We start from the raw sequence: 115,343 nt of genomic DNA on the forward strand, positions 1-115,343 counted from the left end.
GCTGATCCCCTTGGCCACCCCGGTCGCAGCCTTCGCCGCAGCACCCAGCCCGATGAGGGAGAGTGCGGCACCGGCGATCGCGAGGCCGGCTTCGGCCCAGGAACGTTCCCCGGTCGCCGCGAGCGTGATGTTCGCGACCGCGCTCACTATGGCGGCGACCGCCGCGATGACCAGGAGCACCCCGGCCAGGGCGGTACCGACGACGGGGATGAACGCGACGATGATCGCGAGGATCCCCGCGATGGTGGAGATCATGTCGGCGATGTCCGCGATCGCGGCGACGAGCTTGGAACCCCAGTTGTCCCACCACCCATCATTGAGATCATCCGAGGACGTGATCTCCTCGATCCGGTCGATCGCATGCTCCGCCGCCCGGTCGCGGTCCGAGACCGCGGACTCGATCGTCGACTTCGCCGACGAGATCACACCCGCCGCCTGGTCGGCCTCACCACCGGCCTGGTCGGCCTTCTGCTCGTACTCGCGCTTCTCCGTCTCGTCCTTCGCCGAGTCAGCCAGGTCCTGCCACCGGTCCTTCGACCCCGATGCCGCCTGCACCTGATCCTGCGCATCACGGGCCTGGTCCAACGCGGTCAGCGTCTCGGACTGCACCCGTTCCAGGGAGGAGGCGTACCCGACCAGGGCTTCCCCGGCGGCGACGTACCGGCCGTGCGCCTTACGGATCTCCCCGATGGTGTCTTCCTTCGTCGCCATCAACGCATCCACAGCCTGCGAGACCGTGCCGTCCACATCCAACCGCGACATCGAGGAGGCGGCGTTGTCGATCGAGGACGCGACCTCCAGATACTCCTGCCCACCCGAGAGCACCAGCACCGGGTCACCCGGCGTCGGATCAGCGTCCAACCCCACCGGCGACCAATCAGACGGCCTCATCGCACTACACCTGCACTGACTCCACCGACACACGGATCCATCACGGAACCACCTCCGACCAGGGAGAATATCCACGGGCGGACACCCACACCATGGATAGCACTCCCCATGGCACGCGGGCTCCGGCGTACTCCGCGGACCGCCCGCTCGCACTCGCCCGGGCCCGCGCCGTCGTCGCCCACCACGGCGGTGGGTGGGCAACTACTGTGAGCGAGTGACCGTCCTTGGCGAACTACGAGCGCTGCTGCGCCTGCCCGGGTTCCGCAAGCTGTTCGCGGTCCGCCTGGTGTCCCAGGCCGGCGACGGCATGTTCCAGGTGGGTCTCGCCAACCTACTGTTCTTCAGCCCGGAGTCGCAGGGGTCGGCCGCGGCGATCGCGGGCGCCTTCGCGATCATGCTGGCGCCGTTCACCATCGTCGGGCCGTTCGCCGGGGTGTTCCTGGACCGCTGGCAACGACGGCAGGTGCTGGTGTTCGGCAACGCCGTCCGCGTGCTGATCACCGGCACGATGGCGGTGCTCATGCTCACGCAAGGTGTCACACCCGCGATCTACGTGCTGGGGCTCGCGGCCCTGAGCGTCAACCGATTCCTCTTGGCGGGCCTCTCGGCCGGCCTGCCGCGCGTGGTCCAGGGCGACCTGCTGCTCACGGCGAACGCGCTCACGCCGACCCTCGGTGCGGGCGCCGCGTTCCTCGGTGGCGGCCTGAGCTTTGTGCTCGGCTTCGCGATGCCGGCCGGCCGCATCCAGGACGCGACGGCGCTGACCTGCGCCTGCGTCGTCATGGGCTGCGCCTCCCTGCTCGGGCTGCGGATGTCCCGCACCCTGCTGGGTCCGGCGGAACCGGCCGTCGGCTCGATCCGGAACGAGGTGGTGGTCGTGGCGCGCGGCCTGGTCGACGGCGCCCGCTACCTGGCCGCCCGCCGCACTCCCGGTGAGGCGCTGCTGGTGATGGCGCTGCACCGGTTCCTGTACGGGGTGGTGTTCATCGCCGCGATCCTGATGTCACGCAACCTGCTGGCCGAGCCGGGCGACCGGACAGCAGGGCTCGCCACCTTCGCCACGGTGATCGGTGCGACAGGCGTCGGCGGTGGGCTCGCGATCGTGCTGACCGCCGTCCTGGCCCGACGGATGGCTCCGCAGTCCTGGATCGCCGTGATGCTGCTGCTGGCTGGTGTGTCGCAGCTGATCCTCGTGCCCGAGCCGAGCTTCGTCAGCGTCGTCACCGCTGCGGGGCTGCTCGGGCTCGCCGCACAGGGCGCGAAGATCGCCGTCGACACGATCGTGCAACGGGACTCCGAGGACGCCTACCGCGGCCGGGCGTTCGCCTTCTACGACGTCCTCTACAACGCTGCTTTCGTGGGTGCGGCCGCCCTCGCCGCCTTCCTCGTGCCCGACGCCGGCTGGTCCCCCGGGCTCTTCGTCGCCCTCTCCCTCGGGTACCTGGCGGCCTCGATCCTGTTCGGTCTGCGCGGTGCTCGCACGGCTTCCCTCGCTCGGCAACCGCTGGAAGGGTGAATTTGTGGATGAGGTCCGGTCTCTAGAGCCGATCGTGCCTGTTTTGGCGCCGGAACGGTGCAAGGATTGATGCACTTACCTACACAGGGACTGGAGGCATCCGTTCATGTCCGACGCACCCGCCGTCACCCCCACACCCACCTGGGGTGAGGTGTTCCCGTGGTTTCGCGAGGTCATGGCTGAGGACGACGCCTGGTACGTCGGTCACGTCGACAACAAGACCGACACCGGCACCGCCCGCCTCGCCGAAGCCGCTGTGACCCGTCTCAAGTCGTTGCCCGTCGGCCGGCTCTTCCCCGCAGTGCGGCGGGTGGAGCGCCTCGACGAGCTCGACTGGCCCAAGCACCGACTTCTCAACGCACTGCATCGTGGCGGCTGCTTCACCGGGGACGACCTGTCCTACATGGTGATCGCCGAGATGCTCTCGTGGGAGTCGGTCGGCCCGATCATCGTGAAGCAGATCCTCGAGGTCGTCGCACTCGAGGAGATCCGGGTGAGCTCCGCGAAGTAGGACCGAGGCTGGACCGGTGAGTCAGTACGCCGCCCGCCGGGCTGCCGCCTGCCGTCGACCCGCGATGACCGCGAACGGCACAGCCGCAAGCGTCAGCAGAGCCTGCACGATCTGCCCGGCGCCATAGGCGCCATAGGCCCCATCGACGGCGCCTATGGCGCCGGCGCCCGCTGCGATCCCCAGCACCCCGACCACGCCGGCCAGCAGTGCGCCGACCCGCCGCGCGGCCGACGCTGCCCACCCGCACAGGGCCGCCGCCGCGACCACCAGCAGGTTGATCGCCATCGCGAGCAGGAGCGAGCCGACCACCCTTGGCGGCGGCCCCCCGTAGGGCAGCATCGCGACCACCGGAAGCAGCACGCTTGTCCACAGGGTGTGGACAACTGCCCCGAGCAGGGCCACGACAAGTCCGGCCCGGCGTGCCGTCGTCGGCGTGCGTAGGAGCAGCGCGAGCAGGACGCCGGCCAGCACCACCCCCAGCACGAGGATCGCGACAAGTGTGCCGAGGATGAGCTCGGGCCGGGCGCCGTTCGCGAGCTGCACCCCCGCCGTGCCGAGCTGGAGAAGCAGGTGCACACCCACGATGGCCATGGCCCCGATCAGGACTCGTCTGGCCCGGAGAGCTGCGGCTCCGACCCCGAGCAGGACCGTTCCGGCCATCGCCGCGTCCTCGATCACGAAGATCGCATTGTTCATGGTGAAGCTGAGGTCGAGCTCGTTGCCCGGGATCAGGAGGCGTATCGGGACGGACGTCCATCCGGCCACCGCGAGAACGAGGACGCTGAGCGCGGCGGGCCGGCGACCGGCGTCAGGCAGGGTGTGCATGGCGCCACTCTCCCAGAGACCACCGACATCCTGGCGTTGAGGGCACGCTGTGGATAACTCCGTGGACCAGTCGTCCGGGCGTGGAACCATGGAGGGGTGCCCACGCCCGTCCCCGCCCCGCGCATCCACCCCGCGGCGATCAAGCTTCTGGTGGGTAGTGGCGCGTTCCTGCGCGGCGAGGACTACCAGAAGCAGGGCCGGGTCATCTCGTGGGAGTGGCTGCCGGACGATCTCCTGCTCATCTCGTGGGTGCGCGGCAGCGGCCGCAGCACCTACTCGTGCTCCATCGAGTTCAAGACCAACCCGCCCGGACCGCCGGTCGTCGTCGGCACTGACTGCACGTGCCCGGTCGGCTCGGCCTGCAAGCACGTCGTCGCGACGCTCATCGAGTCCGGGTCGGACGGCCTGGCGTCGATGGTCCGGCCCGCATCCTCGCTGAAGCGCACGCCTCAGGTACCGGAGTGGAAGGCGGCGGTGCAGCAGCTCGTGCCGACGACGCCGACCGCAGCCCCACCCGTGTCCTCGTCGGGTGCCGACCAGCAGCCCGAGCTGGCGCTGCAGTTCCGCGTCGACGGCACGGCCCCCGCACACGACCTCTCCCTGTCGATCCGGCCGGTCCAGCGCAACGACCGCGGCTCATGGGTGGGCGGTACGGCGTCGTGGAACTACATCCGCAACGGGTTCCTGCGCGGCCTCGATCCCAGCGTCCGGGAGTGGTTCACCACGCTCGATGCCCTGCGCGCCACGAGTCCGCGCGGCTACGGCTACGTGAGCGCCGGCGACTGGATCAGCCTGGACGACGTGCTCCCCCGCCCGTTCTGGCGCCACCTCGCCGACGCCGCCGACCTCGGCATCGAGCTGGTCGGCAAGTCGAAGCGCGAGTCCCTGCGGCTCGCCGGCGAGGCGTCCATCGCCCTCGACCTCTCGCTGCCCGACGGCGGTGCGCGCCTCGAGCGGACGGTCGCCTTCGACGGCGCGGTCACCGTGGCGACCTCCGTCGGAGCCCTCGGTCGCCACGGCCTGTTCGCCATCGAGGAGACGTCCTCGGGCCGCACCATCACCCTGGGCCCGGCGGCAGCGCCGCTCACCGACCAGGAGCACGCGGCCGCCCACCTGGCCGATCTCACCATCCCGGCCGAGGCGGTCGACGAGTTCCTGGCGGACTACCTGCCGCTGTTGCGCCGCGAGGTGCAGGTGCGCGCCGACCCCGAGGTCGAGCTGCCGGACCTGCCCAGACCCGAGCTCGTGGCCACCGTCAAGGCGGTCTCCCCGGCGGAGATCAGTGTGGCGTGGCGGTGGGCGTACCAGCCGTCGGACAAGGAATACCCGCTGACCACGGCCATGGAGGCAGGCGCGGACCTGCGCGACCTCGCGGCCGAGGCCGCGACGCTCGGCCGCGCGATCGCCGCGGTGCGAGAGGTGCCGGGCTTCGGCCACTTCCGTGTGGCGCCCGAGGTGTTCCGCGGCCTGCAGGCGATGGACTTCGCCACCACCGTGCTGCCCGTGCTCCGAGAGCAGCCGGACGTCCGCGTGGAGAGCGAGAAGCTGCCCGAGTACAACAGTCTCGAGGCCACGCCTGTGGTCAGCATGCGCGCGGACGACAGCAGCGACCTGGACTGGTTCGACCTGGGCGTCATGGTCACGATCAACGGGCGCGAGATCCCGTTCGGCCCGGTCTTCGACGCTCTCGCGCGGGGCAAGAAGCGGTTCATGCTGACCGACGGCACCTGGCTGCGCACGGACCTTCCCGTGTTCGCACAGCTGCGGGCCCTGATCGAAGAGGCGCAGCGGCTGTCCGACCAGCCGGGCAAGCTGCGGATCAGCCGGTTCAACGCCGGCCTGTGGGCAGAGCTCGAGCAGGTGGCCGACGTCGTCGAACAGTCCGACCGCTGGCGACGCTCGGTGAGCGACCTGGTCGCGCTGACCGCCGACGGCGTCGACGGGCCGGAGCCGGTGCCACCGCCCGTGGGGCTGAAGGCCGAGCTGCGGCCCTACCAGCAGCACGGCTTCGAGTGGCTGACCTTCCTCTGGCGGCACGGGCTGGGCGGGATCCTCGCCGACGACATGGGTCTCGGCAAGACCGTCCAGACCCTCGCCTTCGTCGCACAGGCCAGGCAGGAGATGTCCGACGGCGGTGGCGCGCCGTTCCTCGTGGTCGCGCCGGCGTCGGTCGTGAGCAACTGGGCCGCGGAGGCCGCCAAGTTCACACCGGACCTGAAGGTGGCGACGCTGTCGACCACCGCGGCGAAGGCGCGGACCACCGTCGCGGAGGTGGCTGCGGGCGCCGACATCGTCGTGACGTCGTACGCAATCTTCCGCCTGGACTTCGAGTCGTTCGGCGACGTGGAGTGGGCTGGTCTGATCCTGGACGAGGCGCAGTTCGCGAAGAACCACCAGACGCGCGCCAACGAGTCGGCCCGCCGCCTCAAGGCGCCGTTCAAGCTCGCGATCACCGGCACGCCCATGGAGAACAACCTCATGGAGCTGTGGGCGATGCTGGCGATCGTGGCGCCCGGGCTGTACGGGTCACCGACCAAGTTCCGCGAGGACTACGTCAAGCCGGTCTCCGGCGAGGGTGACTCGACGCCGCTGCTGGCTCGCCTCCGCCGTCGGATCCGGCCGCTGCTGCTGCGCCGCACGAAGGAGCAGGTGGCACCCGAGCTGCCCGAGCGGCAGGAGCAGGTGCTCCGCGTGGCCTTGGATCCGAGGCACCGGCGGATCTACGACACGCACCTGCAGCGCGAGCGGTCGCGCCTGCTGGGCCTGCTCGAGAGCTTCGACGAGAACCGGGTGGCGGTCTTCCGCGCACTCACGACCCTGCGCCGGATGGCGCTGGACGCCTCGCTGGTGGACCCGGAGTACGCGGGCGTTCCGTCGGCCAAGCTGAGCCTGCTCGCCGAGCAGCTGGCGGAGGTCGCCGCCGAGGGGCATCGCGCGCTCGTGTTCTCCCAGTTCACGTCGTTCCTGGCCAAGGCGGCGGAGGTCTGCACAGAGCTGGGGATCCCCTACGAGTACCTCGACGGGTCGACCCGGAAGCGCCCTGAGGTGATCAATCGGTTCAAGGACGGCGCGGCCCCCGTGTTCCTGATCAGCCTCAAGGCCGGCGGGTTCGGGCTCAACCTCACCGAGGCCGACTACGTCTACCTGCTCGACCCCTGGTGGAACCCGGCGACGGAGGCGCAGGCGATCGACCGGACGCACCGGATCGGGCAGACGCGGAACGTGATGGTGTTCCGGATGGTCTCGGAGAACACCATCGAGGACAAGGTGATGGCGCTCAAGGAACGTAAGGCCCGGCTCTTCGACGCCGTGCTGAGCGACGACGCGGGCGCGTTCGCGGGGTCGCTGGGCCCGGAGGAGATCCGGGGGCTGCTGGAGGGCTGAGCGCCGTCGGTCGAGCTCGTCGTGACCCGGCCCGTCGAAACCCTTACGTCTCGTCCAGCTCCGCCACCAGCCGTTTCGGCGCGACCTGCCGGTACGCGTCCTCGATGATGGCGGCGATCTCGTCCCAGTCGACATCGACATCGAGCCGCACACCCAACCACCCGCGGACCCCGACGTACGGCGGGCGATAGAACCGGTCCGGTTCCTTCTCGATCGCTTCCTCTTGCGCGCCGGGCGCGGCCGCGCACCAGATCGCGAGTGGGCCACCGTGCCCATGGTCGGAGAAGCTCACGAAGGTCTTCCTCACGAACCATGTGGGCGAGCCGTGGCTCAGCTTCTCGGTCACCTCGGGCAGCGCGAGACAGATCTCGCGAACACGAGCAAGAGGTTCGGTCACTGATGGCACCTCCATCCTCGGTGCGACGGGCGTTGTCCCGTCCATGATCCCCTGACCGGTACCTTTGCCTCGTGGCCGACCTGATCAGCGCTATTGCCGCCCTCCTGTGGCCCTTGCTCGTGATCGTCGTGCTGCTGGTCTTCGGACGGCAGCTCCTGTCGAAGCTGAAGAACTCCGACGACGTGACGCTCGAGATCGGCGGGCAGCGGCTCAACTTCAAGCAGGCGACGGATCAGCAGTCCGACATGATCACGGACCTCCAGCGCGAGGTGGCCTCGCTGAAGCGGCGGCTGGACGACGTGGACAGCCGGCAGGGTCCCGAGGCGGAAGCCGACGAGATCTTTGGGGGTGCCGGCCAAGAGCCCGTCGACACCTCGTGGATGCGGGAGGAGCTGGAGAGGCGGATCACCCCGCCCCGCTCGATCCTCTGGGTCGACGACCACCCCGAGAACAACGCGGTCCTTGCGGACTCCTGGCGGCGCGACGGCGCGCACGTCGAGACCGCACGCTCGACCAGCGAGGCACTACTCCTCCTGGAGGACCATGCGTACGGCCTGATCATCTCGGACATGGGCCGACATGAGTCCGGCACCGACGTGCCTGACGCCGGCCTGCGGCTGCTGGCGAAGGTGCGCACGAACGACCCGATCACGCCGTTTGTGCTCTACGGCAACGTCGGGCCGTTCTCAGAGTCGGCGAAGGCAGCCGGCGCGACCCTGGTGACGGGCTCGACGTTCGAGCTGATGGAATTCGCGAGCAGGCTGGGGATGCTCGACGCCGTGTGAGTACGGGCACCCTGGGTGGGAGCCCTGGCGTTGCTGGTCGAGCCTGTCGAGACCCCTACTTGCGTGTCGCCGCCAATGCCCACGCCACAAGAACTGGCTGACCGATGAGCCGGAGCGCACGCTTGCGATCAGTGTCCAGGCCGAACGCGTCCCGATGCTCCACGAGCTGTGCGATGTTCCCGGGAAAGACAGCGACGAAGAACGCCGCGGCCAGTGCTCCGAGCCGACGTCGAGCAGGCTGCTTCCAGGTGGCCACGAGCGCGGTGCCGAGTCCGATCTCGACGATCCCCGAGCCGACCACCACTGTGTCGGGATCGACGGGGACCCAGGTAGGGACCTGCGCCTGGAACTCCTCGCGGGCACGGGTCAGGTGGCCAATGCCGGCGGTAAGAAGGACGGCGCCGAGTGCTACTTGGCCGATGCCGCGGACGATGGTTCGGGTGGTCGCCATTGGCCCATCCTGCTACCCCAGCGCACGACCTGCCTGCTCTCAAGCTTCGCGGCGACCACCTCACCCGACACCGGGGTACCAGAAGCAGCACGTTTCTGGTGAGCTGTCCCCATGGAATCTGCCGTCGAACGCGCCTTGCGCACCCGAATTATCTCCTGGGTCCAGGAGCGCGCCGAGGCAAACGGCGGATTTCTTCACCGAGCAGAACTCCTCGACTTTCGCATCGACGAGCAAAGACTGCCGATAATCGACTATTCTCGCGGAATCCGCAATCCCGCCTCTTTCGAATCCACGCTCTCGATCGTCAGCGCCACAAATGGGCCTTACGACGACACTGAATCGGAAGATGGCCTACTCCACTACTCGTACCGTGAAGGCGACCCATGGTCGGGAGACAACCGGAAGCTGCGGAACGCCATGGCGACGGGTGCCCCCTTGATCCTCTTCAGAAAAGAGGTTCCTAACATCTACACGCCCGTCAGCCCCGTGTACGTGGTCGAAGACTACCCGGAGGAGCGCACATTCATCATTGCGCTGGATGAGTCGTTCACCTTTGTGCCTGACGTGAGGCGCATGCCCGACAACCAACGCAGCTACGCCCGCCGGCTCGCGAAGCAGCGCCTACATCAACCTGCCTTCCGCACCAGGGTGATCGTGGCATACGAAACGCGATGTGCCGTATGCGAGCTCAAGCACGGCTCCCTGCTCGATGCAGCACACATCGTCCCGGACTCTGATGAACGAGGTATCCCCACTGTCAATAACGGTCTCGCGCTGTGCAAGATCCATCACGCCGCATACGACCAGGACATGCTCGGCGTCACGCCAGATTTCAAAGTTCGAATCGCCGACAATCTACTTGAAGAGACCGACGGGCCGATGCTGAAGCACGGGCTCCAAGAGATGCACGGCCGTAGTATCCAGGTTCCGAAACGTCGAGCAGACCACCCTAGCCAGGAACTCCTTGCGTGGCGTTACGAGCGCTTCATAGCACAGGTCTGACCCACGACTACGATTCGTGATTCTCGCCGAACAGCTGCGGCGGGCCGTGGGTTCGAGCAGCAGACCCTCGCGCTCGAAACAGCGAGGGGTTTGCATACTCAGCCCGACGGCCGCCGCAACCTCGCCGATCGACAGTCCCTCATCGGAGACGTCGACGTCGACGTCGAGTTGCGGAGTCAAAGTGGGCGGCACTCGTCCCATGACACGACCTATAGGGCGCTATAGGTCAAGCCACCTCCCACGGACGGCGACCATCGCACAGGGAGCTTAGTTCTGCACGAGCGCCTGGAGCTCGCCGATCCGGATCTGGGTGCTGGTGGACGGAGGTGTAAAGAGGATCTGGCCGCGCTGCCCTCCACTGCTCTGCCATTCGACAACCCAGTGGGCCGTACCGGTAAGAGTCAGGGCGCCCGGACTATTGTTCAGATCCGCCCCGAATCCACAGGTCGGGGATGGCTCTGCACTGTTACGACCGTCGTAAGGCGTACCCGGTGCGTTGGCGCCATCGCATGTGATGGCGCCCACCGTTGCACCGTTCGATGCGGCGAGGGTCCATTCAACTCGGTCGAGTTCTCCCGTGGCGCTGACCGATAGCCCGCCTTCACCCGCGGTACGCACAATCGGGCCGACAGTGTTCTCCGCTCGGTTTGCAATCCACAGCCAAATCGGCAAACCGATGGCACCGACGGCGTTCGGGTTACGCGAGGCTGCCGGTGGGGTGGAACCAATCTGGCCCATCGTGAGGTTCATCGATGCGACGGCACGCTGGGCGAGCTCTTCGGCGGAAGGCCCAACTGGCGCAGCTGGATCGGCAGACCAGTAGTACGAATGGCCTCGGCATGCCACCACATCACCGCCCGCTTCCGCACAGTGTCGTGGTGTGCACTCAAGGACGATCCCATCTCCCGGCTCGTGCCCCTCCCAAGCAGGGTCGCCTGCAGGAGGTTGCGGGCTGGCGTTGCGCACGTAGCAATCGCCGTCCCACCCACCGTACTCGGTGCTACATGGAACTGCCTCGCCAAGGTCACGACATATCCGAGGGCCACCGCCGCCGCCAGCATTTCCCTCGCCATCGTCTCCACCGTTGCCACTGCCGCCGCTGGATTCACACGGAACCTCGACTCCATCCGGCGTTGTCGCAGGTATACATTCGTCTGCAGCGGCCATTGGAATCGGCACGAGAGCGGCCAGCAAGATCACTGCCGTCGCCACTGAAGCGGCCAGAACACATCTAACGATATGGGTTCCTTGTGAGGTCAGCATGCCTGCTCCGGGTGTGGGCTCTGTGCGTTTACCGTCCAATAACTATCCGGCCCTTGATGCCGCATCACATAGTCGAATAGGTATCGAGTCGGCGCACCTTCCGCGCGCGGAATCTTCTGGCCGTTTGCGGCAAATGTTTGCACGTCACCAAAGTCCACGCAAGCGTTGATATGAACCTCTTCATTGGCGACATCCGATTCCTTGTAGTCGGTCACGCTCATTGACTCAACCGATGCCGCGCCGGTCGTGTAATCGCCAGTCTCGGCAGATTCCGTATACACATCTCGAAGCGAAGCACGCAGGGCTGGGTGTCCCCAGAAAGGCCGAAGTTTCGTATCCCAGTCCTCGTACCCATTGTTAGCGACCGCCGCCGTCGTTTCGTAGTACTCCACGAGCCGCGCCTTAGCGTCTGCGATGTTCTGGGCCCTGATCTGCGCCGGCGTTGTCGGCTCGGCTGACGGCACGAGAGTCGGGGACGGCGAAGCCGACGGGCTCTTCGGCGCCGAGACCGATGCTGAGGGAGAGCCCGGACCAGGCATCGCACCTTGGACCGTCTCCGGCTCGAACACACCCGAGCGCACGACCGCGAACCCGGCTACCGCAATGACTGCGACTCCGATGAGGACGGCGATGGTGCGCGTGGGCGTGATGGCGGACGAGACCATCCGGCGACTCCCTCAACTTCGGGCAGAACTCAGTGAACACGGCCGTAAGCAAGGGTGCGCTATATCCGTCTTCCCGGCAAGGCGCTCCTGTGATAATTCACAACATCCAGCCAACGGTAGCCATGGCCAGGCCTGCAACACGTCATGCACTGGCACTGACCGCCGTTCTCGGCTATACCGCTTCGTTGCATATACGCAACTCGGGTGGCGGATGCTGTGATCCCTCTACAGGCTTAGGTCATGAGCAATTTCACCCGATCTGATGCCCAGAATCTCGCCGGTCGTGTCATCGCGTTCGCGAGGGCCGAACGATGAGCTTCTTCCAGCGCACAGAGGACTTCCGGCCCGAGGGGTTCGAGGACGTGGTCGGCGAACTCGTCGACTCGATTCGACGCTCGTTCACGGGCATAGTGGTGGACCACCTTGAGGACCTGCTCGCCACCCCAGATCGCCACATGTGCCTGGTGGACCGCCACGTGAGTCTCACGGAGAACGACCGGGACTACACGATCGACCTGCTCCTCTTCCACGTGACCCAGATGCGCTACATCGCCATCCAAGTCCAGGCCGGCCGGTTCGACCCTGCCCTCGTTGCACGCGCCCGCTACACCCTTGGCCTGGTGGATGACCTGGTCCGCGCACCCGAGGTTCACGGTCCGACAGTCGGCATTCTGCTCTGCACCGACGCTGCGGCTGACCAGCAGCCGGGCCCCGTGGCGATCACCCTCTACGACGAGGTCGCACCCGCAGAGCGGACCGGACTCCCGCTTTCACTGGAGCTCACGGCGCTCATAGACCGCTGCCTAGACACGGCTGGGGCGACACCAAAGACGCCCTAAGGCATAAGCGCAAAGCGACGATCGGGTCAGCCGCCGTACAGGTCCTCCACCAGACGCGCTCTCGCTTCCAAGATCTCCAGGCTGCCCGACGACGACACCGTGGTCCCCTCTCCCGCAACGTCATGCCAGGTCGGTTCACCGGCCAACCGAAACTGGCCATGCCATGTGGTGGTGAGCGAGATGGTCACCGCGCCCTGCTTCACGTAGGCGTGAGCGACCGTGTGCGCCGGGTATGGAGCACCAGGGTCGGTGGTGACCAAAGGTGCCGATCCGTCGCCGAAGTCCCACGAGTAGCTGCTAGGCACAGCCCTGATGTCGACGGGTATGCCGAACAGACTAGTACTCATTGTGCGGGGCTGGCTTTCAGTGAAGGCAATCGTGTCGACGTTGACAAGGGTCCATCCGTCCGGCGGCTGCACGTTCACCTCAGACGGCGCGATCTGCATCTCCTGGAACGCACGAGCCGCCGCCGCTGGTAGATCGACCTGTTGGCGACGCTCCGCCAGGCAGGACTCCTCCTCGACCAGCGCGGCATCCGACCAGCCGTCCCCCTGGCGTCGCTGCTCGAACAGGGCGCCGACCGGCTGTTCGTCGTCCTCACACTCGATGCCGGCGTAGGCGAGCTGATGGCCCTCGTCGCAAGATTCGGCGAACGCGGTAGCACCGCCGAGGTCGCGGAGGAAGCACATCGCGGGAGTGACGCGCCACTGGCGCACGGGCGATGCGGGCGTTAGCGAGTCACCGCCTGCCGCCGAGTTACGCGCCGCTGGGGTTCCAGCGGCCTGGAGCTGCGCTTCTATGGTGATCGATTGCTTTTCAGCACGACCGCCAATCGTAGGATGGTCCGCTGTCGCAGCAGCCGGTGGTGTCGCGCTGAAGACAGCTACAACGAAGATCGTCGATACGAGCGCTGACGTTCGGGTTGGCATGGCGCTATGTCCCTGGAGCTGATGCGATCTCGACGACCACCCACGAACCAGCCCGTCGACCCATTTCGACACGCACTTCAGAGGTAGACGACTCCGCCGAAGAGATCTCGTTGCCAGTGTCATCGGTGACCATCGACGCCTCTTGTTGGATCGACATGTCTACGGGGTAGATACCAGTGAGTGCGTCTCGCGCGTAGCTCACCAGGATCATCCCCCTTTGCTTCGCCCCCCCGATAGGTCTGGTCATTCGCTTGGAAGCTGGCGATGTCCTCAAGCGCGTCATCGCAAAACCCACAAGCCCGATGCGACATCGCCTCGAACTCCTCGGTATCACCAGTAGCCATCACATACGGGTAGAGCTCGATGAAGTACTCCGCCGCCGCAGCCGCACCCTCCGCGTCGTCACGCTCCATCGCGTCCGGACGCTCCGGCTTGGTCGGCGCCGACGGGGACGGGCTCGCGGACACCGCGGGCGTCGAATTCCCAGACGAATCCTCTGTCGATGAAGCGGTCACCTCAGGATCCGGGCTCGAACCCGTGCAGCCAGACAAGGTCAGTCCGACCGCCACGAACAGCCCCGCAACACGCATCGCCGCGCCATCCATGTACGCCCCCTTGCCGCTCACGCCCCACCGTTGCGTATCCGCAACAGTGGGGAATGACGCTAGCCGGGCTAGCACGATCCGGAAAGTGGGTGCTGTGGATAACCGGTCTCAACAAGCTCGACCAGCGGGCGGAACAGCCTCGCCATGCGGAAACATCCGGGCGATCCCACCGAAACCTCCGGCCCTTTTCCGTCCGCGCCAAGCCGATCGAAGGCAAGGTCCACATACCTGGCACAGCGGGAAAGAGAGACTGGGCCGGCGGTTGTACGGATCGAGCCTGTCGGGATGAAGGTCTCGACAGGCTCGATCAGCGGTGAGCGGTTTGACCAGCGACGAGGTCAGCCCCGCGACGACCGGCCCGCGTCCGCTTCGCGACGGCGGTCCTGCTCGTCCACCTGCGCCAACAGCTCCTCGGTGTCCGGCTCGGGCTCCATGGCGAGCTGCTCCAGGTGGTCGCGCAGGCGGTCGACGAGCCGGCCCACCGCGTCCCGCCGTCCGGAGGCGATCTCCGCCCGGATCCCGTTGCGCCACGAGCGCTCGTCCACAGGGTCGGCGAGCCGGCCGACCTGCGACGCGTGCCGCGCCATCGCCACGTCGCCCGCCAGCAGCGCGCGGCGCGCGACCTCGTGCGACACGTCCACGACGCCCGACGAGATCGTGTGCATCAGCTGCTCCGCCCACACGTACTTGCGCAGCGCCACACCCTCGAACGGCCGGCCCCGCACCAGGTCCAGGGCAGCGAGCAGGTCCGACGTCGGGGTCTGGGTGAGGTCGGGACCGACCAGGTCGCAGAAGATGTGCCAGTCGGTCCTGACCCCGCGCAGCCGGTATCCGGCGGACTCGAGGTCGGCCTGTCCACCGTCGTCCGCCGACCAGTAGCGCGGCAGGTACTCGAAGCCGTTCTCGTCCGTCCCCAGCCAGCGCCGCGCCCGCGAGACCGCCGAGCGCCGGGTGGCGAGATTCGGCTCGCGCGACGGCCACAGGGCCTTCGAGATGTCCGAACCGCGCGAGCCAGGGTTGAACGCCAGGAACGCGATCAGCTCGGTCGCCTGCCGCTGGTGTGTGGACGGCAGCTCGACACCCGTCGTCCCGGCCAGCTCCACGCTACCCAGCACGCGCACGATCGGCGCCTCGACGACCTGCGGGGTCCCGACGGGCTCGGCCCGCGGGGACTGCGGGTCGGGGACCACCGGCGTACCCAGCGGCGGCGTCGCGACGCTCACCGCCGCACTCGCCCACGGCGAGAACCTCTCGGGCTGCCTCGGCGCCGAACCACCGCCGTTGCCGTTGCCCCCGTTGCCGTTACCCCCGTTACCCGTCCCAAAGCTGGGCGACGGCGCAGGACCGTCCGACTCACCGACCGCCATGTCAGAATCCGCGGCACCGGCGCGGACAACATCCATCGGGATCTCCTCCAGCGTCGGTTCGGTGCGGTCGATCGAACGGCTCCAGCTGGGGCCGGGTGCGGTCTCGGGTTCGGCCAGCAAGGCCAGGGCTCGTGCGTAGGTGGTGGCGTCGAGCTGCTGCGGACGCACCGCGATATAGGCGGGCATGAGGATGCCGCGGGTGGTGTCGCCGTTGGTGAGCTCGCCGGTCAGGTCGAGCACCCAGTCGCCCACCTCCGCGCTGGAGGTCACCGCGGCGATTCCCACACCCGGGACCCGTTCCACCAGGCTCTCGAGCTTGGCGCGCTCGACCAGGCCGAGCTGCTCTCCCACGAGCAGGATCTCCGGCGTCCAGGCGTCCGTCGCCAGCCCTCGACCACGCGCATCGGCGACGGAGGTGGCGCCCACCTGGGCGAGCGTCCGGTCGACGTCGGCCGCGCGGGCCTCCAGCTCGCGGATGATGCCCGCGAGGCTGGAGACGTGCCGGACCCGTCCGGTGTCGACCACGCCCGGCAGCTCACCGAGCGCACCGACCACGGTGACCTGCAGGTCGTCGGCCCAGAGGCTGGTTGCCAGCTCGACCGCGAGCGCCGCGAGCGTCGCCTGCGCGGCGGCGTCCGTGCCGCGGATGTCGAGGCACGCGAGGTTCTCGAGGTCGAGCATGAGGTGCGTGTCCTCGTCGTCGTGGCCGACGGTGACGAGGGCCGGGTAGGGCGCTTCGCCGTCGTCGCCCTCGACGGGCTCGATGACCGAGCCGACCTGGGCCGTGGCGTCGGCGTCGCCCGCCGCGAGCTGCCAGACGAACCGGTCGGTGGTGCTGGCCCAGGGCTCGGGCAGGTCTGCCGCGCGCTCGAGGTAGAGCTCGACGAACTCGCCGCTCTTCAGCCGCGCGACGCGTACACCCGGCAGGGGGAGGCCTCGTTCGCGGTGCCACCGGGCGAGGCTGCGGAGTGCGCGGTCGACCTGGCTGCGGCCGAAGGGGTCCTCGACCGTCCGCAGGTCGCGCTCGAGCATGCCCGCGGGGGTGTCCGGTCCCGGCACGACGACGGTCTCACCGGGTGCCCGGCCCTTGTGCACGCGCCGCCGCTTCACGGCGACCAGCGCGATCAGTCCCGCTGCGAGCAGCCCGCCGACGCCGGCCGCCGTGCGGATCCCTACCGCTTCGCCGATGTCGTCGACGACGTCGGACACGACCCCGGACGCCGAGTCGAGGAGCGACGTGCCGTCGTCGGCGACCGTGGCCGCTGCTCCGGCGGTCGCCGTGGGGCGTGCGGTGGTGACACCTGCCACGTCGACCGGTGCGGCCGCCGGGTCGGCGGTGGAGGCCGTGCCTGTCCCCGAGCTCTCCACGGGCGCCACGGCCTCGACCGGCGGAGATGTCTCCACGGCGACCTCAGGTGCGCTGTCGCCGACGACCGGCTCGTCCCCTGCGAGCTCGTCGGGGAGCACCTCCTCGGTGACGGCGCCGCCCACGGAGGTGGCGCTCACGTCGGAGTCGGGCACGGGAGCCTGTTCCTCGGCAGGGCTCTCGGCGCGGCTCGCGGCCGGCTGCTCACGGTCCGACGCCGGGTCGCTGCCCCACGTGGTGCCGCTGCCGGACGCGGTCTCCGCGACGGAGGGATCGTCCTGCGGCAGGAGCTCGTCGGCGATCAGGTTCTCACCGGGGATCGATTCCCCCGGCACACGCCCCTGCGGGGCGGACTGGTCCGCCCCGAGGTCGAGCTCGTCCCGGAGGTCCTCAGGAGTGACCTCGTCGAACTGGGGCCCGGTCGTCTCCTGCGGTGCGGGCGGGGCCTGCGGGACGAGGTTTCCCTCCGCCGTCTTCTCGGGTGCCGGTTCCTGGGTCCCTGGTTTGCCGATACCGGCGGCTCCGGTGCCGGCGTCGGCGGGGTCGGGCTTGTCGGTGCCCTCCCGTTCGGATCCGCTCTGCCCAGCATTGCCCTGCCCGGCTCCGTCCCGGTCCCCGCCGGGCGCCTTGGGCCCCGCGTTCTGGCCGGCCCGGTTCGGCTGCTCGGTGGCCGGCGCCCCGCCGGCCGGCTGCTCGTCCGAGGGTGCTCCGGCCTCGCCACCCGGCTCCACGACGTCGTTCCCCGCGCCGCCCGGCTCCTGGATGTCCTCCGGCTCGACCTCGACGGCGCCCTCCGGCGTCGCCTCGGTGGTCGGTGCGGACCGCTCGGGCTTCTCGGCCTCGGTCTGCTCCCGCTCGGGCCGCACGGGGGCCGGCGGGTCCGTCTTCTGGGGCAGCCCGGCGGCACCGGCGGCGGACTCCGCGGCGCCCGACTCGTCGGCCCGCGCACCCTCCGGTGCCGGTTCCGACTCAGACTCCGCAGGCCCCGCCGACTCGCCCGGCTCATCGGCCCCCTCATCGGCCCCCTGGTCGTCCGGCTGGTCAGCCTGATCGCCCTGCTCAGTTCCCTGCTTGTCATCCCGCTCGCCGGCACCGGGCGAGCGCTGCTCCGCGTCGTCGGCCCGCGAACCGCCGTTCCCGGCGTCCGACGTCGGCTCTCCCGCGCCCGGGACCGTCACGGTCCAGCCCGGAAGGATCAGGTCCGGATCCGTGAGCCGAGCACCGCCCGGCTGCTCGGTGGTTCGTGACGCCTCGAAGACCTCCGGGTACTTGGTCCCGTCGCCGAGCTCCTCCTCGGCGATGCCCCAGAGCGTGTCACCTGACTCGACGACGACCTCGGCGGACGACGCCGCGCCGCGCTTGTGCACGTCGACGGTGCCGTCCGGGTCGTCGCCGACCTGGCCGACGGAGGTCGGCGCGACCCCGGTGTCGACCGGAGCAGCATCCGCCGGCAGCCTCAGGACCCAGCCCGGCTCGATCCAGTTCCCGGCGTCGAGCGCGCCGCCGTCCGCCTGTGGCACGCCGTAGTTGAGGTCGGCGATCTGCTTGAACCGCGCGCCGTCGCCGAGGGTCTGCTCGGCGATCCGCCACAGCGAGTCACCCGGCTGCACCGTATAGGTGGCCGACGGCGCCTCGTCGGCCCGGGCACGCTCCCCCACCTTCTCGCCAGCACCAGTACCAGCAGCAGCGTCGGCGACCACCGCGGCACCGGGCGTGACCGGTGCGGACACGGCGGTCCCGCCCGCGCCGGTCTCGAGCGGCGTCGTCGCGGCCACCGCAGGCGCCACCGACGGGGCGGCGACCAGCATCGTGATCACCGCGCCGACCAGTACGGCCGCGGCACGCTGCTGCGCCCCCAGCCCGCGCACGTGCGGCGACCGACGTCCGCGCAGCGCCGCGATCACCTCGACCACCACGGCGAGGGCGAACGTCATCCACGCGATCCAGCCGACGATCTTGATCAGCCCGATCAGGACGGAGCCGGTCACGTCAGGGCTGGTCAGCACCGAGATGACCCGGTTCAGGCTGACCGGTCCCGTCCACACGGGCCCGCCGAAGATCCACAACCCGACCGGGATCCCGACGACGAGCGCGATCAGGAGCAGCGCCGCGCCGAGCCCTCTCGCCACGCGTGCGCCCGTGCCCTGCCGCGGTCCGCCGGGCTCGCCCGTCGCCGCTCGGCCCTGGACTGTCGAGGTACTCATCAGGGTTCCTCCTGTCCTATCCCGCGGACCGCCCGCGCCTCGGCGTCGGCCGTGACACTGAGCGAGCTGATTCCGATCAACGTGAGGAACGTGGTCTCGTAGGTGACCTGGGTACCCACGCTGACGGCGGCGCCGTTGACGGCGGTCACTCCGCCCTGTACGCCCAGCGCGGCGAGGGTGTCGGCGGCGGCCTGCGTCGCACGTGCCGGGTCCACCTCCGGCGGCAGCCCCATCTGGGCACGGTCGATCCGGATCTGCTGCGCCGCGGCACGCGCCGCCTGGTCAGCGGCGTACTCGGCCTCGTCCTCGGCCTGCAGCCGCCCGCCGCCGTCGACCACCAGGCCGATGGCGATGATGAGCGCGGGCACCATGCCCGCCGCGAGGATGTTGACCTCTCCCCGCTCCCGCGTCCCGCGAGCAGTCCTCGGGACGGTCCTCGAAGCGCCCCTCCGCAACCCCGCCGTCCGCACACGTCGCACCCACATCCGCCCGACCCCCCTGGTCATGACCGCCCCCGGTAGGCGTCCAGCACGGACGTGCCGGTCGCACTGATGGTCCGCGAGCCGGGCGCGCCCGGCAGGCCGAGATCGCGCAGCGGCACCACGCACTCCACCCGCACGGTGATCGTCCCGACCGTCCCGAGCGGCAGGTCGAACGCGTCGGTCGACGGCCGGACCGACGTCGACGCACAGCGCACCCCGGAGTTCGTCAGGGTCGACGTGGCGGTCGAGGTCGCCTGCACTTCGGCCACGCTCGCCGTCCGGCTGATCGACGCCGCCCGCGCTGCCTCGTTCGCCGCCGACTGCACCACGCCCTCGGCCAGCACCAGCCGCCCCGCCATCACGAGCAGCAGCCCGATGAGCAGCAGCATCGGAAAGACGACGGCGGTGTTGATGGCGACGTTGCCCTGCTCGGAACGCCCGGGCAGCTGCTGCCGGGCGGGGACCCGTCCGGGCAGCAGGTACCTGGTCACTCCGCGGCGACCGCTGGTCATGGCCCCACGGCTCCGGAGGTGAACCGCTCCACCGGCCCGGTGGCCGACTGCTCGATCCGCAGTCCGCGGAACCCCGGCACGATCGACGGCGCCAGCCCGACCACACGTGCGCTGGCCATCTCTTCCCCGCGCGTCACGGACACGTCGACCGACGCGAACGCCTCGCCTCCGCGTGCAAGACGCGACGCCGCCTCCGCATATCCCGAGTCAACGCTGCCACCCTCGACGCGCGCGGCCTGGACGGCCCCGTTGGCCACCGACTGGGCGGTGTTCTGCGCGTGGAAGTAGAGCATGCCCTGCACCATCGCGAAGATGAGCATCAGGACGATCGGGTACGTCAGTACGGTCTGGAGGGAGGCGGCACCGCGTTCGTCCATGCTCTATCCCCCGCCACCCAGCTGTGCCATGTAGCGGTCGACCAGACCCTTGATCGCCGCGCCGAGCGCGATCGCGATGCCGAGGCCGACGACGGACAGCACGACCACCTCGATGGACTCCAGGCCGGCCTCGTCGGGCTCGCCCGCGCGGCCGGCGGCCAGCCGACGGCGGAGCTCGGCCGACCGCTCGGCAAAGCGGGTGTTCAGGGCGTCGACGCGACCACGCGCCGCAGCCGCGCGCAAAGAAGCCCGTGCGGCAGCGTGCGACGCTGCCGACCGGCCCTGGCTCAGGTGCTGGTTCATGTTGACTCCTGGGGGTGCTGTCGACTTCAACAAATGGGTAAGAGGCGGCTCGTGTGACATCCGGGTGCCTCCGGAGGGGGGTCGCATCACGGTGCTGTCTGAAACATAGTGACCCCGATCGGGAAAATAAGCATCAGAAAGTACACGAAGACGGTCATGGTGCCCGGAACGGTCATACGCACCGTTGCGTCGTGGGCGAGCTGCTGCTCGACGTCGAGCTGGGCGTCACGCATCGCAGCCGCCTTGGACTGCAGCTGGTCGTGGATCGCCGAACCCTGCGTACCGGCGAGCTCCACGATGGAGGCGACCTCGCCGAGCGCGTCCACCTGCACCTCTTCACCGAGCTCCCGGAGCGCCGACCAGGGCGCCTGCCCCTCCCACCGGCTCCGTTCGAGCGCCGCGGCGATGCGTCGGAACGGCCACGACCCGGCCACCTGCGCCGCGGCGAACGTCGCCTGGGTGGCACCCGCGCCCGAGATGCGCTCGATCGCGAGCAGCTCGAGGTAGGTCGACACCGCACGGGAGAACTCCTGCCGGGCGCGCTTCGCCTTGGTCCGTGCGTCCAGGTCGGGCAGGAACCAGGCGCCGAGCGCGAACACGAGCGACGCGCCCAGCGGGACCGACACCGGCATGCCCAGGTTGAGCAGCCCGACGCACAGCCCGAGGAACGGCACCGCGACCAGCGCGATGACCGTGCCGAGCGCCTTCTCGCCGTAGTGGTCGGTGGCGGTCTTGCCGATGAGGTCGAGGTCCGCGCGGGTGGGGCCGCCCCGGCCGAGCACCGACACGGGCAGCCGGCGCTGCGCCCATGCGCCGAACACCTGGGTGTACCGCTGGGTGGCGGTCAGCTCACCGCCGTCGGACACGGTGATGGGCTCCACCTTGTCGACACCGCTCAGGCGGTCCAGCGCGGACTGGAGCCGCGGTGTCGACGGCAGCAGCTCGCGCACGACGAGGAACAGGCCCAGCCCGGCGACCAGGCCGGTCGCCACTGCCCATGGCCACATGTCAGGCCCCCCGCTCGTCGGGAAGGAACCGCGGGATCGGCTGCCCGAGGCTGATCTTGCGCATCCACAGCAGGCAGACCACGTAGGCGCAGAACAGGACGACCGCCACCACCTGGCCGAGCGGCGAGTCGTAGCCGCTCAGGTATCCGGACATCGCCGTGGCGGCCAGCACCACGAGCGTCACGATCGTCACCCAGCGCACGGTCGCGCGACCCGTCGAGCGCTCGGTCTCGATCTCGCGCCGCGCCTTGGCCTGGGCCGACAGGGACTCGGCGAGCTGGCGGAGCGCCGGCGCCACTGCACCCGTGCGGTTGTCCGACTCCAGGATCATCGCCGAGGCGATCATGTCCGCCGAGTAGTCGTCCATCTCGTCCGCCCACCGGTAGAGCGCCGGCTTGATGGGCTGGCGCGCCTCCAGGCGCGCCACGAGCCGGGCGAGCGACGGCCGGACCGACGGCGCGGCGCTGTGCAGGGTGGCCGCGATGGCCTGCTCCAGCCCGACGGCGCCTCCGGACAGCACACCGATCAGCGACCGCACCCAGGCGGTCAGGTCGGTGAGCTTCTCCACCTCGTTGGAGTGCGTGGTGGTCCGGAACAGCGCCGGCAGGCCGACGATCAGCACAGGCACGATGAGCACGAGCGACCACCAGCCGGTCACCATCCCGACCGCGAGGCCCACCGCCGCACCGACCCCCAGTATCTTGCGCTGCGGGTAGAGCGGTCCGCCCTTGGTCAGGCCGAACAGCCGCAGCAGCCCGTAGAAGGGCGGCGTGGCGCGGGCGGGCTTGGGCGTCGCCTCGAACTTCTGCGCGCCGACGACGACGAACCACAGACCGAGGCCCAGGCCCAGGCCGGCCAGCACGGCGATGAGCGTGGTCATGCGTTCCCCCAGAGCCCTTCCCGGTAGTTCAGGAGGCTCGCGTCGAAGCCCTCGGCCTCCAGGTCGGCGAGGAACGAGGGCGTCGTCTTCGGCACGGCGCGACCGTTCGGCCCGGGCTCGAAGACGTCGGTGATCGCCACCGGGTTGCCGGCCTCACCGCGCGTCACCTCGATCACCTGCGAGACGTACCGGTGCCGACGTCCGTCGGCGCCGGAGTCGACCCGGAGGAAGACGATGAGGTCGACCGACTGCGCCACCTGCCGGTACGCATACGTCTCGGAGAGCGTGGAGTCCTGCACGGCCATGCCGACCAGACGCTCGACGACGTCGCGCGCGCCGTCGGCGTGCACCGTCGACAGAGAGCCGTTGCCCATCTGCATCGCCTGGAACATGGACACGATCTCGGGCCCGCGCACCTCACCCACGATGACGCGGGAGATGTTGTGCCGCAGCGACTCGTACACGTTGACGTTCGTGTTGATCTCGCCCACCCGGCGGCCCGAGGTGTTCATCTCGCCCGAGCCCTCGCGCGTGCGCAGGGCCACCACCCGCTTGTGCTTCTCGGGCTCCAGATGCAGGTAGAGCTCGTAGTCGGTCTCGATGGTGGCGATGGACTCCCAGGGATCCAGGCCCGCACACAGAGCGCGCAAGAGGGTCGTCTTACCGCTGCCCTGGCCCTGCCCGGAGACGACGATGGACTTGCGCGCCCGCACCGCGGCGTTCAGGAACTCGACCAGGACCATGTCGATGGTGTTGTTGCGACGCAGCAGCTCGAGGTCCACGGACTGCAGCCGCTGCAGCCGGATGGTGACGCGCGGCCACGGCACCACCCAGCCGACGGCGGCGAGCCGCACGCGACCGGGCAGGTCCAGGTTGAGGAACGGGTTGGCCCGGGTGAACGACCGCTCGTTCGCGGGGTCGCGCGCCGCGAGGAACTGCAGGAAGTCGATGAGCTCGGCGTCGGAGTCGGCGATCGGCTCCGCGTACGTGCGGCGGCCGTCGCCCATCAGCATGAGCACGGGCGCCGTGCCCGTGATCTCGATGTTCTCGACGTCCGGCGTGTCGATGAGCGGCTGCAGCCGGCCGAGCCGGAACAGCGCGTCGAACAGCGCGCGTGTCACCTCGACCTGGTACTCCGGCGTCCAGTTCCGCTGCCCGCCGGAGAGCAGGGCGTCGTTGTGGTCGCGCACCACCTGCTGGATGAGCTCCTGGCCCAGCGCCTCGCGCTGCTCCTCGTCCAGCTCACGCGTCGCGAGCGCCGTGGTCAGCCGCGCGGAGACCTCGCCGCGCAGGCTGTTGACCTGGCGCCAGAACTCGGAGTCACGCAGGCGCGGGTTGCCGGGCTGGCCGTGATACTCCCGGCCCGCGCGAGCGACCGCCCCGACCCAGGGCGAGGTGCCGTTCCCGGAGGGCGACGCACCACCGTTCGTCGTGGGAGCACCGATGGTGCGGGAACCGCCGCCGGACTGATCCACGGGCGGGGTCCGGTATAGCGGCGGGGCGTTGCGCTGGTCCGGTCCGGCGCCGCCCCCGCCGGCGCGGGTGCGCTGCGGCGGCACGGGCGCCTTGTCGTCCGTCTCGTGGAAGATCGGCAGCGAGGACAGGTCCGGGAACTCGGGCGTGCTCATGCGCGCCCCCCGCCGTCACGCCGCTGCCCGGCCCGCGGACCGCCGTCCGCGTACTCGGGTGGACGGTGCGGGCCGGACCCGCTGCCGCCGTCGCGGGAACCGGTGGCGAACCGGGCACGCCGCTTCTCGGTGCGGTCCTGGATGCGCGAGATCACCGGCCCGGCCGAGCGGACGAGCGGCGACGTCGAGTACCGGCGCCCCGCGGGCGACCCCACGGACAGCACCTCGGCGTTCACCGGGTCCCAGGCCAGCGATCCCACCGTCGCGAGGCCGAGCGTCCGCGCGATCTCGCCCGCGTCGTACGGCCGGCCGGGCCCGACGGTGAGGGCGGTGAGGTTGGTGAGCTCGCGCGCCGCGGCGTCGACCACCGAGGTACGGGACTTGACCAGCTCCCGCGTCACCGCGATGTCGGGCAGGCGCGAGCCGGTGGTGATGAGCACCTGGTCCGCGAGCCGGACGAGCGGCTCGCGGTCCTCGCGGACGACACCGCCGGTACCGAGCCGCCCGAGGTCGACCAGGACGTCGATGCCGCCGCGCTCCAGCGCGACCAGCTGGTTGGCGAGCGGCCCCCAGAGGTTCGCGACGGCGGGCGCGGTGTGCGGGCTGACGATGCCGGGCAGGAGCTTCTTGTCCGGATCGTTTCGAACGAGCGGGATGGTCTGCTCCCAGAACGACGCTTCGAGGTCGCCGTGGGAGTGCGCGATCGCGAGCGGCTGCAGGCCGCGGTCGTGCGGCAGCTGACCACGGAAGTAGCCGGCGAGGATCGACGACCCGGCCAGGTCGGCCTCGACGAGGAGCACGGGCCGGGGCCACTGGAGCGCCATCACGAGCGCCGCCGTCGTGGTTCCCGGCGAGCCCTTCGCGTTGGCGAGGGCAATGAGTGCCACCCGGATCACCCCGCCCCGACGGCGTCGATCACGAGGGCCACGCGGCCGGTCGCTGCTCGAGCCGCGAGCGCCGCAGCGTTGGACGAGGGCACCTCGACGTCGATGATCTCCTGGTCGCCGAGGGGCGACGGCTTGCTGCCCATCACGGTGGCGGCGATGGCGAGCGGTGCCTCGGTGGGCGGTTCGCCGCCGGCTGCCGGCGTCTCGATGACACGGACGGCGTCGCCGGCCTCCAGGGCTTCCGAGCCGGGCATCTGGTTCGGTGCGAGCGCGATGCCCACGATGGATCGTCCGGCAGCGGGCTGGAGCTCCTCGGTGAAGCTGTCCGTCGTCAGGAGCTGGCCGTCCTTGAGGTCTGCCGTGGCGACCATGCCCGTGCCAACCACCTTGTCGAAGTCGTCTGCCGAGACCGGGTCGAGCGCGCTCGGCCCGGTGGGCAGCTCGACGGTCACGATGTTGGTCGGGGTGATCTCCGCGCCGCGCGCGATGGTGCCCTTGATCGCGAGCGCCTGGTAGGTCTCCCCGAGCGAGGTGACCAGGTACACGGACGCGAGCACGCTCAGCGCCACGAGCGCGAGGCCCAGGGCGATGAGTGCCGGCCGACGGCGGGCGCGCGTCGGTTTGAGCGGCCCGGGGGGTGCGGGTCGCTGGACATTCGTCGCTGACCGGGCCTGCTGGTCCTGGGTCGCGACCTTCGTGCTACTGCTCACCGTGCCGTCTCCTCCGAGCCCGTCGGCGGAGTCCGCCTCGGGTTCCCCCGCTGCGGGACCCATCGAGGTTCCCATTCGTCCGCCTGTGTCCACCGTGCTCCCGCCCGTGCTGGTCAAGGGCCTCCTGCGGGTGTCACGCGTGTGTCACCGCAGGCAATCCTCAACTACTCGGGCGGACCCGGCAGGTTGAACGCTAATCAGGGTTCTGTGTGCCCGCTAGGTCAAGAAGACTTCAAAGTTGTGGAGATGGCTTGAATATTGAGTGACCTTGCAACGATCTGCCACTGACGGCTCGCTACCACACCCGTGGTGTTGACTTGCCAGGTCAGGCCATGAGAAGAGGGTCCCCCACGACCTGGCGTGCGCCAAGGCCGGCCGGGGTGAACTTGTGTCCGGCGTGGTGCAGGACCTGTGGAGCACCCGCGTGGTCGCGGGCTCCGGACGGACCGGCACCGGACAGACCGAGAGGGCCCCGCTGGCGGTGGGGCCCTCTCGCGATGACGTGGACTTCGGAAGACTTCAAGGCTTCACGCACCCCCCAGTGCTCAGCCTGTCGGTCGTCCTCGTCCCTCACCGTCCCGTTCGCCCGGCTGTCCCCCAGACAGACCACCGGACTGAACGGCTTCCGCCAGCCGTCGCACTGCGCGACTCGCCCGCTGGCGCAAGGCTGCGTGCGAGATGCCCAGCTCGTGGGCCACCCGCCGCTGATAGTTCCCGCGACCCGAGCCGAGCTCGGCGTACTCCGGGAGATCGGGGTCCGGCGCGTAGAGCCGCGCCAGGAGTGCTGACTCGTCCCGCGTCAGGACTTGTCTGTCGAGGCCCCACGCGATGACGTCGAGCACCTCGCCCGTGGTGCCGAGCGACATGCTCGCGAGCGAGTAGACCGCGTCCGGACCCGGTTCGGGTGTCGACGGTCGCTCGAGGACGGTCAGCGTGTTGGTGTCGGTAGGGATCTCAGCCACCCGCGGCCCGCGGCTCGCCCGGCTGCCGCGTGCGTGCGGGGCCCGGTCGCCGACGACGCGCGTCAGCGTGTGCCCCTGCAGTCGCATCGCGACCCGGCTGCTGCGGTCGAGGTCGTAGTGGGTGATCGCGTCCCACATCGCGGCGGCCGCCTCCTGCTCGAGGTCCTGCACGTCCGGGTAGTGCCGGCGAGACCGGCGCACGATGGTGCGGACGGCGGGAAGCATGCACTGGAGCACCGCACGGCCGGCGGCGAAGCTGCCGCCCGCGTGCTCCACGATGAGCGCGTACAGGACCTCGTCCGCCTCGTCGGGAGCGAGCTGTACCGCTTCGCTCGTACGAAGCCCCGCGATCTGCGGGAACCGCGTGGCGAGGCGTTCGATCTCGGTCGCGAACGACCGCGTACGGACCAGGTCGGCCCAGTCGTGGTCGAGCTCGCGCATCAGCGTCCCGGCCGCTGGTGCAGGTGTCCGTGCAGGCATGGCAGTTCCCCCCTCCGTCGGCCCTGAGTCCATCCGGGGGGTGTTGCCCGCCACTGTTGCCCGTTCCATCTGCATGTATGTGACCTGCGTCACAGTTGGCCAAAACCCGGGGATCACCGATGTCACACGAACTGCCGACCTGCCATTTGTGCTCAGCAGACACAGGAGACGGAGAAACGGGAGAGGCGAGATGAGCAAGGAAGAGCTCGACCAGGCGCCCGGCGCCGGACTCGGCAGCACCGACCTCGGCAGCGCGGGCGTCCGCAGTGCGGATCCCGAGGCACCGGACTTCGACCACACGTGGTCCCTGCTCCGCGACACCGCCGAGGTGCACGCGGCCCGCGGCGAGGTGGCGCCCGTGGTGCGCGACCTCGTCGCGTCACTCACCGAGGACCCTCTGGGCGAGGAGGACACGACCGTCCGCCTGACCGAGGCGCTCGACAGCCCCCGCGTACGCAGCGCCCGCGAGGCGCGCGAGCGCATCCGCGCGGACCTGCAGAACGAGGTGCGGACGCGATGAGCTCGCTCCTCGTCCGTCGGCGCGGCAAGAAGACGGCCAAGCCGGCCGAGCTGCCCGCCCCGGCCGACGGCGCCTCCAGTACCGGCTCGCCCCGGACCGGCGGCACCGACCAGCCCGCGACTCCCCCGTCGTCGGGCGGCAGCGGTGACGGCGAGAGCTCTCCCCCGCAGGTCGTCGAATGGTCCAACGGGCCCGCCCTGGTGACCAAGACCTGGGGTGTGCTGCTCGCGCTGGCGCTGCTGGCCGGGCCGGCCGCCCTGGTGTGGACCGCGCTGCGGCCCGAGCCTGCCCCCGTCTCCACGGCCACCGGTGCGGCGAGCACCGCCGAGGAGGCCGCCGCGAACGAGCGGGCGGTCGAGCTCGTGGAGACCTGGCTGCGGGCCGACAGCGACGACCAGCAGCTCCTCACCTCGCTGACGAGCGCCCCGGTCGGCTCTCTCCCCCAGGAGGGTCTGACCATCCGGGATTCGTCGGTGGCCCAGATCGAGCCGGCCGACGACGGCGTGTGGTCGGTGACCGTGGGCGTCGACGTCGCGGAGCCCGCACCCGGTTCGACGCCCCCGCCTGCGGGCGGCGGAGCCAAGGCCGACGAGGAGGCGGAGGTACCGCTCGTCTGGGTGCGGCGCTACTTCCAGGTGCCGGTCCTGGTCGAACGTACGGAGACGGAGTGGTCCGGCGCCGACCTGGCCGTGACCGCCGTCGCGCTGCCCTCACCCGTCTCCGGTCCCGCCGCGGTGGCCGAGCCGCCCGGCCTGGACTACCCCGAGACCATCGCTCCCACGTCCGCCGCCGGCCAGTCCGCCGCCGGGTTCCTCGCGGCCATGATCGCCGGCGACGGCGAGATCACGCGCTACCTCCGACCCGGCACGTCGGTCTCGGCGATCAGCCCGGCCCCGTACGCGGCAGTGGCCGTGACGGGCATCAAGGGCTCGCACGAGGTCGTCGACGACCCCGCCGACGGCGACGGTACGCACGCCCTCATCACCGCCGAGCTCACGCGGCTCGACGGCAACAAGACCACCGCCCAGTACGTCCTCACGCTCGTCGCGCGGGACGGCCGCTGGGAGGTGGCCGGCCTCGAGCCGGCCGTCCGTATCGACACGACGCCATCCGGCACGATCGACCCCGGCACCGCCGGGGAGTAGCGAAGGAGAAAATCATGACCAACGAGATCGTTATGGCCGGCTTCCTCGACCTCATCACCGTGAAGTCCGAGGAGGTCAAGAGTGCTATCGAGTCGGTGACGTTCGTCGTCGTCATCCTCATGGTCGTCATCACGGCGGTGAAGACCAAGATGTCGATCGCGGCGATCCTGATGTCGGCGATCGTCGGCGGCATCGTCCTGTGGCTCGTGAACGGGGGCATCAACGTCACCTCCGACCTGGCCCGGGACGAGTTCGGCTCCGCTCCGGCGATCGTGAACACGCAGACAGTGAACACGCAGACAGCTCTCTGACGGCCGGTCGGCCGACAGAACCAGGCACATGGCAGGACGCTGAGGGCACGGCACAGGGTTGGTCAGGCGGGCGCGTCCGCGCGCCCGGCATGTGGTGAGGAGGGTGTCCGGTGACCGAGACCGCGAAGTTCTACACGAAGGCCCGACGCATCCCCATGCTGGTGGGGAAGCTACCCAGCGGCGGGCGCATCTGGGGTGGCCCGTACACGATCACTCAGGTGGGAGCGGGCGCCGTGGTGGCGTTCACGCTCTGGAAGACCGCTCCGCTGTGGGCTCAGCTGGGCGGCTTCATGAACATAGCGGTCGCCGTCGGCGTGGTGGTCGGCGTCGTCTGGGCCACCGGCAAGCTGCCGAGCAGCGGACGCAACCCCGTCGCGTTCGTCATGGACGCGATGAACCTGACCTCCAGCCCGGGACGTCTGGTCGGCGGGCAGGTCGCCCTGCCCAAGCCACGCCTGATGACGCACCGGGTCATGGTCGTGCTGCCCCGGCAGACCATCGGGCCGTCCCCCACCGAGCGGGCCGCCGAGCAGGTACGGCCGGTGGCCGGAGCGGTCGAGGCACAGCCTCCGACCGTGGTCCGTCCGATCCCGACAGAGCTCCTGCCGGAGCTGACCGGCCGCGGACCCGCCGACGCGACCATCGAGGGCAGGCAGCTCCGACCGGCCCGGCCGGCGCCCGCCCAGGAGCCCCGCCCGATCCCCGACAAGCGCTCACCCGCGGACTGGGCAGCGGCGGCCGCGACCGTCGCGGCGACCACGCCTGACCGCAGGACCGCCGACCTCACCGGCGTCGGGCAGCTGCTGGCCGGAAAGCTGCAGAACACCGACGGCAACGCCCCCACCACCCCGCGAGAGGACTGAGCCCTCATGCTGAGCCACATCTCGGCCCTGACCGACGGCCTCATGTGGACCCGCACCGGGACCGTGTGGGCGGTCTGGCGCGTGTCCCCCGTGCCCTACGCGTTCCAGCCCGACGACAAGAAGCACGCCGCGCGCCGGCACCACACGGCGCTCTACCGCGCCCTGCGCGGCGAGTCCCTGCACCTCGGTCTGACGGCGGCCACCGACCCGGCGTCGGTGGTGCTCTCGATGATCGAGGGTGTCGACCTGACCGAGCGCGAGGCGTGGGCCGCCGAGTGCGAGGCCACCCTCGACTTCCTGGAGCAGATCCCGATCGGGCGGCGGGTCCACTGGATCACCGCGCCGCTGGCCAACCCGGGCGCGAAGGCCTTCATGGAGCCGCTGCGCGCGAGCTGGACCACCCTCCAGGACACGCTCATGATGCCGCGCTCCGTGCCCGGCAGGCATGCGATCGGCGAGCGGGCGGCGCAGGCGGAGGCGCTGCGCAAGGAGATGCCCTCGGCGTTCGACCCGCAGCCGGCGACGGTCGCCGAGATGGCCTGGATGTTCGGGCACGCGATGCAACGTGGCCTGGGCCTGGACACGGCGGTGCCGGTCGACGGGTCCCTGGACGCCGAGATGCACCTGTCCGGCCCGTCCGTGCTGCCGTCCGCACTGGTGGACCCGGCCGGGCAGACCGACTCCGAGAAGAAGCTGGGCCCGCTGCAGATCCTGAAGCGGCCCTACATCAAGGTGCTCGACCCGACCAACCCCGAGCTCGCCTCGTACCAGACGACGCTCGTGGTGAGCGATACGCCGTCGGGCGGGATCGTGTACCCGGGGTGCGAGTGGATAGGTCGCGTCGACGAGTCCGGAGTGCCGTGCGACTGGGCGATCCGCATGACCGTGCGCTCGCGGGACGAGGTGACCAACCGCAACCGGCGCGCCGTGCGCACCCTGAACGACCAGTTCGACCAGCGCTCCGAGGAGGAGCGCGCCGGCTCCTCCCTGGACACGACGGCACGCGCCCTGGGCGAGTACCAGGCGGTGATGGACGCCGACGAGCTCGAGGTCGAGGTCGACGCCACCACGATGTTCACCGTCTCCGGCCACACCCCGGAGCAGGCGCTCGACGACGCCCGCGACCTGACCAAGTACTTCGCCGCCATGCAGTTCTCGCTGCGCACGGACCCCACGATCCAGCCGACGCTCTTCGAGGCCACGCTCCCCGGCATGCCGACGCCGCGGGCGGTCCGGGAGTACTCGCAGATCACCACGGCGCGGGCGTTCTCGGCGGCCGTGCCGTTCGCGACGACGGAGCTGGGCGACACCTCCGGCGCGCTGTTCGCCCTGGAGATCTCGAACGGTGCCGCCCGGCCGAACCCCGTGTTCGTGAACCTGGCCGGAGCCACCGACAAGCTGGACGTCGCGCTCGCCATGGGCTTCGTGGGTGAGCTGGGCTCCGGCAAGAGCGTCTCGATGAAGACCGTGGCCATGGACAACGTCGACATGGGTGCCACGCTCATGGCGGTGGACCACACCGAGATGGGCGAGTGGGGCATCGCCGTGTCCGAGATTCCCCACTCCCAGGTGGTGGAGATCTCGGAGGACGCGACGGTGTCCATGGACCCGCTCCGGATCCTGCCGCCCGCACAGGCGCCGCGGGTCGCCCGGTCGTTCATCACCGTGCTCCTGTCGGTGCAGACCAAGTCCGAGCAGAACGTGCTCCTGTCCAAGGTGCTGCAGACCGAGTACATGTGGCGGCACAAGATCACGTCGCTCGGCTCGCTCGCCCGGCACCTCGAGGTGGACTGCGAGTTCTCCGGCGCCAAGCTCCTCGCCGACGAGATGCGGATCTTCTCCGAGCTCGACTTCGGACGCGCCCTCTTCGACGACACGCTGCCGCCGCTCGACCTGAGCTCGCCGGCGATCGTGCTGCACACGCACAAGATGCAGCTGCCCTCGCGGGCCGACATGGAGCACGGGCACCTGTTCGCCGAGCTCAAGGCCGAGAAGGTGTTCGGCCGCGCCACGTTCGCGCTGATCGCGGCGCTGGCCAGGTACCGCTGCTTCGCGGACCGCTCACGGCTCGACATCTTCGCCGCCGACGAGGCGTCCAAGACGATGTCGTCACCCGAGGCCGCCGAGGAGATCGGGACGTTCATCCGCGACGGCCGTAAGCACAAGGCCGCCCTCCTGCTCGGCAGCCACGACGCCGAGGAGGACTTCGGCAACGAGGTGGTGCGCGGCCTGATCCCGTTCCGCGTGCTGCTGCGCCACCGTGACGCCAACCTCGCCCGGCGCGGGCTGCGCTGGCTGCACGGCCTGTCGACCGACGCACCGGTCGACGAGGGTCTGGTCAAGCTGGTCACCGAGGGCACCGCCCCGGTGACGGACGCCGCCGTCGGGGTGGTCGAGGAGCGCCGCGGGGAGTGCCTGATCCGGGACTTCCAGGCCCGGTACGGCCGCGCGAAGGTCATGGCGCCCCTGGTGGACAAGCGCGCCGAGACGGTGAAGACGACCCCCACGAGCTCCACGGGCGCGGTGATCGGGGCATGAACCGGCTAGCACCTCTTCCGGTCGCCGACCCGGGTGGTGGGCTCAACCTGGAGGACACGCAGGGCGTGGCCGTCGACCGGTTCATGCTCCAGTGGGACACGGGTTCGCCGTGGAACCCGCTGAACGTCGACTCCGAGATCTTCTCGACCCTCGCGGGCATGTTCTGGGTCTGGTACCGGGACATGGTCGCGGTGCAGATCTGGGTGCTCGACTGGGTGCTCGGCATGGACTGGCTGGGCTACATCCTGGCGCCGCTCGCGGGGCTCAGCATCATCATCCAGGGCATGATCGCGCAGATCGGCCTGCTCAACCTGATGCTGATCATCCTGGCGTTCGTCGTGGGGTTCTGGCTGCTCAAGGGCCGGTACGCGGGCGGCTTCATGGAGCTGTTGATCGGTTGCATCATCGCCGCCCTGGCCACCGGGTTCCTCGCGAACCCCATGGCGACCATCGGCGGTGAGCAGGGCGTCATCATGCAGTCGCGGAACGCCGGCATGGACATCGCCACCGGTTTCGCGACCGAGGGCGCGTCGTTCCAGCGGGACTCCACGGTCATCCGCGACGGCCTCAAGGGCCAGCTCGTGGACACCCTGCTGCGCGCGCCGCACCAGATCATCAACTACGGCACGGTCATCGACGGCACGGGCTGCGAGGACACCTACACCGAGAACGTCGGCCGCGAGAACGCCGTCGACGCCATCGGAGGCTGCGACGAGGCCTACCAGGAGGCGGCGTCCACCGTCGACGCCGGCACCGTCGTCTCGACGCTCAGCCTGCTCACCACGGGCTTCGTCTTCCTGCTGCTGTCCGTGGTGATCGTCGGCGGCACGATCTTCGCGGTGCTGCTGCTGGGCTGGTCGGCGATCAAGCTGTTGTGGCAGCTGCCGGTCGGCGTCATCTCCAGCGGAACCCGTGCCCAGCTCTTCCGCACGTTCGCGAGCGTGGGCTTCGGCTGCATCCTCGTCGCGATGGCCACGATGTTCCTGGTCGCGTGGATGAAGATGCTGCTCGGCTTCTACGACGCCACGAGCGGCCTGCCGTTCCTCGTGCGCCTGTACCTGTTCAACACGCTGGTCATCGCGGGCGCCGTCTTCTACGTGCTGATGGGCGCGAGCGTGCGGCAGGGCCTGCGCGCGCTGGCCGACAAGCTCGCGGCAGCCGGCGTCCCCTCCCAGGTGGGCGAGCCCGCCGCGATGCCGTGGGACGGCACCGCGAGGTGGCGCGACCGCTACAACAAGGCGAAGGAGTGGGCAGGCGTCGGCATCGGCCCGGCCCCCGTGAAGCCGAACGGCGACGGGGTGGAGGTCGACGGCAACGACGTCCAGCCCGCAGGGCCGTCCACGATGGACGGGACCCCGGGCGGCGGCTCGGTCGGCAGCACCACGGGTGGGGTCTCCGGCGGCGCCTCGGCCGACGACAACCGCACGGTCCCCATCCGGATCGGCGCGGCCGGGCAACCGGTCGGGCCCGACGGCGTCCCGGCGGGCGCCGACGGCGGCGGTGGCGGCGGCAACGCCTGGACCACTGCCGCACGCACGGTCCAGGACCGGTCGCCCGACGGCGGTCGCCCCGGCACCGAGCCGCTGCCGGACGGCGCGAACGCCGGCGAGAAGCCGTCGAACGAGCCGAGCCCGCACCTGCCGCCGACCGCGGGCGAACGGCTCACCGACCGGCTGGGCAGCACACGCCGTACGGGCACGTCGGTCGCGCTCCAGGCGGGGGCCATGGTGGCCAGCGGTGGCACGTCCGGCGCCGCGGTCGGTGCCTCCAGGGCGCTCAGCGTGGTGCAGAAGGCCCGGCAGGCCAAGCAGGCGCTCGGCGCCGCGCGGGGCCTCGGCAAGCAGGGTGAGCGGTCGCAGAGCGCCGCGCGGCTGGCCCAGTCGCTCAACGCGGCACGTCAGGGTGGGGCGCCGCAGGCCGGCGGGCCGCAGCCGTCCGCGATCGTGCACAACCCCGGCCGCCGTCAGATGCGAGGGCTGGGCCGCTGATGAGACGAGCAGTCATCGTGGCGGTCACGATCGTCGCCCTCGCCGTCGGGACCTGGATCGGCTGGCCGCGCGAGGGCGGCCCGGTCGACCCCACCGCGCAGGAGAGCACCGGTGCCGGCACGTCCCGGGAACAGGACGACTTCGGGAATCCCGTGGGGTCTCCCGAGGACGACGGACGCGAGGCGGCCGCCACCGAGGAGGTCGAGGGAGAGCCGGGCGCGGGCGACCCGGCCGCCGAGGTGACCGCCGAACCGGAGTTCGACGAGACCGCGCCCAGCGAGCCGGTCGAGGCGACCTGGGACGAGACCGTCCGGACGGAAGCGCGGGACACGGCCCGCGCGACCATCGCCGCGTTCGCCGCGACCGACCAGACGGCGGAGGCGTGGTGGGACGGGCTCGAGCCGTTGCTCACGCCACAGGCCCGGCCCGTGTACCAGGACGTCGACCCCCGGCTCGTGCCGGTGACCGAGGTGACCGGGGACCCGAAGGTCACCGACGAGACGTCGACGCTGCTCGCCGAGGTGGCGGTGCCCACGGACGTCGGCCCCTACACGGTCCTCCTGACCCGGGCTGACGGCGCGGCACCCTGGCTCGCCGAGCAGATCAGGCCGCCGGAGGGGTCATGAGCGGGCGGGGTGCCGCCGGGCTCGCGACCCGTGTCGCATCGCAGGCGGTCCGGTCGGGAGGCGCTCGGCCGGGCAAGGGCAGGAAGAAGGACGACTCCACGAGGCGCGCGGTGCTCGTGCTGGCCGTGCTGGTGGCCGCCGTCATGGCGGTCCCCGTGGCGGTGATCGCGATGGTCGTGCTGGTGGGTGGCGCCGTGAGCGAGAACCAGTCGCAGAACGGCTGCAGCATGTCGGCGTCGGTCGTGCCGGCGGGCGGGCAGGCGAAGTCGGCCGGCGGCTTCACGGGCGAGCAGCTCCAGAACGCGTCGGTGATCCTGCAGGTGGGCCAGGAACGGGGGGTGCCGGCGCGAGCCCAGGCCGTCGCGGTGATGACGGCGCTCGGTGAGTCCGGCATGCGCAACCTGTCCTACGGCGACGACCGGTTCGGGGTGCGCAACCCCGACGGGACGCTCACGTCGTCGATCGGCATGTTCCAGGAGCAGAAGTGGTACGGGACCGTCGAGGAGCGACTCGACCCCGTGCAGTCGTCCGGCCGGTTCTACGACCGGCTGCTCGCGGTCACCGGATGGGAGACGCTCGAGCCGACGATCGCCGCGCACAAGGCACAGCGCAACGCCGACCCGTACCACTACCAGAAGTACTGGGACCAGGCGCTCCAGGCGATCCAGCTCGTCAGCGGGGCGGACGAGCAGGACCTCCCGGCGCTGTCGGAGTCCATCCAGGGCGCGGCGGCGGGCGCGCCCTGCATGTCCGGCTCGGTCGGTCAGGCCGCCGTCGGCGCGGGCGGGTGGGCCAACCCCGCGGTGGGGTCCAAGGCGTCCGGGTTCGGGCCGCGCAACACCGGTATCGCGGGAGCGTCGACCTACCACCTGGGCCAGGACATCGCGGCGTCCTGCGGCACGCAGGTGTTCGCCGCCGCGGCGGGGCGTGTCGTGATCTCCGGGGCGACCGGCTGGGGTACGGGCAACACGATCCGCATCGAGCACGGCATGGGCCTCGACTCGACGTACGGCCACCTGCTCACGGGCACCAACCTGGTGCGGGTGGGCGACACGGTGCAGGCGGGGCAGCAGATCGCCTCGATGGGCGGTGACTCGCGGATCGACCCGGCAGGAGCCGGCACGTCGTCGGGCTGCCACCTTCACTACGAGGTGCGGATGAACGGCCAGGCCATCGACCCGGAGCCCTTCATGGCCGGGCAGGGCGTGACCCTCGGCGTGGCCGCACCGGTCACGGAGTCGGTCTCTCCCGGCGACGGGACGGACGCGGTGGAACCCACGGGCGCGCGGGGAAACTGATGTCTCCCGTCGAGCCGGCGGCAGGCGCACCGATGATTTCTGCTGACCGCAGACGTCGGTAAAAAGAGGTCGCGATCATCGGTGGGAATACTCGACGATGATCGGGCGTCGTTCAGACGTAGGTCGCGTGCAATGTCGCTCTCGATCTCGGCCCGCGCGCACCGTACCGAGAGGGCAAGCCCATGAGTACCGACATCATCGATACATCCGACCACGTGAACGATCCACCGCACACCCCGGCCACATCGGCCGGCGCACCGAGTGGCGCCCCGGCTCCGACACGCACCGACAAGCTCGGCCCGGGGCACTTCCGCGTCATCGCGCTGCTCATGGCGAGCGCGTTCACCGTGATCCTCAACGAGACGACCATGTCGGTGGCGCTGCCGCCCATCATGGCCGACCTGCAGGTCACGGAGTCGACAGGCCAGTGGCTCACCACGGCGTTCATGCTGACGATGGCCGTGGTCATCCCCGCGACCGGATTCCTCATCAACCGGCTGGGCACCCGTGGTGCCTACCTGCTGGCGATGTCGCTCTTCACCGCGGGCACCGCGCTGGCGATGGTCGCTCCGGGCTTCGCGCTCCTCGTGACCGGCCGCGTGGTGCAGGCGACCGGGACGGCGATCATGCTGCCGCTGCTCATGACGACCATCATGAGCATCGTTCCGGCGCACATGCGCGGACGAGTCATGGGCAACGTGACGCTCGTGATCGCGCTGGCGCCGGCGCTCGGCCCGACCCTGTCGGGAATCGTCCTCGAGCCGCTGGGCTGGCGTGGCGTGTTCGGCGTCGTGCTGCCGATCTCGGTGCTCGCCCTGACCGCCGGCATCCTGTGGATCCGCGACGTGTCCGACCGCGAGACGATGCACCTGGACCCGCTCTCCCTGCTGCTCGCGCTCGTCGCCTTCGGCGGCTTGGTATGGGGTCTGTCGGGCCTGGGTGAGGCAGCGGAGACCGCCGCGCTGATCAACCCGTGGATCCCGCTCGGTGTCGGCATCGCGGTGCTCGGTCTGTTCGTGTGGCGCCAGATCGTGCGGCAGCGCACCGAGTCCGCGCTGCTCGACCTGCGCACGTTCCTCCAGTCCAACTTCCGCCTGGCGGTCGTCATCATGGCGATCTCCATGATGGCGATGTTCGGCACCATGATCGTGCTGCCGCTCGTCCTGCAGAACGCGGTGGGGATGGAGCCGCTGACCGTCGGTCTGCTCATGCTGCCCGGCGGTGTGGCGATGGGCCTGCTGGGCCCGGTCGTCGGACGGTGGTACGACCGGTTCGGCCCGCGGCCGATCATGATCCCCGGCACGGCGATGGTCACCGTGGCGATCGGAGCGTTCGCGTTCCTGACGCCCACGACGCCGCTGTACTACATCCTCGGCGCGCACATCCTGCTGATGATCGGGCTGGCCTCGGTGTTCACGCCCCTGTTCAGTGCGGCGCTCGGGGTGCTCGAGCCGCACCTGTACTCGCACGGCTCGGCGACGATCAGCACGGTGCAGCAGGTGGCGGGCGCAGCCGGTGTCGCGCTGTTCATCGCGATCATGACGATCCGGCGGACCGCCCTGGAAGACTCCGGGATACCCACCCCGGAGGCCATGGCCAGCGGTGCGGGCCTGGCCTTCGGCATCGGCGCCCTCCTGATGGCAGCGACCATCGGGGTGGCGGCGATGATCAAGCGCCCGGAGAGCGACGGCGAGTTCAGCGGCGGTCACTGACCTGAGCGGGCCGGAGCCGCGGGCATGAAGAGGGCGGGGACCCGGGACAGGGTCCTCGCCTTCTTCGCGCCCTCGTTCCTCGGCCTGGTGCGCTACCGGTCGAAGATCCGGTCGAGGAGACCCTTGGCCTCGGGACGGGTCACGCGCGTGACCGCTATCGGATCCAGGCCGTACAGGTCGAGCAGCCGGTTCGCTACGGAGACCGTCTCGGCAGGCGCGGGCGGGCGAGCTGGATCGGGCACCAGTCCGGCGGCCTTGAGCGTGTCCGGAACGGTCCCGGCGTCGAGTCGCTCCGCCCATCCGGCGGGATCCAGGGCGAGGAACTCGGCGGGTCGGTCGGGCTCCTCTCCCTGATCGGAAGCGGCCCGCTGGTCGACCCCGGTCCGCTGGTCGGACCCGTCGAGACCTGGTTCCACGAGGTTCGGCCCCTGCTCCGGCTGCCCCGAGCTACCCTCCCGCCCGACGAGCAGCGCGGCCAGGCTCTCCGACCGGTACACCGCCCCGGCCCGCATCTCGTGGTCGAGCAGCACCACCTGTCCCACGTACCCGCTCGCCCCCGGTGCGAGATCGGCGGCGTAGACGTTCCCCGCGCCGTCGGTCCCCACGGGGAACCAGAGCGACGAGCCGATCGCCGCTTGCACCCGGCCGGACGGGTCCTCCGGGGCGAACGTGTCGGCGTCGGCGGTCCAGGTGCTGAAGCGGGCGGCCGGGAGGAACGCCTCCCGGAGGAAGCTCCCACGCAGCGGGACGATCTCGAACCCACCGAACCCGCCCTCCTCGGGCGCGAGCCGCAGGTTGCCGGAGCCGGCCGTCGCGTACAGCGCGCGCACCTCGTCCGGCAGGTGCGTCCCCCCGGACAGGTCCGCTTCAGCGGCGGCGATCTCGTCGGGTGTCGCGCCGGCGGCGTCGGGCATCCGCTCCGCGACGACGCGCGCGACCGCGTCCGGGTCGGCCGACGGCGCGACGGTGGCGCCCGACGCCGGCACGATCGTCGCCAGGTGCTGCGCCGGCAGTGCTCCAGGCTCCAGCACCACCTCGAGCACCGGGGTGACCGGCCCCGGGACCACGGCGGGCGGCAGCGCGAAGAGCTCCACCACGTCGTCCTCGGGGCGAGCCGCGGCAACGACCCGCACGTGCTGCTCGGTGTCCGGCGTGAGCTCTGCGATCTCGCGCAGCGCGTCGTCGAGCTCGGCCTTCGGCCCGGCGCCACCGGTCCGGGCGGCCTCACGGGCGAGCGCGCGGTAGTGGTCACGGCGGGCGCCGGCGTCACCGTCGTCCAGGTAGGTGCCCTGCCACGCGCCGCGGCCGACCGTGCCCACGAACTCGCTGACGTCCGTCCCGGGTGACGCGGAGCGGCGGAGGGCGTCGACGAACGGGTCCCAGGTCTGCCAGTCGGTGAGGCTCACCCACCACATGATGCCGTCTCGTGCCTAGGCGCGTCGGCTCGGCGTTCCGTAGACTTCCGCCATGGCCGAGGTGCGGGTCTTTGCGGGTACCGGGGGTCAGCGCTTCGCTCACGAGATGTGCGCTGATCTCGACGTTCCGCTGAGCCCGATCAAGATCCAGCGCTTCGCGAACGACTGCCTGCAGGTCCAGCTGCTCGAGAACTGCCGCGAGCGCGACGTCTACCTCGTCCAGTCGGTGGTGCGTCCCGCGCAGGAGAGCCTGATGGAGCTCCTGCTGATGATCGACGCCGCCAAGGGTGCCTCGGCGGCGCGGATCACCGCCGTCATGCCGCACTTCGCCTATGCCCGGTCGGACAAGAAGGACGCGCCGCGGATCTCGCTCGGTGGTCGTCTCGTCGCGGACCTCCTGCAGACGGCGGGGGTGAACCGCATCCTCACGATGACGCTGCACGCACCGCAGGTGCACGCGTTCTTCCGGGTGCCGACCGATCAGCTCAACGCGCTCCGTGAGCTGGCGGCCCACTTTCTGCCGAGCGACCTGTCGAAGGCCACCGTGGTATCCCCCGACCTCGGCAATGCGAAGAGCGCGTCCGCCTTCGCCAAGATGCTCGGTGTGCCCGTCGCGGCGGCCGCCAAGGAACGGTTCGACGGCGACCGGGTCGAGATCACGTCCCTGATCGGCGATGTCACCGGTCGCGACATCATCGTGCTCGACGACGAGATCGCCAACGGGTCGACGATCATCGCCATCCTCGACCTGCTGCGTGAGCACGGCGCGCGCACGGTCCGGATCGCCTGCACGCACGGCATCTTCGCGAACGACGCGGTCCACCGGATCGCTGCGGACCCCGACGTGGTCGAGATCGTCACGACGAACACCGTGCCGTCGACCGGGCTCCTGGTGCACGACAAGCTGACGGTGATCAGCGTGGCGTCGGCATTCGCGGAAGCGGTGCGGCGGATCCACAGCGGCGAGTCGGTCAGCGCCCTCTTCGACCCGACCCACGTCTAGCTACCCCGTGGCTGCCGATCGCTCCGCCCACCACTTCTTGAGCTCTTCCGTCGCCGCGTCCTCGCCCAGCGGGCCGCGCTCCATGCGCAGGCCCAGCAGGTACTTGTAGGCCTCCCCGACCTCGCGCGACGGCGAGATCCCGAGGATCTCCATGATCTGCGTGCCGTCCAGGTCGGGACGGATCGCGTCGATCTCCTCCTGCTCGCGCAGTGCGGAGATCCGGTCCTCGAGGTCCGTGTACGCGTCGGACAGCCGCTTGGCCTTCCGCTTGTTCCGAGTCGTCGAGTCGGCGCGGGTGAGGCGGTGCAGGCGCTCGAGGAGCGGGCCGGCGTCGGTCACGTAGCGGCGGACCGCCGAGTCGGTCCACGCGCCGTCGCCGTACCCGTGGAACCGCAGGTGCAGCTCGACGAGCCGCGACACGTCCTTGACCACGTGCTTCTCGAACTTGAGCGCCTTGAGCCGCTTCGCGGTGAGCTTGGCCCCGACGACCTCGTGGTGGTGAAAGCTCACGCCGCCGCCAGGCTCGAAGCGCCGCGTGGCCGGCTTGCCGATGTCGTGCAGCAGCGAGGCCAGGCGCAGCACCAGATCCGGTGCCGGCACCGCGCCGTCGGGCCCGGTCTCCTGGGCGATCGCCTGCTCCAGCACGGTGAGCGAGTGCTGGTAGACGTCCTTGTGCCGGTGGTGCTCGTCGATCTCGAGCTGGAGCGCGGGCAGCTCGGGCAGCACGTGCTCGGCGAGCCCGGTGTCGACCAGCACCTCGAGACCCGCACGCGGGTTGTCGCTCAGGATCAGCTTGGTGATCTCCGCCTGCACACGCTCCGCGGACACGATCTCGATCCGCTCGACCATGGCGACCAGTGCTGCGAGGGTCCCTGGTTCCACGTGAAACGACAGCTGGGCGGCGAACCGTGCGGCACGCATCATGCGCAGCGGGTCGTCGTCGAAAGAACGCTCGGGCGCGATGGGGGTCCGCAGCAGGCCGGCCGCGAGGTCGCTCAGACCGTTGAACGGGTCCACGAAGGTCAGGTCGGGCACGCGCACGGCCATCGCGTTCACCGTGAAGTCACGGCGTGACAGGTCGCCGTCGAGCGAGTCGCCGAACGCGACGAGCGGCTTGCGGGAGGCCGGGTCGTACTTGTCGGTCCGGTACGTCGTGACCTCGACCACGACGTCCCCGCGCCGCGCTCCGATGGTGCCGAACTCTCTGCCGATGTCCCAGTTCGCGTCACCCCAGCGCGCGAGGATCTTCTGCGTCTGGCTCGGCGACGCCGACGTCGCGAAGTCGAGGTCGTTGCTCGCACGGCCCAGGAACGCGTCCCGGACCGGCCCGCCGACCAGCGAGAGCTCGTGCCCCGCGGCACGGAACTGGTCGCCCAGCTCGAGCGCGGCGGGTGCCATCTCGGTCAGCACGCCGAGCGCGCGCCGCAACAGATCCTGCTCAGGGGTAGACACAGCCCAAGATTCTCCCAGACGTGACCCCGCAACACGCACCGCAGGATCACTCGCATCGGCAAGGACCGTCCTGCGGCCCGAACCTGCGCCCGAAACCGGCCGCACCCCCCTCTCCTGACCAGACCCACGGTGCTCAGTCGGTAGTGTTGGGGCATGTCCACCCCTGTTCCGGCGAGCGACCGTCCTGGCGGTCGTCCGGAGGTGCCCCCGCCACCCGGCGGAGCGCCCTTGCGGGTGAATCCTGCCCGACGCGCGGCCGTGAGCAGCCCGGCGCACCTGCCCATCGTGGACGAGACGTCCGCCGGTGGACTGGTGCTGCGGGGCGGGTCCGAGCGCCCCGAGGGCTTCAGTGCGGCAGTGCTGCTGCGTCGGAACCGCACGGGCCGCCTGGAATGGTGCCTGCCGAAGGGGCACCTCGAGGGCCGGGAGACACCGCAGGAGGCAGCGATCCGAGAGATCCGCGAGGAGACCGGTATTCGCGGTTCCATCCAGGCGGAGCTCGGCGTGATCGACTACTGGTTCACCGGTGAGGACCGGCGAGTCCACAAGGTGGTGCACCATTACCTCTTGCGCGCGGAGGGCGGTCGCCTGACCGTGGAGGACGATCCGGACGGCGAAGCCGAGGACGCTCTCTGGGTCAGGGTCGACGAGCTCGCTGAGCGCCTGTCGTACCCGAACGAGCAGCGGCTGGCAGTCGCCGCCCTGGATCTCCTCGAGTCGTCGAGGACCCTCCGGGACGCGCTGCGTGCCGACGCCTTCCCCACGGAGCACCCCGAACTGCCATGACGCAGCACCCCGACCTCTCCCGCAGTTCCGTCCCCCGCAGGGCTGCCCACCGCACCGGCACGATCGGCGCCGTACTGCTGGCGACCGTGCTGCTTGTCGGGCCGGCCATCGTCCCGGCGGCAGCCACCGTTCCGGCAACAGCCACCGTTCCGACGTCGGTCCCCGCGAGCAACGGCGTCCCCGCGGCGCCGTCCGACCAGGGGACGCTCGACGTCTCGATCACCGAGATCTCGCACCCGACGGCGGTGCAGGGTGATGAGGTGACCGTCCGGGCCAGGATCACGAACGGCACCGGCACGGTGGTATCCGGCGCGAACGCCAGCATGACCGTCGACTTCGCAGCGCTCACGACCCGCTCGCAGGTCGCTGAGTGGGCCTCGGCCGACCTGCTCGACCCGACCCGCGGCAACCCCACCACCAAGCCGGTCGGGCGTCTGGCCCCTGGTGCGTCCAAGAACGTCTCGTTCACCTATGACCCGGGCGCCGCGGTACTGCAGGGATTCGGGCCCCGCCGGCTCGCGATCAGCGTCGACGACGTCACCGGTCGCCTGGGTATCGCCCGCTCGTTCCTGCTGTACGACGCCGAGGACGCGGGCTACCCCGAGCGCGTGCCCATGCAGCTCAGCATCCTCGCAGGGATCACCGGTCCCGCCACCGATCCGGCCGACCAGAGCACGACCGACATCGAGCTCGCACAGCTGGCCGCCGCCGGCCAGCGGCTGGACGGCGTGGTGGAGGTCGCGGAACGCAGCACGCTGTCGCTCGCCGTCGATCCCGCGGTGATGGCGGTGGCCGCGGCGTCGAACGACTCCGCACTCACCGCCTGGTCCGAACGTCTGCTCGCCGCCGCGGAGGACACGACCACCTACACGCTTCCCGACCGTGACCCCGACCTCGCCGCGCTCGCGCACGCGAACGTGCGCACCACCGGCTCGCGCAGCTTCCTCCATGCTCCCCGCCCGGGCAACTGGCCGATCCCGGAGAGCTGGCGACCGGGCCTCGCGTGGCCGGCCGACGGCGTCGTGCCGGACCTCGAGACCCTCGGGCTCGCCGTGGCCGCGGGCCGGACGAACGTCCTGGTCAGCCGTGGGCTGGGCGAGCAGACCGGCACGGCGACCGGTCGAGCCGACGTCGCGACCCCGTCGGGCACGGCGCACGCCGCCGTCACGGACCCCATGCTGACGCGCGCCCTTCTCTCGGCCACGGACCTGTCACAGGCGGATGCCGCGACCACCGAGAGCGCCACGGACACGGATTCCGCCAGCACAGCCTCGACCACCGCCGAGGGAACGCAACGCCTTCTCGCGGAGACTGCTGCCGTCGTGAGCCAGTCACAGGGCGAGTCGCCGACCATGTCGGTCGTGATGCCGCGCACCTGGACCCCGGACGCCGAGGCCGCCACCACCATCCTGAAGGAGCTCGACAAGGCCGACTGGGTGCAGACGACGACCCTGGACGAGGTGTTCGCACAGGATGCGCCGGACGTCGTGCGCGAGCCTCTCCCGAACCGCCACGTGGCCAAGGCGGAGCTCTCCGCCGGTAAGGTCGCCGCACTCGAGCGCGCCCGGGACGCGGCGGTGACGTTCTCGTCCGTCGCCGTCGACAACCCTGGCCCGCTCTGGCGGCCGGTGGTCGCCCGCCTGGCCGTGCCGCTGGCCGTCGCGCAGCGTGCCGATCCCGGCATCCGGAACCAGCTCGTCCGGCGAGGTCTCGACGCCACCGACGAGCTCACACAGGAGTCGGTGACGGTCGTCCCCCGTCAGGACATCAACTTCATCACCGACGTCGGCAACATCCCGGTGCGCGTGCGCAACACGCTCGGTGTGGACGCCACGGTGACCGTCGTGCTGCGCCCCGACCACCCGCGGCTCACGGTCGACGACCGGGTCACCGAGACCGTCCCTGCCGGGCAGGAGCTCGACGTACAGGTACCGGTGCGCGCCATCGGATCGGGCGACGTCGACGTCACCGCGCAGATCCTCACACCGACCGGCGCCAAGATCACCGACGGCTCGTCGTTCCAGGTCCGCGTCCGCGCGGGCTGGGAAGAGGTGGGCACCTGGATCGCGGCCGGCCTCGTCGCGCTGCTGTTCCTGGCCGGCATCTGGCGCACCGTGCGTCGCGGACGCTCGCCGTACCGCGCCACCCGTGAGGACATCGAGGAGGCGACCGGGGCATCCGCGGAGGCGCCCGAGGCGATGTCCACGCCGGTGACGGACTCGGTGGGCGTCCGGGCAGAGTAGTGTTTCGGCCGCCGCACACGTCGGCCGCACAGTGCCGGGCGAGGCCCAGACCACGGGAGTAGTCGCTTGACCCAGGAGAACGCCGTGACCGCACCGACCGACCCAGCGTCGGACCCCAGCTCGGAGGCCGCGAGCGGTCCCGGCACGCCCGCCGCGGCACCGCCGTCCCGTGGGCTGGGGCGCAACTCGATAGTGATGGCGGCCGGAACGGCCGCCTCCCGCCTCGGCGGCCTCGTCCGCAACATGATGCTGGTGGCCGCCGTCGGCACGTTGGGCAGCGTCGCCATCGCGTTCGACGTCGCGAACAAGCTGCCCAACGTGCTCTTCGCGATCCTCGCGGGCGGTGCGCTGAACGCCGTCCTGGTGCCGCAGATCGTCAAGGCGTTCCGGGCGCACAACGCGCAGGAGCGGCTCGACAAGCTGCTCACCATCTCAGCAGTCGGCATCCTCGCCATCACCGCGCTCCTCACTGGCGCGTCGGCGTGGATCGTGATGCTCTACACGGACGGGTGGACCGCGGAGCAGCTGGCGCTCGGCACCGTGTTCGCCTACTGGTGCATCCCGCAGCTCTTCTTCTACGGCCTGTACACGCTGCTGGGCCAGGTGCTGAACGCCCGCGAGCAGTTCGGGCCGTTCATGTGGGCGCCAGTGGCCAACAACGTGGTCTCCGTCATCGGGTTCGGCATCTTCCTCGTGGTGTTCGGCAGCTCGACCGAGCTGTCCGAGTGGAACACCCCGCGCACCGTCCTGCTCGCGGGCACAGCCACCCTCGGGATCGCGGCGCAGGCCCTGGTGCTGCTGGTGCCGCTGTTCCGTTCAGGCTTCCGCTGGCACTTCCGCCTCGGCCTCCGAGGTATCGGCCTGCGTTCGGCCGGGTCGGTGGCCCTGTGGACGTTCGCCGCGGTGGTCCTGGAGCAGGCGGGCGTGCTCTACCTGACCCGCGTAGCGGCCGAGGCCGGTGCTACCAGCAACGATCTGGTGGCCGTCGCCGGCAACGCCTCCTACGCACAGGCACTCCTGATCTACCTGCTGCCTCACTCGCTCGTGACCGTCTCCATCGCCACCGCGCTGTTCACGGGCATCAGCAAGGCCGCCCAGGCGGGCGACACGGATCGTGTCCGTGACGACCTCTCCCTGGGTCTGCGCACGATCGGCGTCTTCACGGTGTTCGCCACCGCCGCCCTGGTCGTGCTGGCCGCTCCGGCCACGGCGTTCATCGTGCCGACGGCAGGCGAGGAGGGCACCGCCCTCATCGCGCCCGTGCTGGTCGCCCTCTCGTTCGGCCTGGTGCCGCTCGGCGCGATGGCCCTCATGAAGTGGGTCTACTACGCCTACGAGGACGGACGATCGGTCTTCTGGATCACCGTTCCGTCCACGCTCTCGCTGGTGGCCGGGCTGATCGCCGCACAGCTCTGGCTGCCGATCGAGACGTGGGTGATCGCCGCCGGTGGCGCCTACGCGCTGTCCAACTGGATCACCGTGCTCCTGCGCACCCGGGGCCTCAAGACCAAGCTCGGCGGGCGGCTCGACGGCGGCCGCGTGCTCGCGCTGCACGCCAAGACGCTCCTCGCGGCCGTTGTCTCCGCGCTGGCCGGATGGGGCGTGTACCAGCTGGTCGGCGGGTTCGACGCGCTCGTGTTCGGCAGCGGCTGGGTGCTGACGATGCTCAGCGGCCTGTGGGTGACGGCGCTCTGCGGCCTGGTCATGCTCCTCGTCTACGTGGTGCTGCTCCGCCTGTTCCGGGTGCGGGAGCTCGACCGCCTGCTCGGCCCGCTGCTGGCACGGTTCAAGCGCTGACCTGCTCCGCCGTCGTACCGAAAGCGCAGATCACTGATCTGCGCTTTCGTTGCGTCTCTGCGACATTTCGACGGGCTGTCGGCGGTTCCGCGTAGCATGGCGACGTTGCGCGGCCCGTGTTGTCGCGCACCTGTTACTGTCCCCCGAGCGAGCGAGGAGGTCCGCGTGAGCACCGTCGAGCCAGGCAGTGTGCTGGTCGAGAGGTACAGGCTCAGCCAGCAGGCGTCGACCGACCTTGCCGCGGCAACCGCCTGGGAGGCACACGACCTGATCCTGGACCGCGAGGTCCGCGTGACCCTCATGACCGGGCCTTATGCCGGCGATGCCCTGGACTCCGCCCGACGTGCCGCGCTCGTGACGGACCCTCGTCTGGTCCGGGTCCTCGACGCCGGGTCCGACGCCGACGGCCGTAAGTACGTCGTCACGGAACCGCACACCGGTACCACGCTGACCGAGATCGTCTCGAGCGGCCTGGTGGACGAGCAGCAGGCCCGGACCATCGTCGGCGAGGCCGCCTCCGCCCTCAGCGTGGCGCACGCACGCGGGGTGCACCACACCGCGCTCCGTCCCGAGGCCGTGCGGGTGGACGGCCACCAGGTCCGCGTCACCGGGCTCGGGCTCGACGGCGGTCTCGCCTCCGGCGAGACGCTCAACGTCCAGCCCGCGCAGCGCGACGCGCACGGGCTGGTGGCCCTGCTCTACTACGCGATGACGGCACGCTGGCCCGGTCAGGACCTCGAAGCCGACTGGATCGCGAAGGACACCCTGATCCCGCTGCCCGCGCAGCTCGACGAATCCGGCGCTGTGGCGCCGCTGTCCACGCTGGTTCCCCACGTGGACGCCGACATCGATGCTCTGGTGAGCCGGACGTTCGACGCGCCCGGCAACACCGACGGACCGATGAACCCCGACGACGTGACCACGGCTCTCCTGCCGTGGGGAGAGGTTTCCGTAGTGGCATCGCTGCCTGGATTTGTGCAGCCCGAGCCGGAGGGGCCGCGGCGGCAGTCCATCGCCGACGCTTTCGGCGGCGGCGAGGGCACACCGCCCGTACGACGCCCCGTCACCGGCCGGATCGCACGCAACGACGAGACGATGGCGACGGGAGCGGGCAACGTGCCCGCCGGCTATCCCGAGCCGCAGAACGAGTACACCTACGAGCCGCAGACCTACGGCGAGCACGGCCCTGTGCCGCCGCCTCCCCCGGGAGGCGCTGTCCCGGTGGGCTACGACCAGTTCGGCCAGCCGGTCGGTCAGGTCCCGCCCGGGTACGACCAGGCGCAGTACGCGCAGCAGGGCGCACCTCAGCAGTATCCGCCGCAGTACGCGCCGGGCGGCTACGACCCCAACTCCGGTTACTACGACCAGGACGGCGGGTTCGCCACCCAGCCCGCACCCAAGCGCGGCGGCGTCAATCCCACGCCGATCGTGCTCGGGCTCGTGGGTGTCGCCGTCGTGGCGGGCCTGATCTGGGCGATCAACGCCGTGCTCACGCCCCCGCCGGCGCTGATCGCCGAGGCTTCGCCGACGCCGACGGTGACGTCGTCTGCCGGTGGCGCCGGTGAGGGCGGTGAGGACGGTGAGGGCAGCGCGCCTCCGTCTCCCCCGGCGCAGACAGAGGCGCGGCCGGTGATCGACTCGGCAGGGCTCTTGGGCACTCTCGACTGGGAGGGCCAGACCATCGACCACCCCGAGAAGGTCGAGCTCGCGTACGACACCGACCCGGCCACGTTCTACTACACGACCACCTACCAGCAGGCCGCGTTCGGTGGCTTCAAGGACTCGCTCGGCATGGAGCTCAAGCTTCGGGAGCCGGCGTCGGTCACCAAGGTGGAGCTGCTGACCAACACCCCTGGCGGCAAGGTGCAGATCCTCAAGGGCGGCGAGGGCGGCGAGGTGCTCGCCGAGGGCACCTTCTCGAACACCACGACGTTCGAGCTGACCGAACCCGTGGTGAGCGACTCGTTCACGATCTGGATCACCGAGCTGCCGCAGGTGTCGGACGGCTTCCGGCTCGAGCTGAACGAGGTAGTGCTGAGCTGACCCGTCGTGGTCAGCCAGCAGGAGCAATCCAGAACGCCGGTGGGAACGAACACATGATGTCGATGGTTCGTTTCCCCGGCGTTCTGCGCGTCCGAGCACCTGGACCTATGACCCATCGAAGAAGTTCGATGTGCTGTGGTGAGGTTCACGCTCGGTACCGCGCCCCAGGTGACCTGGCCTGGAACACTAGGACGCGGTCACGTGTTATGGCGTGTGCCCATGGAACTCGAGGAGAACACCTTGACCGAACAGACCACCGCTCCGGCTGCCGGGACCACCGACGCCCCCGTGCTCGACGTCGTCATCGTGGGGTCCGGCCCTGCGGGATATACCGCAGCCATCTACGCGGCGCGCGCAGGCTTCGCGCCGGTCGTCATCGCGGGCTCGGTCACTGCCGGTGGCGCACTGATGAACACCACCGAGGTGGAGAACTTCCCCGGCTTCCCCACCGGGATCCAGGGTCCCGACATGATGGAGGCCATGCGTGAGCAGGCCGAGAGGTTCGGTGCCCAGGTCATCTGGGACGACGCCGAGCAGGTCGAGCTGACCGGCGACATCAAGACCATCGTGACCGGTGGTGGTGACACCTACCGCGCCCGCTCCGTCATCCTTGCTACGGGCTCCGCGTATCGGGAGCTGGGACTCTCGGACGAGAAGCGCCTCTCCGGGCGCGGCGTCTCGTGGTGCGCCACCTGCGACGGCTTCTTCTTCCGCGACCAGGACATCGCAGTGGTGGGAGGTGGCGACTCCGCGATGGAGGAGGCCACGTTCCTCACCCGGTTCGCGTCCAAGGTGACCGTCGTGCACCGCCGCGACGACCTGCGTGCCTCCAAGATCATGGCCGAGCGGGCCCTCGCGGACCCGAAGATCGAGTTCGCGTGGAACAGCGAGGTCGCCGGCATCACCGGCGAGAACAAGGTCTCGGGCATCAGCCTGCGTGACACGGTCACCGGCGAGATCCGTGACCTGGAAGCGACCGGCCTGTTCGTCGCGATCGGGCACGAGCCTCGCACGGACCTGGTCAAGGGCCAGGTCGAACTGGACGAGAACGGCTACATCCTCGTCGAGGGCCGCAGCACCCGCACGAACCTTCCCGGCGTCTTCGCCTGCGGCGACGCCGTCGACCACACCTACCGACAGGCGATCACGGCCGCCGGCTCGGGCTGCTCCGCGGCGCTCGACGCCCAGGCGTTCCTCGACTCGCTGAACGACTGATCTCCCAGCCGGCTTCCCACCGACCCGCCCCTCTCGGCCCTCTCGGGGGCCACGAACAAGGAGATGCTGGATGAGCACCATCAACGTCACCGACGACACCTTCAAGACCGAGGTCCTCGACTCTGACATTCCTGTCTTCGTCGACTTCTGGGCCACCTGGTGCGGTCCGTGCCGCATGGTCGCGCCGATCCTCGAGGAGCTCTCGGACGAGTACGAGGGCAAGATCAAGATCGTCAAGCTCGACACCGACGAGAACCGTCAGACCGCCATGGACTACGGCATCGTGTCGATCCCCACGCTCAACGTCTACAAGGGCGGTGAGGTCGTCAAGTCGATCATCGGCGCCCGTCCGAAGCGTGCGCTGACCGAGGAGATCGACGCGGTCCTCGCCGACTGACTCCCCCGCACATCGCTACGACAAGAGCGCGTACCCGTTCGCCTGATGACGTCATCAGGTAGAGCTCCGGGCACGCGCTCTTGTCGTTCCCAGCCGCGTCATCTCACCGTTTCGCCACGAACGGACTCCAGGCCGCACACCGGCCACATGCGAGACTGGGCCGCGTGAACGAGCTCCCCGTGACAGCCGGTAACCGCCTCGACCCGTGGTTCGGCTCGTATGCGGCGCGGGCGCACGGCATGCGGGCCTCCGAGATCCGAGCGCTCTTCTCGGTGGCGAACCGACCCGAAGTGGTCTCGCTCGCGGGTGGCATGCCATATCTCGAGGGCCTCCCGCTCGACGTCATCGCCGAGACCATGCAGCGGCTCATCCTCACCAAGGGGACCACCGCCCTGCAGTACGGCTCCGGTCAGGGCGAGGAGAGCCTGCGGGAGCACATCACCCAGGTCGTCGCCCTCGAGGGCGTCTCCGCCCACCCGGACGACGTGGTCGTCACCACCGGATCACAGTCCGCGCTCGACCTGGTGACCCGCATCTTCGTGGACCCCGGTGACGTGGTCATCGCCGAGGCGCCATCGTACGTCGGAGCACTCGGCGTCTTCAGGTCCTACCAGGCCGACGTCGTCCAGGTGCCGATCGACGCCGACGGTCTCGTCCCTGCCGAGCTCGACGCGGTCCTCACGCGCCTCGCGGCAGACGGCCGGCGCGTGAAGTTCCTGTACACCGTCCCGACGTTCCAGAACCCCGCTGGTGTCTCCCTGTCCGCCGAGCGCCGCCCGCAGGTGCTCGAGATCTGCCGTCGGCACGGAGTGCTCGTCGTCGAGGACAACCCGTACGGCCTGCTCGGCTTCGACGAGGAGCCGATGCCCGCGCTCCGCTCCTACGACACGGACGGCGTGCTCTACCTCGGCTCGTTCTCCAAGACGTTCGCCCCCGGCTACCGCGTCGGCTTCGTGATCGCGCCGCACGCCGTGCGGGACAAGCTCGTGCTGGCGAGCGAGTCGGCGGTCCTGTCGCCGTCGAACGCCTCACAGCTCGCCGTCGCGACCTATCTCGAGACGTGCGACTGGAAGGCGCAGATCAAGGCCTACCGGGAGCTGTACCGCGAGCGGCGTGACGCGCTGGTGGGCGCACTCGGCGAACACCTGCCGCGTGCGTCGTGGAACGTGCCGAAGGGTGGGTTCTTCGTGTGGGTGCGGCTCCCTGACGGCCTCGACGCGCGCGCGATGCTCCCCCGCGCCGTCACCGCGCGCGTGGCGTACGTGCCCGGCACCGCTTTCTACTACGACGGCAGCGGCTCGGACCACATGCGCCTGTCGTTCTGCTTCCCGACTCCGGACCGGATCCGCGAGGGTGTGCGTCGGCTCGCCGGCGTCGTGAACGGCGAGTCCGAGCTGGTGGAGATCTTCGGCACCTCGGCACAGCCGGATCCCGACACGGACGACGTCGAAGGCCCTGCTCCAGACCTGGCGTGATCCGTTGCGCTCACGTCGGACGCGCAGGTCACCTCGGTGATCCACCCGTCTGGCACGATGACAGCTGACCCGTTGATCACTACCGAGTGAGTCTCCCGATGCCCAGTCCCGCCTCTGCCCCCTCCCCACCGGCGTCGTCCGGCACGCCCACGGGCTCGCCCGCTGCCCCTCCCCTGCGCGACGCCGCGGACCGGACCCCGCTGGTGGTCGTCCTCGCCGGCGGGCTGTCGCACGAGCGTGACGTGTCCCTTCGGTCGGGCCGACGCGTCGCTGAGGCACTGCGCTCCACCGGCCTGGAGGCCGTGCTGCACGACGTCGACGCAGATCTGCTGGCCTTTCTGCGCGATGCCCGGCCCGACGTCGTCTGGCCCCTGCTGCACGGCGCCTCCGGGGAGGACGGATCGGTGCGCGATGTGCTGGACATGCTCGGCCTGCCGTACGTGGGCACCGGTCCCCGCGCCAGCCGCGTGGTCTGGAACAAGCCGATCTCGAAGGCTGCGCTGCTCGACGCGGGTCTCTCGACACCTGATTACGTGACACTCCCCCAGAGCCTCTTCCGGGACCTCGGCGCGCAGCCGGTGCTCGACACGATCGTGCGGCGCCTCGGCCTCCCCCTGGTCGTGAAGCCGACGGAAGGCGGTTCTGCGCTCGGCGTCACCATGGTGAGCCGCGCCGAGGAGTTGCCGCGCGCGATGGTGGAGTGCTTCGCGTACGGCGAGACCGCCCTCATCGAACGCGCGGTCACCGGTGTCGAGCTGGCAGTCAGCGTGATCGACGGACCGCGCGGACCCGAGGCACTCCCCGCCGTGGAGATCGTCGCCGACGGCGGCTACGACTACGCAGCTCGCTACGTCGCCGGGGAGACCGAGTTCTTTGCACCCGCCCGCCTCACGGCGGAGCAGGCGGCCCAGGTGTCGGACGTCGCCGTGCGTGCTCACGTGGCTCTGCACCTGCGTCACCTCTCACGCACCGACCTGATCCTCGACGCCTCGGGCACCGCCCAGATCCTGGAGGTCAACGTAGCGCCAGGCATGACAGAGATGTCGCTCCTGCCCCAAGCGGTTGCGGCGAGCGGCCGTGACCTCGCGGCGCTGTACCGCACGGTCGTCGATACCGCGCTCGCACGGGCGCGACAGGGCTGACTTCTGTCACGCTGAACGGCATACGAACGGCTCTGGGCCGGCTTCTCCACCAGGGGAAGCCCACCCAGAGCCGTTCGTGTGACGTCACCGCGTCAGCGGCGCCGGGCCTTCTGCATGTCAGGAGTCGCTGGTCGGCTTCAGGAGCCCGCGCTCTTCGGGAGCCATGACATTGAGGATTCGATTGAGGTCCTCGACCGAGGCAAACTCCACGGTCATCCGGCCCTTGTTCTTGCCGAGCGCCACCTTGACCCGGGTCTCGAACCGGTCGGAGAGCCGGGTAGCCAGCTCGTCCACGGCTTCGCTGCGGGTGCCCGCTCGCGGCGCCTTGCGCGCTTTGCTGCTGCTGCCGTCGGACTCGGTCAGCATGACGATCTCCTCGGTCGCACGCACCGAGAGACCTTCCGACACGATCCGCTGAGCGAGCCGCTCGATCTCCGCTCCGTCGCTCAGACCGAGCAGCGCTCGAGCGTGGCCGGCCGAGAGCACACCGGCGGCGACTCGACGCTGTACCAGCGGAGGTAGTCGCAGAAGGCGCAGCGTGTTCGAGATCTGCGGACGGCTGCGCGCGATCCGGTTCGCGAGCTCCTCGTGCGTGCACCCGAAGTCGTCGAGGAGCTGCCGATAGGCCGCTGCTTCTTCGAGCGGGTTCAGGTCCGAACGGTGCAGGTTCTCCAGCAGCGCGTCGCGGAGCATGTCGCCGTCGTCGGTGTCACGAACGATCGCCGGAATCGTCGCGAGCTCGGCGGCCTGGGTCGCGCGCCAACGCCGCTCACCCATGATGAGCTCGTACTCGCCAGGGTTCGCCTTGTCGGGACGGACGACGATCGGCTGCAGTACGCCGATCTCCCGGATCGACTCGACGAGCTCGTCAAGGTCTCCCTCGTCAAAGACCGTGCGCGGCTGCCAGGTGTTCGGCCGGATGGCAGTGACGGGCAGCTCGGCGAAGCGCGCGCCGGGCACCGGGAGGAGTTCGGCTGTTTCACGTGAAACAGCGGTCGCGTCGCCCTCCTCTCGACTGAAGAACGTGTCGTCCAGCGCCGAGGCACCGCCACCTTCCGCCTCGTTCGCGACCGAGAGCCGGCCGCTCGCGATCGCTGAGTCCCACTTCACGGTGCTCGGGCGAGGCCCGTTGTTCTTGCTGGTCTTCTTCTCCGTCGACGGGTCGGCGGAGACGGTGTCGACGGGGACGATGCCCACCGGCACCTCGTCCGTCACTTCGAGCGCCGGTGACGGGCGCTCCTCGACAACGGTCGCCACCGATCCGCCCAGTGCGTTGTCGCCGTCGGACTCCCCCGGTCCTGTTCCGGGACCCTGTTCGTCCAGCTCAGGACCCGTCGGGATCAGGGCGCCCAGGCCCCGCCCGAGCCCGCGTCGCTTCGCACTCATCGTGTCTCCTCGTCGGTTCCGGTCTCGCGCCCAGCGCGGACAGGCTTCGTCTCCATCGTCACGGTCCGCATCGCGCACCGTGCGTCACTGCGAACCATCAGTCCTGCGCTCCGACCGGCTCCGCCTGCATCGCGCGGCGCGGGCTCGAACCACCCTGGCCACGTTCGGCCAGTTCACGGGATGCCTGAAGGTACGCCAGTGCGCCCGTGGATGTCGCGTCGTATGTCATGACGGTCTGGCCGTAGCTCGGCGCCTCGGAGATGCGCACCGAGCGCGGGATCGTGGTCTTGAACGTCTCGGCCGGAAAGTGCGAACGAACCTCGCCGGCGACCTGCTGCGCCAGGTTGGTACGACCGTCGTACATGGTCAGCAGGATCGACGAGACACGCAGCTCCGGGTTGAGGTGCGAGCGGATCAGGTCGATGGTCTTGAGCAGCTGGCTCAGGCCCTCGAGCGCGTAGTACTCGCACTGGATGGGAATGAAGACCTCACGCCCGGCCACGAACGCGTTGACCGTGAGGAGCCCCAGGCTGGGTGGGCAGTCGATGAGGACATAGTCGATGCGCTCCTCCCCGGCTGCAACGCGGTCAGCGAGGTACTTGTCGATCGCCTTGCGCAGTCTCGTTTCACGTGAAACGAGCGAGACGAGTTCGATCTCGGAACCGGAGAGGTCGATCGTCGCCGGCACGCCCCAGAGGTTCGGGATGTCCGGGCACTGCTGCACCGTGCTGGCGAGGGATTCCCCCTCCACCAGGATCTCGTACACCGACGGGGTGCCCGCACGGTGCTCGATGCCGAGGGCGGTGGACGCGTTGCCCTGCGGGTCGTTGTCGATGACCAGCACATTCAGCCCGGACTGGGCAAGACCGGCGGCGACGTTCACCGTGGTCGTCGTCTTGCCGACTCCGCCCTTCTGGTTGGCCACCGTGATGATGCGTGTCTTCGGTGGACGAGGGAATCGTCGCCCTTGGAGCTCGATGCGTCGGCGAGCATCTATCGCGAGCTCGGCGGCGACAGGCGTCGTATCGTCAACGGCCGGAACAGTTGCGATGAGGGCTGACCGACGCTCGTCATCGCCACCGTACGGGCCGCCCGTGGGCTGCTGCGTGCCATGGGGCGTCTGCACGGGCTCGGACGTTTCACGTGAAACGCCGGGCGCGGAGAGGCTCTGCACAGGAATCGGATCCGTCACGCGGCCACTGTAATCGCTGGCCACGTCTTCTGGCTCGGACTCAGCCTCAGTTTCTCCGTCGAAATGTGTGAATTCTGCATCCACGAGAGCGACCGCCTCGTCATCGTCCGTTTCGGAGACCGGCCCAAGGACCGCCGGCGCTGCGTTCACGGCTGCGTCGAGTGCTTCGCTCGCTCGCTTGATCGCGTCAGCCGGAACAGGTCGGTCCGATGGCACTTCCTCCATCTCATCAGGATCCGTGTCAGAGGGCACCGGGGCCGTCCCGTACTCGACGGGTCCGCGGTTCGACGCCGCTTCCAGCATCGGGCTTGCCCCGACCCCTGTCGGTTCGGAGTCGCTGTCAACTGCCTCATTCTCGGCCGCGGGCATGGTCACAGACTCGATCAGCTCACTCAAGGCACCGACACTCTTTCCCTCATGGCCGGGGCGATCCTGACCCCAGACCTCATCACGCGGCACGCCGTCCACGATCTCGGGCTGCGGAAGCGCCATGTCCTCGGACGACAGGACGGCTCCGTCGACCGTCCCGTCCGCACGAGCCCTTGTCACGCCGGTTCCGTCTTCGCCCGCCTCAAGCTTCCCCGTGACATCCTCCGGCTCGGACAGTTCCGCTTCGGCCGGGGTGACCTCTCCGGATCCGGTCTCACCGACGGCGCCTGACGCTGCGGTGGCTGAGCGCGCGTCTTCGGGGTCGCCGTCTGGCGACGCCCCCGGGGAAGCAGCCGCTCCCTCCGGTTCATGCGCATGTGTCGCCTGATCTACCGGCGGATCGTCGGTCGTGTCGGATGTCAGCCCGGTCGCGCCGTCTGCTTCATCGTCCTCGCTCGAGGGATCACTGGCTCGTGACGACGGGGTTTCCCGGGAATCCGCCGTCGCGTCGACCTCAGTCGGTCCCTCACCGGACGTGTCCGTCGTCCCCTGGGACGTGGCCTCGACATCCCGCGCCGGCCGTTCGTCGAGCACGGCCACGGTCGACGTCTGCGCCGAAACCATCGCCGCCGTCTGCTCAGTCGCTGTCGCGGACTCCCCCGGAGCGGAGGCCGGTTCGGAAGCGGACGAGTCGGACGCCGTCTCGGTGACAGCCGACGCCGCAACGGACGCGGCTGCCGCTACTCGCTTGGACTTTCGTCTGAAGAAGCACACGTCTGTAACGCTAAGGTCGACGGCCTGCTCAGCCGCGTCGAAACGCCGGTCTCGGAGGGATCGGTTCCGCTCATCTACCGCTTTTGCCCCCCGATCTCTGCCCGACGATCGAAGCTCAGCACCGGGCCGCCCGAAAGGTGCCGTTGCCCTCTCCTCGGAGGCTGTCACGTCTCAGGGTGGAGTTTCACGTGAAACACGTCTGCCGAAGCGGGGTGTCGTCATCCTCGGCACCCTCCAGTTCTCTTCCTCCCCTGGCTCGGGGGTACCTCGTGGTGCCATGCAGAGGCACAGCCGCACCCGTCGTGGTGCGCTCCTTCCCGGACCGCTCGAGGCACCCAGCCAGGCACATCGGACGCCTCCTGTGGCTGCCGAGCCCGCCAGATTCCTTCCACCAGTTCCATCCGGGCCAGTCGCCGTTGTCGAGCCGTGTAGGTTGCGGATGGCATGAGCCGCTGGCTCCGTACTCCTCGACGTTTCACGTGAAACGCGATGCACGTGAAACAGGCGCGCTCGGTCTCGGGGCGGCACAAGAGGAACGCTTGCCCTCTGGGCGAGCGAGCGGTGCGGTCACAGCATGCCAGCCTCTTCGGATCGGACTGCGTCGTCGCGTGCCGTCCGGGTTGCCTCACACCCAGTCGCTCCCCTGACGGCCGGATCAGTCGCGAGAGGCGCCTCGCATCACACCACGCAACTTCGGCGAGGAGCCGAGCGAGAGAGCCGGCGACCCGCCCTCCGCCCTTCGCATCGGACCTGATGTCGACCAGCGCTCGTGGGCGCTCTGCTCCCATCCCTCACTCGTTCCACGTGAAACAGGGACCGCCGAACTCTTCTGATCGCCGTTCTCCGAGCCGTGAGCCATCCACTCAGACGCCCTATGGCCACCGTCGGCTTCAGCCCTGCGACCGGCCGAAGACTGGGCTCACATCACCGAGCCTCCACATCGACCTGCCGAAGCGTCTCCGAGTCCAACAGTTCCGCGCTGGGAGGGATCCGACCACCGATCCCGGACCCCGCCCACGACGTCCTCGCCCACGCAGGGCCTCCCGGCCCGCCCGGCAGTCGACGGCCGGCAGCGCATCCCGCGCCACCACGAAAGAACGGGAGCCCTCGCCTCAGGCGACTGCTCCCGTTCCACGTGAAACATCCTGCGCGGTTCGACCTACTTCCCTCGACGCACCCGCACGATCGTCGTCGACTCAACGCCCTCGACCGTGATGCCTTCGAGGATGTCGGGCTGGCCCGCCGCGTACTTCCGGAGGATCTTGCGCGCTGGCTCAACCTCCTCCGCGACACTGCGGCCCTTGAGGATCACCATCTCACCGCCCACCCGCACGAGCGGCATGCTCATACGGACCAGCTTGGACAGAGCGGCTACGGCCCGGCACGTCACCGCGTCGACCTCGAAGGCGCCGTGGAACTCCTCCGCACGCCCACGCTTCACCTGGACGTTCTTCAGGCCGAGCTCCCCGACGACCTCTGCGAGCCACGTCGTCCGCCGCTCCATCGGCTCGATGAGGATCACCTCGAGCTCCGGCCGCATGACCGCCAGCACCACGCCCGGCAGTCCTGCGCCCGATCCGATGTCCGCCACCGAACCTGACGTCGGAAGGTACGGCACGACGGCAGCGGAGTTCAGGATGTGCCGCTCCCAGATGCGCGGGACTTCACGAGGACCGATCAGCCCTCGGAGCTCTCCCTGGTCACGAAGCATCTCCGCGTAGCGCGCGACGCCGTCGTACGCATCGCCCAGGTGAGCCTTGACAGCAGCACTCGCACCGAGCGTCTCGCTGTCGGGCACGACCGCGTCTCCGACAGGCATCTCCTGCCCCGCCTCGTCCGAACCTTCCACGTCCCGTCCTCCAGTTGCTGTCGAAAGGAGCTCAACATACCGAGGGCCGGTGCGCGTCCTCGGGACGCGCACCGGCCCTCAGCAGAGGCCAACAGATCAGTCCGTGGTCGCTCCCGGCGCCTCAGCGGGCTGGACCACTACATATCGCTCCGGCTCGACACCACGCGAGTCGCTGACCAGTCCGGCTGCAGCCACTGCGTCGTGCACCACCTTGCGCTCGAAGGCGTTCAGCGGTTCGAGCTCGATCTCCTGGCCGGAGCTGCGCACCTGCTCGACCGCAGCATCCGCGAGGCGCGTGAGCTCCACCCGTCGAGCGGCGCGGTAACCACCGATGTCGAGCATCAGGCGGCTTCGCTCCCCGGTGCGGGTCTGCACCGCCAGGCGCGTGAGCTCCTGCATCGCGTCGAGCACCTCGCCCTCGCCACCGATGAGGTGCGCCAGCGACGTGGGATCGTCGGCAACCACCTCGACCGCGGCACGGTCGTGCTTGATGTCGAGGTCGATGTCACCGTCGAGGTCGGCGATGTCGAGGAACTCCTCGAGGTAGTCGGCCGCGATCTCGCCCTCTTCTTCGAGGCGCTTGGTCCGGTCCTCCGGATCCACGACCGGAGCCGCGGGGTCGGGCGCGGCCGTACCTGTGCTCGCGTTCATCGGGTCTCCTCCTACTTCTTCTGCTTGCGCTTGCCCGACGACGTCGGGGTGGACCCGGGTGTCGTGCCGGACGGCTTCGGCTTCGCACCGGGCTGCTTGCCCGGCGTCGTACCGGAGGGCTTGGGCTTGGGCCCGGTCTGCTTCTCCGGAGCCGGAGCCGGCTCCGATGCGTCCTGCAGCGATGCGTCCTGCGGCGCGGACTGCGCGATGACCGGACGGGTGGGCGCGGGACGTGCCGTGCCCTTCTGCCGGTCCTTCCGCTTCGGCTGCACGCGCTGGCCGGTCTTGGGCTGCTCCACCACGGGAGTCTCGTCCTCGATGACCTCGCCGGTCTTGGCGGCGCGCTTGGCGGCCTTCGCGGCCTGCCGCTCCTTCATCTGCTTCTCGGCGATGGAGCCTGGCGTCGGCATGCGCTTGATCGTGTAGTACTGCTGCCCCATGGACCAGAGGTTGGTGACCGTCCAGTAGATCAGGACACCGACCGGGAAGTTCACGCCGGAGATCGCGAAGACCAGCGGCAGCATGTACAGCATCATCTTCTGCGTCTGCGCCATCGGGCCCTCGAGGGCCGACGGCGGCATGTTCTTCATCGTCAGCTGCCGCTGCGTGGTGAAGGTCGTGACGCTCATCGCGACGATCAGCACGATGACCACGGTGCGGGACACCCAGGAGTCGGTCTGCAGGAAGACGTCGCTCAGCTGAGCGCCGAAGAGCGTCGAGGACTCGATGTCACCGGCAACCGACTGGGTGATCGGTCCGATCGGGTCTGCGTTACCGGTCGAGATGGACTCCAGCCCGTTCAGCACGCGGAACAGCGCGAAGAAGATCGGCGACTGCAGGAGGATCGGCATGCAGGACGCGAACGGGTTCGTCCCGTGCTTCCGGTAGAGCTCCATGGTCTCGCGCGTCATGTTCTCGCGAGAGGCCGGGTCCGTCTTGCCCTTGTACTTCTTCTGCACGGCCTGCAGCTCGGGCTGGATCATCTGCATCCCGCGCGAAGCCTTGATCTGCTTGAAGAAGAGCGGGATGAGCACGATGCGGATCACGATCACCAGCGCGACGATCGACAGAACCCACGCGGTGCCAGGGCCGGAACTCATCCCCAGTGTCGTGAAGACCCAGTGCGACCCGTAGATGATCCAGGCGACGACCCATTCGATCGGCCAGAGGAATGCGAAGAAGTCCATCGGTCAAGAAGCTCCAGAGTTGGTGACGCGAAGTCTGCGGGGAGGTGCGGTGTCGTGTCGGTGGACCGAGCCGGGGCAGGTCAGCCCTCGGCGTGGGTGTGCGCGCCGCGCACGGGCGGCACGTCGTCGACGCCGCCGAGACTCCACGGGTTGCACCGCAGCAGGCGCCACAGCGCGAGACCCAGCCCACGCACCGCACCGTGCCGCCGCAAGGCGAGCACGGTGTACTGCGAGCAGGACGGGTAGTACTTACAGCTCGGAGGGCTCATCGGGCTGATGAACGCCTGGTAGAAGCGCACCATCCCCACGAGGAGGGTCACCGGGAGCCGGCCGATCAGCGATGGCTCGCGCGGCGGTGCCTCACCCTCGGGCGCAGGGATGGTGGTCATCTCTTCCCGTCTCCGGTCGCGCGTGCGACCGCACGGCGCAGGCACGAGTCGAGGTCGCGCTCAAGATCTGTGTACGTGGCCGACGATGACGCCGGAAGCGCGCGCACGACAGCCCGGGAAGCACTGGGCAACACCGACAGCTGCTCGGCCGCGGCGGCACGGAGCCGACGCTTCACGAGATTGCGCTGCACAGAGTTACCCACAGCCTTGGAAACGACAAAACCGACCTGTGGAGTTCCCGATCCTGTGTCCGAGACATTTTCGTCCGGCATCAAGAGGTGAACCACCACGGTCGATCGACCTGCACGCGTGCCGCGACGCACCGTCCGCTCGAAGTCGACGGAACGGCGCAGACGGTGCGCCGCGGGCAGCATGGCTCAGGCTGAGAGCTCGGCGCGACCCTTGCGACGACGGTCCGCCAGGATGGCGCGGCCGGCGCGGGTGCGCATGCGCAGCCGGAAGCCGTGGGTCTTTGCACGACGGCGGGTGTTCGGCTGGAAGGTCCGCTTGCTCACGAGGTACTCCAAGAACGTCGGGGTAGGCACACCGTCTGTCCTCGACGATGCAGTGAAAGTTGGCCGTTCAGTACAACGATTGGCCTCGCCGACCCGGGGCCTGCTCCACTGGTCGTGGCCAACGTCGAAAGACGTGGCCCGAATCCGTGTGTGGGCGCGCAGAAGTACCTGGAACGGCTGTATGACGTTACGCCGCCCACGCCCTCCGGGTCAAACCAGAACGGCAGGATCATGCGTGTCGGACGCGCCACACCGGGTGTCTCGACCAGTCCCATGGAGGGCTCGTTCGCCTGCCCGCGTACCACTTGTTCAGGGGCGATCTGCGCAATCCACAACCTGTGGACAACTGTGTGGACGGTGCCCCATCATGGCAGACTCCGAGACACCCCCAGCACTCGCAGGACCCGCGCACGAGACGAAGGAAAGCCAGTGGCCAACCCGGACGAGAACATCGGTGACGTCTGGGCACAGACCCTGACGGCACTCGAGGCCCGGCCCGATATGAGCCCTCGGCAGCTCGCCTTCATCCGCCTGGCCAAGCCGATGGCAGTGCTGGACGACATGGTGTTCATCGCTGTCCCCCACGAACAGACCCGTACGTACCTGGAGACGGCGGTCCGCGACGACCTCGTGTCCGCGATGTCGTCGGTACTCGGACGCGACGTGCGATTCGGCATCACCGTCGACCCCGAGCTGAGCAGCCGGACGCTCGCCGGCCCGTCACAGATCTCAGGGCCGGCCACGCTCTCCCTCGAGCAGGAACCGCCCGAGCCGGAGCAGGCGCAGATGCCCATCGCGCCGCAGCCGGCTCCTAAGCCGTCTGCCGAGCCCACCCGGCTGAACCCGAAGTACATCTTCGAGACGTTCGTCATCGGCTCGTCCAACCGGTTCGCACACGCGGCCGCCGTCGCCGTGGCCGAGGCGCCGGCCAAGGCGTACAACCCGCTCTTCATCTACGGCGACTCGGGACTGGGCAAGACCCACCTGCTGCACGCCATCGGGCACTACGTCCACAACCTGTATCCACACATCCGCGTGCGGTACGTGAACTCCGAGGAGTTCACCAACGACTTCATCAACAGCATCGGTGAGGGCAAGGCCGGTGCGTTCCAGCGCCGGTACCGCGACGTCGACGTGCTCCTCATCGACGACATCCAGTTCCTGCAGGGCAAGGAACAGACGATGGAGGAGTTCTTCCACACCTTCAACGCGCTGCACAACGCCAACAAGCAGGTCGTGATCACGTCCGATGTCCCGCCGAAGCAGCTCAACGGCTTCGAGGACCGGCTGCGCTCCCGCTTCGAGTGGGGTCTCATCACCGATGTCCAGCCCCCCGACCTCGAGACCCGCATCGCGATCATGCGGAAGAAGGCGGCGAGCGAGCACCTCGACGTGCCGGCCGACGTGCTCTCCTACATCGGCTCGCGGATCTCGACGAACATCCGGGAGCTCGAAGGTGCCCTGATCCGCGTCACGGCGTTCGCAAACCTGAACCGACAGCAGGTGGACCTGGCCCTCGCCGAGATAGTTCTCAAGGACCTGATCACCGATGACGACGACACCGCCGAGATCACACCGGCCGTCGTCATCGCGCAGACCGCCGCGTACTTCGGCCTGACCATCGACGACCTCTGCGGCTCGTCGCGGTCTCGTGTGCTGGTCACCGCCCGACAGATCGCCATGTACCTGTGCCGCGAGCTCACCGACCTGTCTCTGCCCAAGATCGGCCAGCAGTTCGGCGGGCGCGACCACACCACGGTCATGCATGCGAACAAGAAGATCGCGGGCCAGATGGCTGAGCGGCGCTCGACCTACAACCAGGTCACCGAGCTCACGAGCCGGATCAAGCAGCAACAGCGCGGCTGACGCAGACGCCGATCCAGCGCCCCAAATTCGGACAGCACGCCCCTTTTCACACTTGTCCCCACCCCTGTGCACAGCCTGACCGGTGCACAGGGGTGTTGCATATCTGCACCTCCACAGGTCTGTCCACACGCGGAGCCGCGGGTTCCTGCCGTTTCACTCAGTTCGTCCCCAGCGCTGTGGACGCACACTGTGCAGAACTCCGCCGATCGTCCTGACCTGCCGATACACACCTGGGGACAAGCCTGTGGACGGGTGTGGACGAAGGCCCTTTTTCTGTGGGCGGCGGACCCCAAAACGGTGGACAGCCTGTGTGTACAAAATGGCCGTCCACAGCAGCGCCCAGTTCTTGCACAGATCGGTGCACAGCTCCTCCACAGGAGGAAACCGCCTCTGACCTGCGGGAAGACCGGATATCCCCAGTTTCCACAACCCCTACTACGACTACGACATCTATCTCTCAGAGGGAATCCACACGCCTTCATCAGGCGGTCCGAGCGCTCGGCACACCTCTTCGAACATTAGTACTAAGTGCCGGAAGAAGTCCATCCACAACCTCTGGCGCTGGAGTGCCACGCAGTCAGCAACTCGCGTAGGGTTTCCCTCGACAGTCCAGGAACAAGAGGAGATGCAACGGCATGAAGTTCAGGGTCGAGCGCGACGTCCTCGCCGATGCCGTGACATGGACCGCTCGCACGCTCCCCACGCGCCCGCCGGCTCCGGTCCTCGCCGGCGTCCGCATCGAGGCTGATGCTCAGGGCGTCATCAACCTGGCGAGCTTCGACTACGAGACGTCTGCGCGCTCGGAGATCCCTGCCGAGGTCGCGGAGCCGGGCACCGTCCTGGTCTCCGGTCGCCTGCTGGCCGAGATCTCGCGGGCACTGCCCAACAAGCCTGTGGACGTAGCGCTCGAGGGCAACAAGGTTGTCGTGACCTGTGGGGCCAGCCGATTCACACTCCTCACCATGCCTGTGGACGAGTACCCGGCTCTGCCGGGTCTCCCCGAGGTCAGCGGCACCGTCTCCGGTGACGCGTTCACGCACGCCGTCGCCCAGGTGACCGTCGCGGCCAGCCGCGACGACACCCTGCCGCTGCTGACCGGCGTGCGGGTGGAGATCGAGGGTGAGCGCATCACCCTCCTGTCCACGGACCGTTACCGCCTGGCCCTCCGTGAGCTCACCTGGACCCCGGCGACCCCGGGCTTCTCCGCCGTGGCTCTCGTCCGTGCACGCACGCTCAGCGACGTCGCCAAGTCCCTCGGCTCCGGGGGGCTCGTGAACGTCGGGTTGTCCACAGGCCAGGGCCTTGACCTCGTGGGCTTCGAGGCCGGCGGTCGCCAGACCACATCACAGCTGGTCGAGGGTGACTACCCCGCCGTTCGTCGGCTCTTCCCGGACAGCACGCCGATCCACGCCGTGGTGGCCACCGCGCCCCTGATCGAGGCCGCCAAGCGTGTGAGCCTCGTCGCGGAGCGCAACACCCCGATCCGCCTCTCGTTCAGCGACGGACAGGTCGTGCTCGACGCCGGCCACGGTGACGACGCACAAGCCTCCGAGGCCTTGGAAGCGGTCCTGGTGGGCGAGGACATCGCGGTGGCGTTCAATCCGCAGTTCCTGCTCGACGGGCTCGGCGCACTGGGTACTGATTTCGTTCGACTGTCGTTCACTCACCCCAACAAGCCGGTCGAGTTCACCGGTCAGGGCAGCCTGGACGGCGAGGACGACTCCGCCTATCGGTACCTGCTGGTCCCGATCCGCTTCACTGGCTGACGAGACGGGGCGCTCCGGCGGAGCGCCCCGTCATCCACAGCTCACACCCATCAGACTGGACAGCCAGCCTGCACCAAGGACGGCCGCCACGAGCGAGGCCGTTGATCGACCCTGGAGGAATTCACGCACATGGTCACCCACATCGGCCTGGTCGGCCTGGGGAAGATGGGCAACAACATGCGGTCCCGCCTGCGCAAGGGCGGCATCGAGGTCACCGGGTTCGATCCGCGTCCGGAGGTGTCGGACGTCCCGACGCTCGCCGACCTCGCGGCCGCGCTCCCGGCGGACAAGCGAGTCGTCTGGGTGATGGTCCCTGCGGGTGAGCCGACGCGCGGGGTGCTCGACCAGCTCGCCGAGATCCTCTCCGAGGGCGACATCGTCATCGAAGGCGGAAACTCGCACTACGTCGAGGACCAGGAGCGCGCCGCAGAGCTCGCGAAGAACGGCATCGGCTATCTCGACGTCGGTGTGAGCGGCGGTGTCTGGGGCCTGGAGAACGGGTACGGCCTCATGGTCGGCGGCGCGGCAGCGGACGTCGAGTCCGTCATGCCGGTCTTCGACGTGCTGCGTCCGGAAGGCCCCCGCGAGGAGGGCTTCGTGCACGCCGGCGGCGTCGGCGCCGGCCACTACGCCAAGATGGTCCACAACGGCATCGAGTACGGGCTCATGCAGGCCTACGCCGAGGGGTACGAGCTGCTTGCCGCCAAGTCGGACGTCATCACCGACGTGCACGGCACGATGAAGGCATGGAGCCGTGGCACCGTCGTGCGCTCCTGGCTCCTGGACCTCATGGTCAAGGCGCTCGCGCAGGACCCGAAGCTCGCCCTCCTGGACGACTGGGTCGACGACTCCGGCGAGGGCCGGTGGACCGTGGACGAGGGTATCGACATGGCCGTTCCGCTGCCCGTCATCTCCGCCGCGCTGTTCGCCCGCTTCGCCTCCCGCCAGGAGCAGTCGCCCGCCATGAAGGCGGTCGCCGCACTGCGTCAGCAGTTTGGCGGGCACGCGGTGAAGTCGGCCGAGTAGCGCGCGGGACGTACGATCTCCTACCGATGTACGTCTCCCACCTCTCCCTGCTGGACTTCCGGTCGTATGCGTCGGCCGACGTGGAGCTCGAGCCCGGGGTCAACGCCTTCGTAGGGCGCAACGGCCGGGGCAAGACCAACCTCGTTGAGGCGATCGGGTATGTCGCGACGCTCGGTTCGCATCGAGTGGCCACGGACGCGCCGCTCATCCGGTCCGGTGCCGATCGCGCTGTCGTGCGCACACGGATCGTCCGGGGTGACCGGGCGAGCACGGTCGAGCTGGAGATCACCCAGGGCAAGGCGAACCGGGCGCGCATCAACCGCGGCCAGGCGGTGCGAGCGAGGGACGTGCTCGGGGTGCTGCGCACGGTGCTCTTCGCGCCAGAGGACCTCTCCCTGGTCAAGGGAGAGCCGGACGGCCGGCGGCGCTTCATGGACCAGCTGCTGGTCTTGATGATGCCGCGCGTGTCCGCGGTGCTCTCCGACTACGAGCGCGTGCTCCGCCAGCGGTCCGCACTGCTGAAGTCGGCTCGGGCGTCGCGGCGCTCGAGCGGCTCGCCGCGAGCGGAGAGCGCTGCGGCGGAGCTCGCGACACTCGACGTGTGGGATGCCCGGCTCGCCGAGCTCGGGGCGGAGATCCTGTCGCTGCGGATACAGCTGGTCGACGCGCTCCGTCCGGCAGTGGCCGCGGCGTACGAGCAGGTGAGCGATGCCGACGGCGATGCGGAGATCGCGTATCGGTCATCTCTGCCAGCTCTCTCGGCAGGTAATCCACCGGAGTTGTCCACAGGGCCTGGGGATAACTTTGCGGATGTCGGACACCTGCGCGACCTGTTGCTGGAGGCCCTGGTCACAGCGCGGCCGCAAGAGCTGGAACGCGGTGTGAGCCTCGTCGGTCCGCATCGGGACGACCTCGTCCTCACCCTGGGTGGCTTGCCGGCCAAGGGGTATGCGAGCCATGGTGAATCGTGGTCGTTCGCCCTTGCGCTGCGTCTCGCGTCCTTCCGTCTTCTCGGAGGAGATCCGCAGAATTCGGCGGATTCACCCGCGTTCTGGGACCCCGACCTGGGTACGGATGCCGATCCCGTACTGATCCTCGACGACGTGTTTGCCGAACTCGACGTCCGGCGCAGGCAGAGGCTCGCGGACCTGGTGCTCCCTGCTCGCCAGGTACTGGTGACGGCGGCTGTGGCCGAGGACATCCCGGCCGCTCTGGAGGGCGTGCGGTTTCACGTGGAACCCGGGACGGTGACCCGTGACTGAAGACTCTCCACAGGGGCCTGTGGATAACTCTGAGCCTCCTCTGACACCCCCTTCCGAGGTCGCGCGCGCCGCGCTGAACCGCGCCAAGGCCGCAGCTCGGGCGCGTGGGCTGCGGCCCGGATCACCGTCGCGCCGCTCTCCCCTGGCCGAGCCGCGGTCGAGCGGATCGGGTCCGGGTGCACGTGATCCGCAGTTGCTCGGCTCCTTGGTCGGACGGCTGCTGCGTGAGAAGGGCTGGACCGAGGAGGTCTCCGTGGGCGGCGTCATGGGCCGCTGGCGCGAGGTCGTGGGCCCGGAGATCGCTGACCACTGCACGCCGGAGACCTTCGAGGACAAGGTGCTCGTGGTGCGGGCGGACTCGACGGCTTGGGCCACCCAGCTCCGACTGCTCGCGCCGACGCTGCGCCGGCGCATGGCGGAGGAGATCGGAGAGGGAGTGGTCGAGGAGGTCACGGTGCTCGGGCCTGCCGGCCCTGGCTTCCGGAAGGGGCCTCGATCCGTGCGGGGCCCCGGCCCGCGGGACACCTGGGGCTGACCGCCCGGTAGGAACCGCGCAGCAAGAAGGGCTCCCCGGCCGAGGCCGGGGAGCCCTTCTTGGATCAGCCGCGCCGTAGCGTCAGCCAGAAACTACGTGGTTCACGCGTTCTGCAGGCGCTTGCGGGCCCAGACGAGGGCGACGCCACCAGCGGCGAGCAGTGCGGCGAACCCGATGGCGCCACCGACGGTCGCACCGGTCGCGGCGAGCACCGGGGGCTCGTCAGAAGAAGGGCTGGGCGACGGCGACGGCTCGTCGACCGGGGCTACGGGCGCGACGGACGCGTCCTCGGAAGGCTCGACGGCGGGCTCAGAGGGCTCCGGGGTGGGCTCGACGACCGGCTCGGACGGCTCCGGGGTGGGCTCGACGGCGGGCTCGGAGGGCTCCGGGGTGGGCTCGACGACCGGCTCGCTGGGCGACGGCTCCGGCGTGGGCTCCGCATCGACGCAGGCCTCGATGGTGCCGGTGGCCGGGACCTTCTCGATGCCCCTCGGGGTCCGCGCCTCCTCGTTGCCCGGACCCCAGTTGAACTCTTCGCCGTCACTGGCGACGACGCTGGCCTCCCAGGTGTGCTCGATGGTCGAGTCCTCCACGACCACGGTGTCGGAGAGAGACTTGCTGAACGTCTCCTCGACATAGATCTTGCCGTCCACAACGAGAGTGAACTTGTTGTCGCCATCAGCGTAGTAGGCGAGGTTGTAGGTGATCGACGAACCCGCTTCGACGTCGCAGGCACTGCTGACGGCGGGGGTGTGGGCGGACGCGGGTGCCGCGCCGACGACGAGGCCGCCGAGCGTAAGAGCGGCAAGGGCGCCGCCCGCGAGGAATTTCTTCACAGTGAAGTCCTTCGAGAGAGACTGGGCGCTAGATGCGCATATGACCGGTCGGCGCTATTAGAGCAGATAACGCCAAATCAGCGAAATGCCGCCCTTGGGTGGTCATTGCCAAACCTTCGGCACCCGCGGACATGACGATTCGAGGACCCCACCGAGGGGTTAGGTTCGGACTGCGAACATATGTGCGCCACCGTCCCTCCACCCGCACAGTCGCCGTCGACCGACCGGGGGGCGCCCTTGCCGCGTCGAGGCGCGTTCGAGCGAGGCCCGCGCCGGAGGGCTGGACGGGTCGCCCGATCGAGGCACTCGCAGCCCCCTCGGAGCCGCGCCAGGACCCCAAAAATCACCCTGTGGAGAAAGGTTGTGGAGGAGTGGCTACAAACAGCCTCGGATCCCGGGTTTTCGCCGCTCAGAAGGTAGTATGAGGGGGTCAACCGCGCCGGGTTCCCAGGAACGTCCTGAGGACCCGGAACGCTGAGCACCGACGAGCCGTCGGACCGTACGTCAGCAACCGAGCACGGCATGGGCCCCTGTGGGCCCGAGCCGCTCGTGCAGCCGCTGGTACGTCCGTCGTCGTGCACATCGTGTGCCTGAAAGACGAGGAGCAACCCCGCCCGTGACAGAGCGAATCGACGGCGGCTACGACGCCGGGAACATCACAGTCCTGGAAGGTCTCGAGGCCGTTCGTAAGCGACCGGGCATGTATATCGGATCGACCGGTGAGCGTGGGCTCCACCACCTTGTGTACGAGATTGTGGATAACGCTGTGGACGAGGCCCTGGCGGGCCACGCCACCGAGATCGACGTGCGGCTCCTGGCCGACGGCGGCGTCCGCGTCACCGACGACGGCCGAGGCATCCCGGTCGCGATGCACCCGACCGAGGGCAAGCCCACGCTCGAGGTCGTGATGACGATCCTGCACGCCGGTGGCAAGTTCGGCGGGGGCGGCTACGCCGTCTCCGGTGGCCTCCACGGCGTCGGCATGTCCGTGGTGAACGCACTGAGCTACCGGTTCGTGTCGGAGGTACGCCGCGACGGGTACCACTGGCGCCAGGAATACACCGAGGGTGGCAACCCGGTCACCGGCGTCGACCGGCTGGAGCCGCTCGGCCCCGACGAGGGCAACGGCACCACGCAGACCTTCTGGGCCGACGGGACGATCTTCGAGACCACGGAGTACGACTTCGAGACGCTCCGCGCCCGGTTCCAGCAGTACGCGTTCCTCAACAAGGGCCTGAAGATCACGCTCACCGACGAGCGTGCGGGCCACTCCGCCCCCACCGACGAGGTGACGGGCGTCGAGCGCGAGGTCGCCGCGGACGACGTGGTCGGGACCGAGAGCCGGCCCACGGCCGACGGCGTGGCCCAGGAGCCCGGCTCGGAGTCGGACGGCTGGCGCACCGTCACGTACAAGTACGAGAACGGCCTGATGGACTACGTGCACCACCTCAACTCCGCGAAGCGGGTGGAGTTCGTCCACCCGGACGTGATCTGGTTCGAGAGCGAGGACACGGAGCGCAAGATCGCCGTCGAGATCGCGCTGCAGTGGACCAACGCCTACAGCGAGTCGGTGCACACGTTCGCGAACACGATCTCGACCACCGAGGGCGGAACGCACGAAGAGGGTTTCCGCGCGGCCATGACCACGCTGGTCAACAGCTACGCGCGGGACAAGAACATCATCAAGGAGAAGGACGACAATCTCACGGGCGACGACATCCGCGAGGGCCTCACCGCCGTCATCTCGGTGAAGCTCGGCGAGCCGCAGTTCGAGGGCCAGACGAAGACGAAGCTCGGCAACACGGAGGCCAAGACCTTCGTGCAGCGTGTGGTGCGCGAGCAGCTCGTCGACTGGTTCGACGCTCACCCGGGCGAGGCGCGCGACGTCATCCGCAAGGCGATCTCGGCCTCGCAGGCGCGCATCGCCGCGCGCAAGGCGCGCGAGGCAACCCGCCGCAAGGGCGTCCTCAACGGCGGCGGAATGCCGGGCAAGCTCCGGGACTGCCAGTCGCGGTTCCCGGACGAGTGCGAGATCTACGTCGTCGAGGGTGACTCGGCCGGCGGTTCCGCGGTACGCGGCCGCAACCCGCACAACCAGGCGATCCTCCCGCTGCGCGGCAAGATCCTGAACGTCGAGCGGGCGCGGCTGGACAAGGCACTGTCCAACGCCGAGGTGCAGGCGCTGATCACCTCGTTCGGCACCGGCATCGGTGAGGACTTCGACATCTCGAAGCTCAAGTACCACAAGATCGTGCTCATGGCCGACGCCGACGTCGACGGCCAGCACATCTGCACCCTGCTGCTCACCCTGCTGTTCCGGTACATGCGCCCGCTCATCGAGAACGGCCACGTCTATCTCGCGCAGCCGCCGCTGTACCGGATCAAGTGGAGCAACGCCCCGCACGACTACGTGTTCTCGGACCGGGAGCGCGACGCGTTCCTCGAGGCCGGGATCGCGCAGGGCAAGCGAGTGCCCAAGGACAACGGCATCCAGCGCTACAAGGGCCTGGGTGAGATGGACTACTCCGAGCTCTGGGACACCACGATGGACCCGGACCACCGGACGCTGTTGCAGGTGACCATGGACGACGCGGCCGCGGCCGACGAGATCTTCTCGGTGCTCATGGGCGAGGACGTCGAGTCCCGCCGCACGTTCATCCAGCGCAATGCCAAGGACGTGCGCTTCCTCGACATCTGAGGAATGAGCGCGCGAGCCCTTGCTGTTGGGCTCGCGCGCCCCCGAGCTACCGCCCACCAGGGTGTGCTGCGTCGGGCACGGACATGGCGGCCCAGGAGACGAAGTGACACGCCCACCGGCGTGGAAAGGAAGTACAGACGGTGACGGACGAGACCCCCGGCGTGGAGAACTCCGACGACGGCATTCCCGTGGAGGACGCGCGAGTCGCGGTGCACCACGGCCGTGTCCAGCAGGTTGACCTCCAGCTCGAGATGCAGCGGTCGTACCTCGACTACGCGATGAGCGTGATCGTGGGCCGCGCGCTGCCCGACGTGCGGGACGGCCTCAAGCCGGTGCACCGCCGTGTCATCTACGCGATGTACGACGGCGGCTACCGCCCTGACCGCGCGTTCTCGAAGTGCTCGCGCGTCGTCGGCGACGTCATGGGCAAGTATCACCCGCACGGTGACACCGCTATCTACGACACCCTGGTCCGGCTGGTCCAGGACTGGGTGCTGCGGTACCCGCTGGTGGCCGGCCAGGGCAACTTCGGCTCGCCGGGCAGCGACCCTGCTGCCGCCCCCCGGTACACCGAGTGCAAGATGGCACCGCTCGCCATGGAGATGGTGCGCGACATCGAGAAGGGCACCGTCGACTTCCGGCCGAACTACGACGGCCGTACGCAGGAGCCGGTGGTCCTTCCGGCGCGCATCCCCAACCTTCTGGTCAACGGATCGGCCGGCATCGCCGTCGGGATGGCGACGAACATCCCGCCGCACAACCTGCGTGAGGTGGCGGACGGTGTGCGGTGGCACCTCGCTCACCCCGAGGCCACTCGGGAGGAGCTGCTCGAGGCCCTTCTGCAGCGCATCAAGGGTCCGGACTTCCCGCAGGGCGCGCAGATCCTCGGTCACAGGGGCATCGAGGACGCGTACCGCACGGGTCGTGGCTCCATCACCATGCGCGCCGTGGTGAACGTCGAGGAGATCCAGAACCGGGTCTGCCTCGTGATCACCGAGCTGCCGTACATGGTGAACCCGGACAACCTGGCGCAGAAGGTCGCGGACCTCGTCAACGACGGCCGTATCCAGGGCATCGCGGACATTCGCGACGAGACCTCCGGCCGCACCGGTCAGCGCCTGGTGATCGTGCTCAAGCGGGACGCCGTGGCCAAGGTGGTGCTGAACAACCTCTACAAGCACACCCAGCTGCAGGAGAACTTCAGCGCCAACATGCTGGCACTGGTCGACGAGGTGCCGCGCACCCTGAGCATCGACGCGTTCGTGCGGCACTGGACCACGCACCAGATCGAGGTCGTGCGCCGGCGTACCGAGTACCTCCTCAAGGAGGCGCAGGACCAGATCCACATCTACGAGGGCTACCTCAAGGCCCTCGACGCGCTCGACGAGGTCATCGCGCTGATCCGCCGCTCCCCTGACGCCGACGGCGCGCGGACAGGTCTGATGGACCTGCTCGCCATCGACGAGCAGCAGGCGAACGCCATCCTGGCTCTCCAGCTGCGTCGCCTGGCGGCCCTCGAGCGGCAGAAGATCCTCGACGAGCACGCCAAGCTGCAGACCCAGATCGACGACTACCTCGACATCCTCGCCAAGCCGGACCGCCAGCGGGACATCGTGGGCGAGGAGCTCGACGAGGTCACCGAGCGCTGGGGCGACGAGCGTCGGACCACGATCCTTCCGTACGACGGTGACATGTCGATGGAGGACCTCATCCCCGAGGAGGACGTCGTCGTCACGATCACCCGCGGCGGCTACGCCAAGCGGACGCGGACGGACAACTACCGCTCGCAGAAGCGCGGCGGCAAGGGTGTGCGCGGCACGCAGCTGCGCGAGGACGACATCGTGGACCACTTCTTCACGACGACGACCCACCACTGGATGCTGTTCTTCACCAACCTCGGCCGGGTCTACCGGGCCAAGGGTTACGAGCTGCCTGAAGGCAGCCGGGACTCCAAGGGCCAGCACGTCGCCAACCTGCTGGCGTTCCAGCCGGGCGAGAAGATCGCCCAGGTGCTCGACATCCCCGACTACGAGGCCGCGGAGTACCTGGTCCTTGCCACGCGTCGTGGGCTCGTCAAGAAGACCCGCCTGAGCGAGTACAACTCGCCGCGGTCGGGTGGGCTCATCGCGATCAACCTGCGGGAGGACGCCGACGGCGCCGCGGACGAGCTGGTCTCGGCCCGCCTCGTGAACGCCGACGACGACCTCATCCTCGTGTCGCGCAAGGGGCAGTCGATCCGCTTCCACGCGGACGACGAGTCGATCCGCCCGCTGGGTCGCGCCACGTCCGGTGTCACCGGGATGAAGTTCCGGGAGGACGACGAGCTGCTCTCCGCCGCCGTCGTCATCGACGGGGCCGATCTCTTCGTGGTGACCGAAGGTGGCTTCGCCAAGCGCACCCGCATCTCCGAGTACCGGGTCCAGGGCCGGGGCGGCCTCGGCATCAAGGTGGCGAACCTTGTCGAGGCGCGCGGCGACCTGGTCGGGGCGCTCGTCACCTACACGGACGACGAGGTGCTCGTCATCATGGAACGCGGCAAGATCGTCCGTTCCGCCGTGGCGGAGGTCAATCTCACCGGGCGGAACACGCAGGGAGTAACCTTCGCAAAGCCGGACAAGGGCGACAGGATCATCGCCGTCGCGCGTAACGCGGAACGTGAGGTCGCGGACGAGGCGGCAGGTGCTGTGGACGAGAACTCCGACGGTGACTCTGCGGAGCGGGTTACCGTGGAAGAGATTTCGAATCCCGAAGAGGTTCCGAGCAGCCCTGAGCAGGACAGCACTGGACGCGAGGACAGCTGATGACGAGTGACAAGAGCGGGCCCGTGCGCACGGCGCCGCCCGCGCTCGACGAAGACCTGGAGATCACCAGGGACCGCAAGGACCTGAAGGCGGAGCAGGCTCCGGCTGAGACCCCTGACTCGGAGCAGGCGGGGTCGGACGCGGGAACTGGGTCGGGCAAGGGCTCGGCGTCGACGAAGAAGACTGATGGTGCCAGTTCCGGCACCGCCGCTGGTGGTTCCGACGCGGCGCGCGAGGACGCCGAGCTGCCGTCCGGGCCGGTCGCCGTTCCCGCCGCCACGCCGACGAAGCCGGCTCGGCCTCGACCCGGCGCGGAGACTCCAGTGCCTCCCGCGCCGGAGGAGTCGGGCGTGCCCACCACCGGTGGCATCTGGCGGTCTGCGTACGAGGCGGGCCGCCCCGGCAAGGAGTCGAAGCCCGCCGCTCCGGCGAAGTCGGAGGCGAGCGAGCCCACGGCTGCGCCAGATCTCGGGTCCGCGATCGGTCGCGTCTCGACGAAGACGGACGTCCCGCCGCCACCGAGCGCCCCCGCACCGGAGGCGGCAGCCAGTGCGAAGTCATGGAACCGGGTTCCGGCACCCGATGCGCCGCCGGCACCTCCGGCGACCGCGTCGGAGAATACAGACGGTGTTCGAGCGGGCGCGATGAAGGCAGCCCATGCTGCCCTTGACGCTGCCCGCAGCGCAGCCAAGAAGGTGACGTCGATCATGCCTGACGACGACACGCGGTCGGCGACGCCCGCGAGCGAGACCACGCCCCGGCCGGAGATGCACTACACTGCGGGCGGGGTACGCGGAACCGCCACTCCTGCCGGCCCGCAGGCCGCGGGTGCCACGGCACCCCAGGCGCCGCCACAGCCCGCGTCGGCCCCCACACCCGAGGTGCCGCGCCCGGCTCCGGCCGGCCCGCGCCGCGTGCGCCTCGCCATCTCTCGGGTGGACCCGTGGTCCGTCATGAAGCTCGCCTTCCTGCTGGCCGTGGCGATCGCGATCATGACAGTGGTCGCCACCGCGGTCTTCTGGTCGGTGCTGGACAGTCTCGGCGTGTTCACCACCGTGCAGAACTTCGTGGAAGAAGCCGTGGGCCCGCAGAGCAACGTGAACCTCACGCAGTTCGTGGAGTTCCCGCGTGTCATCTCGCTGGCGACCCTGATCAGCATCTGTAACATTGTCTTGTTGACGGCGATCGCCACGATCATGGCGTTCCTGTACAACATCACTGCAGCACTCGTCGGCGGCGTGCACATGACGCTGACCGACGACTGACGCCTCTCTCGGCGTCGCCCAGAGCGTTCTCGTGCGCTGTCGCGCACGACTCGATGTACGTCACACCGCGGACCGCGATTTCGGTTTGGGACATCGTCCCTACCTGGGGTAATCTCCAGTGTCGCGTGAGCGTGCGGAACGCTCGCCCGGGGCTATAGCTCAGACGGTTAGAGCGCTTCCCTGATAAGGAAGAGGTCGGAGGTTCAAGTCCTCCTAGCCCCACTCCCGGACCTGCAGAGGCTCCTCAGGAGGAACTCGTGAAGAAGCTGCTCATAGTGCTGCTCGCTGCCGGCGCCGGCTATGTTCTCTGGCGCAAGCTGAGTGAGGACGCGGCGGGCCGCGACCTGTGGTCCGAGGTCACCGACTCGCTCGACTGAGCACCCCGCAGAGGGGCCATGGCGCAATTGGTAGCGCACCTGCTTTGCAAGCAGGGGGTTGCGGGTTCGAGTCCCGCTGGCTCCACACACTGCCCACCAGGGCCGGACTCGTTCGGCTCTCGGTGGGCACAGTCGTCTCTGCGGTGTGCCGGCGGCGCGCCTGCCGCCGCCGCTCCGGTCAGCCGGTCACCAGGTCGCGCTGCATGAACTGGGTGTCGATCCATCGGCCGTGCTTGTGCCCCACTGCGCGGAGTCGGCCGGCGTCGGTGAAACCGAGGCGGCGGTGCAGGGCCGCGGAGGCCGGGTGACCCGTATCGGCGATGACGGCGATCATCTGCCGGCAACCAGCTGCCGAAGCTCGGTCGACCAGTTCCGCCAGCAGTGCGGTGCCGACGCCTCTGCCGGTCGCGGCCGGGTCGAGATAGACGGAGTTCTCGACCGTGTGCCGGTACGCCGACTGCGGGCGCCACGGGGTGACATAGGCGAAGCCGACCACTCCCCCGGCCGTCTCGGCGACGAGGAACGGAAGGCCACGCGCAGCGATGTCCGCGTGCCGCTGGACCCAGTCGTCGACGGTCGGTGGGATCTCGTTGAAGGTCGCGACGGTGTGCTCGACGTAGTGCTCCATGATCGCCGCGACGGCGGTGAGGTCGGCGGAGTCGAGGGCGACGGGGCGGATCAACGCGGACACATCGAGCTCGATTCCACTATAGTATAAGGCGCGACTATTATAGCGGAATGATTGATCTCGCGAAGCTGGGTACGCGTCTCCAGGGCCTGCGTCACGATCGGGGTATGACGCTGGCACAGTTGGCGGCTGCGACGGAGGTGAGCGTCAGCATGCTCTCCTCGGTGGAGCGTGGGCAGAAAGCCCCCACGATTGTGGTGCTGTCCCGCATCGCCGACGGGCTCGGCACCGGCCTGGCCGACCTGATCGACGATGTCGAGCCGCGTCGCGTGATCGTTCGCCGCGCCGCTGACCAGGACACCATCGACGAGCCAGGCGGGTGGCGACGGACCGTCGTCAGCCCGGTCGTGCCCGGGGTGAATCTGGAGTGGATCCGCACCACCCTGCCCGCAGGTTGTGACGCCGGCGAGTTCCCCGCCTACGCGCCGGGCTCGCACGAGTTCGTCGTGGTGGAGAGCGGGACCCTCCGGCTCGGCCTGGACGGCCAGGTGACCGACCTGCTCGCCGGAGACTCCCTCTACTTCGCCGCCGACGTGGCCCATGCCTACGCCAATCCGGGGAGCGAGCCGTGCTCCTACTCCGTCGTAGCGCTCATCATGCGGCCCCGAGGTCCGCAGTGAGGATGAGCTCTGGAGTGCATCGAGTGGGCGGCTCTCTCTCGTGTCCGGGGGACCACGTAGACCGGCTAGTGGCATACCCGTACATCGGGGTCTAGACCCGCATTTTTCACCCCCGATCCGCGCCGGGCTACTGACATGGCAGGACCCCTTCCATATTGTCGAGGCGGAGGGGCACGCATCACCAACTGACCGGCCCCTCGCGATTCGAGGAGGACCGAGTGACCCTGACCAGGAAACTCATCGGCACCGCCGCCGCCCTGACCGCAGCCCTGTCGGCTGCCGTCGTCGCCACGCCGACGGCCACCGCGGTGCCCGACACCATCCCGCTCACCATCACCAACGACTCGGGCCGTGGTGACCAGGTGTTCATCTACGTCCTTGGCGAGACCGGCGGCCAACTGGGCTACGCCGACGCCGAGGGCACGTTCCACCCTTGGCCGGACGCGGGCAGCGTCCCGGAGCCGGCGCCCGACGCGTCCATCACCGGACCCGCCGACGGGCAGGACGTCACCATCCAGATGCCCAAGCTGTCCGGACGGGTCTACTTCTCGTACGGCAGCAAGCTCGACTTCAAGATCGTCAACGACGGTCGGCTCGTGCAGCCCGCCGTCCAGAACCCGGACGACCCGAACCGGAACATCCTGTTCAACTGGACCGAGTACACGCTCAACGACTCCGGCCTGTGGATCAACAGCACCCAGGTCGACTTCTTCTCCGCGCCCTACCAGACAGGTCTGCGTTCCTCGAGCGGCGAGCTCATGCACACCGGGATGCTCAAGCCGGACGGTTGGGACAACGTCGTCTCCACCCTGTCGCAGCAGGACGGCTGGGACGGTCTCGCGCAGACAGGACCCGACGGCTCGGTGCTACGTATCCTGTCTCCCGGGCACGGGATCGGTACGGGCCAGGTGGACGCGAACATCCTGTCGGACTACGTGGACCGGGTCTGGAGCAAGTACTCCAGCGAGACCCTGACGGTCGTGCCGTACGGCGACCGACCGGAGACGAAGTTCCTCGGTACCGTCTCCGGTGACACCATGACGTTCACCGACACCTCCGGCGCCGTCGTGGCCACCTTCCCGAAGCCCTCGGGTGAGTCGATCTTCGGGTGCGCCGGCGACCTGGCGGCGCCCAACGACGACGTCGGCGCCATCGCCCGCACGCTGTGCGCCGGGTTCCACCGTTCCTCGCTGCTCGACAGCACCACGCAGCCGACCCAGGACCCCGCCGGTTTCTACCAGGACCCGGTGACCAACTACTACGCCAAGTACATTCACGAGCAGATGGCGGACGGCAAGGCCTACGCCTTCGCCTTCGACGACGTCGTCAACCAGGAGTCGCTCGTGCACGACGGCGATCCCACCGAAGCGTTCATCCAGCTGGACCCGTTCACCGGGGCAGCCACGCCCATCGGCGGCTGACCCCGCGCCCGCCAGCCGCTTCGCGCATGACAGGAGGGCCCGGCCGAGCTGGCCGGGCCCTCCTGCTCCCGCTCGAGGGGAAGCGGAGGTCAGCCCTCCTGCTTCTTCTCCTCCGCGGGTGGCACCTCGTCGACCAGAGGCTGGTCCATCGCGGGCTCGGTCAGCACCGGCTCGTCGAGGATCTCGGTGGACGGAGTGGTCTCGGTGGGCCCGAGCTCCGCTGCCTCCGGTGTCGCGACCACCGGGTCGCTGCTGCCGCCGCGCTTCTGGGCAGCGGTGCTCGCCTTCTGCGCCGTCGCCCACGCCGCGTCGAAGACCGGTGCGGCCTTCTCCTTCGCGGCGTCGAGGACCGGGCTCGCCTTCTCCAGCACCGGCCCGGCCTTCTCCTTCGCGGCCTCGAACGCGGGGCCTGCCGCCGAGTAGGCCCGGACGCCGAGGTCCTTGGCCGTCTGTGCGGCCTTGGCCCCCGCTTCCTTGCCCTTGGCGACGGCGGAACCGGCCGCAGCGCCGACGCCGGACGAGTGGCCCGCGGCGCCGTTCGTGTAGTCGGCGCCCGTGCCCTGCTCCCAGGGCTCGGCCCACGGGTCGGTCTGCGGCTGCGCGCGCTTCCAGAACATGTACCCGGCGGCCGCGGCGCCGCCCGCGGCCAGTGCCACGAGCCAACCCTTCTTGGAGCTCTTCTTGCTCGCCTTCTCCGCAGCCGCGGCCGCTGCCAGGGCGCTGCTCTGTGCGGAGGCCGCGTTGGACGCCGCGGCGTTGAACGCGGAGACCATCTTCGGCAGCAGGTCGTCCACGAGCTTGTCGTGCGCGGAGTCGATGAGCGGCGCAGCCTTGCCCGCCGCCTTCTCGACCTGAGGAGCCGCGGCCTGGAGGCTGTCCTGCCACGCCCTCTCCGCGCGGGGTGTGAGCCACGCGATGAATTCGTTCATGCGGGGCTGGGCCCAGTCCTTGGCGTTCGAGGCCCGGTCCTTGGCCTGGGCCGCTACGGCCCCTGCCTGCGTTGCGGCCTTGGAGCTGACGTCGGAAAGCAGAGCTGCGGCTTCCGCGGCCCTCTCCTTGACCTTCTCGGTGTCGATCTTGTTCGTGTCCACGTAGTCGGTCACCTTCTTGCGGGTCATGAAGCTCCCCTCGAACTGTTCAAATAGTCCTCAAGATGCCACTCTGCCACCGCCAGGCCTCGCTGGCGAGGGCGAGCGAAGTCGGTGCAGCGCCAGCGGGCCGCTCCGTGGGAGGATTGATACATGTTCGCAATCCTGCACACCACCTCCGGTGACATCCGAATCGAGCTCTTCCCGAACCACGCGCCCAAGACTGTCGAGAACTTCGTCGGCCTCGCGACCGGTGAGAAGGCCTGGACGGACCCGCGGACGGGCGAAGAGCGCAAGGACCCGTTCTACGACGGCCTCATCTTCCACCGCGTGATCGAAGACTTCATGATCCAGGGCGGCTGCCCGCTCGGGACGGGAACCGGCGGCCCGGGGTACACGTTCAACGACGAGATCCACCCGGAGCTCCAGTTCAACGAGAAGTACATCCTCGCCATGGCCAACGCCGGCAAGCGTCGCAACCCGGTGACGGGTGAGACCGAGGGGACCAACGGTTCCCAGTTCTTCCTCACCACCGCGGAAACCCCGTGGCTGAACGGCAAGCACACCATCTTCGGCAAGGTGGCCGACGACGCGTCGCGTCAGGTCGTCGACAAGGTCGGCAAGACCCGCACGCGTCCCGGCGACCGCCCCGTCGACGACATCACGATCACGTCGGTCACCATCGAGCCCTGAGGGCCGACGACGGCCGCCGCACCGGCTTGGCCCGGCACGACCGGAGCCACCGAGGACCGAGGGGACTGAGGACGTATCGCGATGAACGACCCGGCCGCTGAGGAGCCGACCGAGGCCGAGGCCCCGGTCTGCCCACGCCACCCGGACCGGGTGGCCTACGTGCGTTGCCAGCGGTGTGGCCGGCCCGCCTGCCCGGAGTGCCAGCGGCCGGCCGCCGTCGGCGTGCAGTGCGTCGACTGCGTTCGGGAGGCGAAGCGCACGGCACCGCGGGTCCGGACCGTCTTCGGCGGCGCCGCTGACAGCGCCGCTGCCAGCGGTCGCCCGATGGTCACGCTCACGATCATCGGGATCTGCGCCGTGAGCTGGCTGCTGCAGCTGGTGACGTCGGGTGCCTGGACGCAGATGCTGTGGTTCTGGCCCTGGGGCGGTGCGGTGGAGCCGTGGCGCTTTCTCACTGCCTCGTTCCTGCACTCGACGTCACCGCTGCACATCCTGTTCAACATGTATGCCCTGTGGATAACCGGCCAGTTCCTCGAGCCGCTGCTCGGGCGGTTGCGCTTCACGGTCCTGTGCCTGCTCTCCGCCGTGGGCGGGTCGGTCGGCGTGCTGCTCCTTGCGGGCGACCCGTTCACGTCAGATGCCTGGGTGACACCGGTCGTCGGCGCCTCCGGCATGGTGTTCGGCCTGTTCGGGGCGATGCTTCCCGTGATGCGGCGGCTGGGCCGGAGCATGGGTCAGGTGCTCGTCCTGCTCGCGATCAACGGTGCCATCGGCTTCTACGTGCCGAACATCTCCTGGCAGGCGCACCTGGGTGGGCTCGTCACCGGTGCTCTGGTGGCCACGGCCTACGCGTACGCGCCGAAGGACCGTCGCGCCGCCGTCGCCTGGGCCGTTCCCGTCGTCGGCATCGCGCTTCTCGCGGGCCTGGCGGTGGCGCGCTACAGCTCCGTAGGCGTCCTGTGAACACAGCGGTGACGCTGCGGCGCCCTGTGCTCGATGCGAGCAACTGGGCCGTTTCCGACACCTGGCGGTCTGTCACCACTCTCTTTTCCCCAGCTTTACCCACAGCTGTGGATAAATAGGGACACAGTTCCGCGGCCGCCTCAGCGCGGCCGCGGAGCGGTCACTTCCAGCGCGTCGTGAGGCCGAAACCCACGATGATCAGGCCGAAGCCGACCGCGAGGTTCCACTGCCCCAGCTGCGGGATCGGCAGACCGAGCTCGGAGCTCGTGAGGTAGAACGTCACGATCCACACGAGCCCGAGGATCATCAGGCCCAGCATCACCGGGGCGAGCCAGCGCGGGTTGGTCGCCTCGCCGGGCAGGGCGACCTTCGCCTCGGACTTCTCGGTCTTGGGCGTGGCCTTCTTCTTGTTGCGGGACTTCGACTCGGGCACGAGGCGGGCTCCTGTCCTGGGGTGGTCCGCCCGACGGGTGTGCCGAGCCGACGTCTGCATTCTTGTGGACTAGCGTAGTGCTCCACAGGCCGCAGTCGTGACCAGACGCGTCCGCGGGTTTACCGAATGGTGCAGGAGGGACGCGGTGACCGGACCCGGGCCGACCCCCGCGCCGTCCACCAGGGGCGGTGCGAAGGGCCTCTTGCGTGCCCCGGCGCGTGCGGGATGGCGCTCCTGGGTCAGTGTGGGCTCCGTCGCGGTGCTGGCCGGGCTCATGTTCAGCGCCAGCGCGCGGCTGGCCGACGGCGGCGGCGCCGACACCCGCGATCCCCAGGACCTCGCCCAGCTGGTGGACGCCGAGACCGGTCGGGTCGCCGAGCTCACCGAGCGTACCGGCGCGCTCGACCGGGAGATCGAGACGCTCAGCGCCCGCGCGAGCACGACGGTCCCCACGCTGGACGGCGACCTGGTGAAGCGCGAGGGCGTGGTGTCCGGGTCCGAGCCGGTGCGTGGCACTGGGCTCACGGTGACGCTCGACGATGCACCGTCGACGTCGGTCGGTACGGGGCCCGGTGGGGTGGAGCCGCAGCCCGACGACCTCGTGGTGCACCAGCAGGACCTGCAGCACGTCATCAACGCCCTGTGGGCGGGTGGGGCCGAGGCGATGACGCTGCAGGGTGAGCGCGTGACCTCGACGTCGGCGTTCCGTTGCTCCGGAAACATCCTGCTGCTGCACGGGAAAGTGTTCTCACCGCCCTATAAGGTGACGGCGGTCGGAGACCCGGCGAAGATGGAGTCGTCACTCGACAGCTCCGAGGGCGTCCAGACGTATCTCGAGTACGTCGACTGGGTGCACCTGGGCTGGGACGTGCAACGCAGTGACGACCTGGACCTCCCCGCGTACGACGGCGGCGGTCTGCAGTATGCGACGGTTCCCGACGGTACGGAGGTCTTTGGATGACCCACGCGCAGGCCGGCCATCACGTGCCGCTGCCACAGGAGGTCTTCCCCATCGCGTATCAGCGCGGTCCGTCCGGCATGGGCCCGCGCAACGCGCGGCGTCCTCGCGGATCGACGGCGCCCATGCGGCCGGTCGCCTGGCTGATCGGCGCCCTGGGCGAGCTCCTGGTGACCGCAGGCGTCGTGCTCGGGCTCTTCGTGGTGTGGCAGCTCTGGTGGACCGACGTCGAAGGCGCGCGGGCCCAGAGCGAGATCATCGCCGAGATGGACTGGGGATCCGCGCCACAGGGCCCGGCGACAGCTCCGGAGAACCACGGGCCGCCGCCCGTCATGAAGGAACCGCCCGAGGCCGGGACGCTCTTCGCCCAGATGTTCATCCCCCGGTTCGGGGACGACTACGTCAAGCCCGTCGCCGAGGGCACGGACAAGGCGACAGTGCTCGACACCATCGGCATCGGGCACTACACCGGCACCGCGATGCCGGGCGATCTCGGCAACTTCGCCGTCGCCGCGCACCGCACCACGTACGGCAAGCCGTTCAACCAGATCGCGGAGCTCGAGACGGGCGACGCCGTCGTGGTCCGGACCAAGGAGACCTGGTACGTCTACAAGGTGACCGAGGCCAAGATCGTGTATCCACAGAACGTCGAGGTGATCGCCCCGGTGCCCGGGGTGACCGACGACCAGCCCATGCCCGAGCTGACCCAGCGGTTCATCACGCTCACCTCCTGCCACCCGATGTTCTCCGCGACCGAGCGGTACATCGTGCACGGTGAGCTGGACTACTGGGCTCCGGTGGGCGAAGGCAAGCCGAAGGAGCTGGTGAGCTGATGTACGCGCTGCTGTGGCGGGCGATCCCCGGGCCGGGCTGGTTCAAGTTCCTCGTGTGCCTCGTGCTCATCTTCGGCGTGGTCGCAGTGTGCTTCACCGAGTTCTTCCCGTGGCTCAGCGAGTACATGCCCTTCAACGACACGACGGTCGGCGCGTAGCGGTCCTCGCCGTAGCATTTGACCATGACGCGCATCCTTGTCGTCGACAACTACGACTCGTTCGTCTACACGATCGTGGGCTACCTCGACCAGATCGGCGCCCGGACCGTGGTGGTCCGGAACGACGCCGTGCCCTCCCCCGACGCCGACGGCCGCTACTGGTACGACGGCGACGACGGCACCCCCGAGCCCTACGACGGTGTGCTCGTGTCGCCGGGACCCGGCACCCCCGCGGAGGCCGGCGCGTCCGAGGACGTCATCCGCGCCTGTGCCCGGTCCCGCACCCCGATGCTGGGCGTCTGCCTCGGACACCAGGCCCTCGCCGAGGTGTACGGCGGCACGGTGACCCACGCACCGGAGCTCATGCACGGCAAGACCAGCCTCGTGGAGCACACCGGGGCCGGGGTTCTCGCCGGCCTGCCGATCCCGTTCACCGCTACGCGGTACCACTCGCTCGCCGTGACGCCGGACAGCGTGCCCGCTGAGCTCGAGGTGACGTGCACGACGGCGTCGGGCATCGTCATGGGGCTGCAGCACCGTGAGCTGCCGCTGCACGGCGTGCAGTTCCACCCCGAGTCCGTCCTCACCGAGGGTGGCCATCGCCTGCTCGCGAACTGGCTCGAGACCTGCGGGCTCGAGGGCGCTGCGGATCGGGCAAGCGGAATGGCGCCGCTGGTCACCTCGTGACCGGCGACGCCATGCCTGTCCTGCGCTGACCGGGTCTCCCCGGTCAGCGCACGAGCGCTACGGGAAGACGTCCTCGCCGTCGCCTTCGCCCTCGCCGTTGCCGTTGCCTCCGCCTTCGTCCTCGGCCGGACCGGAGGACACCACCAGGTTGATCCTGGCGCCCTGCTCGACCGTGGCTCCGGGCGGCGGGTCCGAGCGGATCACTCGACCCTCCTCGATGGTCTCCGAGGGCTCCTGCGAGGCCTCGACGCACGTGACCTGGGAACCGGTGCACGAGACCTGGGCCTCTTCGACCGTCTTGCCGACGAGGTCGACGGGGACGGTCGTCTCCACGGGCTCCGGTGCCTTGGCGAGGAAGACGGTCACCGACTGGCCCTGCGGCACGTCGCCGGCCTCCGGATCGGTGCGGACGACGGTACCCGGCGGGACCTCGTCGCTCTCTTCCTCGTCCCACTGGATGGTGCCGAGGCCGAGGTTCTCCAGCTGCGTTTCCGCGCCCTGCCTGGACTGCCCGATGACGTTCGGCAGCGTCGTCATGCCGGTCGAGACGTACAGGATGACCTCGGAACCCTCCTGGGCGGTCTGCCCGGCTCCGGGCTCGCTCTTGGTCACCATGTCCTTGCCGACGTTGCGGCTGTTCTCGGAGTCGGTGCCTCCCACCGTGAGGTTCGCCTCCTCGAGCCGCGCTCGAGCGGCGTCCTGGGACAGCCCGCTCACGTCGGGGATCGTCACCTGGCCGGGCGCGCCCGCGACGTAGACGGTGACCGTCGAGCTCGGGTCGACCTCCTCGCCCGCAGGGGGGTCGGTCGTGCCCGTGGTGTGTCCCTCGTCGAGGTCGGAGTCCTTGTCGATCGCCTGCTGGAAGGTCAGCCCGGCTGCCTCGATCTGTGCCCTGGCGTCGTCAACGGCCAGGCCCTCCGCGATCCGGGGCACGGGCACCGTCGTCGGCTCCTGGTTGGCCGCGTTCTCCATCGCCATCGCGATGGCGATGGCCGCGACCGCTGCCAGAGCGATCCCGAGGAGCCACCACATGAGGGCCTTGCTCTTCTTCTCGGGCTCCTGGTCGGCACGGTTCGGCTGACCGGGGTATCCCCCGCCGGGCGTGACGGGGCTCTGCTGCGCCGTCGTCGGACCCCAGCTCGCCGGGGTCGGCGACATGACCTGGGTGGCGCCGTACGCGGGCTGGCCGGCGACCTGGGTGGCACCCATCATGGCGCCCACCATCGGCGCGCTGATCTGGCCGCCGCGCATCGCGGACTCCAGGTCGCGCCGGAACTCCGCGGCCGTGCTGTACCGCTGCTCGCGGTCCTTGGTCAGCGCCTTGAGCGTGATGCGGTCCAGCACGTCGGGGACGTCGGTGGCGACCTCGGAGGGGCGCTGCGGCTCCTGGCCCACGTGCTGGTACGCGACCGCCACCGGCGAGTCGCCCTGGAACGGCGGGCGGCCGGTGAGCAGCTCGAACAGCATGCAGCCGGTCGAGTACAGGTCGGAGCGGGTATCCACCTGCTCGCCGCGGGCCTGCTCCGGGGAGAGGTACTGCGCGGTGCCGATCACGGCGTGCGTCTGCGTCATCGTCGCGGCGGAGTCCGCCATGGCGCGCGCGATGCCGAAGTCCATCACCTTGACCGCGCCCGTGGGCGTGATCATGACGTTCGCGGGCTTGATGTCGCGGTGCACGATGCCGGCGTGGTGCGAGTACTCCAGCGCGCTGAGCACACCGACGGTGATCTCGACGGCCTCCTCGATGGGCACCGCCGCACCGTCGGTCAGGATGTCGCGGACCGTGTGGCCTTCCACGTACTCCATGACGATGAACGGGACGTGCACATCCTCGCCCGCGGCGTTCTGGTGGATGTCCTCGCCCGTGTCGTACACGGCGACGACAGCCGGGTGGTTCAGAGCGGCGGCGGACTGCGCCTCACGCCGGAAGCGCACCAGGAAGGACGGGTCACGGGCGAGGTCGGAACGCAGCACCTTGATCGCGACGGTACGACCGAGACGGGTGTCGTGGCCGATGTGGACCTCGGCCATGCCGCCACGGCCGACAAGCTCGCCGACCTCGTAACGGCCGGCGAGTACGCGGGGCGTGTTCTCCACCACTCATACGTCCTTAGATGTCATGGCCGTCTGCCTCAGGGCATACGGCTCGTTGAAAAGCATCATCCCAGAAGCGGCGACTGCGGCCGCTGCCGGGGGATTCAGCATTTCGGCGTGGATTTCGGAGGAACCCCACGGCTCCTGCAGAGCGCTGTTGTCACCGCCTCCGGTGACCAGCGTGATGATGAGCACCACCAGCAGCAACGCGACCAGCGCGACAAGCGGCCAGGACACGCGGACCCCGATGCGGTCCTCGATCCCGCCCACCCACCGTTGGATGTCGGACGACAGACTTCGTCGCTTCCCAGGGTGCCCCCCGGAGCGCCCCTGCTGGGGGACCTTCCGCCCGTCCTGGCGTGTCGAGTGCAGATCGCGACGCGACGGGTAGGACCGCGCGCCGTTGCCTGCCGCGGTGCCTGACGGCGGTGGGACGTAGCCAGAACCGTGCGGCCGGCCGTAGGCGTCGGTGCCGAACGCACCCGACGTCGTGCCGTAGCCCGCGGAGTCCGCGCCGTAGCCGGCGGAGTCCGTGCCGTACTGCCCCGAACCAGGGCCGCCGGCCGGGGTGCCCGGCGCGGGCGAGTAGGGACGCCCGTACGCGTCGGTGCCGTGGGTGCCCGACGTCGTGCCGTAGCCGGCCGAGTCGGAACCGTGGGCACCCGAGCCGAAAGGGCCCGAACCGTAGCCGCCCGCGGGTGTGCCCGAGCCGTACCCGCCGGCCGGGGTGCCACGGTCCGGGCTGGGCGGCGCTGACTGCGCGTTCGCGACGGTGGTGTGCCGACCGCCGCTGCTCTGGCCGAACGGCGTCTGCCGGCGTGCGTGGGACGGCCCGGGCTGCGGCGCGGCGCCGCTCCGGCCGTTGTTCGACCGCTGCGGCGCGGACGGCGGGCCGTCCCGGCGGGCCCGGCGTGCATAGCGCGAGCTGCCGAACGGGTCCTCTGCGATCTCTGCGGCGAGCACGTCGAGGTGCCGTGCCAGCTGGTCCGCCGAGGAGATGCGCTGCGCCGGATCCTTCTCCAGCATCTGCGTGATGGTCTCGGCGAGGCCCGGGTGGACCGACGTCGGCAGCAGCGGCACCGGCGCGTTGACGTGCGCGATCGCGATGTCGACAGGCGTTCGGCCCGTGAACGGCCGCCGACCGGCCGTGGCCTCGTAGGCGACGACGCCGAGTGCGTAGATGTCGGAGGCGCCCGTGGCGGACTGGCCCACCGCCTGCTCGGGCGACAGGTACTGCGCCGTGCCCATGACCATGCCGGTGGCGGTCATGGGCACCTGGTTCTGCGCCACGGAGACGCCGAAGTCGGTGATCTTCACCGTGCCGGAGTGCTCCAGCAGGATGTTGCCCGGCTTGACGTCCCGGTGCACGACCCCCGCGAGGTGAGCGGCGTGTAGGCCTCGGGCCGTCTGCGCCAGGATCGGCAGGAGCCGGGCCGGCGGGAGGACGGGCTCGCGCTCGAGCAGGTCGGCGAGCGGCTCGCCCAGCACGAGCTCCATGACGAGGTAGCCGGCGCCGCGCTCCTCGCCGTAGTCGAACATCTGCGCGATGTTGGGGTGAACGAGGGTCGACGAGTTCCGGGCCTCCGTGCGCAGGCGACGAAGAAAGTCCTCGTTGCCCGTGTACTCCTCGCGGAGCACCTTCACGGCGATCTCACGCGCGAGCTTCTCGTCGCGCGCTACCCAGACCTCGCCCATGCCGCCCATGGCGATGCGCCGCACGAGCGTGTAGCGCTCACCGAGCGTCAGACCCTCGACCGGCCTCATTTCGAGATCGCCGCCTGCATGATCTGCGCGGCGATCGGGCTGGCGAGGGCGCCACCCGTGGACTCGTCGGTCGACTGGCCCTCGTTCTCCAGCACCACGGCGACGGCGACCTGCGGGTCGTTGGCGGGCGCGAACGAGGTGAACCACAGCGTGGGCGACCGCGGGTCGTCCTCGGCGGTACCGGTCTTGCCCGCTACGTCGACGCCCGAGATCTGTGCGCCCGTGCCGGAGCCGTCCCGGACGACCTCGACCATCATCTCGGTGAGGGCGTCGGCCGTCGACGACGAGAACGGGCTCTTGTAGCGGCTCGGCTTGGTCTGGCTGACGAGCTCGAGGTCGCTGTCCCGCACGCTCTGGATGAGGTACGGCTCCATCAGGTCGCCGTCGTTCGCGATGGCAGCCGACATCATGGCGACCTGGAGCGGCGTCATACGGAGGTCGCCCTGACCCATGCCGGAGAGCGCGATACGGGCGGCCGAGTCGTCCGTGGCGCTGTCGGACAGGCCCGGGTAGGCGCCGACCGAGGTGGACATCGGGATGTCGATCGACTCGGTGAAGCCGAAGTCCTGGAACATCTGCTGCATGCCGTCCTTGCCGACCTCGTTGGCCAGGGCGAGGAAGGCGGTGTTGCAGGAGATCCGCATGGCGTCCTTGAGCGGCATCTCGCCCGTGTCCGAGCACTTCTGGCCACCGTAGTTCTGCACACGGCCGCCGTCGCCCGTGGTGCCGGGCAGCTGGTAGACGTCCTCGGCCGGGATCGAGGTCTCCGGGGTCTTCCCCTCGTACTCGATGGCGGCAGCCGCGGTGAGCAGCTTGAACGTGGACCCGGGCGGGTAGACGGCGTTGATCGTGCGGTTGATGGTCGGGCCGTACGGGCTGAGCCGCTCCTCGCCGCCGATCGAGTTGACCTGGGGCTTGTTGTTGATCAGCGCCTCGGAGGCGGCCGTCGCCTCGCCGGAGTTGTGCACGGCCAGCGTGTTCGGGTCGTACGACGGCTTGGAGACCATCGCGAGGATCGCCCCGGTCTTCGGGTCGATGGCCACGGCCGCGCCGATGTTGTCGCCCAGGGCGTCCCAGGCGGCCTTCTGCACCTCGGGGTCGATGGTGAGCTCGACCGACGAGCCCTGCGCCTCCTCCCCCGTGACGAGGTTCTGGAGACGGTCGAGCCACAGCGAGTCGTCCTCGCCCGCGAGGTAGCTGTTCGCGTACCGCTCCATCCCGGTGACCGTGCCGTTGACCGCGAAGTAGCCCGTGACGGGCGCGTACACGCTGGCAGCACCGCCGTCGCCCTCGGAGTAGGTGCGCTGGTACTTGAAGTTGTCGTCCACCGGGACGGAGGTCACGATCGCCTCGCCACCGCGGACCACTATCGGCCCGCGGTCACGCGAGAGGGCGCTGTAGATCCCGCGGACGTTCCCCGGGTGGTCGTTCAGCTCGCCGGCGGCGACGAACTGGATCCAGCTGGTCGACACCATGAGGGCCAGGAACATCACCATCACGACGGTCGAGAGACGGCGGAGGGTCGCGTTCACCGGTCCACCCCCCGGACGATCTGCGTCGCGTCGTCAGGCGTCGCGCCGCGGCCGGCGCCGGCCTCGGTCTCGGCCTGCACCGGGCCCGCACCCCCCACCGCGATGGCGTCACCGTTTGCCGCGGCGGGTACGGGGTCAGCCAGGGCGCCGCGGGTCGGCAGCGCGGAAGGGCGTCGGGCAGCGTCGGAGATGCGCAGCATGAGTGCGATGACTATCCAGTTCGCGAGCAGGGACGACCCGCCCTGAGCCATGAACGGCAGGGTCAGACCGGTGAGCGGGATGACGCGGGTGATCCCGCCCACCACCACGAAGAGCTGCAGGGCCATGACGAACGCGAGGCCGCCGGCCAGCAGCTTGCCGAACCCGTCCCGCACGCCGATCGCGTGCCGGAGGCCACGCTGCACGATCACCAGGTAGATCAGCAGGATCGCGAGCAAGCCGGTCAGGCCGAGCTCCTCGCCGAGCGAGGCATAGATGAAGTCGGAGAAGGCGAACGGTATGTACTCCGGGTAGCCCTCGCCCCAGCCCGCGCCGAACATACCGCCGTAGGACATGGCGAACAGACCCTGGACCAGCTGGTACGACGGGCCGTTCATGAGGTCGGGGTTGAGCGCGTCCAGCCAGATGTTCACGCGCAGCTGCACGTGGCTGAAGATCGACCAGGCCAGGACCGCGCCTCCTGCGAACATCGTGAGGCCGATGACGATCCAGCCGACGCGGTCGGTCGCGAGGTAGAGCATGCCGACGAACAGGCCGAAGAAGAGGAGCGACGTACCGAGGTCCTTCTCGCCCACGAGAACCGCCAGCGAGACCGCCCAGACGATGAGGATGGGACCCAGGTCGCGCAGGCGGGGGAGCTGCAGCCCGAGGAACTTCTTGCCCGCCAGGGCCAGGGTGTCACGGTTCGCGACCAGGTAGCCGGCGAAGAACACGGCGAAGGCGATCTTGGCGAACTCGGCAGGCTGCGCCGAGAAGGGGCCGATGAAGATCCAGATCTGCGCACCGTTGATCTCGCGGCCCAGCCCCGGGACCAGGGGCAGGATCACCAGGACGATGCCCACGATCATCGCCGTGTACGTGAGGCGACGCAGGCTGCGGTGGTCCTTGATGGCGAAGAGGGCCACGCAGGCCACGATGATCCCCAGCGCCGTCCACATGAGATGGCGCGAGGCGTTGGCACCGTCGATGCCGGCGGGGTCGAGGTCCTGGCGCAGGATCATCGCCATGCTCACGCTGTTCAGCAGAATCACCGCGGGCAGGATCACCTGGTCGGCGTAGGGAGCGCGCAGCCGCAGCACGATGTGCGCGGTGAAGGCCAGCGCGGCGAGGACGATCGAGTAGGTCCAGAACCCCTCGGGCAGGCCGTCCTGGATCGAGTAGCCGACCATCCACATGCCGCCCATGCCGAGCGCGAGCGCTACGACGAGCAGGATGGCCTCCGCCACGCGGGTCGGGGCGTTCTCCTCGGGTCGGAGCGCGCTCATCCGTTCTTCTCCTGGCCGGTGTCAGCAGAGGTCGTACGGGAGCTCGGTGACGAGTCTCCGCCCGGCTGCTTGCTGGTCGTGGGGCTCGGGGACTGCGTCGGGGACGGTGAAGTCGTCGGCTCGGGCTCCTCGGTGGCGTCCGCGACGAGGCGGTCGGCGCGTCCGCGGGCATCCTCGAGCGACGTGGCCCGGATCGTCTCGTGCACGCGGTTGGCGACGAAGTCGGGCAGCTCGTCGACGCGGGTGCCGGTGAGCTCGACCGGGGTCGAGAAGGTCAGCGGGCCGGCCGTCGCCGGGATGCCGCGGAACACGGCGACCTGGCCGTCCGACTCACCCACGTAGTACTGGGTCTGGGTCCAGCGGTAGCCGCCCCAGCCCGCGAGCACGAGACCGACGACGAGCAGCAGCGCACCGAGCACGGTGAGCCAGACGCGCTTCTTCGGCGGGGTCTCCTCCTCGTCGGCATCGTCGTCCAGGTCGTCGTCGGGCTGGACGTCGGGCTGGTACTGCTCATCATCGGGCGTACCGGCGATCATGGCCTGCTCGAGCGTGTCGGCGAGGCCGTCGTGCGCCACGGCGTCGGGCAGGACGCTGACCGCGACCGGTGCGGGAGACGCCTGGCCACCCGTCGGAACCGTGGACCGGGTGAAGCCGGTCACGGTGTCGCCGTCGATGTCGGAGCCGGGCAGGGCCGTGGGGCTCGCGGGGTCGCCGCCCGCCGCGGTCACGCCGGCGAGTGCCGCCGAGCCGACGATCTCCGGCGTCACGGTTGCGGCGGTGGTGGCCGCCGCGGCCTCGTCCAGGATGTCGGCCACGACGACGGTGATGTTGTCGGTGCTGCCGGCACGCATGGACATCGAGACGAGCCGCTCGACAGCGTCCTGCGGGGTCGTGACCGAGATGAGGACCTCGGCGATCTCGTCGTCGGGCACGAAGCCGGACAGGCCGTCGGAGCAGAGCATCCAGCGGTCGCCCGGGATCGCCTCGCGGATCGACAGGTCGGGCGTGAGGTCCAGGTCGAAGTCGCCCAGTACCCGCATGACGACGTTGCGCTGCGGGTGGGTCTCGGCCTCGTCAGCGGTGATGCGGCCGGTGTCGACCAGGTGCTGCACGAAGGTGTGGTCGACGGTGACCTGCGCCAGGGTGCCGTCGCGCAGCAGGTACGCGCGCGAGTCGCCCAGGTGGGCCATGGCCAGCGTGTTGCCGGACTTCAGCAGTGCCGTGACGGTGGTGCCCATGCCCGCCAGGTCCGGGTCGGCCGTCGTCGCGTCGACGAGGTCCTGCCGGGCGCGGTCGATCGAGCGCTCGAGCTCGGACATCGACTGGTCGGAGCTGTGGTCGGGCCGGTCGAGGCCCACCAGGGCTGCGATCGTCAGCGCGGACGCGACGTCGCCGCCTGCGTGCCCGCCCATCCCGTCGGCCACGACGAGGAGGTTGGGCCCCGCGTAGGCGGAGTCCTGGTTGTTGGAGCGGACGAGGCCGACGTCGGAGCGCGCGGCATACCGCAAGGTCACGGTCACGTGGTGGTCATCCCTGGAGCTCGACGACGGACTGTCCGATCTGCACACCCACACCTGGAGCGAGCGGGAGGATTCCCTGCACCCGCTCCTCTCCGATGTACGTGCCGTTCGTGGAGCCGAGGTCCTCCACGAACCACTGGCCGCCCTGGGGGAAGATCCGTGCGTGACGTGACGACGAGTAGTCGTCGTCGAGCACGAGCGTGCAGCTCGGCGCGCGTCCGATCAGCACGCCGGACGAGGTGAGCGGGATGGTGGTCCCCGTGAGCGGGCCCGCCACCACGACGAGCCGCGAGGGACCGCCGCGCTGGGGAGCGCGGGGCGCGCCACCCCCGGGGGTCGGCGACGGGGCCGGACCCGCGAGCTCGGGCCGGCGCCGCCGGCCGCTGGCCGTACGTGGTCCTGCCAGGTCGCGCCGGAGCACGGCGACGGCGGAGAGCACGAACACCCACAGCAGCACGAGGTAGCCCAGCCGGAGCAGGGTGAACGTCAGCTCGCTCATGTCAGGTTCTTCACCAGTCCTCGTTGTCTGCACCGGAGGCACTGCCGGTCCAGAACATGATGCGGGTACGGCCGATGGTCATCGTGTTGCCGTCGAGCAGGGTCGCGGCCGGGACCTGGTGGCCCTCGACGTACAGGCCGTTCGTCGATCCCATGTCGGTCGCGACGACGCCGTCCGGCGTCACGCGGATCTCGAGGTGACGGCGGGAGACTCCCGGGTCGTCGACCACGATGTCCGCCTCGGCGTCACGGCCGATGACGGTCACGGGTCCGGTGAGCAGGTACCGCTGACCATCGATGTCGATGAGCGGGTGCCTGCCGGTCGGCGCGCCGGAGGTCGCCGGGGCGACGCTTCCCTGCACGCTGCGCGACCGCACCGTGAAACGGCCGGGCACCAGCTCGTACTGCTCGTCGAACGTCACGCTCACGGGGCCCACGAACGCGTAGTGCTGCGTCGCGGCGTACGCCGTGATGTTGGACGCGAGCTCGTCGGCGAGGGTCTGCGCACCCCACGCCTCGATCTGGGCGAAGTCGTCGGGAGCGAGCTCGATGGTGAACTCGTTCGGGGCGACGGTACGGTCGCGTCCGACAACCGCGGCACGGTCGTCCAGCTCGCGTCGCAGCCTGCTCGCCAGTTCGACAGGCTTCACCTCGCCACGTCCCACCTTGGCGAACGCGTTGTTCATCATGCGCTCCACGCTCTTCTCGAAGCGGTCCAGGGCGCCCATGCCACCTCCTTCCGGGGTCTGCGCCGGGCAGACTACCTAGATCGTATAGACCGGTCGGTCCCCGCAGACTCCAATACTGTGGATGTCCTGCGGATCTTCTCCGATCTTCCCTCAGGTGGCACGGTGAAGAGAGGCGCGGGCGGATCCGCACGCTACTAGACCTGCGACGGGACGTGAACCACTTCACGGTTATTGGATTCGGAATCGGCCTTCGAGCCGTGCTAGCCTCATCCAGCAGCGCGCGAGTGGCGGAATAGGCAGACGCGCACGGTTCAGGTCCGTGTGCCCGAAAGGGCGTGGGGGTTCAACTCCCCCCTCGCGCACGTTGTTACGAAAGGCCCCGACTCATCGAGTCGGGGCCTTCGTCATGCCGTCGGGGCTACACCTCGGAGAGGTGGGTGATCGCTTCGGTGATCAGGTCCACGACCGCCTGGGGCTGCGACACCATGACCGAGTGGGACGCTCCGGGGATCTCCTTGATCGAGACGGCTCCGGCACGCTCCGCCATGAATCGCAGACCCTCGACAGGGATGTTCTTGTCGGCATCGCCGAAGACGAACCACGACGGGAGCGACTTCCATGCCGGAGTCTGCGCGGGCTGCGCCTCGCCGAGTGCGAAGTCCCTGATCGGCCGCTGCGTGCGCGCCTGGGTCGCGGCTTCCGCGGCCGGGACGTCGGCGGCGAACTGACCGGGGAACAGGTCGCGGTCCACGACGAGGTCGTTGGTGCCGTCGCCCAGCGGGTACGAGCGCACCGTCTCGCCGAGCGTGCTCCCGGGGAACTTGCCGGTCAGCTCCAGGGCGTTCTCACCATGGTCGGGAGCGAAGGCCGCGACGTAGACCAGGCCGACGACGGCGGCGTTGTCCACGGCCGCCTCGGTGATGACCGCGCCGCCGTAGGAGTGGCCGACGAGCAGGACGGGCCCACCGATTCCTTCGACGGCCCGCCGCACGTTCTCCGCATCGGTGGTGACGCTGCGCAGCGGGTTGGGTGTGGCGACGGCGGCCACACCGGCCTCCGTGAGCCGGGGGATCACGCCGGACCAGCTGGCGGACTCGGCGAACGCGCCGTGGACCAGGACAACAGTGATTTCCTGCGACATCGTTGATGCTCCTTCATGGGTATGGAGGGTCTGGGTCATACGAACTCGACGATCAGCTCCACCTCGACGGGCGAGTCGAGCGGCAGAGCTGCGACACCGACCGCGCTCCGCGCGTGCACCCCGGCGTCTCCGAAGACCTCGCCGAGAACCTCGGACGCCCCGTCGAGCACGCCGGGCTGTGCAGTGAACGACGGGTCGGACGCCACGAACCCGACGACCTTCACGATGCGGGTGACTCGGTCGAGAGTGCCCAGCACCTCGGCGACGGCCGAGAGGGCGTTGAGTGCGCTGGTGCGTGCACAGTCGTGGGCGTCCTCGGGTGTGACCCCCGCGCCGACCTTTCCGGTGACGGTCAGCTTCCCGTCGACGAGAGGAAGCTGACCGGCCGTGAGTACGAGGTTGCCGCTGACGACCGCGGGCACGTAGACGCCGGCGGGTGCCGGTGACCGACGCGGCAACGTGATGCCCAGCTCCGCGAGCCGGGCGTCGACGTTGGGCATCAGCTGGCCAGGAACTCGAGGATGTCGGCGCCGAGTGCCGCGCGGAAGTCGCCGTAGATACCGTGCGGCGCGCCCGGGTAGACCTTCAGGGTGCCGTGCTTCACGAGTTCGGCGGAGCGGAGCGCCGCGGCGCCGATCGGGACGATCTGGTCGTCGTCACCGTGCGCGATGAGGATCGGCACGTCGAGAGCCTTGAGGTCTTCCGTGAAGTCCGTCTCGGAGAATGCCTTCACGCAGTCGTATGCGGCCGCCAGGTTGACCAGCATGCCCTGCCGCCAGAAGTCGTCCCTCGCACCCTGGGACACGTTCGCTCCCTCGCGGTTGGCCCCGAAGAACGGCACCGTGAGGTCCTGGTAGAACTGCGAGGCGTCGTTCAGCACGCCTGCGCGGATGCCGTCGAAGACGCTGATCGGAAGGCCCTCGGGGTTCTCCTCGGTCTGGACCATGAGGGGAGGTACGGCACCCACCGTGACCACACGGGAGACCCGCCCGGCACCGTGCTGCGCTGCGTAGCGCACCACTTCACCGCCACCGGTCGAGTGGCCGATCACGACGAGATCGCGCAGGTCGAGAGCCTCCACCAGCTCCGCGAGGTCGCGAGCGTAGGTGTCCATGTCGTTGCCCGTGGACGTCTTCGAGGAACGGCCGTGGCCACGCCGGTCGTGCGCGATGGCCTGGTAGCCGGCGTCGGCGAGCAGCTTCAGCTCGACCTGCCAGGCGTCCGAGCTCAGCGGCCAGCCGTGGCTGAACAGGACCGGCTGGCCCGTGCCCTGCGTGGTGAAGTAGATCTCTGTACCGTCGGAGGTAGTGATGTAGGGCATGGGATGATCCTCTGCTGGTGATGTCGACCCGGTGGATATGCCGGGGGTCGGCTCTGCGCCCGGTCGAGTGCGACCGATTGCGAATCGCTTGCCCTCACCTCACCTCCCGCGCCGGGTATGCCGCCAGGCAGAAAGCAGGCAGAAATGCGAAGTCGCCTCCGGTGAACCGACCTCAGACGCTCGGCGAGCAGATTCGTCAGCTGCGGCTGGCGGCGGACCTCACCCTCGAAGCGCTCGCCGAACGCTCGGGGGTGAGCGTTCGCACCATTGGTGACGTGGAGCGCGGCGTCAGTGCCGCCCCCCATCGACGGACCGTCGACGCGCTCGCCCGAGGGCTCCAGCTCGGCCCGGCGGATCGCCAGAAGCTGCTGCGCGAGTCACGTGCCCGACGAGCCGTGCCCGCGCAAGGGTCACGAGCCTCGGCAGTCGCGCCCCACCGGGTCTGGGACTTCACCGGCCGAGAGCGGGAGATCGCCGAGATCACCTCGTTCTTCTCTCCGCCCGCAGAAGGCCACGTCGCACCTGTCGTCATCTCCGGACTGGCGGGGATCGGCAAGACCACCACCGCGCTCGAAGCGATCCACCGCCTCGAGGACTCCAGCCGTCCGCTCCTGTTCGTCGACCTCGACGGCTTGAGCCCGTCTCCTCTGACCCCGGTCCAGGTCGTCAGCGCCTTGTTGCGACAGGTTCCCGGTGGGAGCGAAGGGGTGCCGAGAACACTGGACGACGCCGTGCTCAGATGGCGCGCGGTGACCGCAGAGAAGCCGGTGACCGTCTTGCTGGACAACGCCGACTCGGAACGTCAGATCCGCCCCGTTCTCACGCTGCACACCAACAGTGCGGTCGTCATCACGTCCCGGCGCGCCCTTGCCGGGTTGGAGGGAGTTCGGCGGATCACCCTCGGTCCGCTCCGGCCGGAGGAGAGCGTCGAGCTCCTGGCGAAGATCATCCCCCCGGATCAGCGGGCGGCCGGTGACCTGCGCGATCTCGCGGAGCTCTCCAGCCATGTCCCGCTGGCGATGCGCATCGCCGGGAACCGGATCGCCAGCAAGCCGGCGGTCCACGCGGGCGACTTCTCGGCCCGCATCAGGTCCGCCGAGAGCCGGTTGCGCATGCTGGTGGCTGGAGATCTGGCCGTCGAGGCAGCCTTCACGCTGTCCTACGAAGACCTGGAACCGTCGGTCGCCACCCTGTTTCGTTCGATCTCTGTGATCGACGCCGGAACCTTCGACGCCCGGATCGCTGCGGCTACCCTCGAATCCACCGTGAGTGTCGGAGAGGTCGAGGGCCGGCTGGACGAGCTGACCGATCTGGGACTGCTGGAGGCCCGAGGCGGCAACCGGTATCACCTTCACGACCTTGTCCGCCTGTTCGCGGGTTCCCCTCGGCTGGCCGCGGACGCCGGGGATGCCGCTGAGCAGACGGAGGCGCGGCGCGACCGACTGCGGCGCTGGCTGCTCGGTAGCCTGGAGCGGGCCGGTGCGTGGTTCGAACCGGACCGGTCGCCGACGGGACCCGGGCCGGCCGGCGTGGATTTCGCGGACGCGGGGACGGCCGACGCATGGATCCGCCTGGAGGAGCATCACTGGTGGCCGGCGATGCAGGCGGCGGCCAAGGCCGGCGAGCATGCGCTGGTGGCCGACGTGGCCGATGCGATGCACTGGTTCTCGGAGCTCTGGGCGAACTGGGGACACTGGACGGAGCTCTTCAGCCTGGCCGTGGAGTCGTCGCGTGCTCTGGGGGACAAGCGCCTTGAGGCCATGCACCTGGGCTATCTCGTGTGGGCCACCGTGGTCGAGACGCGGGACCACCAGGAAGGGCTACGACTCGCCAGGCTCGCGGTCGTGGCGGCTGAGGAGTCGGAGGACCACCAGCAGTTGGGGTGGGCGAACTTCTATCTGAGCTGGATGCTGAGCGAGAACAAGCTCGACGGGGGCCTTGTGGCCTGTCGTACTGCGCTGCTGCAGTTCGGTCTCGCCGGTGACCGCGAGGGGGCGACCAGCGCGTCGTCCCTCCTCGGTGACCTCGCGCGAGCGACCGGCGACCACCAGCGTGCGCTCGACGAGTACCGAGCCGCGTACGACGTCGTGCAGGCCAGCGCACCGAACTCGACGCTGGCCACGACACTGCTGGTCAGCACCCTGCACTACCGGATGTCCGAAGCGCTCGTCGCGCTCGACCGGCCCGTGGAGGCGATCAGTGCCGCGGACCGGGCCATCGCGGTGGCGGAGGAGGTGCGAGGGCTCACCCTCGTGCGGATCTCTCTGCGGGCACGGGCGATCGCCCACCTGTCTCTAGGTCACGGACAGCAGGCCCGGGCGGATCTCGAACGGGCGCTCGAAGGACTCGACGCGACCTCGCGCACCGGGATGAACACGGCGTTCCGGGACAGTCTGATCCCACTGCTGGAAGAGGCGGACAAGCTCGCCTGAGGCAGTGTGCGACGGTTCAGACCGGACGCAGAACTTCCAGTCGTCGTGGCCGCCCGACGGCGGTGACGCGCCCGGGCGGAAACCGTCCCTCCGCACTCGGTGTCACCGACCCCAGCACGCTCGGCCGCCGGGCGCCCGTGGCTCCTGGCAGCACACCGGGCAGGCCGTACCAGGTGTGCCAGCCCAGCACGGCGAACGCCAGCGCCTCCTTGGCCTGGCTCGGCACGCCCAGCTCGTCGGACGTCCGGACGGCGACGCCGGGTAGCTCCTCCCGGAGCGCCGCCATGAGCGCGGTGTTGCGGGTACCCCCGCCGGAGGCGACGACCTCGGTGGCGGTGTGCCGGACGGCGTCCGCGACGGTGCGGGCGGTGAGTGCGACGAGGGTGGCGAGCAGGTCCTGCGGCGTCGGCGCCGTGGGGCCGAGGCGATCCAGCAGGTAGCCCAGGTGGAAGTGCTCCTTGCCCGTCGACTTCGGCGCGGGGCGGGCGTAGTAGGGGTCGTCGAGCAGGCGCACCAGGAGGTCGGGGAGCACCTGGCCATGGGCGGCGAGGGCGCCGTCGGCGTCGAACGCTTGGCGGCCGTTCGTGACGTGTCGCGTCGCTGCGTCGAGCAGCGCGCAGGCAGGGCCGGTGTCGAAGGTCTCGACAGGCTCGACCCGCGGAGGGACGGGCTCGACCTGCGAGGGAGTGGCGGGCAGCACGGTCACGTTCGCGATGCCGCCCAGGTTCAGGGCCACGGCGGAGCCGGGACGGCCGGCGAGCCAGAGCGCGTCGAACAGGCCCACCAGGGGAGCGCCCTGACCACCCGCAGCGACATCGCGGGTGCGCAGACCCGAGACGACGGGCAGACCGGTGGTCTCGGCGATCCAGGCGGGCTCACCGACCTGCAGGGTGCCGAGCACGGCGCCGCCGTCGGGTGCCCAGCCGTCGGGTGCCCAGTGGAAGACGGTCTGCCCGTGCGACACGACCAGGTCGGCGTCGCCGGCGCAGAGCTCGGCCACGGCGCGTGCGGCGACGTCGGCGAACGCCTGCCCGGTCCCGGTGTCGAGCCGGCACACCGTCTCCAGGGTGGTGCGGGCCGGCGGCAGCGCTGCCACGAGCTCGGACCGCAGAGCCGGCGGGTAGGGGACGGAGAGGTGCCCCAGCGGCGTGAGCACCAGCGTGTCGCCGGAGAGCCGGAGGTCGCACGCGGCGGCGTCGACGGCGTCGTGGGACGTGCCGGACATGAGGCCGACCACGCGCAGGGCAGTCGATGTCTCTCCAGGTGAAGGCTGGTTTTCAGGCAACGGATCCACCATCAGATCGACTCCTCGGGTCGTGTTTGCGCCAGTGTTCGCCCCTTGGTCCTACTTTGCGTCACAATCTGCACCATGCTCGACGTCTCGATCGCCCCAGCTCCGGCGCCGGACGCGCCGTTCGAGGACCACATCGAATGGGCGCGCAACGCCCCTGCGACCCCTTCGACACCCGCGGCGCTCTTCACCGGCGGGCTCACGGACGCCCCTGTCCACGACCGTCTCACGATCGACGACCCGACGTGGGACTACCCCGCGCTCGCTCGCGACGTCGTGCTCGGGGCCCGCGGTGCCGTGCTCGACATCGGCACCGGCAGCGGTGACTTCTTCGCGGGCCTCGGCCCGCTCCCCAAGGGTTCGGCCGCGACGGAGACCGGTCCGGCATTCCTCACTGCCCGACGCCGCCTGGAGCCGCTCGGTGTGGACGTGCGCCGGGCCGAGCCGTCCTGGACGGGCGACATGCTGCTGCCCTTCTTCGACGGTCAGTACAGCGCCGTGCTCAGCCGGTTCAGCACCATCGACCCCGACGAGGTGGGCCGTGTGCTGGAGCCCGGCGGGACGTTCCTCACCGAACAGGTGGACACGCGTGACGGAATCGTCCTCAACCGGGTGCTCGGCGTGCCGCTCGGCTGGGACCCGGACGCCGTCACCATCGACGTGATCTCCGACGGGCTCGTGGCCTCCGGCCTGGAGATCGTCGAAGCCACCGAGCACGCGGGCACCCGCACGTTCACCGACCTGTCGTCGGTGCTCTGGTACCTGCGGACGGCGGCCTGGCAGGTCCCCGGTCTCGCCGACCTCACCCCGGCCGCCGTCGCGCGGCACGAGGCAGGGCTGCGTGCGCTGCACATGCACTTCGCGACGGGCAACGAGCTCGTCGACGAGGCGCCGCGCATCCTGGTCACGGCGCGCCGGCCGTTCTGAGCAGGCTCGCCACCGCCTCGGCCATCGCTTCTGGTGGCACGTCCGTCCCCTGCCCGGGCAGGGTCACCCGACGCGCCATCGGCAGCACCGCCGCCAGCGACTCCGCGGCGTCCGTGAGGGGCACGGCGCTCGCGGCGCCGTCGGCCACGAGGACCGGCTGGGTGATCTGGTGCCACCGGCCCATCAGCGCGCGGTGGCCCAGGGCGACACCGGCGAGGATCCGGCCGTCGTAGGCGATGGTCGGTGCGATCGCCTCCAGGCCGGCCCACGAGGGGGACTCGCGCATGCGTGGCAGGAGCCGGCACGGCATGCCGACCACGTCGAGGAACAGCTCGACGGCGCTGCCGGGGTCACCCATCTCGATGCAGGTCTCGACCCCCGCGATCATCCGGGGATCGGTGGGCGGCTCGCCGCTCGCGACGTCGTACGTCGGCTCGAAGCAGAGCACGCCGGTGACATCGGCGCCGAGATCGGCTGCGGCCCGCAGTGCGAGGAACGCTCCGGAGGAGATGCCCAGCAGCGCCGCGGGCCCGGTGATCTCCAGCAGAGCGGCGATGTCGTCGATCTCCCGGTCCACGCTGTACGGCGGCGTGTCGCCGCTCCCGCCCCGACCACGGCGGTCGTAGCGCAGCGTGGTCGCCCGGTCGCCCAGTGCCGTCGCCACGGCGAGCGTCACGGGCAGACGATGGGCCAGCACACCGTCGACCACCACGATCGCCGGCGCCAGCCCGGGGGTCGGGCCGGTCAGGTCGTACGCGATCCGGGTGCCGTCGGCCGACGTCGTGAAGGCGTCGGCGGTGATGGTCGTCATGCAGGGCAGACGGATCGGCACCTCGAAAGTCGTCGCTCCGCCGGGTGCCGGGGGTTGTCGACGTCCCGTCCGATTTCGCCGCGAGGAAAAAACCTGGGCGGTCGCCGTTTCGGAGCGTAAGTTCGTGGGCACATGAGAAGGGAGGTGATCCGAGCAGTGATTTCACATCGGACCCATGAGGTGGTCGCGCGCTAGTCGCGTGACGCGTATGCGTTTCGCGCCGACGCCGGTCGGAGGGCTCAGCACGGGGCCTTCCTGATCTGCTCAGGCGCAACGGGACATGGTGGCGAGTTCCTCGCGACCACCGGAGCCCGCGGGTGCCGTGCCCTCGTCCAGCACGGCTGACACCAGTCGCCCCGCGGGCTTTCCCCTGCCTCGGTCCGGGAGAATGATCGTGTGACTGCCTACCGCGTGATGACTGTCTGCACGGGAAACATCTGCCGGTCCCCGATGGCCGAGATCGTGCTCCGTGACCGCTTCGAGGCGGCAGGCCTCGGCGACGCCGTCGTGGTGGACTCCTCCGGCGTGAGCGACGAGGAGCACGGCAACCCGGTGGACCCGAGGGCCCGTGCCGTCCTGGCCGAGCACGGCTATCCCCTGGGTGACGGACACCGGGCGCGCCAGGTGACCACGGACGACGTCGGCTCGCACGACCTGGTGCTCGCCATGACCACCCGGCACGCACGTGGCCTGCGGGACCTTGCCGGGCGGGTGCGGGGCGACGCCACCATCCGGATGTACCGCTCGTTCGACCCGGCGGCCGACGGGCTCCCCGAGAACGAGCTCGACATCGCCGACCCCTGGTACGGCGGCCCGCACGACTTCGAGGTGTGCCTGGCACAGATCGAGGCGGCGGCGGACGGCGTCGTCGACTTCGTCCGGGCGGAGCTCGGCGTGTCCTCCGGTGCGTGACCGCCGGACGATTCACCCCACCACGTCCGGCCCGGTGACTCCCGGCCGATTACCGTGAGGGGATGACCTCCGCGTCGCCCGACCGGCTGGTCGTCCTCACCGGGGCCGACGGCCGTCTGGGTTCCAGGCTCGCCTTCCGCGTGGCGGCGGCGGGTGGTCGGCAGCGCCTGCTCGTCAGCGGGAGGGGCACGGCGCCCCGCCTGCCCGACGGTGCACCCCTGCCGGAGGCGGAGGTCGTCGCCGTCCCTCCCGAGGCCGATCGCAGAGCCCTGACCAGTGCGTTCGACGGCGCCTATGCGGTGTTCCTGGTCCCGGGCTCGGAGCGCACCGGTCGGGTGGGCAAGCACCGTGCCGCCATCGACGCGGCAGTGCTCGCCGGGGTGCGGCACGTCGTCTACGTGTCGTCGGTGGGCGCTGCGCCGGACGCCGTGTCGTCCGCTGCTCGTGACGACTGGCTCACCGAGGAGTACCTGCGTGGCACCGACCTCAGATGGACGATGCTGCGGATCGCCATGTTCCACCGCACCCTGACGTTCGCGGTCCACGACGAGTCGTACGGATCCGTGCGGGACACCGTGCTCCGCGCCCCGGCAGGAGCCGGACGGGTCGCCACCGTGTCGCACGACGACGTGGCCGACGTCGCCACCGCCGTGCTGCTCGACGAGGACCCGAAGCGGCACGCGGGCCGGACCTACCACCTGACCGGACCCGAGGCGCTGAGCCTCGACGAGGTGGCGGCGGTGCTGTCGACGGCCGTGGGGCGGTCCGTCCGGTACGTGCCGCAGACCGTGGAGCAGGCACGCTCCTTGTTCTACCGGTCGACCGCCGGTGAGGTGGAGGACTGGATATCGCAGTGCCAGGCGATCGAGGCGGGTGGGCTCGCCGCGGTGAGCCCCGACGTCAGGCAGCTCGCGGGGCGGCAGGCACGATCGCTCGAGACGTGGCTCGACGACTATCCGACGGAGTGGGCCCACCTGCGGTTACCGTCGGTGAGATGACGAGCCTCTCCCCAGGTCCGGACGACGGAACGACACCCGAGCCGGCGTGGGAGCCAGACGTGCTGCCGGGCTTCGAGCGGCTGACGCTGCCCCTGCAGCCCGACGAGGACGACCCCGAGGTGGTGGCGACGCTGGTCCGGCGAGCCCGGCCGGAGCCGGTCGAGCCTGCGGGAGACCGGCACGACGGCGCCGAGCCCCGCCGGGGCATGCGTCGGGTGGGCGCCGAGAACCCGCAGGTCGCGCGGCTCTGGGACGAGCTGTCGGAGCTGGGGCGGCGGCTGCACCTGCGGGGCGCGGCACGCCCGCATCACGACGACGAACCGCATGCTGCCCCGCCCGACGTCGGCGTCGACCTGCTGTACGTGCACGGCTGGCTCGACTACTTCTTCCAGGCCCATCTCGCTGACTTCTGGGAGTCGATCGGAGTGCGGTTCCACGCCCTCGACCTGCGCCGTTACGGCCGCAGCCTGCGCGAGGGCCAGACCCCAGGATTCGTCCGCAGCCTGACCACCTACGACGAGGAGATCGAGGCTGCGCTCAGCGCCATGGGACACGGCCGTGACGCGGAGCCCGAGCGCAAGCTGGTGCTCATGGGCCACTCCACGGGCGGCCTCACCGTCAGCCTGTGGGCGGCCCGCAACCAGGAACGGGTCGCCGGGCTGGTGCTGAACTCGCCCTGGCTGGAGTTCCAGCCTCGCGAGGCGGTGCGGAAGATCATGGAGCCGGGCATCCGCGTCCAGTCCGCGCTCGTGCCGCGCAGCCAGCTCGTCAACCTGGACCGCGGCCTGTACGCCCGCGCGATCTCCTCGCGGTTCGACGGCGAGTGGGAGTACGACGTCACCTGGCGCCCCGATGCCGGCTGGCGCCCCACACCGGCGTGGCTCGCGGCGATCTTCCGCGGGCAGGACCAGGTGGCGCGCGGGCTCGGCATCGAGGTGCCGGTCCTGGTGCTGCTCAGCACCCGCAGCACCATCCCGACGCGCTGGAGCGAGGACATGCGGAGCACCGACTCGGTGCTGGACGTGGTCGGGATCGCCCGCCGCGTGCCCGACGTCGGCTCCCTCATCACCCTCGTGCGCATCGCCGGCGGCCTGCACGACGTGACCCTCTCGGCGACGCCCGTGCGCGAGCACGTGTGGCGCGAGACCGAGCGCTGGTTCCGCGGCTACGTGCTCGCTCCGGACTGACGCCGAGCCGCCTGCTTCCTCGACTCCGGCGGCGCCTGGCGAAGGCGCGGCCATGGTGAGATCCTGGAACGGAGGTGCCCACACCGACGTCGGGTACGAGGGGCGATGCGCCATGACAACGCACCAGGAGACCCATCCCCGGGCTCGCCGGGGCGGGCCGTTTCTCGCTCGCAGCGAGACCGCCGTCGGGCTCGCTGCGCTGATTCTCGGGATGCTGATCTCGCAGGGAGCCGCCGAGGGGGTGACGATCGCGGGCTGTCTCGCCATGGCCGCCGGAGTCCTTTCCGGCAAGTTCGGCGCCAGCTGGGGGCGCATGGCCGTGGCAGCAGGGCTGGGCTTCGTGGTCGGGTCCGTGCCCTACTGGCTGGTGACCGTCGTGGTCATCGTGACCGCGTACGGGTTCTGAACCGGCGCGGGACGGTCACCAGAACTTCCACCACGGGCGACGCTCCGACGTCGTCGGCTCGCGGTCCGACGCCGACGGCGTGCTCGACGCTGCCCGCCGTGCCGTTCTCCTGGCGCGCCACCGGACGACCTCCTCGTCGACGTCCCGGGTGGGCGTGACGACCGGCGGTCCGCCCCGGAGCTGGCGCCGCGCATCGACGACGCGTGCGTTGAAGTCCGCGACGATCTCTCGCACACGCTGTTCCATCCCCTCGCGGTCCAGCGTGTCGTCCAGCTCCGCATCGTCCTTGCGCAGCTGGGCGGACGGCAGGACGCCTGTGATGTTCTCGCGCTCGATGAGGCCCTTGACCCACCAGTCGGGGTCGTACGTGCCGGTCAGGCCGGGTATTGGCTTGCCCTGCAGCGGCAGGTTGTCGAACTCGCCGCGGCGCATCGCCTGGTCCACGACGACGTCGACGTAGCGGGAGCGCTCCTCGGCGCTCATGCTGGCGAGCGACTTCTTGCCCTCGTCGTCACCGTCCGTACCGTCGGACGCGGGGGAGTCACCTGGCTCCTGGGCGCTCGCCGCCTCCCGGTCCACGCGGTACTGCGCGGCCCGGCGGAGGGGGTCGTTCTCTGCGTCCTTGCGCGATCCCGGCGCCATGCCAGCATGTTACAACTTTCACAAGCGGCTCGGAAGGGTCGTCACGAGCACCATCTCGCCTACCTCCTGATACTTACGCGCCGTGGCGGCTCGTACACGGACATCGCCACTGGTCATTGGTCGTGTTCGGGGCTGCTGGCGGGGTGTCATCGAGGCTCCTGGAGGTACGTGCGGATGTCCGGTCCGGACACAGCACGAGCATCCGAGCGGAAGGAGTCGACGATCGGGTCCGCGAGACGTACAGCGTCGTGCAGGCGCGCGGGCGTGGTGAGGTAGACCTGGACGGCTTGGCCGGTGGCCGCGCTGAGCTCGCTGCGGAGTTCGTCAGCGAGGTCCTCGGCGAAGTCATTCAATTCGTCGACGACGACCACAAGATCGACGTCCGAGTCCAGCCTGGCCTCGCCACGCGCGACGGAACCGAATACGGCCACCGTCACGGATAGAGGATCGTCGGGACCATGTTCCGCTATGACCTCCGCGACGCGCGACCGGAACCGGGTCCATGGATCGAGCGCGCTGAAGGCGGCGTCGATCGCGGCGAAGCCGAAGTGCTCCCGGTTCAAGGTGTGTGTTGTCGCTGCCCCGACATGGGAGGACAGGACGATTCCCTGGAGCGCGAGTCGAGAGAGCGCCAACCGGATTCCTCGTACAGAACCCTTGCGCGTGACGCGGTGGACGTCGGAGCCGGTCATCGGTGTTCCAGCTCGCCACAGGGTGGGGAGGGCAATACCCCACTCGCCGGACGTGTTCGTGGGCGATGATGGCGGCATGAAGGTTTCTCGCCGGTCCCACGTGCCCCCGTTCGCCGTCATGGAGGTGCTCGCCGCCGCGAACGCGCGGCGTGCCACCGGGGCGGACGTGCTCAACCTCTGCGCGGGGGAGCCGTCGACCGGCGCGTCCGACGTCGTGCGCGAGCGTGCCATCGCGCTGCTGCGGGAGGGCACCCTCGGTTACACCGAGGCGATGGGTGTGCCCGCGCTGCGTGCGGAGATCGCCGGCCACTACAAGCGCTGGTACGACGTCGACGTCGACCCCGCGCGGATCGCCGTCACCACGGGTTCGAGCGGCGGGTTCGTGCTCGCGTTCCTCGCGTCGTTCGACGTCGGTGACCGCGTGGCGCTCGCCCGCCCCGGCTACCCCGCCTACAAGAACATCCTGTCGGCGCTGGGCTGCGAGGTCGTGGAGCTCGACTGCGGTCCCGAGACCCGTTACCAGCCCACGGTGTCGCAGCTCAACGAGGCCTACTACGGCGGAGGGCTCGACGGCGTCATGGTCGCCTCGCCCGCCAACCCGACGGGCACGATGATCACGCCGGCCGAGCTGGCCGCGATCGCGGAGTGGTGTGCCGACCACGACGTGCGGCTGATCAGCGACGAGATCTACCACGGCATCGCCTACTCGGACGAGGTGGCGCAGGCGACGGCGGCGACGTTCACCGGCCAGGGCGCGGTCGTCGTCAACTCGTTCTCGAAGTACTGGGCGATGACCGGCTGGCGGCTCGGCTGGCTGGTGCTGCCCGACGAGCTGGTGGCGCCCGTCGACGCGCTCGCGGGCAACGTCGCGCTCTCGCCGCCGGCGCTCGCGCAGCATGCCGGCATCGCGGCGTTCACGCCCGAGGGATATGCGGCTGCGGCGGAGAACGTGGCCCGGTACGCGGCGTCGCGCACGCTGTTGCTGGAGCGGCTCGGTGAGCTGGGGTGGCGTCCCGTCGCTCCGGCCGACGGAGCGTTCTACCTGTACGGCAACGTCGCCGCGTTCGGGCTCGACTCGATCACCTACTGCGCGCGGCTCCTGGCCGAGGCGGACGTGGCGATCACGCCGGGGACCGACTTCGACGGCGTGCACGGGCACGAGTGGGTGCGGCTGTCGTTCGCGTCCTCCCTGGACACGGTGACGCGTGCCGTCGACCGGATCGTGGCCTGGCACAAGACGCTCTGAGCACCTTCCGGTCACTGGCGGCGGCGCAGCACCTCTGGCAGCACGACCCACACGATCACCAGCACCACGAGCACGCAGGCACCGACCACGATTCCTGCGGTCCGCCCGACCACGACGTCGAACACGAGCAGTGCCGCGCCGGTCATCACCAGGGCGAGCACACCCAGGGCGATCCGGGTGAGCCGGGCGCCCATGGTGACGATGTGGCTCTTCATCTGCTTGCGGAACAGGGCCCTGTGCACGCTCACGGGCGCCACGATCAGGGCGGTCGCCGTCACCGAGATCACGACCAGGACCAGGTAGACGGTGCGCTGGTAGTTGTCGAGATCGGCGAACCGGGCCTGGAACGGCAGCGTGAGCAGGAACCCCGTGAGGATCTGCACGCCGGTCTGCATGACGCGCAGCTCCTGGAGGAGCTCGTTCCAGTTCCGGTCCGCTCGCTCGGCGGGTGACTCACTGCGTCCGTCTGTCTGCACGGTCCCATTGTCGCAAGTGTCGGGTAGGTCTGGCCCGCCGAGAAAATTCACCCGCTGGCATCACCGCCTCCCGTGGCCCGCCCTTGCCGCCCGGGAGAACATGCGGCTGGGGCGGGACGCGTCCGCGTCCCCAGGACAAGGGGCATGGACTGATGAGATCAAAGATGCGTGTGCCACTGAGCATGGTGCTCGGTGCGGCACTGACGATGACCGGCATCGCGACGTCGAGCGTGGCCGCGACACCCGATGCGGCGGCGGAGCCAGGACCTTCCGCGGGGCAGACGACGCAGGCGCAGACCATGACCAGGCAGGTGCAGGACGTCACCGTCACGGCGAAGATCTCCCTGCCGCCGGGTTCGGACGTGCGGGGATCCATCGTCGGGACGCTCAGCATCACCCACAACGGGACGTCCGCGGCGATGCGGTCGGGGCGGATGACGATGGTCGACCCCGACGGCCGGGACCTCGTGGGCGCGCAGTTCGTGGGTTCCGGGACCGCCAACGCCTGGACCTCCACCGTGCCGCTGTCCGCGGACGCGAAGTCGGGCGTCTACCAGGTCAGCGTGGCCGCCGAGATCGCGGTGACGACCTCCGACGGGGTCGTCAACGTGCCGATCCGTACCGCCGACCCGGTCTCGGTGCCGTTCCGTGCACAGCGGAACATTCCCTCGATCTGGACGTCGACGTCGAGCGCGCCTGCCGGCTCGACGATCTCGGTCTCGGGCGCCGCGAACATCCGGAGCCTCGGCACCGGTGACTACCTGCCTGCCACCGGTCAGCAGGTGAAGCTGTACTTCGACCCGACCGGCGACGCGCCGGAGGCCCTGCGAGCGACCCTCACGACCGACTCGCGAGGCTTCTTCACGAGCCGGCAGAAGCCGGGCGGCTCCGGTAAGTGGCGGGCCGAGATGCCGATGACCGACGCGGGCGCGCGAGCGGTATGGACCATCACCTCCGCGGAACGGGAACGCACGACCACGCTGCGACAGGGCTCGGTGAGCGCTACGCAGAACGGCTTCACCGCGGGTGACCACCTGATGACGCACGACGTCGTGGTGGGCCTTGCCCCGGTGCAGCGCCGGGTCGACGTCGGCAGCCTCGGCTTCACCGTCGGCGGGAAGTCGGGCTGGGTCAGTGCCCAAAGCCGGCGCGGCGAGGGCAGCTTCCCCGACGGGTACCGCGTGGAGCGCGAGATGGTGCACGCCGGAGTCGGCACCAGTGCCGCGACGTTCACCTTCAACCCGACCCTGCCCGCGGGCATCTATGACATCGGCATCCGGGACGCCATGAAGGCCTGTTCCGCACCCAGCTGGGCCGCGAACGACGCCGCCAGCGGCCTGAGCAGCTGCACGCACAACGTCCTGGTCCAGGACTCCACCGTCACGACCATCGTGGTGAAGCGCGCCAGCACCACCACCGTCTCGGCGTCGGACACGTCGTTCACCGGGCCGAAGACCATCACCCTCAGTGGTGAGGTGCGGAAGGTGCAGCTCGTCAGCGGCGGCGGCGCCGCGGACAAGCCGTCCCCCAACACACCGGTCAAGCTGTACTTCGACCCGGCGGGCTCGGCAGCACCGGTCTACAAGAAGACCGTCAGCACCGGTGCGAACGGGACCTACTCGACGCCGGTCGCGACGAGCACCTCGGGTAAGTGGATCGCGAAGTACGCGGGCACGACCCTGCAGGCGCCCTCGCAGGCGTCGGTGGCCATCACGGTCAACTAGCCGAGCGTTCCCACAAGGTCCGCTTCGACCAAGCGCTTCGGCAGGCATCCTCCCGAGAATGCCTGCCGAACCGCTTGGTCGAGGCGGACCTTCGTGCTGCGCCCGGGTTGTCAGTCGTACGTGCGGAAGACCGCGTCCTCCGGCACCGTCACGATCGGCGCTGCCGTGTGTCGCACGGCACGTCCCGGCTGTCCGGGCTCCGCCTGTTCCGTGCGTGTGGTGGTGCCGGCCGGCCGGCCGGACTCCAGGAGAGTGCCGACCATCACCTTCACCTCGGCCTCGGACCCTCCAGGTGTGTTCCAGGAGATCCGGTCGCCGGCCAGGCCGATCAACACCAGTACTTGTGGACCGCCCTGTCCGACTCGGATCAGATCAGGGCCGGCCGCTCGGCTCGGCGCGGTGTCGCGCAGCAGATAGGCGACTGGGCCGGTCGACCAGACGACGGCGTCGCCCGCCGCGGAGAGACCGGACACCTGGCTGTCGGTCAGTCGGACGGTGATGGTCTCGTCCTCGTCGGGACTGACTCCTCCGTCCACCCGTGGGACGACGGTGAGCGTGACCGCGTCGCTGCCGTGGACATAGACGAGCACGTCGTCGGTGATGTCGACGAACGAGACGGGTGCGTCGTCGTCCGGGTTTCTCACCGTCAGCAGGGTCGCCACGCTGCCGCCGTCCCCGTACGACGTGAAGGTCGTCGTCGAGTGGCCGTCGGCATCCCGCCCGAGCGTCGCCACGACAAGCTCGTCGGCGTCGCTCCCCACGGCGGTCGCCTGGCGGGCCAGGACCTCCGGCTGGCCGGAACCGTCGGCGCGAGTCACGGAGGCGATAGTCCCGTGCCGCCACGCGATACGGCCGGCAGTCATCGTCGGGTAGTCAGTGTCTCGCCGGGGGATCTCGGCGAGGGTGCGGGTGTCACCCATGGCGGGAGTGGTCGTCCGAAGCGTGTACGGCGAGTCCATGAGCTCTTCCGGTGTCTCGCCGGCCACCTCGTACCACGCCGCCCGGCGCCCCTGAGCGGTCAGGCCCATCACCCTGGTGTGCCCGGTGCTGGTCAGCTCCCCTTGCAGCCCATCAGTGCCGAACACCTGGTAGCCAAGGAGGTACCCGTCGCTGATCCCGAAATTGCGCGCCTGCCAGAACGCTCCGAACTCGTTCACGTTCTCGGGATTCCGGTCACCAGCCAGCACGTCGTCGATCCGGATGTCGAAGCAGGGTGACATCGGCCGTGCGTCGGTCAGGTCGTACGTCACTCCCGGTCGGCTGCCGGACGGCACCTCGGGATCAGGCGTCCGCCGCACCGCTCGCTCCGGGACGTCACAGCCCGACACCTCCGTGATCCCCAGCAGCTCTCGCACCTGCTCGCTCCCGGGAAGCGTGACGTCCCCCAGCCCTGGCACGGGCACCGGCCCCGTGAGGGCCAGCGAGAGGGCGACGGCGGCCGCCGTCGTGCAGGCGCCCACCGCCTGCCACGACCGCCGACGCCGCAGCGCGCGCCGGCTCCCGGCGAGCACCTCGTGGGCGTCGAACCGGTGCTCCTCGACCGTGTCGGCACCGGCCCGGAGGCGGGCCAGGACGTCCGTGTCGTCGATGCTCATCGCGCACCCTCCTCGAAGATGTCGCGCAGGCGGGCGATCCCGCGTGCGTTGGCGGACTTGACCGTGCCGAGGGGGATCCCGAGCTCCTGGGCGGTCTGCTCCGCGGTGAGGTCGAGCAGGTGGCGCAGCACGACCACGCGACGCTGCGCGACGGGGAGCTGCGACAACGCGCGCATCACCTCGTCCCGCACGGCGACGCCGTCCGCGGGACCCGCGACCGAGCCGGCCGGAACGGCGTCGGACGTCACCTCGTGGCGGGTTCGGCGCCAGCCGTCGATGCGCAGGTTGAGCAGGATCCGGCGGGCGTAGGCGCGGGGCTCGCCGGCACGCGCCTTGTGCCACGACCGGTAGGAGCGTTCGAAGGTCGCCTGCACGAGCTCCTCGGCCCGGTGCGGGTCACCGGACAGGAAGAGCGCCGTCTTGTAGAGGTACGGGCCGGCGTCCTGCACGAACGCCGTGAACTCCTCGTCCTTGGTCCGCGTGACGTCGACCCTGACCAGCGGGTCGTCACTCACCGGGGCGGACATGGTCGCGCGCTCTCCTCGTCATGTCCCCCACCACGCGGGCGACTGGGAGAAAGGTTCCACGTGCCGGGGAGGAATCTGAACCGCCGTCACGACCCGCCGCAGCCGATTGACCCCATTCACCGGCGAAACTAGCCTCGAGCGTGGCCCGATCGATGATCTGGTCACCCATACCTGGACACCCTCCGCGAGCACGGGGCCGACGCGCGCCGGGCCTGACCGCCGAGGAGCTCCGGACAAGGAGAACCCCGTGAGCACCCACGTCGCGCAGCCGTTCGTGCTCGAGCTGGCGGACCCGGCGGCAACCGACCTCGCGACGACCGGTGGAAAGGGCTCGTCGCTGGCGCGCCTGGCCGCCGCAGGCCTACCGGTTCCCGGCGGCTTTCACGTCACCACCGACGCCTACCGTGCGGCGGTGAGGGGCGCACCGCAGCACGTGATCGTCGAAGCCGCGGGACTGGTCGACCCGGGCCGGCCCGAGACGTACGAGGCAGCTGCGGCCCGCATCGCTCAGGTGTTCGCAGAGCTGGAGATCCCGGGCGCGGTGGCCGACGCCGTCCGGGCCGGCCACTCGAGGCTGCACCCCGCCGGCACCGGCGCACTCGCCGTGCGCTCCTCGGCCACCGCCGAGGACCTGCCGGGGATGTCGTTCGCGGGCCAGCAGGACTCGTACCTCAACATCCGCGGCGAGGAGGCACTGCTGCGTGCGGTCCGGGACTGCTGGTCCTCCCTGTGGACGGCGCGTGCCATCGGCTACCGCGCCCGGCACGGTATCCCCGCCGACGGGGTAGCCCTCGCGGTGGTGGTGCAGGACCTGGTCGACGCCGACGCCGCCGGCGTCCTGTTCACCGTCGACCCGATGACCGGTTCTCGGGACAGCGTGCTGATCAACGCGGCGTGGGGGCTGGGGGCGGCCGTCGTCAGCGGGCAGGTCACACCCGACACCTTCTTGGTGGCCCGGCTCGGCGGCGCCGTCGGGACGACCATCAGCACCAAGGACGTGCGTACGGTGCGGAGCGAGGACGGGACCCGGAACGAGCCGGTTCCCGCTGAGCTGCGGGAGCTACCGTCACTCACCGACGCGCAGGCCGCGGACCTCGCCGCGCTCGGTACGCGCATCGAGGAGCTGTACGAGGTCGCGGTGGACGTGGAGTGGGCAGTGCGCGACGGCCGGTCGTTCGTCCTGCAGGCGCGGGCCGTCACGGGAGCCGCCGGCCGGCAGCCGGTCCCCGAGGTGTAGGACGACCGCCTGCTCCGTCCCGCTCAGAACACCGGCTTGCCACCGGTGACGCCGAGCACCGTGCCGGAGACGTACGACGCCGTCACGGGTGACGCCAGGTACACGAACGCCGGCGCCACCTCGGCCGGCTGCCCGGCGCGTCCCAGGGGCGTGTCCTGACCGAACGGCGCTATCTTCTCCTCGGGCTGGGTGGCCGGCTGCAGGGGTGTCCAGATCGGTCCGGGTGCCACGGCGTTCACCCGGATCCCGCGAGGCCCCAGCTCTGCGGCGAGATTCACCGTGATGTTGTTGATCGCTGCTTTGGTGGCCGCATAATCGAGCAGCGAGTTCGACGGCTGGTAGGCCTGGATCGAGGAGTTGTTGATGATGGCACCCCCTTCGCCGAGGTGCGAGAGCGCGGACTGGGTCACCCAGAACAGCGCGTACAGGTTGGTCTTGAGCACGCGGTCCAGCTCGTCGGTCGTCACCTCCTCGACGGACGCTCGACGTGCCATCTGATAACCCGCGTTGTTCACCAGGACGTCGATACCGCCCAGCTCACCGGCGGCCCGGTGCGCGACCCCGCGCGCGGTCGCCTCGTCCCGCAGGTCGCCGGGCAGGAGCGCGCACTGCCGTCCTGCCTTGCGCACCCACTCCGCCGTCGTGCGCGCGTCCTTCTCCTCCTCGGGGAGGTAGGAGATGGCGACGTCGGCGCCCTCGCGGGCGAACGCAATGGCCACCGCGCGACCGATGCCGGAATCACCGCCGGTCACCAGGGCCTTGTAGCCGACCAGCTTCTCGCTGCCGACGTAGCTGGCCTCGCCATGGTCCGGCGTGGGGATCATCTGATCCGTCGAGCCGGGCGGATTCTGCTGCTGCGGGGGAAAGGGCTGGTCCTGGCTCATCTTGTCCTCCATCGTCGTGTGACGTGTCCGACCGATGTGGTGGCCTCTGCTCGACCCTCAAAAACACGCTAGCCCGTGGGCCAGCGTGTCGCATATCCCGTACTGTCAGAGCACCGGTTCTGCGAACTGTTCTGGAAGGAGCCTCGTGACTTCCCCAACCACGCCCAGCGAGCCCCCGCTCGACGAGACGCTCGAGGAAGTGCTCGCCGGAGGTGCCCGACCCCCGGTCGGTCGGTATCGGCTGGACCTGGCGACAGGTCAGTGGGCTTGGTCGGACGAGGTATACGTGATGCACGGCTTCGATCCGGGCCAGATCGTGCCGACGACGCCCCTCATGCTCTCCCACAAGCACCCCGACGACCGGGCACGGGTCGACGGCCTGCTGCGCCGCGCCGCGGAGACCGGGCAGCCGTTCAGCTCGGTGCACCGCATCCGGGACGCCCGCGGCAAGACGCGCACGCTGGCCGTGACGGGCCAGGGACGGCGCGACCCCGCGACAGGCCGGGTCACGGAGCTGTTCGGCTACTTCATCGACGTCACGGAGTCGCACCGGGAGGCGGCGGCCCGCGACGCGACGGCCTCGATCCAGGCCTCGGCCGAGCGGCGAGCGGTCATCGAGCAGGCCAAGGGCGTGCTCATGGTGGTCTACGGCATCGACGAGGAAGCCGCGTTCGAGCAGCTGCGGCAGGCGTCGAACCTGGCGAACATCGCGGTCCGGGACATCGCCTACTCGCTCGTGCACCTGTTCTCCGGTCCGGAGGTCACGGTGTTCCCGACACGCGAGGCGATCGAAGAGTTCCTGGAAAAACCCATCCCGCCCGAAGAACTCT

General features: G+C 69.7%; 102 protein-coding genes and 3 tRNA genes (2 of these 105 cut by a window edge). 54 read left to right on the forward strand and 51 right to left on the reverse strand.

Translation table 11 applies throughout. The annotated features are described in order from the left end of the window. Positions 1–891, reverse strand: partial view of a polymorphic toxin-type HINT domain-containing protein gene (locus LUM46_RS13680; RefSeq protein ID WP_274994595.1) — the 5' portion only. 852 nt of this gene lie to the left of the window's left edge; the window shows 891 of its 1,743 coding nt (coding positions 1–891); the start codon lies at positions 889–891; its stop codon lies off the left edge, out of view. A 214-nt stretch (positions 892–1,105) separates the two neighbouring features. Between LUM46_RS13680 and LUM46_RS13685 the strand changes: the two genes are divergently transcribed. Further along, positions 1,106–2,407, forward strand: coding sequence for an MFS transporter (locus LUM46_RS13685; protein WP_274994596.1), 1,302 nt, complete (start codon positions 1,106–1,108; stop codon positions 2,405–2,407). A gap of 106 nt (positions 2,408–2,513) precedes the next feature. Then, positions 2,514–2,918 (forward strand): hypothetical protein, encoded by a 405-nt coding sequence (locus LUM46_RS13690; RefSeq protein WP_274994597.1) that lies wholly within the window; start codon positions 2,514–2,516, stop codon positions 2,916–2,918. Between the two features lie 21 nt (positions 2,919–2,939). Here LUM46_RS13690 and LUM46_RS13695 read toward each other — a convergent pair whose 3' ends face one another. Then, a complete protein-coding gene (locus tag LUM46_RS13695) occupies positions 2,940–3,743 on the reverse strand; it encodes a hypothetical protein (protein WP_274994600.1) in 804 nt (267 codons plus the stop codon). Between the two features lie 96 nt (positions 3,744–3,839). Here LUM46_RS13695 and LUM46_RS13700 point away from each other — a divergent pair, with 96 nt between their 5' ends. After that, entirely contained in the window at positions 3,840–7,127 is a 3,288-nt protein-coding gene (locus tag LUM46_RS13700) for a DEAD/DEAH box helicase (protein ID WP_274994601.1), read from the forward strand. Positions 7,128–7,170: 43 nt separating this feature from the next. On the opposite strand, the gene LUM46_RS13705 is transcribed toward LUM46_RS13700, so the two are convergent. Further along, entirely contained in the window at positions 7,171–7,569 is a 399-nt protein-coding gene (locus LUM46_RS13705) for an MmcQ/YjbR family DNA-binding protein (protein ID WP_338109893.1), read from the reverse strand. A 26-nt stretch (positions 7,570–7,595) separates the two neighbouring features. On the opposite strand from LUM46_RS13705, the gene LUM46_RS13710 reads away from it, so the two are divergent. Then, on the forward strand, positions 7,596–8,309 hold the full coding sequence (locus LUM46_RS13710; protein WP_274994603.1) for a DNA-binding transcriptional response regulator: 714 nt from the start codon (positions 7,596–7,598) through the stop codon (positions 8,307–8,309). Between the two features lie 55 nt (positions 8,310–8,364). Here LUM46_RS13710 and LUM46_RS13715 read toward each other — a convergent pair whose 3' ends face one another. Continuing rightward, the gene (locus tag LUM46_RS13715) at positions 8,365–8,760 is read right to left on the reverse strand and encodes a DoxX family protein (protein WP_274994604.1); all 396 of its coding nucleotides are present in this window, start codon (positions 8,758–8,760) and stop codon (positions 8,365–8,367) included. Positions 8,761–8,871: 111 nt separating this feature from the next. Between LUM46_RS13715 and LUM46_RS13720 the strand changes: the two genes are divergently transcribed. Beyond that, entirely contained in the window at positions 8,872–9,762 is an 891-nt protein-coding gene (locus tag LUM46_RS13720; RefSeq protein WP_274994605.1) for an HNH endonuclease, read from the forward strand. 267 nt (positions 9,763–10,029) lie between these two features. Here LUM46_RS13720 and LUM46_RS13725 read toward each other — a convergent pair whose 3' ends face one another. Then, positions 10,030–10,512 (reverse strand): hypothetical protein, encoded by a 483-nt coding sequence (locus LUM46_RS13725; protein ID WP_274994606.1) that lies wholly within the window; start codon positions 10,510–10,512, stop codon positions 10,030–10,032. A 506-nt stretch (positions 10,513–11,018) separates the two neighbouring features. Further along, entirely contained in the window at positions 11,019–11,417 is a 399-nt protein-coding gene (locus tag LUM46_RS13730) for a hypothetical protein (protein WP_274994607.1), read from the reverse strand. Positions 11,418–12,001: 584 nt separating this feature from the next. Between LUM46_RS13730 and LUM46_RS13735 the strand changes: the two genes are divergently transcribed. Then, positions 12,002–12,529: a PDDEXK nuclease domain-containing protein gene (locus tag LUM46_RS13735; protein ID WP_274994608.1), complete on the forward strand. Its 528-nt coding sequence runs from the start codon at positions 12,002–12,004 to the stop codon at positions 12,527–12,529. A gap of 26 nt (positions 12,530–12,555) precedes the next feature. On the opposite strand, the gene LUM46_RS13740 is transcribed toward LUM46_RS13735, so the two are convergent. From LUM46_RS13740 to LUM46_RS13800, 13 genes are all read right to left on the reverse strand, one after another. Further along, on the reverse strand, positions 12,556–13,218 hold the full coding sequence (locus LUM46_RS13740) for a PKD domain-containing protein (protein WP_274994609.1): 663 nt from the start codon (positions 13,216–13,218) through the stop codon (positions 12,556–12,558). Between the two features lie 359 nt (positions 13,219–13,577). Further along, positions 13,578–14,084 carry a DUF6318 family protein gene (locus tag LUM46_RS13745; RefSeq protein WP_274994610.1) on the reverse strand — a complete coding sequence of 169 codons (507 nt, stop codon included), beginning with the start codon at positions 14,082–14,084 and terminating at the stop codon, positions 13,578–13,580. 317 nt (positions 14,085–14,401) lie between these two features. Beyond that, positions 14,402–19,000, reverse strand: coding sequence for a LysM peptidoglycan-binding domain-containing protein (locus tag LUM46_RS13750; protein ID WP_274994611.1), 4,599 nt, complete (start codon positions 18,998–19,000; stop codon positions 14,402–14,404). Beyond that, positions 19,000–19,506: a pilus assembly protein TadG-related protein gene (locus LUM46_RS13755; protein ID WP_338109894.1), complete on the reverse strand. Its 507-nt coding sequence runs from the start codon at positions 19,504–19,506 to the stop codon at positions 19,000–19,002. Before LUM46_RS13755 ends, LUM46_RS13750 begins: the two co-directional genes overlap by 1 nt. Further along, complete coding sequence (locus tag LUM46_RS13760) at positions 19,503–19,994, reverse strand: TadE/TadG family type IV pilus assembly protein (protein ID WP_274994612.1); 492 nt, start codon at positions 19,992–19,994, stop codon at positions 19,503–19,505. The genes LUM46_RS13755 and LUM46_RS13760 overlap by 4 nt, the downstream gene beginning before the upstream one ends. Beyond that, entirely contained in the window at positions 19,991–20,371 is a 381-nt protein-coding gene (locus tag LUM46_RS13765; protein ID WP_274994613.1) for a TadE/TadG family type IV pilus assembly protein, read from the reverse strand. The genes LUM46_RS13760 and LUM46_RS13765 overlap by 4 nt, the downstream gene beginning before the upstream one ends. Positions 20,372–20,374: 3 nt before the next feature. After that, positions 20,375–20,674: a hypothetical protein gene (locus LUM46_RS13770; RefSeq protein WP_274994614.1), complete on the reverse strand. Its 300-nt coding sequence runs from the start codon at positions 20,672–20,674 to the stop codon at positions 20,375–20,377. Between the two features lie 86 nt (positions 20,675–20,760). Further along, positions 20,761–21,681 carry a hypothetical protein gene (locus tag LUM46_RS13775; RefSeq protein WP_274994615.1) on the reverse strand — a complete coding sequence of 307 codons (921 nt, stop codon included), beginning with the start codon at positions 21,679–21,681 and terminating at the stop codon, positions 20,761–20,763. A 1-nt stretch (position 21,682) separates the two neighbouring features. Continuing rightward, on the reverse strand, positions 21,683–22,561 hold the full coding sequence (locus LUM46_RS13780; RefSeq protein WP_274994616.1) for a type II secretion system F family protein: 879 nt from the start codon (positions 22,559–22,561) through the stop codon (positions 21,683–21,685). After that, the gene (locus LUM46_RS13785) at positions 22,558–24,189 is read right to left on the reverse strand and encodes a TadA family conjugal transfer-associated ATPase (protein WP_274994617.1); all 1,632 of its coding nucleotides are present in this window, start codon (positions 24,187–24,189) and stop codon (positions 22,558–22,560) included. Before LUM46_RS13785 ends, LUM46_RS13780 begins: the two co-directional genes overlap by 4 nt. Further along, positions 24,186–25,076: a CpaE/TadZ family protein gene (locus LUM46_RS13790; protein ID WP_274994618.1), complete on the reverse strand. Its 891-nt coding sequence runs from the start codon at positions 25,074–25,076 to the stop codon at positions 24,186–24,188. The genes LUM46_RS13785 and LUM46_RS13790 overlap by 4 nt, the downstream gene beginning before the upstream one ends. A 5-nt stretch (positions 25,077–25,081) precedes the next feature. Next, positions 25,082–25,786, reverse strand: a complete 705-nt coding sequence (locus LUM46_RS13795; RefSeq protein WP_274994619.1) for an SAF domain-containing protein — start codon at positions 25,784–25,786, stop codon at positions 25,082–25,084. A gap of 545 nt (positions 25,787–26,331) precedes the next feature. After that, entirely contained in the window at positions 26,332–27,228 is an 897-nt protein-coding gene (locus LUM46_RS13800) for a sigma-70 family RNA polymerase sigma factor (RefSeq protein WP_274994621.1), read from the reverse strand. Between the two features lie 190 nt (positions 27,229–27,418). Here LUM46_RS13800 and LUM46_RS13805 point away from each other — a divergent pair, with 190 nt between their 5' ends. The 9 genes from LUM46_RS13805 (at position 27,419) to LUM46_RS13845 (ending at position 38,229) form a co-directional block, all read left to right on the forward strand. Continuing rightward, positions 27,419–27,748, forward strand: a complete 330-nt coding sequence (locus LUM46_RS13805; protein WP_274994622.1) for a hypothetical protein — start codon at positions 27,419–27,421, stop codon at positions 27,746–27,748. Next, the gene (locus tag LUM46_RS13810; RefSeq protein WP_274994623.1) at positions 27,745–28,893 is read left to right on the forward strand and encodes a conjugal transfer protein; all 1,149 of its coding nucleotides are present in this window, start codon (positions 27,745–27,747) and stop codon (positions 28,891–28,893) included. The genes LUM46_RS13805 and LUM46_RS13810 overlap by 4 nt, the downstream gene beginning before the upstream one ends. A 14-nt stretch (positions 28,894–28,907) precedes the next feature. After that, positions 28,908–29,204, forward strand: coding sequence for a hypothetical protein (locus LUM46_RS13815; RefSeq protein ID WP_274994625.1), 297 nt, complete (start codon positions 28,908–28,910; stop codon positions 29,202–29,204). A gap of 110 nt (positions 29,205–29,314) precedes the next feature. Beyond that, entirely contained in the window at positions 29,315–30,067 is a 753-nt protein-coding gene (locus LUM46_RS13820; protein WP_274994626.1) for a hypothetical protein, read from the forward strand. Positions 30,068–30,073: 6 nt separating this feature from the next. Continuing rightward, positions 30,074–32,605 carry an ATP-binding protein gene (locus tag LUM46_RS13825; RefSeq protein ID WP_274994627.1) on the forward strand — a complete coding sequence of 844 codons (2,532 nt, stop codon included), beginning with the start codon at positions 30,074–30,076 and terminating at the stop codon, positions 32,603–32,605. After that, positions 32,602–34,593, forward strand: a complete 1,992-nt coding sequence (locus tag LUM46_RS13830) for a hypothetical protein (protein WP_274994629.1) — start codon at positions 32,602–32,604, stop codon at positions 34,591–34,593. The genes LUM46_RS13825 and LUM46_RS13830 overlap by 4 nt, the downstream gene beginning before the upstream one ends. Further along, positions 34,593–35,219 (forward strand): hypothetical protein, encoded by a 627-nt coding sequence (locus LUM46_RS13835; RefSeq protein ID WP_274994630.1) that lies wholly within the window; start codon positions 34,593–34,595, stop codon positions 35,217–35,219. Before LUM46_RS13830 ends, LUM46_RS13835 begins: the two co-directional genes overlap by 1 nt. After that, complete coding sequence (locus LUM46_RS13840) at positions 35,216–36,517, forward strand: M23 family metallopeptidase (RefSeq protein ID WP_274994631.1); 1,302 nt, start codon at positions 35,216–35,218, stop codon at positions 36,515–36,517. Before LUM46_RS13835 ends, LUM46_RS13840 begins: the two co-directional genes overlap by 4 nt. Before the next feature lie 182 nt (positions 36,518–36,699). Continuing rightward, the gene (locus LUM46_RS13845; RefSeq protein WP_274994633.1) at positions 36,700–38,229 is read left to right on the forward strand and encodes an MDR family MFS transporter; all 1,530 of its coding nucleotides are present in this window, start codon (positions 36,700–36,702) and stop codon (positions 38,227–38,229) included. A 92-nt stretch (positions 38,230–38,321) separates the two neighbouring features. Here the strand turns inward: LUM46_RS13845 and LUM46_RS13850 are convergent, their stop codons facing one another. Beyond that, entirely contained in the window at positions 38,322–39,635 is a 1,314-nt protein-coding gene (locus tag LUM46_RS13850) for an SMI1/KNR4 family protein (protein WP_274994634.1), read from the reverse strand. A 61-nt stretch (positions 39,636–39,696) separates the two neighbouring features. Here LUM46_RS13850 and LUM46_RS13855 point away from each other — a divergent pair, with 61 nt between their 5' ends. Further along, on the forward strand, positions 39,697–40,647 hold the full coding sequence (locus LUM46_RS13855) for a ribose-phosphate diphosphokinase (RefSeq protein WP_274994636.1): 951 nt from the start codon (positions 39,697–39,699) through the stop codon (positions 40,645–40,647). On the opposite strand, the gene LUM46_RS13860 is transcribed toward LUM46_RS13855, so the two are convergent. After that, the gene (locus tag LUM46_RS13860; RefSeq protein WP_274994637.1) at positions 40,648–42,099 is read right to left on the reverse strand and encodes a CCA tRNA nucleotidyltransferase; all 1,452 of its coding nucleotides are present in this window, start codon (positions 42,097–42,099) and stop codon (positions 40,648–40,650) included. 153 nt (positions 42,100–42,252) lie between these two features. On the opposite strand from LUM46_RS13860, the gene LUM46_RS13865 reads away from it, so the two are divergent. From LUM46_RS13865 to LUM46_RS13900, 8 genes are all read left to right on the forward strand, one after another. Then, positions 42,253–42,885 carry an NUDIX hydrolase gene (locus LUM46_RS13865; RefSeq protein WP_274994638.1) on the forward strand — a complete coding sequence of 211 codons (633 nt, stop codon included), beginning with the start codon at positions 42,253–42,255 and terminating at the stop codon, positions 42,883–42,885. Then, positions 42,882–45,128 (forward strand): DUF6049 family protein, encoded by a 2,247-nt coding sequence (locus LUM46_RS13870; protein ID WP_274994639.1) that lies wholly within the window; start codon positions 42,882–42,884, stop codon positions 45,126–45,128. The genes LUM46_RS13865 and LUM46_RS13870 overlap by 4 nt, the downstream gene beginning before the upstream one ends. 84 nt (positions 45,129–45,212) lie before the next feature. Further along, positions 45,213–46,925: a murein biosynthesis integral membrane protein MurJ gene (gene murJ / locus LUM46_RS13875; protein WP_274994640.1), complete on the forward strand. Its 1,713-nt coding sequence runs from the start codon at positions 45,213–45,215 to the stop codon at positions 46,923–46,925. 165 nt (positions 46,926–47,090) lie between these two features. Continuing rightward, complete coding sequence (locus LUM46_RS13880; protein ID WP_274994641.1) at positions 47,091–48,968, forward strand: hypothetical protein; 1,878 nt, start codon at positions 47,091–47,093, stop codon at positions 48,966–48,968. 219 nt (positions 48,969–49,187) lie between these two features. Beyond that, positions 49,188–50,183, forward strand: coding sequence for a thioredoxin-disulfide reductase (gene trxB, locus LUM46_RS13885; RefSeq protein WP_274994644.1), 996 nt, complete (start codon positions 49,188–49,190; stop codon positions 50,181–50,183). Between the two features lie 70 nt (positions 50,184–50,253). After that, on the forward strand, positions 50,254–50,580 hold the full coding sequence (trxA, locus tag LUM46_RS13890) for a thioredoxin (protein ID WP_274994645.1): 327 nt from the start codon (positions 50,254–50,256) through the stop codon (positions 50,578–50,580). A 164-nt stretch (positions 50,581–50,744) separates the two neighbouring features. Further along, positions 50,745–52,055: an aminotransferase-like domain-containing protein gene (locus LUM46_RS13895; protein WP_445376105.1), complete on the forward strand. Its 1,311-nt coding sequence runs from the start codon at positions 50,745–50,747 to the stop codon at positions 52,053–52,055. 98 nt (positions 52,056–52,153) lie between these two features. Continuing rightward, complete coding sequence (locus LUM46_RS13900) at positions 52,154–53,197, forward strand: D-alanine--D-alanine ligase family protein (protein WP_274994647.1); 1,044 nt, start codon at positions 52,154–52,156, stop codon at positions 53,195–53,197. 117 nt (positions 53,198–53,314) lie between these two features. On the opposite strand, the gene LUM46_RS13905 is transcribed toward LUM46_RS13900, so the two are convergent. The 8 genes from LUM46_RS13905 to rpmH all read right to left on the reverse strand — a co-directional run bounded on the left by LUM46_RS13905 (position 53,315) and on the right by rpmH (position 61,509). Next, entirely contained in the window at positions 53,315–54,583 is a 1,269-nt protein-coding gene (locus tag LUM46_RS13905) for a ParB/RepB/Spo0J family partition protein (RefSeq protein WP_274994648.1), read from the reverse strand. Positions 54,584–54,680: 97 nt separating this feature from the next. Then, complete coding sequence (locus LUM46_RS13910; RefSeq protein WP_274994649.1) at positions 54,681–56,744, reverse strand: AAA family ATPase; 2,064 nt, start codon at positions 56,742–56,744, stop codon at positions 54,681–54,683. A gap of 1,333 nt (positions 56,745–58,077) precedes the next feature. Beyond that, on the reverse strand, positions 58,078–58,737 hold the full coding sequence (gene rsmG, locus LUM46_RS13915) for a 16S rRNA (guanine(527)-N(7))-methyltransferase RsmG (protein ID WP_274994768.1): 660 nt from the start codon (positions 58,735–58,737) through the stop codon (positions 58,078–58,080). A gap of 126 nt (positions 58,738–58,863) precedes the next feature. Then, positions 58,864–59,418, reverse strand: coding sequence for a Jag family protein (locus LUM46_RS13920; RefSeq protein ID WP_274994651.1), 555 nt, complete (start codon positions 59,416–59,418; stop codon positions 58,864–58,866). Positions 59,419–59,429: 11 nt separating this feature from the next. Further along, positions 59,430–60,605 carry a membrane protein insertase YidC gene (gene yidC / locus LUM46_RS13925; protein WP_274994652.1) on the reverse strand — a complete coding sequence of 392 codons (1,176 nt, stop codon included), beginning with the start codon at positions 60,603–60,605 and terminating at the stop codon, positions 59,430–59,432. An 80-nt stretch (positions 60,606–60,685) separates the two neighbouring features. Then, positions 60,686–60,994: a membrane protein insertion efficiency factor YidD gene (gene yidD, locus LUM46_RS13930; protein ID WP_274994653.1), complete on the reverse strand. Its 309-nt coding sequence runs from the start codon at positions 60,992–60,994 to the stop codon at positions 60,686–60,688. Beyond that, entirely contained in the window at positions 60,991–61,368 is a 378-nt protein-coding gene (gene rnpA / locus LUM46_RS13935; protein ID WP_274994654.1) for a ribonuclease P protein component, read from the reverse strand. Before rnpA ends, yidD begins: the two co-directional genes overlap by 4 nt. Before the next feature lie 3 nt (positions 61,369–61,371). After that, complete coding sequence (gene rpmH / locus LUM46_RS13940; protein ID WP_108493057.1) at positions 61,372–61,509, reverse strand: 50S ribosomal protein L34; 138 nt, start codon at positions 61,507–61,509, stop codon at positions 61,372–61,374. A 429-nt stretch (positions 61,510–61,938) separates the two neighbouring features. Here rpmH and dnaA point away from each other — a divergent pair, with 429 nt between their 5' ends. From dnaA to LUM46_RS13965, 5 genes are all read left to right on the forward strand, one after another. After that, positions 61,939–63,375: a chromosomal replication initiator protein DnaA gene (gene dnaA, locus LUM46_RS13945; protein ID WP_274994655.1), complete on the forward strand. Its 1,437-nt coding sequence runs from the start codon at positions 61,939–61,941 to the stop codon at positions 63,373–63,375. A gap of 635 nt (positions 63,376–64,010) precedes the next feature. Next, the gene (gene dnaN / locus LUM46_RS13950) at positions 64,011–65,141 is read left to right on the forward strand and encodes a DNA polymerase III subunit beta (protein WP_274994656.1); all 1,131 of its coding nucleotides are present in this window, start codon (positions 64,011–64,013) and stop codon (positions 65,139–65,141) included. A 129-nt stretch (positions 65,142–65,270) separates the two neighbouring features. After that, positions 65,271–66,167, forward strand: a complete 897-nt coding sequence (gene gnd, locus LUM46_RS13955) for a phosphogluconate dehydrogenase (NAD(+)-dependent, decarboxylating) (RefSeq protein ID WP_274994657.1) — start codon at positions 65,271–65,273, stop codon at positions 66,165–66,167. Between the two features lie 26 nt (positions 66,168–66,193). After that, positions 66,194–67,429 (forward strand): DNA replication/repair protein RecF, encoded by a 1,236-nt coding sequence (gene recF / locus LUM46_RS13960; RefSeq protein ID WP_274994659.1) that lies wholly within the window; start codon positions 66,194–66,196, stop codon positions 67,427–67,429. Positions 67,430–67,448: 19 nt separating this feature from the next. Then, positions 67,449–67,964, forward strand: a complete 516-nt coding sequence (locus LUM46_RS13965; protein ID WP_274994660.1) for a DciA family protein — start codon at positions 67,449–67,451, stop codon at positions 67,962–67,964. A gap of 101 nt (positions 67,965–68,065) precedes the next feature. Here the strand turns inward: LUM46_RS13965 and LUM46_RS13970 are convergent, their stop codons facing one another. Next, the gene (locus LUM46_RS13970) at positions 68,066–68,800 is read right to left on the reverse strand and encodes a hypothetical protein (RefSeq protein WP_274994662.1); all 735 of its coding nucleotides are present in this window, start codon (positions 68,798–68,800) and stop codon (positions 68,066–68,068) included. 616 nt (positions 68,801–69,416) lie between these two features. Here LUM46_RS13970 and gyrB point away from each other — a divergent pair. The 6 genes from gyrB (at position 69,417) to LUM46_RS14000 (ending at position 76,026) form a co-directional block, all read left to right on the forward strand. Continuing rightward, positions 69,417–71,498, forward strand: a complete 2,082-nt coding sequence (gene gyrB, locus LUM46_RS13975) for a DNA topoisomerase (ATP-hydrolyzing) subunit B (RefSeq protein WP_274994663.1) — start codon at positions 69,417–69,419, stop codon at positions 71,496–71,498. A 140-nt stretch (positions 71,499–71,638) separates the two neighbouring features. Then, positions 71,639–74,299, forward strand: a complete 2,661-nt coding sequence (gene gyrA / locus LUM46_RS13980) for a DNA gyrase subunit A (RefSeq protein WP_374726958.1) — start codon at positions 71,639–71,641, stop codon at positions 74,297–74,299. Then, positions 74,299–75,564, forward strand: a complete 1,266-nt coding sequence (locus LUM46_RS13985) for a DUF3566 domain-containing protein (RefSeq protein WP_274994664.1) — start codon at positions 74,299–74,301, stop codon at positions 75,562–75,564. Before gyrA ends, LUM46_RS13985 begins: the two co-directional genes overlap by 1 nt. Positions 75,565–75,712: 148 nt before the next feature. Next, positions 75,713–75,786: transfer RNA gene (locus LUM46_RS13990), tRNA-Ile, on the forward strand. A 35-nt stretch (positions 75,787–75,821) separates the two neighbouring features. After that, a complete protein-coding gene (locus LUM46_RS13995) occupies positions 75,822–75,941 on the forward strand; it encodes a DLW-39 family protein (protein WP_274994665.1) in 120 nt (39 codons plus the stop codon). A gap of 12 nt (positions 75,942–75,953) precedes the next feature. After that, a tRNA-Ala gene (locus tag LUM46_RS14000) sits at positions 75,954–76,026 on the forward strand. A 93-nt stretch (positions 76,027–76,119) separates the two neighbouring features. Here LUM46_RS14000 and LUM46_RS14005 read toward each other — a convergent pair. Then, on the reverse strand, positions 76,120–76,632 hold the full coding sequence (locus tag LUM46_RS14005) for a GNAT family N-acetyltransferase (protein WP_274994667.1): 513 nt from the start codon (positions 76,630–76,632) through the stop codon (positions 76,120–76,122). Positions 76,633–76,679: 47 nt separating this feature from the next. Here LUM46_RS14005 and LUM46_RS14010 point away from each other — a divergent pair, with 47 nt between their 5' ends. Both LUM46_RS14010 and LUM46_RS14015 read left to right on the forward strand, forming a co-directional pair. Continuing rightward, positions 76,680–77,249 carry a helix-turn-helix domain-containing protein gene (locus LUM46_RS14010; protein ID WP_274994668.1) on the forward strand — a complete coding sequence of 190 codons (570 nt, stop codon included), beginning with the start codon at positions 76,680–76,682 and terminating at the stop codon, positions 77,247–77,249. A gap of 218 nt (positions 77,250–77,467) precedes the next feature. Next, positions 77,468–78,670: a beta-1,3-glucanase family protein gene (locus tag LUM46_RS14015; RefSeq protein ID WP_274994669.1), complete on the forward strand. Its 1,203-nt coding sequence runs from the start codon at positions 77,468–77,470 to the stop codon at positions 78,668–78,670. An 89-nt stretch (positions 78,671–78,759) separates the two neighbouring features. On the opposite strand, the gene LUM46_RS14020 is transcribed toward LUM46_RS14015, so the two are convergent. Then, entirely contained in the window at positions 78,760–79,788 is a 1,029-nt protein-coding gene (locus tag LUM46_RS14020; protein ID WP_274994670.1) for a hypothetical protein, read from the reverse strand. A gap of 123 nt (positions 79,789–79,911) precedes the next feature. On the opposite strand from LUM46_RS14020, the gene LUM46_RS14025 reads away from it, so the two are divergent. Together LUM46_RS14025 and LUM46_RS14030 are read left to right on the forward strand one after the other, a co-directional pair. Beyond that, on the forward strand, positions 79,912–80,451 hold the full coding sequence (locus LUM46_RS14025; protein WP_274994671.1) for a peptidylprolyl isomerase: 540 nt from the start codon (positions 79,912–79,914) through the stop codon (positions 80,449–80,451). A gap of 81 nt (positions 80,452–80,532) precedes the next feature. Then, positions 80,533–81,414 carry a rhomboid family intramembrane serine protease gene (locus LUM46_RS14030; protein WP_274994672.1) on the forward strand — a complete coding sequence of 294 codons (882 nt, stop codon included), beginning with the start codon at positions 80,533–80,535 and terminating at the stop codon, positions 81,412–81,414. Positions 81,415–81,574: 160 nt separating this feature from the next. On the opposite strand, the gene LUM46_RS14035 is transcribed toward LUM46_RS14030, so the two are convergent. Next, positions 81,575–81,847 carry a cell division protein CrgA gene (locus LUM46_RS14035; protein WP_274994675.1) on the reverse strand — a complete coding sequence of 91 codons (273 nt, stop codon included), beginning with the start codon at positions 81,845–81,847 and terminating at the stop codon, positions 81,575–81,577. A gap of 145 nt (positions 81,848–81,992) precedes the next feature. On the opposite strand from LUM46_RS14035, the gene LUM46_RS14040 reads away from it, so the two are divergent. From LUM46_RS14040 to LUM46_RS14055, 4 genes are read left to right on the forward strand one after another with little or no spacing between them, the layout of a single operon-like run. After that, positions 81,993–82,808 carry a DUF881 domain-containing protein gene (locus tag LUM46_RS14040; protein ID WP_274994676.1) on the forward strand — a complete coding sequence of 272 codons (816 nt, stop codon included), beginning with the start codon at positions 81,993–81,995 and terminating at the stop codon, positions 82,806–82,808. Then, positions 82,805–83,638 (forward strand): class E sortase, encoded by an 834-nt coding sequence (locus LUM46_RS14045; RefSeq protein WP_274994677.1) that lies wholly within the window; start codon positions 82,805–82,807, stop codon positions 83,636–83,638. Before LUM46_RS14040 ends, LUM46_RS14045 begins: the two co-directional genes overlap by 4 nt. Next, complete coding sequence (locus LUM46_RS14050) at positions 83,638–83,796, forward strand: hypothetical protein (protein WP_274994678.1); 159 nt, start codon at positions 83,638–83,640, stop codon at positions 83,794–83,796. Before LUM46_RS14045 ends, LUM46_RS14050 begins: the two co-directional genes overlap by 1 nt. A 24-nt stretch (positions 83,797–83,820) precedes the next feature. Continuing rightward, positions 83,821–84,483 carry an aminodeoxychorismate/anthranilate synthase component II gene (locus LUM46_RS14055; protein ID WP_274994679.1) on the forward strand — a complete coding sequence of 221 codons (663 nt, stop codon included), beginning with the start codon at positions 83,821–83,823 and terminating at the stop codon, positions 84,481–84,483. A gap of 57 nt (positions 84,484–84,540) precedes the next feature. Here the strand turns inward: LUM46_RS14055 and pknB are convergent, their stop codons facing one another. The 7 genes from pknB to LUM46_RS14090 are packed head-to-tail and all read right to left on the reverse strand — an operon-like array spanning position 84,541 to position 94,103. Next, positions 84,541–86,583, reverse strand: coding sequence for a Stk1 family PASTA domain-containing Ser/Thr kinase (gene pknB / locus LUM46_RS14060; protein WP_274994680.1), 2,043 nt, complete (start codon positions 86,581–86,583; stop codon positions 84,541–84,543). After that, positions 86,584–88,341 carry a serine/threonine-protein kinase gene (locus LUM46_RS14065; protein WP_274994681.1) on the reverse strand — a complete coding sequence of 586 codons (1,758 nt, stop codon included), beginning with the start codon at positions 88,339–88,341 and terminating at the stop codon, positions 86,584–86,586. It abuts the gene before it with no gap. Continuing rightward, positions 88,338–89,873, reverse strand: coding sequence for a peptidoglycan D,D-transpeptidase FtsI family protein (locus LUM46_RS14070; RefSeq protein ID WP_274994682.1), 1,536 nt, complete (start codon positions 89,871–89,873; stop codon positions 88,338–88,340). The genes LUM46_RS14065 and LUM46_RS14070 overlap by 4 nt, the downstream gene beginning before the upstream one ends. Continuing rightward, a complete protein-coding gene (locus LUM46_RS14075) occupies positions 89,870–91,357 on the reverse strand; it encodes an FtsW/RodA/SpoVE family cell cycle protein (RefSeq protein ID WP_274994683.1) in 1,488 nt (495 codons plus the stop codon). The genes LUM46_RS14070 and LUM46_RS14075 overlap by 4 nt, the downstream gene beginning before the upstream one ends. Next, on the reverse strand, positions 91,354–92,877 hold the full coding sequence (locus LUM46_RS14080; protein WP_274994684.1) for a PP2C family protein-serine/threonine phosphatase: 1,524 nt from the start codon (positions 92,875–92,877) through the stop codon (positions 91,354–91,356). Before LUM46_RS14080 ends, LUM46_RS14075 begins: the two co-directional genes overlap by 4 nt. Positions 92,878–92,884: 7 nt before the next feature. Beyond that, positions 92,885–93,376, reverse strand: a complete 492-nt coding sequence (locus LUM46_RS14085) for an FHA domain-containing protein FhaB/FipA (RefSeq protein WP_274994686.1) — start codon at positions 93,374–93,376, stop codon at positions 92,885–92,887. A gap of 10 nt (positions 93,377–93,386) precedes the next feature. Continuing rightward, positions 93,387–94,103 (reverse strand): FhaA domain-containing protein, encoded by a 717-nt coding sequence (locus tag LUM46_RS14090; protein WP_020017306.1) that lies wholly within the window; start codon positions 94,101–94,103, stop codon positions 93,387–93,389. A gap of 239 nt (positions 94,104–94,342) precedes the next feature. Here LUM46_RS14090 and LUM46_RS14095 point away from each other — a divergent pair. Further along, positions 94,343–94,426: transfer RNA gene (locus LUM46_RS14095), tRNA-Leu, on the forward strand. Positions 94,427–94,482: 56 nt separating this feature from the next. On the opposite strand, the gene LUM46_RS14100 is transcribed toward LUM46_RS14095, so the two are convergent. From LUM46_RS14100 to LUM46_RS14110, 3 genes are read right to left on the reverse strand one after another with little or no spacing between them, the layout of a single operon-like run. Next, positions 94,483–95,205 carry an alpha/beta fold hydrolase gene (locus LUM46_RS14100; protein ID WP_274994689.1) on the reverse strand — a complete coding sequence of 241 codons (723 nt, stop codon included), beginning with the start codon at positions 95,203–95,205 and terminating at the stop codon, positions 94,483–94,485. A gap of 35 nt (positions 95,206–95,240) precedes the next feature. Continuing rightward, positions 95,241–95,705, reverse strand: a complete 465-nt coding sequence (locus LUM46_RS14105; RefSeq protein ID WP_274994690.1) for a RidA family protein — start codon at positions 95,703–95,705, stop codon at positions 95,241–95,243. Then, on the reverse strand, positions 95,705–96,526 hold the full coding sequence (locus LUM46_RS14110; protein ID WP_274994691.1) for an alpha/beta fold hydrolase: 822 nt from the start codon (positions 96,524–96,526) through the stop codon (positions 95,705–95,707). The genes LUM46_RS14105 and LUM46_RS14110 overlap by 1 nt, the downstream gene beginning before the upstream one ends. Before the next feature lie 161 nt (positions 96,527–96,687). Here LUM46_RS14110 and LUM46_RS14115 point away from each other — a divergent pair, with 161 nt between their 5' ends. After that, positions 96,688–98,958 carry a helix-turn-helix domain-containing protein gene (locus LUM46_RS14115; protein ID WP_274994693.1) on the forward strand — a complete coding sequence of 757 codons (2,271 nt, stop codon included), beginning with the start codon at positions 96,688–96,690 and terminating at the stop codon, positions 98,956–98,958. 16 nt (positions 98,959–98,974) lie between these two features. Here the strand turns inward: LUM46_RS14115 and LUM46_RS14120 are convergent, their stop codons facing one another. After that, entirely contained in the window at positions 98,975–100,255 is a 1,281-nt protein-coding gene (locus tag LUM46_RS14120) for an anhydro-N-acetylmuramic acid kinase (RefSeq protein ID WP_274994695.1), read from the reverse strand. Positions 100,256–100,327: 72 nt separating this feature from the next. Between LUM46_RS14120 and LUM46_RS14125 the strand changes: the two genes are divergently transcribed. Beyond that, a complete protein-coding gene (locus LUM46_RS14125; protein WP_274994697.1) occupies positions 100,328–101,176 on the forward strand; it encodes a class I SAM-dependent methyltransferase in 849 nt (282 codons plus the stop codon). Here LUM46_RS14125 and LUM46_RS14130 read toward each other — a convergent pair. Next, the gene (locus LUM46_RS14130) at positions 101,154–101,987 is read right to left on the reverse strand and encodes an alpha/beta fold hydrolase (RefSeq protein WP_274994699.1); all 834 of its coding nucleotides are present in this window, start codon (positions 101,985–101,987) and stop codon (positions 101,154–101,156) included. The genes LUM46_RS14125 and LUM46_RS14130 overlap by 23 nt on opposite strands. A gap of 414 nt (positions 101,988–102,401) precedes the next feature. On the opposite strand from LUM46_RS14130, the gene LUM46_RS14135 reads away from it, so the two are divergent. The 4 genes from LUM46_RS14135 (at position 102,402) to LUM46_RS14150 (ending at position 105,490) form a co-directional block, all read left to right on the forward strand. After that, a complete protein-coding gene (locus LUM46_RS14135; protein ID WP_274994771.1) occupies positions 102,402–102,899 on the forward strand; it encodes a low molecular weight protein-tyrosine-phosphatase in 498 nt (165 codons plus the stop codon). Positions 102,900–102,961: 62 nt separating this feature from the next. Next, a complete protein-coding gene (locus tag LUM46_RS14140; protein WP_274994700.1) occupies positions 102,962–103,897 on the forward strand; it encodes an NAD(P)H-binding protein in 936 nt (311 codons plus the stop codon). Further along, positions 103,894–105,084 carry an alpha/beta hydrolase gene (locus LUM46_RS14145; protein WP_274994701.1) on the forward strand — a complete coding sequence of 397 codons (1,191 nt, stop codon included), beginning with the start codon at positions 103,894–103,896 and terminating at the stop codon, positions 105,082–105,084. The genes LUM46_RS14140 and LUM46_RS14145 overlap by 4 nt, the downstream gene beginning before the upstream one ends. A gap of 112 nt (positions 105,085–105,196) precedes the next feature. Then, on the forward strand, positions 105,197–105,490 hold the full coding sequence (locus LUM46_RS14150; RefSeq protein WP_274994702.1) for a hypothetical protein: 294 nt from the start codon (positions 105,197–105,199) through the stop codon (positions 105,488–105,490). Between the two features lie 15 nt (positions 105,491–105,505). On the opposite strand, the gene LUM46_RS14155 is transcribed toward LUM46_RS14150, so the two are convergent. Next, a complete protein-coding gene (locus LUM46_RS14155; RefSeq protein WP_274994703.1) occupies positions 105,506–106,132 on the reverse strand; it encodes a DnaJ family domain-containing protein in 627 nt (208 codons plus the stop codon). 146 nt (positions 106,133–106,278) lie between these two features. Further along, entirely contained in the window at positions 106,279–106,767 is a 489-nt protein-coding gene (locus LUM46_RS14160) for a nucleotidyltransferase domain-containing protein (RefSeq protein WP_274994705.1), read from the reverse strand. A gap of 133 nt (positions 106,768–106,900) precedes the next feature. Between LUM46_RS14160 and LUM46_RS14165 the strand changes: the two genes are divergently transcribed. Further along, the gene (locus LUM46_RS14165; protein ID WP_274994706.1) at positions 106,901–108,070 is read left to right on the forward strand and encodes an aminotransferase class I/II-fold pyridoxal phosphate-dependent enzyme; all 1,170 of its coding nucleotides are present in this window, start codon (positions 106,901–106,903) and stop codon (positions 108,068–108,070) included. 11 nt (positions 108,071–108,081) lie between these two features. On the opposite strand, the gene LUM46_RS14170 is transcribed toward LUM46_RS14165, so the two are convergent. After that, positions 108,082–108,546, reverse strand: coding sequence for a DUF6328 family protein (locus tag LUM46_RS14170; RefSeq protein ID WP_274994707.1), 465 nt, complete (start codon positions 108,544–108,546; stop codon positions 108,082–108,084). A 164-nt stretch (positions 108,547–108,710) separates the two neighbouring features. Here LUM46_RS14170 and LUM46_RS14175 point away from each other — a divergent pair, with 164 nt between their 5' ends. Next, the gene (locus LUM46_RS14175; RefSeq protein WP_274994708.1) at positions 108,711–110,270 is read left to right on the forward strand and encodes a hypothetical protein; all 1,560 of its coding nucleotides are present in this window, start codon (positions 108,711–108,713) and stop codon (positions 110,268–110,270) included. A 110-nt stretch (positions 110,271–110,380) separates the two neighbouring features. Here the strand turns inward: LUM46_RS14175 and LUM46_RS14180 are convergent, their stop codons facing one another. Both LUM46_RS14180 and LUM46_RS14185 read right to left on the reverse strand, forming a co-directional pair. Beyond that, complete coding sequence (locus LUM46_RS14180; RefSeq protein ID WP_274994709.1) at positions 110,381–111,865, reverse strand: hypothetical protein; 1,485 nt, start codon at positions 111,863–111,865, stop codon at positions 110,381–110,383. Further along, positions 111,862–112,392, reverse strand: coding sequence for a SigE family RNA polymerase sigma factor (locus LUM46_RS14185; protein ID WP_274994711.1), 531 nt, complete (start codon positions 112,390–112,392; stop codon positions 111,862–111,864). The genes LUM46_RS14180 and LUM46_RS14185 overlap by 4 nt, the downstream gene beginning before the upstream one ends. A gap of 247 nt (positions 112,393–112,639) precedes the next feature. Here LUM46_RS14185 and LUM46_RS14190 point away from each other — a divergent pair, with 247 nt between their 5' ends. Next, positions 112,640–113,629 (forward strand): PEP/pyruvate-binding domain-containing protein, encoded by a 990-nt coding sequence (locus LUM46_RS14190; RefSeq protein WP_274994712.1) that lies wholly within the window; start codon positions 112,640–112,642, stop codon positions 113,627–113,629. A gap of 23 nt (positions 113,630–113,652) precedes the next feature. Here the strand turns inward: LUM46_RS14190 and LUM46_RS14195 are convergent, their stop codons facing one another. After that, positions 113,653–114,513, reverse strand: coding sequence for an SDR family oxidoreductase (locus tag LUM46_RS14195; protein WP_274994714.1), 861 nt, complete (start codon positions 114,511–114,513; stop codon positions 113,653–113,655). 145 nt (positions 114,514–114,658) lie between these two features. Here LUM46_RS14195 and LUM46_RS14200 point away from each other — a divergent pair, with 145 nt between their 5' ends. Then, on the forward strand, positions 114,659–115,343 hold the 5' portion of the coding sequence (locus LUM46_RS14200) for a PAS and ANTAR domain-containing protein (protein WP_274994715.1). It continues 2 nt past the right edge of the window; the window shows 685 of its 687 coding nt (coding positions 1–685); its start codon is at positions 114,659–114,661; its stop codon straddles the right edge of the window (only 1 of its three bases is visible, at position 115,343).

The organism is Promicromonospora iranensis (genome assembly GCF_028994805.1).
Lineage (GTDB): Bacteria > Actinomycetota > Actinomycetes > Actinomycetales > Cellulomonadaceae > Promicromonospora > Promicromonospora iranensis.

What these genes read in the sequence shown, in the direction of transcription:
- LUM46_RS13705 (WP_338109893.1), bottom strand. Translation starts at nt 7,569, where the DNA reads ATGGACGGGACAACGCCCGTCGCACCGAGGATGGAGGTGCCATCAGTG.
- LUM46_RS14020 (WP_274994670.1), bottom strand. Translation starts at nt 79,788, where the DNA reads ATGACCCGCAAGAAGGTGACCGACTACGTGGACACGAACAAGATCGAC.
- LUM46_RS13800 (WP_274994621.1), bottom strand. Translation starts at nt 27,228, where the DNA reads ATGCCTGCACGGACACCTGCACCAGCGGCCGGGACGCTGATGCGCGAG.
- yidC (WP_274994652.1), bottom strand. Translation starts at nt 60,605, where the DNA reads ATGGACTTCTTCGCATTCCTCTGGCCGATCGAATGGGTCGTCGCCTGG.
- LUM46_RS13900 (WP_274994647.1), top strand. Translation starts at nt 52,154, where the DNA reads ATGCCCAGTCCCGCCTCTGCCCCCTCCCCACCGGCGTCGTCCGGCACG.
- LUM46_RS14185 (WP_274994711.1), bottom strand. Translation starts at nt 112,392, where the DNA reads ATGTCCGCCCCGGTGAGTGACGACCCGCTGGTCAGGGTCGACGTCACG.
- LUM46_RS14075 (WP_274994683.1), bottom strand. Translation starts at nt 91,357, where the DNA reads ATGAGCGCGCTCCGACCCGAGGAGAACGCCCCGACCCGCGTGGCGGAG.
- LUM46_RS13920 (WP_274994651.1), bottom strand. Translation starts at nt 59,418, where the DNA reads ATGAACGCGAGCACAGGTACGGCCGCGCCCGACCCCGCGGCTCCGGTC.
- LUM46_RS13825 (WP_274994627.1), top strand. Translation starts at nt 30,074, where the DNA reads ATGCTGAGCCACATCTCGGCCCTGACCGACGGCCTCATGTGGACCCGC.
- LUM46_RS13740 (WP_274994609.1), bottom strand. Translation starts at nt 13,218, where the DNA reads ATGTGCTTCCTCCGCGACCTCGGCGGTGCTACCGCGTTCGCCGAATCT.
- LUM46_RS13835 (WP_274994630.1), top strand. Translation starts at nt 34,593, where the DNA reads ATGAGACGAGCAGTCATCGTGGCGGTCACGATCGTCGCCCTCGCCGTC.
- LUM46_RS13755 (WP_338109894.1), bottom strand. Translation starts at nt 19,506, where the DNA reads ATGACCAGGGGGGTCGGGCGGATGTGGGTGCGACGTGTGCGGACGGCG.
- LUM46_RS14100 (WP_274994689.1), bottom strand. Translation starts at nt 95,205, where the DNA reads ATGTCGCAGGAAATCACTGTTGTCCTGGTCCACGGCGCGTTCGCCGAG.
- LUM46_RS14135 (WP_274994771.1), top strand. Translation starts at nt 102,402, where the DNA reads ATGACTGTCTGCACGGGAAACATCTGCCGGTCCCCGATGGCCGAGATC.
- LUM46_RS14175 (WP_274994708.1), top strand. Translation starts at nt 108,711, where the DNA reads ATGCGTGTGCCACTGAGCATGGTGCTCGGTGCGGCACTGACGATGACC.
- LUM46_RS14045 (WP_274994677.1), top strand. Translation starts at nt 82,805, where the DNA reads ATGACCCACGCGCAGGCCGGCCATCACGTGCCGCTGCCACAGGAGGTC.
- LUM46_RS14120 (WP_274994695.1), bottom strand. Translation starts at nt 100,255, where the DNA reads ATGGTGGATCCGTTGCCTGAAAACCAGCCTTCACCTGGAGAGACATCG.
- yidD (WP_274994653.1), bottom strand. Translation starts at nt 60,994, where the DNA reads ATGACCACCATCCCTGCGCCCGAGGGTGAGGCACCGCCGCGCGAGCCA.
- LUM46_RS13695 (WP_274994600.1), bottom strand. Translation starts at nt 3,743, where the DNA reads ATGCACACCCTGCCTGACGCCGGTCGCCGGCCCGCCGCGCTCAGCGTC.
- LUM46_RS14125 (WP_274994697.1), top strand. Translation starts at nt 100,328, where the DNA reads ATGCTCGACGTCTCGATCGCCCCAGCTCCGGCGCCGGACGCGCCGTTC.
- LUM46_RS14030 (WP_274994672.1), top strand. Translation starts at nt 80,533, where the DNA reads ATGAACGACCCGGCCGCTGAGGAGCCGACCGAGGCCGAGGCCCCGGTC.
- gnd (WP_274994657.1), top strand. Translation starts at nt 65,271, where the DNA reads ATGGTCACCCACATCGGCCTGGTCGGCCTGGGGAAGATGGGCAACAAC.
- trxB (WP_274994644.1), top strand. Translation starts at nt 49,188, where the DNA reads ATGGAACTCGAGGAGAACACCTTGACCGAACAGACCACCGCTCCGGCT.
- LUM46_RS14195 (WP_274994714.1), bottom strand. Translation starts at nt 114,513, where the DNA reads ATGAGCCAGGACCAGCCCTTTCCCCCGCAGCAGCAGAATCCGCCCGGC.
- LUM46_RS13830 (WP_274994629.1), top strand. Translation starts at nt 32,602, where the DNA reads ATGAACCGGCTAGCACCTCTTCCGGTCGCCGACCCGGGTGGTGGGCTC.
- LUM46_RS13690 (WP_274994597.1), top strand. Translation starts at nt 2,514, where the DNA reads ATGTCCGACGCACCCGCCGTCACCCCCACACCCACCTGGGGTGAGGTG.
- LUM46_RS14180 (WP_274994709.1), bottom strand. Translation starts at nt 111,865, where the DNA reads ATGAGCATCGACGACACGGACGTCCTGGCCCGCCTCCGGGCCGGTGCC.
- LUM46_RS14145 (WP_274994701.1), top strand. Translation starts at nt 103,894, where the DNA reads ATGACGAGCCTCTCCCCAGGTCCGGACGACGGAACGACACCCGAGCCG.
- LUM46_RS13775 (WP_274994615.1), bottom strand. Translation starts at nt 21,681, where the DNA reads ATGTGGCCATGGGCAGTGGCGACCGGCCTGGTCGCCGGGCTGGGCCTG.
- LUM46_RS14085 (WP_274994686.1), bottom strand. Translation starts at nt 93,376, where the DNA reads ATGAGCGAGCTGACGTTCACCCTGCTCCGGCTGGGCTACCTCGTGCTG.
- LUM46_RS14155 (WP_274994703.1), bottom strand. Translation starts at nt 106,132, where the DNA reads ATGGCGCCGGGATCGCGCAAGGACGCAGAGAACGACCCCCTCCGCCGG.
- LUM46_RS13815 (WP_274994625.1), top strand. Translation starts at nt 28,908, where the DNA reads ATGACCAACGAGATCGTTATGGCCGGCTTCCTCGACCTCATCACCGTG.
- LUM46_RS14090 (WP_020017306.1), bottom strand. Translation starts at nt 94,103, where the DNA reads ATGGGCGCCCTGGACCGCTTCGAGAAGAGCGTGGAGCGCATGATGAAC.
- LUM46_RS14010 (WP_274994668.1), top strand. Translation starts at nt 76,680, where the DNA reads ATGATTGATCTCGCGAAGCTGGGTACGCGTCTCCAGGGCCTGCGTCAC.
- LUM46_RS13750 (WP_274994611.1), bottom strand. Translation starts at nt 19,000, where the DNA reads ATGAGTACCTCGACAGTCCAGGGCCGAGCGGCGACGGGCGAGCCCGGC.
- LUM46_RS14130 (WP_274994699.1), bottom strand. Translation starts at nt 101,987, where the DNA reads ATGACGACCATCACCGCCGACGCCTTCACGACGTCGGCCGACGGCACC.
- LUM46_RS14050 (WP_274994678.1), top strand. Translation starts at nt 83,638, where the DNA reads ATGTACGCGCTGCTGTGGCGGGCGATCCCCGGGCCGGGCTGGTTCAAG.
- LUM46_RS13985 (WP_274994664.1), top strand. Translation starts at nt 74,299, where the DNA reads ATGACGAGTGACAAGAGCGGGCCCGTGCGCACGGCGCCGCCCGCGCTC.
- rsmG (WP_274994768.1), bottom strand. Translation starts at nt 58,737, where the DNA reads ATGCCTGTCGGAGACGCGGTCGTGCCCGACAGCGAGACGCTCGGTGCG.
- dnaN (WP_274994656.1), top strand. Translation starts at nt 64,011, where the DNA reads ATGAAGTTCAGGGTCGAGCGCGACGTCCTCGCCGATGCCGTGACATGG.
- LUM46_RS14150 (WP_274994702.1), top strand. Translation starts at nt 105,197, where the DNA reads ATGACAACGCACCAGGAGACCCATCCCCGGGCTCGCCGGGGCGGGCCG.
- LUM46_RS13720 (WP_274994605.1), top strand. Translation starts at nt 8,872, where the DNA reads ATGGAATCTGCCGTCGAACGCGCCTTGCGCACCCGAATTATCTCCTGG.
- recF (WP_274994659.1), top strand. Translation starts at nt 66,194, where the DNA reads ATGTACGTCTCCCACCTCTCCCTGCTGGACTTCCGGTCGTATGCGTCG.
- LUM46_RS13760 (WP_274994612.1), bottom strand. Translation starts at nt 19,994, where the DNA reads ATGACCAGCGGTCGCCGCGGAGTGACCAGGTACCTGCTGCCCGGACGG.
- LUM46_RS14165 (WP_274994706.1), top strand. Translation starts at nt 106,901, where the DNA reads ATGAAGGTTTCTCGCCGGTCCCACGTGCCCCCGTTCGCCGTCATGGAG.
- LUM46_RS14110 (WP_274994691.1), bottom strand. Translation starts at nt 96,526, where the DNA reads ATGCCCTACATCACTACCTCCGACGGTACAGAGATCTACTTCACCACG.
- LUM46_RS13715 (WP_274994604.1), bottom strand. Translation starts at nt 8,760, where the DNA reads ATGGCGACCACCCGAACCATCGTCCGCGGCATCGGCCAAGTAGCACTC.
- LUM46_RS13780 (WP_274994616.1), bottom strand. Translation starts at nt 22,561, where the DNA reads ATGACCACGCTCATCGCCGTGCTGGCCGGCCTGGGCCTGGGCCTCGGT.
- LUM46_RS13770 (WP_274994614.1), bottom strand. Translation starts at nt 20,674, where the DNA reads ATGAACCAGCACCTGAGCCAGGGCCGGTCGGCAGCGTCGCACGCTGCC.
- LUM46_RS13865 (WP_274994638.1), top strand. Translation starts at nt 42,253, where the DNA reads ATGTCCACCCCTGTTCCGGCGAGCGACCGTCCTGGCGGTCGTCCGGAG.
- LUM46_RS13870 (WP_274994639.1), top strand. Translation starts at nt 42,882, where the DNA reads ATGACGCAGCACCCCGACCTCTCCCGCAGTTCCGTCCCCCGCAGGGCT.
- LUM46_RS13805 (WP_274994622.1), top strand. Translation starts at nt 27,419, where the DNA reads ATGAGCAAGGAAGAGCTCGACCAGGCGCCCGGCGCCGGACTCGGCAGC.
- LUM46_RS14055 (WP_274994679.1), top strand. Translation starts at nt 83,821, where the DNA reads ATGACGCGCATCCTTGTCGTCGACAACTACGACTCGTTCGTCTACACG.
- LUM46_RS14025 (WP_274994671.1), top strand. Translation starts at nt 79,912, where the DNA reads ATGTTCGCAATCCTGCACACCACCTCCGGTGACATCCGAATCGAGCTC.
- LUM46_RS13725 (WP_274994606.1), bottom strand. Translation starts at nt 10,512, where the DNA reads ATGAACCTCACGATGGGCCAGATTGGTTCCACCCCACCGGCAGCCTCG.
- LUM46_RS13845 (WP_274994633.1), top strand. Translation starts at nt 36,700, where the DNA reads ATGAGTACCGACATCATCGATACATCCGACCACGTGAACGATCCACCG.
- rnpA (WP_274994654.1), bottom strand. Translation starts at nt 61,368, where the DNA reads ATGCTGCCCGCGGCGCACCGTCTGCGCCGTTCCGTCGACTTCGAGCGG.
- LUM46_RS14140 (WP_274994700.1), top strand. Translation starts at nt 102,962, where the DNA reads ATGACCTCCGCGTCGCCCGACCGGCTGGTCGTCCTCACCGGGGCCGAC.
- LUM46_RS13765 (WP_274994613.1), bottom strand. Translation starts at nt 20,371, where the DNA reads ATGGACGAACGCGGTGCCGCCTCCCTCCAGACCGTACTGACGTACCCG.
- LUM46_RS13840 (WP_274994631.1), top strand. Translation starts at nt 35,216, where the DNA reads ATGAGCGGGCGGGGTGCCGCCGGGCTCGCGACCCGTGTCGCATCGCAG.
- LUM46_RS13905 (WP_274994648.1), bottom strand. Translation starts at nt 54,583, where the DNA reads ATGAGTGCGAAGCGACGCGGGCTCGGGCGGGGCCTGGGCGCCCTGATC.
- LUM46_RS14105 (WP_274994690.1), bottom strand. Translation starts at nt 95,705, where the DNA reads ATGCCCAACGTCGACGCCCGGCTCGCGGAGCTGGGCATCACGTTGCCG.
- LUM46_RS14065 (WP_274994681.1), bottom strand. Translation starts at nt 88,341, where the DNA reads ATGAGGCCGGTCGAGGGTCTGACGCTCGGTGAGCGCTACACGCTCGTG.
- LUM46_RS13810 (WP_274994623.1), top strand. Translation starts at nt 27,745, where the DNA reads ATGAGCTCGCTCCTCGTCCGTCGGCGCGGCAAGAAGACGGCCAAGCCG.
- LUM46_RS13785 (WP_274994617.1), bottom strand. Translation starts at nt 24,189, where the DNA reads ATGAGCACGCCCGAGTTCCCGGACCTGTCCTCGCTGCCGATCTTCCAC.
- LUM46_RS13855 (WP_274994636.1), top strand. Translation starts at nt 39,697, where the DNA reads ATGGCCGAGGTGCGGGTCTTTGCGGGTACCGGGGGTCAGCGCTTCGCT.
- LUM46_RS13735 (WP_274994608.1), top strand. Translation starts at nt 12,002, where the DNA reads ATGAGCTTCTTCCAGCGCACAGAGGACTTCCGGCCCGAGGGGTTCGAG.
- trxA (WP_274994645.1), top strand. Translation starts at nt 50,254, where the DNA reads ATGAGCACCATCAACGTCACCGACGACACCTTCAAGACCGAGGTCCTC.